Source organism: Marinovum sp. 2_MG-2023 (genome assembly GCF_030548265.1).
GTDB lineage: Bacteria > Pseudomonadota > Alphaproteobacteria > Rhodobacterales > Rhodobacteraceae > Marinovum.
In genome coordinates, this window is sequence record NZ_JAUOSD010000006.1 from 57,672 (window position 1) to 170,368 (window position 112,697).

Genomic DNA, 112,697 nt, shown 5'->3' on the forward strand with positions numbered 1-112,697 from the left:
GGCCTGACTAGGATTCGCGCCGGGAATGGGCTAGCTCATATGCCCCATGTTGGGCCTTGCCTTGCCACGTTGCAGGCCCAGCTTGCGTTCGCGCCAGATGATCAACGCGCCCGCCACAATGACCACCAGCGACCCCAGAATGGTGGCCGACGTCGGCAGTTCGCCGAACACGGTATAACCCGCCACAACCGCAAACAGCATCGCAACATAATCAAACGGCGCCAAGGTCGAGGCCGGGGCAAACCGATAGGCCGAGGTCACAAGGATCTGGCCGATGCCACCGGTGATTCCGGCCGCAACCAGCATCAGGGTCTCTGTGGTGTTGGGAACAGTCCAGCCAAAGGGCAGGGTCAGCAGGGAAAACACGGTGGCCGTCAACATGAAGTAAAACACCACCGCCGCCGGGTGTTCGATCTGGACAAGGCGGCGGATATGCACCTGGGCGAGTGACCGCATCCCGGCGGAAATCAACATCAGCCCGGCGCCCAAGGCCGCCACCTGATCCAGTTCGCCGGTGAAATTCAGCCGTGGCCACAGGATGATGATCACCCCAACCAAACCAAGCGCAACAGCGGACAAGCGGAACAACCGCACCTTTTCACCCAACATAAGCGCCGCAAGGATGACCGTGATCAATGGCGTGGCAAAGCCGATGGCGGTGACTTCGGGCAGTGGCAACATGCCAAGCGCGGCAAAGCCAAGCCCCATCGCGCCGACCCCGATCAGCCCACGCCACACATGGCCAATGGGGTTCGCGGTGCGCAGACCGGTGGTCAACTCGCCCTTGGCCAGCAACCAGACCAGAATGACCGGAATTGCAAATGCGGAGCGAAAGAATACAGCCTCGCCTGGGGGGACAACATCCGCCGTGGCCTTGATCAGCACGGTCATGAACGTGAAAACGGCAAGTGCGAAAATTTTGAGCGCGATACCGCGACTAATATGCATGTTTGGAAACATGCGTCGGTTGTTGCAAAAGGTCAATTGCGCGGGGCGCATGTCAGCTATGCGCCTGAGGAATGCATGATTCGTCAGGCTTGCCATTTTGCGGGCAGGCTGGGATGACCAAGGGGCCGTTTCGCCAAGATTGCCAAAGATGAAATTTCTTCCACGCCTGTTCCAAGGATCAAAGCCCGACCCGCGTCTTAACAGGGATATGCGGGATATGGTGAGCGATGAAACCCTGGCCCTTGCGGCATCGGAGGGCGACCGAGAGGCGTTTTCCCAATTGCTGAGCCGTGTCTATGACCGGGTGTTCGCGCTGGCCTTTCGTCTGACTGGCAGCCGGGCCGAGGCTGAGGATCTGACGCAGGATATCTGTGCTGCCTTGCCTGTAAAGCTGCGGGGGTTTGACGCCCGCGCCCGGCTGACCACCTGGCTTTACCGTGTGGTGGTCAATGCCGCCCACGACCGGCGGCGGCGCGCGGCATCACATGCGCGGGCGGCTGTTGGTTGGGGGGATGTCGAATTGGCGCGCCGTGCCGAAGCGGATGAAACCCGCGATCAGCTGGGCTGGCTTGCCGAGGCGATGTTGGACCTGCCCGAAGACCTGCGCGAGACGCTGGTGCTGGTGCTCGAACCGCTGACCCATGCCGAGGTCGCGGAAATTCAGGGCATTTCCGAAGGCACGGTAAGTTGGCGCATGTCAGAGATACGCAAGCGCCTGAAAGCGCGATCGGAGGCTGAGAGATGAGCGACGAATTGGACAAATTGGCCAAGGCATTGCGCGCTGCGACGCCCACGCCGGACGCAGAACACAAAGCGGCCAATATCGCGGCGGCGAAAAAAATCTTTGCCGATGCCCAAGGATACGATGACAGCGCCCGTCATACTCTTGAACGCCCCAAAAGGAGCGTGTTTCAGAGAGGATTGACCGCCATGTTGAATACGTTGTCGCCGCGCGCCGCCCTGGGTGCCACCACCGCCATTGCCCTGATCGGGGTTGTCATGATCCTGCCGACGCTGGACCGTGATGTGCTGACAGTGGGGCCAAGATCGGTGCAGGAGGTGCCGAAAACAGTGTCGGATATGGATGCCCCGGTAGAAGAAGCGCTGATTGCCAGCGACGTTGATACCGCTGTGACCCGGCCGCAGGTGTTTTTCAGCGGCGCTGGGGATGGGGCCGCCAGCGCGCCGCCCGCCCCAATGGCAGAGCCCACGATCGACATGGCGGATGCGCCGATCGGCGGCTTGCTGAGCATGGAGGCCCCGACGCCGCGCAGCTACTCCACGGGGTTGGCCCGGACCAAGCAGGGCGTCAACGACATGTATGTCCGGCCAGCGCCGGACCCGGTGGCATCGGTGCCCGAGGGCGACACCGATGCCTTCCCGGAGGCGGAAACCAACCCGTTGAAGGTGACGGCGCAATCCCCGGTGTCGACCTTTTCCATTGATGTGGATACCGCCGGTTGGTCGGTGCTGCGCAACATGTTGGAAAACGGCCAATTGCCGCAAAAGGACACGGTCCGGATCGAAGAAATGGTCAATTATTTCCCGTATGACTATGCTGGGCCCGATGCCGGCCCTGATAGCGGCGCGGCCTTTCGTGCGGGGGTCATGGTGGCGGAGACGCCTTGGAATGCTGGCACGCGGTTGGTGCATATCGGCATTCAGGGTGCCCTGCCCGAGGTCGACGAACGCCCGGCGCTGAACCTTGTCTTTCTGGTCGATGTCTCTGGTTCGATGAACCACCCCAACAAACTGCCGCTGCTGAAACAGAGCCTGCGGTTGATGTTGGGTGAATTGCGCCCAGAGGATGAGGTGGCGATTGTCACCTATGCCGGGTCGGCCGGTGTGGCGCTGGAGCCAACCAAAGCCGCAGAGCGCGAAACCATTCTGGCCGCGCTTGAGGGGCTGGGCGCGGGCGGTGGCACCGCGGGCGCGCAAGGCATTGAAACGGCTTATGCCATGGCCGAAAAGATGCAGGGCGAGGGCGAGATCAACCGTGTGTTGCTGGCCACCGATGGCGATTTCAATATCGGCATTCACGACCCAGACGCGTTAAAGGATTTTATCGAGGTCAAGCGCGACAGCGGCACCTATCTAAGCGTGCTGGGCTTTGGCCGTGGCAATCTTGATGACACCACGATGCAGACATTGGCGCAGAACGGCAATGGTCAGGCGGCCTATATCGACACGCTGAGCGAGGCACAGAAAGTGCTGGTGGATCAGCTGACGGGCGCGTTGTTCCCGATTGCCGATGATGTGAAGATTCAGGTGGAATTCAACCCGGCCCAGATCGCGGAATACCGGTTGATTGGCTATGAAACCCGTGCCCTGCGGCGCGAGGATTTCAACAATGACAAGGTCGATGCCGGTGACATCGGCGCGGGCCATCAGGTGACCGCGATATACGAGGTCACGCCGGTTGGCTCTGATGCGCGATTGACCGATCCGCTGCGCTATGGCGCGGAACCGGCGGCCAATGACAGCGACGAGCTGGGTCTTCTGCGCCTGCGGTACAAGGCCCCGGGCGAGGACAGCAGCCGCCTGATTGAGACCCCGATTGTTGCGGGGGGGCAGCCAACGGCCGATATGCGGTTCGCCTTTGCCATTGCCGGTTTCGGGCAATTGCTGCGCGGCGGTGCGTATCTGGGCGACTGGAGCTTTGGCGACGCCATCGCGCTGGCCAATGGGGCCAAAGGTTCGGATGACTTTGGCTATCGGGCGGAAGCGGTGCGGTTGATGCGCTTGGCGCAAACCCTGGCAGAGTGAGATCTGCGGGCCACACGACAGGATAAAAGAGGCGGGCGGTTTCGCGCGCCTCTTCAATCGCCGATCGCATCGGCAAAGATCACCCGGTTTCGTCCGTTTGATTTGGCGAAATACAGGGCGCGATCCGCAGATTTCAGCAAGTCCTGCAAATCTGTCCCGGACCTGCCGGGCGACATTGCCACGCCGATGCTGACAGACAGCGGAACAATTGACCCTTCATACCGAAATTCAGTCTTTCCAATGCCCATGCACAGCAATTCCGCAAAGTGTTTTGTCGAGTTGCGGGAAATGTTCGGAAGGAAAACCGCAAATTCTTCGCCGCCCACACGCCCGACATCACCGAAATCGGGCGTTATGGATCGCAGGATTTGTGCAATTTTGACCAGCGCCTCATCGCCAGCGGCGTGACCGTATCTGTCGTTCAGCCGCTTGAAATGATCTGCATCGACCAGGACCAGGGCATTGGAATTCAGATTGTCGACCGACAGTTTCCGGTCAACGCTGTCCCGGAAACCCCGGCGGTTCAGCAATGTGGTCAGCGGATCGGTCAACGCATTGGTCAACAATAGTTTTTCGGATCTGATGTAATGCCGCTCCCGTTCGATCAACGGGCCCATCATGGCGGCCCCAATGACACAGAAAATGGCGATAACCGGAACCGCAGTGGTCAGAACGTTTAGCATGATATCATATGGCAATATCAAAACGGATGCGGTGTTCAACGCAAGCAGCGCCCCAAGCCCGACAAAGGCCGGAAGCCGCAATTTGCCTTTGGGCTTCAATTTCCAGGCCCAGACCAGCCCCAGACCCGCAGCCAGCAAAATGCCGACTGCCCCGGTCGGGGCCCCGACACCCCCAAGCATGAGCCGATATCCAGCCGTAATGCCCCCGGCGATCAGGGCCGTAGGCCAGCCGCCAAACGCGGCGCCGATGCCAACAATGATGCTACGCGCGTCAAATATGATGCCCTCGCTCAATTGCACCGGCTGCAACATCACCAGGATCGAGCCAAGCGCAAAGGTGAAACCGTTCAGCACAGATCGCAGCCAGAGACGTGTTATGGACCGATGAATGACGCCATAGGAAATGGCCAAAAGCGCCATGACCCCGCCCCCGAAAATGATCGCGACGAGGACCGCCGTCAGATCGAACTGCATCTGAGATTCCTATCTGAAAAAAGCGGGGCAATCTAAGTCGCTAAAATTTGCAGAAAGATCTAATTTACAATTATTAACGAAAACCTAAAATTCAGCCGCTGGGGCAATTTAATTGATGGGTCAAGCAATGTCAGGGCGTTTCTTGCCCGATGGGCAGCTAAATCAAGTGGAAATGCCGAGCAATCAGGGCCGCAATCACCGTCGCCTATGGGCTGCGAATCGCGAACGGTCTTGGGCATAGGCCTGTAAATTATCGACTTCACCGTCAGATCAGGTCATCCTTATCCGGGTTCATCAGATGCCGGCAGAATGCGCCTGAGCAAAACGGGATTTAAGCCATGACGATGATCATAACCCGGTTCAATGTCGTGGATAATCTGTGGGCCAATTGCCCGTCCTTTCGTCCGGTGATCGCCGCGTTCCGGGCAGAATACGCCGGCCTGGCAGAAGACAAGTTGCCAATTTACATCCTGATGGGGGATTTGGTGAGGGGGTGCTCGGCACATCTGCAAGCAGAAAAGAAGAGCGAAATTGCCGGGCTTTTTGCCCTGATAGAGCGGTGGATCGCCGAGGGCGACAAATATGTGCATGACATGGCAATCGTCGGCTTTATCGAGGATCTGCAAAACGCAAACCTGCACGATGGCACCCAACCGGAAGATTTCAAAGAATTCCTCGGCCCGCTGAGTGTTCGCTATTGGCAAAAGGTCGCCCGGTTTTGGTCAAAATCCGAGCCGATCCTCAGGGACTGAGGCGAAGCTGCGCCATTTGGTTATGTGCTTGGGGTCCGCCTGGGCACGGCCCGGAATGTGATCTTCATCGGAATGTGCCCTTTTTGTCATGGGTGCGTTACATCCCGCGCGCAGGAGGTCGGAGCATTTTCCAATTAGGGGACGTATTATGGTCGTTCGCACCATCTGCCTGACCTCTGTCATTGCGCTGACCGCCGGGTCCGCCATGGCCGAGATGAATTTCAATCGCATCGCATCCTTTCCGGTCGTCACCAACATGGCCGACGGCGAAGATACGTCACGCGAAACCTCGCCTGAGATCATTGATGTCACTGCGGATGGCATGACGCTTGTCTACACCGACAGCCCGCTGGGCGCGATCGGTCTGGTCGACATCACCGACCCCGCCAACCCGGCCCCCAAAGGCAATATCGACATGGGCGGCGAGCCGACCTCGGTTGCTGTTGTCGGCACCACTGCCTTTGTCGGCGTGAACACCTCGGAAAGCTATGTCGCCCCTTCGGGCGTGATCAAGGCGATCAACACCGCCGACGGTTCCGAGCTGGGCGCTTGTGATCTGGGCGGTCAACCTGACAGCCTGGCCAAGGCCAAGGACGGCAGCTTTATCGCGGTGGCGATTGAAAACGAACGTGACGAAGACCTGAACGACGGCGTGATCCCGCAGATGCCTGCCGGGTCGCTGATCATGGTGGGCGTCAAGGACGGCACCCTTGATTGCGCCACGATGAAATCCGTGGACCTGACCGGTCTGGCCGAGGTTGCCGGATCCGACCCCGAGCCGGAGTATGTCTCGATCAACGCCGCTGGCGAAGTTGTCGTGACCATGCAGGAAAACAACCACATGGTTGTTGTGTCCAAAGACGGCGAAATCCTGAACCATTTCTCGGCCGGTGCGGTTGATCTGGAAGGCATCGACGCCACCGACGAACGCGGCGCGCTGATCTTTACCGAGAGCCAACAGGGCCGCAAACGCGAACCCGATGCGGTGACCTGGATCGACGACACCCATTTTGCCACTGCCAACGAAGGCGACTACGAAGGCGGTTCGCGCGGCTGGACGATCTTCCACAAGGACGGCACCGTCGTTTATGACAGCGGCACGTCGTTCGAACATGCGATCATTCAGATCGGCCATTACCCCGACAAACGCTCTGATGCCAAAGGTGTAGAGCCCGAGTCGGTGACATTTGGCGAATTTGGCGGCACGCCTTATGTGTTTGTTGGGGCCGAGCGCGCTTCGGTCGTCGGTGTCTATGACGTGACCGATCCCAGCGCGCCGGTGCTGAAGCAACTTCTGCCCTCGGGTGTTGGCCCGGAAGGTTACGTTGTGATCCCGGAACGCAACCTGTTGGTTTCGGCCAATGAAAAGGACCTGATCGAAGATGGCGGCGCGCGTGCGCATGTCATGCTGTTTGAATATCAGGACGCCCCCGCGCAATACCCGCATCTGACATCCGAAGGCATGGACGAGCTGACAGGCTGGGGTGCGATTTCCGGCATGGTCGCTGGCGAAGGCAAGACGATCTATGCCGTCAACGACAGCTTCTATGGCTATCAGCCGACGATCTTCACCATCGACGCGTCCTCCAAACCGGCGCGGATCACCGATGCGATGCAGATCACCCGCGCGGGCCGTGTGGCACAGAAACTTGACCTCGAAGGCATCACGCTGGACGGCGAAGGTGGCTTCTGGCTCGCCAGCGAAGGCCGCACCGACCGGGTTATCCCGCATGCGCTGTACCATGTGAATGCCGAGGGCGAGATCGAAGAAGAAATCGGTCTGCCAGCGGAACTGATGGCTGTTGAAAAGCGTTTTGGCTTTGAAGGTGTGACCAAGGTTGGTGATACGCTTTGGATGGCCGTTCAGCGCGAATGGAAAGACGATCCGAAAAACCACGTGAAACTGGTGGCCTATAACACCGAGTCCAAGGAATGGGGCGCCGTTCTGTATGAAAAGGCCGAGCCCGCAACCGGCTGGGTCGGTCTGTCGGAAATCACTGCGCATGGCGATTACGTTTATATCGTTGAGCGTGACAACCAGCACGACCACCGCGCCGTGACCAAGAAGGTCTATCGCATTGCGATGGCCGACATGGTGCCCGCCGCGCTGGGCGGTGAGCTTCCGGTTGTGACCAAAGAGCTGGTGCATGACCTGCTGCCCGATCTGGCATCGACCGGCGGCTATGTTCTGGACAAGGTCGAAGGTCTGGCAATCACCGCTGATGGCGAAATGTTCGTCTCGACCGACAACGACGGTGTCGACGACCATTCGGGCGAGACCATGTTCTTCTCGATCGGCGGCGCGATGTAAGCCAGCTGGCTGACATCACTGTGATCAGGAAAGGGGCCTTTTGGGGCCCCTTTTTCATTCAGATGGCACAAGATGACCAAAGCTGACTTTGGGTCAATGTGGTTCCATGCCCGTGGTCGGCGAATTCGCCCCTGACAAAGCGACGGGTCGCCGCGATTGGCGGCAATAGCCCGCCCAAACCCCAACAATGGATGATCCGGCCCCGAGGCGATGCCAGATCTCAGCCGGGGCGAAGTCCGGTTTCCACCAACATGCCGCGCCGTTTGGCTTCGTAATAATAGCCCCGCGCGTACCAGCGTATGGCGGTTTTTTCGCTGCCGTCGGCCAGCAGCCAGGCACCGCGCAGGTATTTTACCGCGTATTTCAGATTTGTATCGGCATCGAGCAGGTCTGTGGCCTGACCTTTGAAGCCCATGCTGCGTGCGGTCTGGGGCAGGATTTGCAGCAGGCCCCAATAGGGGCCATTGCGTGCCCAGGGGCGATGGGTGCTTTCGCGGATCGCCAGTTTATGCACCAGGGTGCGGGGCACTTGGTAATGATCAGCCCATTTGTTGATCGAGGCCCGCAGAGCCGGGGTTTCGTTCGGGTAGAGCGGCGGGTTATGTGCCTTGGTCTTTGGCTTTGCCTTTTGTGCCGGCATGGCACAGGCCGAAAGCGGCAGGGAAACAGCGGCGAGACCGCCCAGCAATAGGGTCCGGCGGGTAAAACAGGTCATCAGCAACGACTCGGGAATTGTGAATACTGTGGTATTTTAGCCTGTCGCAAAGCCTTGCGCATCGGGCAGGATCTGGTTCGGCGAAGCCTTGCCGAGGGTTGCAATTCGCCCCATCACGCCACAGGGTGCGGACGATGAAAAACACATTGCTTTCTTTTGGTCACGGCTATTCCGCGCGGGCGCTTTCACAGGTGCTGAACCCGGCTGACTGGCGGGTGATCGGCACCACGCGCAGCCCGGGAAAGCTGGCGGAATTGTCGGCCCAAGGGGCCGAGGCGCGGCTGTTTCCCGGTGATGGTATGACTGACGCGCTGGAGCAGGCCAGCCACATTCTGATTTCCGCCGGGCCGGTTGGCGACGGCGATCCGGTGCTGGCCCTTCTGCGCGACCAGATCACGGCACGTGCGTCGCAATTTCAATGGGTTGGCTATCTGTCGACCACCGGGGTTTATGGCGATCATGGCGGCGATTGGGTGGATGAGACCACGGCACTGACCCCCAGTACCAAACGGGGCGAGATGCGGGTTGCGGCGGAAAACGACTGGCGCGCCATTGCGGATCTGCCGTTGCATATCTTTCGTCTGGCCGGGATCTATGGCCCCGGGCGCGGTCCCTTTGCCAAGGTGCGGGCCGGCACGGCGCGCCGCATCATCAAACCGGGACAGGTGTTCAGCCGCATCCATGTCGCCGATATTGCCCAGGCGTTGCTGGCGTCGATCCACCAGCCCAATCCCGGCGCGATCTATAACCTCTGTGACGACGATCCCGCCCCGCCGCAGGATGTGATTGCCTATGCCGCCGGTCTTTTGGGCTTGCCTATTCCGGATGCCATCCCATTTGAACAGGCCGAGATGACACCAATGGCGCGCAGTTTCTATGCCGAAAGCAAGCGGGTGAAAAATGACAGGATCAAGCAGGAGCTGGGTGTGCAGTTGATATATCCAGAATATCGTACCGGTTTGCAGGCGCTGTTGCGCAGCGCTGCCCAGGAATGACCCCACCGCGGAGTCTGAGTGATATTCTGGTGGCGCTGCAACCAGATCCGGACTGTCATGATCCTGTGTCGGTGGATAACGTGCTGACCGAAATCGGCCAAAGGTCTTTTGCGCCTTTTGTGTTGGTGATTGCGGTGCTTCTGGTTTCGCCGCTGTCGGCCATACCCGGCGCGCCGACGCTTGGCGCGACAATGATCATTCTGATTTCGGTGCAATGGCTGACCCGGCGGCCCTATATGTGGTTGCCGAAATTCCTGTTGCGGCGCGAGGTGCCCGGCGCCCGGCTGGCGCGGGCGATCGAGTGGCTGACCCCGATTGCGCATTGGATTGATGCGCGCAGCTACCGGCGTTTGCCGCTGTTGACCACGCCGCCGATGGCCATGCTGACCAAGGTGGTGATCATCGGGGTGGCCTTGGGCTGGCCGGTGCTGGAGCTTTTGCCAATGGTGACCTCTATCGGCGCGCTGACGGTGGCCTTTTTGGCGCTTGGGTTGATGGTGCGCGACGGGGTGCTGGTGATGCTGGGCTACCTGATGGTCGGTGGCACCGCCGGGCTGGTCATCTGGTTGGTCACCCATGTTCAGGGCTGAGCGATTTACAGCGGCTTTGGTTTGATGCCGGTCGGCTCACAGATCCAATCATAGACACCGGCCACCTGTTGCGCCTTTGCGGCCCAGGTGAAATGCTCGAACACCCGGTTGCGGGCGGCGGCGGCCATCGGCGCCAGTGCCGCCGGATCAGAGGCCGCAGTTGTGAGGGCCTCGCGAAACCCCTGAATGATCGCGTCACGCGAACCAATGGGAATGGCAATGCCGGTGTCGGGGGTAATCAACTCGCCCGGGCCGGCGTAATCCACCACCATTGGCACCAGCCCCAGCGCCATCGCCTCTAGCACCACCCCACCGCCAAATTCGCGGATCGACGGAAAGCTCAGCATGTGGCAGCGCGCCGCCACGGTCTGGACCTCCTGATGCGGCAACCATCCGTGAAAGGTGACTGCGGCCTCGGTATTGTCCGCCGCCACCTGGGCCCGCAGGTCGGCCATCATTGGGCCGTCACCAATCAAATCCAAGGTCATCGCGCCGGATTTCAGCAATGGCGCGGCAGCCGCCAACAACATGTCCGGCCCCTTGTAGGGCACCAACCGGCCAATGAAACAGGCGCGCAGAGGGCCGGACCCGGCCTCTGACACCCGAGAGAACCGCGCCGGATCAACGGCGTTTTCGGGCAGGTAGATCACCTTGTCCTGAAATTTCTGCGGGATTTCCGACTGGGTGTGGCGCGATCCGGTCAAAATCGCAGCAGCATGCCGCAGGGTGCTGTGATGCCCCGGCAGATACCGATAGGCGGACCGCAGATAGCTCAGCAACTCGCGCTCGCGCAGACGTTCGGCATTGAACCCTTCGGGCCAGGGCACACCGCCATTCAGCGGCCCCATCATGAACGGCACACCCGCGCGGGCGCAGCGGCGGGCGATCGGGCTGGCCAGCGTCGGCGACAGCGGGGTGACGCGGTGCACCAGGTCGAATTCGCCGCCCTTCAGGGCGGCACCGAACTTGCGCCAGACCAGCCGCTCGAAATGCGGATAGGCCAATGCGTTCAAGGCTTGAAGCGTGGTCCAGCCCTTGCCATCGCCCAGCCGCAGCTTCTCGCCCAGTTTCCACAGCGGTTTTGCCAGGCTGTCACTGTCGATAAAGGTCGCATCCCGACCTTCGACATATCCGGCGCGCAAAATGGCGTCGCGATTGCGCAGATGTGTGACCAGATGCACATCGGCCACATCGCGCAGCGCATCTGCCAGCGACCAGCCGACCAAAGGCACAGACACCCATTCGGGATTGGCGGCCTCTGCGATCACCAGAACACGGCGTTTTGTCATTTGGTCGATTACTCCATCACCGGACGCCAGCGCAGGGCGAACCGGGCCTTTTTCCGTAAATTGCCGTCGCGCATTTTCAATCGCTCACGGCGCAGGGTTTCGGCGTATCCCATCAATGCGCCGGACAACAGCCAGGTCAGCGGTGTCAGGGTGGCATTGGGCACCAGTTCAACCGCATTGATCGCCAGCATCAATGTCAGCGGCCCGATAAAGGGCGAAACATCTTCGGGTTTGCGCGCCAGCATTTCGCGCCAAAGTAGAAAGATCGGCAGGATAAGCAGCCCGAATTCCGCCAGGAACCCGATCCAGCCGAATTGCCCCATGACGATGATCCAGCGCCCGTCGCTGATGGTTTCAACAGACCCCGAAATGTCATTGTATATCAGGTTCCGGCCCCAGCTGCCCCAGCCGAACAGCGGCTTTTCCGCAGCCCGTTCCAGCAGGATGTCTTCGTTGTCCAACCGGAATTTCAAAGAGGCCGCGCGCTCTGTGTCGATGCTGGCCGCCGCGGCCAGTATCCGGTCGCTTGGGATCAGCTCGACCGCTTTCAGCACCGGATAGCCGACGGCGAGGAGCGCCAGAAGCGCCGCGATCTTGATCTGGTTGCGGGCCGAGAAGGACAGCACAACAGGCACCAGAAACAGGGCGAATAACATCGCCCCGAGCGATTTGAACAGGAACAGGCACACGCCCAGCCACATCATGGCGCCCGCATAAAGCAACCGGCGCTTTTGCTCGAACTTCAGCAACGCCACCGCCGAGGTCAGCGCCATCATGATAAAGAATGTCAGCCAGATGCCGTGGTACAGGAACACCGTGGGCCGCCAGCCGCCAAACCGAAAGGTCTGGGTGAAATCATGCTGAAAATAGCCGTAGATCATGATGTTCATCTGTGGCGAAATCCGCACCTCGATCAGGGCGGGCAGGGTATAGGCCAGCCCGGCGGACATCAGCACCACCAGAACCAGACGCTGCGAGGCCGCCTCGACCAGATATTGCCGCGCCAGAACAAAGGGAATGAAGATCAAAACCTGGGTCAGCGACAGCGCAATCGCGTCGGTGATCTGCAATCCGGGTAGATGCAGCGCATCGCCCCAACGCACCATTTCCCCATTGGTGGCCACGGTGGCAATGGGCGACAGGATGAATGTCAGCATCAATAGCTTGCCCGCAAGGCTATCGGGCAAAACCGATTTGCGCAGCCCGTAAAACATGATTGAAAGCACCAGCGCGCTGAGCGCCGGGATCGAATGTTTGCTCAGCGGGGGCAGCAGCGGAAAATCAAAGGCCGCGGGCGTCGGTGGCAACAGCAGAAATCCCGCCACCAATGTCCATAGCAACGCAGGCACCAGTGGCAGCCGGCGAAACAAGAGCACGGTCACCACCGGCCAAAGGGCCAGCATCAGATTTGCCAGGATATTGGGCATCAGGGTCTTTCAGAAGCCATTTTGGGTTTCAATACGCTCTGTCTAGCCAAGGATTGGGGCAGGTTTTGGGCCAAATACGGTCTTTGACCAATCCTAGCGGTGCTGCCGGAAATGGCAAAACACGCCAGCGTCAGCGGGCGACACCCGCCCGGTCGGTTATCTGTGCATGCAGATCGGGCGGGGTTGCAATTGGTGCCGCTACGGCAACTATTCCGAAAGCAGAGGGTTTTTTGGGTTGCGCTTGGTCGGGGGCTTGGTCAGCTTTGGTGCAGGTTAATCAGATAAATTTAGATTCCATTGCCAAGCCGCCGAAAAATAGCATATCTCTGCGATCTGTCGCCGCATGACCCGCTGACGTATTCCGGCGGCAATGCGCGTATTTTCAATGCGTTGCAGGAGCATGTCGGGGATGTCACGCCGCTTGATCCGGGGTGGGGGCGGATTGATTGTTTGCGGCGTTTGATCCTTGCCATGCCAAAAGCCGTGTCCATTCGCCTGCTTTGGCGGGTGCAGTTGGCGCTTTCGTCGCTGATTGCCCCGGCCATTCAAAAACAGCTGGCGCGTGGTCGGTTCGACGTATTGGTCGGGGCCTATTCCTTTCACTCCTTCGCGGCACTGAAACTGCCGCCGGGGGTGTTTTCGGTCTATACGGCGGATGCCACGCCAACCACCTACAAGCGTAGCGTCGTGGGCCAGTCTTTTGACCGCTATCTGCGCATATCCCGATTGCTGGACCCGATGATCATGCGCGTGGAACGGCGGGTATTTCGCAATCTGAATTTGATGATCTGGCCGACGGAATGGCTGAAATCGGGCGCTGATGGGCTGTATGAATTGAAACCCGACCGGTCGATTGTGGTGCCTTGGGGGGGGAATGTGACCGATCCGGTGCCGTCGGACGTGCCACCGGCGCTAAGCCGCGGGACACAGGTGCGGTTTGTTCTGGTCGGGCGTGACTGGTGGGCCAAGGGCGGGCCATTGGTGTTCGAAACCTTGGTGGAACTGCGCGCACGTGGCATCGACGCGGTATTGGATGTGATTGGCGCAACCCCGCCCAGAGAACACATCGCCGATTTCGTCACTGTGCACGGAGTTCTGGATAAATCGCTCCCCAACGAGATGGCGACGTTTGAAGCGGTGATGCGGCGATCGCATTTCCTGTTCCAGCCATCTTTAGAAAGCTATGGTTTTGCTTTCTGCGAGGCATCGGCCTATGGGCTGCCGTCGCTTTGTCTGCGCATTGGCGGGGTGCCGGTGCGTGAAGGGGTGAATGGCCATGCCCTTCCGTATGGCTCGGGGCCAGAAGGGTTTTTGAACCGGATCGAGACCTATCTGGAAAATCCGAAATCCTATGAGGCCCTGCGACGCTCTGCCCGAAAGGAATACGAAGACCGCCTGAACTGGGACGCCTGGGGGCGGCGGGTGGATGCCATCCTGGCCGAACGGGGCAGGTAGAGGGATCTGGCTTCGCTTATCCGGTGGTGGGGCAATGGCGGATGCGCGGTTGCGTCCAGCATGTAAATTCATGATTTGGCGCTAAGTGCGGAACCAATCTGGCCCTATCGTGTCCGGCAGCAAGGCACTAGCCTGCGCCGAAATGGTCGTGCCCGACACATGGCCAGATTTGCCACCAAGAGGATGCCGTCAATGAAAATGACCACCGAAGAGGCCTTTGTGAAGGTGCTTCAACGCCACGGGATCGAACATGCCTTTGGCATCATTGGGTCGGCCTTCATGCCGATTTCCGATCTGTTTCCCAAGGCGGGTATCATGTTCTGGGATTGCGCCCATGAAGGGTCGGGCGGGATGATGGCCGATGGCTATACCCGCGCCAGCGGCAAGATGAGCATGATGATCGCCCAGAATGGCCCCGGCATCACCAATTTCGTGACTGCGGTGAAAACCGCCTATTGGAACCACACGCCGCTGTTGCTGGTGACGCCACAGGCAGCCAACAAATCCATCGGCATGGGGGGATTTCAGGAAGTCGAACAGATGAAACTGTTCGAAGATATGGTTGCCTATCAGGAAGAGGTGCGCGATCCGTCGCGGATTGCCGAAGTGCTGAACCGGGTGATCCTGAACGCCCATCGCGCCAGCGCCCCGGCCCAGATCAACATTCCGCGTGACTACTGGACCCAGGTCATCGACATTGACCTGCCGGAAATCGTGTCGTTTGAACGTCCCGCAGGCGGCGAAGCGGCCATTTCCGAGGCGGCAAAGCTGCTGTCGAGTGCCAAGTTCCCGGTGATCTTGAACGGTGCCGGGGTGGTTCTGGCGGGGGCGATTGATGACTCGATGCAACTGGCTGAACGGCTTTCTGCGCCTGTTTGCGTCGGCTATCAGCACAACGATGCTTTCCCCGGATCACATCCGCTGTTTGCCGGGCCGCTCGGCTATAACGGGTCAAAGGCGGGGATGGAGCTGATTTCCAAGGCCGATGTCGTGCTCTGCCTTGGGACGCGGCTCAATCCGTTTTCGACCCTGCCGGGGTATGGCATCGACTATTGGCCGACGGATGCAAAGATCATTCAGGTCGATATCAACCCGGATCGCATCGGGCTGACGAAAAAGGTTTCGGTCGGCATTGTCGGTGACGCCAAGAAAGTGGCGCAAGGGATTTTGGGGCAACTGGCGGAGGAAGCCGGTGATGCGGGCCGCAAGGAGCGCGAGAACCTGATTATCCAGACCAAATCCGCCTGGGCGCAGCAATTGTCCGGGATGGATCATGAAGACGACGATCCCGGCACGACCTGGAACCAACGCGCCCGCGCCGACAAACCCGACTGGATGAGCCCCCGCATGGCATGGCGCGCGATCCAGAGCGCCCTGCCGCGTGAGGCGATCATTTCCAGCGACATTGGCAACAATTGTGCGATCGGAAATGCCTATCCCAGCTTTGAACGGGGGCGCAAATACCTCGCGCCCGGTCTGTTTGGTCCCTGTGGCTACGGTCTGCCGTCGATCATCGGCGCCAAGATCGGCTGCCCGGATGTGCCGGTCGTCGGCTTTGCCGGTGATGGTGCCTTTGGCATTGCGGTGACGGAACTGACCGCCATTGGCCGTGAGGAATGGCCGCCGGTGACAATGGTGGTGTTCCGCAACTATCAATGGGGCGCGGAAAAGCGCAATTCGACTCTGTGGTACGAAGACAACTTTGTCGGCACCGAGTTGGACGACGGTGTCAGCTATGCCGGAATCGCCCGGGCCTGTGGCCTACAGGGCGTACAGGCCAAGACAATGGAAGAGCTGACCACGGCATTGAACACAGCCGTTGTCGATCAAATGCAGAACGGCAAGACCACATTGATCGAAGCATTGATCAATCAGGAATTGGGTGAACCGTTCCGCCGCGACGCGATGAAAAAACCGGTTGTCGTGGCCGGGATCGACCCTGCGGATATGCGCAAGCAATAGGTTCGGGCGGGGAGATTCCGGCAACGGAATCTGCAAATTTCACCATGAAATTTGCCCCGCCCAACGCAGCCTAACTCAGGGCGATGGTAACGGCGGTGGCGGCAACGATGTCTGCCACGGTCGCGCCCCGGCTCAGATCACACACCGGGCGGCGAAAGCCCTGAAGGAAGGGGCCGATGGCCATCGCCCCGGCCAGTTCCTGTACCAGTTTATAGGCGATATTGCCTGCTTCCAGCGAAGGAAAGATCAACACATTGGCATCCCCCGCACCCATTCCCTTTTTCTCTGCGGTTCGTGGATTAAGCGCGGCATCCGCTTGGATCGGGCCGGTGAAGCCGGTGATCTCTGCGACGTCGCGGATCATGTCAACGCTTGGCCCGCTGCCGCTGTTGCCGGTGGAATATGACAAAAGCGCCACGCGGGCCGGGCCGAGAAGCGCCTCGCAAGAGGCCGCAGAGGCGCGGGCGATCGCCGCCAGCGCGGCGGCATCCGGGGCCACGTTCACCGCGCAATCGGCAAAGATCAACTGGCGTCCGTCGGGGAAAACAATCAGAAAAAACGACGATGGCACTGTCACGCCCTCGGCCAGCCCAATGGCCAGCCCGGCGGCTTCGATCACCTTGGCGGTGGGGCTTGTGGCCCCGGCGACCATGGCGTCGGCCTCGCCTGCGGCCACCATCGCGGCGGCGCGGATCAGGGGGCGGGCCAGCATCCGCCGCGCAATGCCTTCTTTCATGCCGCGATTGGCGACAAGGCTTGCGATCTGGCCATCGGTGATGTCGGCCACGTCCACCGGCACACAAATCCCGTCGTTGCGCAATTGCGCCACGGCCTCGGCTGTGCGCGGATCCTCCAGTTCGGGGAAGACCACCCGCGCCTGTCGTGCGCGTGCTGTGGCAAAAGCCTGTTCCAGAACTGTCATTCCGTTTCCGTCCGTTTCGTTCCCGCCCATTTCGCCCCGGCCCATTTCGCCCCTGTCCTTGTGCTTGCCTGAAAGGAAATCATGATGAGTGATGACGTGAAGATCAACCGTGGCCTCAAGGGGATTTACTTTGAACGCTCCGGTGTCAGCCATATCGACGGTGCCAAGGGCGAGCTGCTCTATCGCGGCTATACGATTCACGATCTGGCGGAACACAGCACCTTTGAAGAGGTGTGTTATCTGCTGATCCATGGTGAGCTGCCGAATGCCGCGCAATTGGCCGATTTCGACGCCGCATTAAAGGCGGCACGGCAGTTGCCAGATGCGGTGTTCGAGGTGATTCAAGCCTGTTCCGGTGGGCATCCAATGGATGTGTTGCGCACCGCCGTGTCGGCACTTGCCGCGCTGGAGGGGGACAGCCGCGAGACCGGCGAAGACGCCTTTCTGCGCAATGGCATTCGGCTGACCAGTCAGGTGCCGATGATCATTGCCGCGCATGAGGCAATTCGCAATGGCCGCACGCCGGTCGCACCTGATCCGACGCTGTCCCATGCCGCCAACTGGCTCTGGATGCTGAAAGGCGAGATGCCCTCGCAGGATGCCGCGCGTTTGGCGGATGTGGATTTCATCCTGCACGCCGAACATGGCGCCAATGCATCAAGCTTTGCCGCGCGTGTGACGGTGGGGACCGAGGCCAATTTGCACGGTGCGATTGTCACGGCCCTGGCCACGCTGGCGGGGCCGGCCCATGGCGGCGCGGCAGAGGACGTGATGAAGATGGTGACGGAAATCGGCAGCCCCGAAAACGCCGCCGCCTATGTCAAAGCCAAACGTGCCGCCCGCGAGGCCGTGACCGGTTTCGGCCATCGGGTGTATCGTGCCGAAGACCCCCGCGCCCGGCACATGCGCGACGGGGTGCGCAAGCTGGGCCAGGAGATGGGCGCGCCGGAATGGTACGAGATCCTTCAGGCGGTGGTAGAGGCGATGAAACCCTATTCACGCCATGGGCTGAACGTGAATGTCGATTTCTATTCCGGCGTGATCTATCAGCTGCACGGGATTCCGATGGATCTTTATGTGCCGATCTTTGCCATCGGGCGGATGCCGGGATGGATTGTGCAATGTCTGGAACAGCAACGCGGCAATATCCTGATCCGGCCCCTGACCCTGTATAACGGCCCGGATCAGCGTGATTACCTGCCTATGTCGCGGCGGGGCTAAGCCCGCCGCCCGGTTGGCTATTTGCCGCCAAACCATTTGTTGATGCGGCTGCCGGTGCCTTTGACCGCGTCGGTGGCGTCGGCGAAGCCTTCTTCGACATCTTCCAGCATCGGATCAATCCGCCGTCTACGGAACCGCAACCAACGCACATAAATGGCCCAGAACACCAGAGCGGCCAGCCCAAGGATCACAATGCTCATCCAGGGAATGATCCTAACATCGGGGCCGTCGACCTGACGCACAGAGACCGCATTGGGATAGATCGACAGGAATTCATTGCGCCAGCCATAGTGGCGAATGGCGACCCATTTCGGATTTTCCGAGGTTGACCGCAGGTCCGCCGCCTCTGTCTGGAGGTTGGCGGTGTCGAATTTGAAATAGGGCGGCCAGCCCCAGCCGGTGTCTTCGTTGCGATAGACCATCGGGCGGCCATTGCTGCGGATTGCCTGAATGAAGAACACGTCGCGGTTCACCTGACCGGTGGCATTGCCGCTATCCGGGCTGGACCAGAAGATCGAGTTTTCGCCAAAATCGACGCGCCGGGTTTCGGTGTCTGAAATCCGGGCGATATCGTGGTGAGGCAAGGTATAGTGGAAGAACGCCGCCACCAGGACCCAGAAGCTCAGGATCAAAAGCCATTTGAGATAGCGCATAACGGGAACCTTCAGTGGAAATTGGTGAAATAGATGACAGCGGCAATCAGGGTGACCGGCACGACATAGACCCCAAGGATCAGCTTGCGCCGCAGAGAACCGTCATAGTCGGTCAGGCCGCTTTTGACAAAGGCCTCTTTGGCGTCGTCGTCGCCCTGCATGCCTTCGGCCTCCCATTCGGCCTCAAGCTTGTCGCGCCGTACCGCGCGGGAATAGAGCGACAGGCAGACATAGACAATCGTCAGCACGACGAAGCCGATGAAAGACAATCTCAAAAAGCCCAACATTGCCTATCTCCTCTTTGCCGCGCCCCAGGGGCCGACCCGTGCGATCAAATCGTCGCGCCCTGACCGCGCGGGGGTGGGGCGCACCGGCTGCACGGGCGGCGTGACCTCATCCATTGCGGCATCATGCCCAAAGAGTGCGGCACGTGCGCCAACCTTGTCCACTTGATACTCGCGCCGGAGGAAATCAACAACATAGGATCGTTTGGTGTCGGACCAGCCGCGATAGAGTTTATAGAACAACTCTTTGTGGCAGATGAACAATTGCCGGATGTCACGCGGGGCCAGTTCGGCCAGCAGCATGTTGACCAGATCGCGGTCCGGGGTGTCCGCCGCCCGAAGAGACAGGAAATAGGCCGGATGATCAGAGGTGATGCGCGGCCATTTGCCCGCGCCCTCGGCCCATTGCACAAGCTTGTTCAACCCGTGATAGGCCTCTGGCAGGTCGGCGGCATGGCGGCGCGCCAGATGACGAATGTCGCGGCGGGTGGCCCCGGTCAGGTCAATCCCGGCATCCTGGGCGGCATCAACCACGATGAAATCCATCTTTTGCCGCAGGATCGCGCCGGCGTCGATGCCGGGGGATTTTACGATGGGTTCGACCAGATCGTTGTAGTCAAAGAATTTGGCAATCCGATTGCGGTCACTCAGGTCAAAGACATATTTGATCGGCAGATCCGTCAGCATGTCTTTGTCGCCGGCCGTGATCAGCGCCGGGTGATCGACCCCGCGAAAGAGATAACAGCCGCCAAAGTGGCTGGTCCAGAAATTGGTCTGGGCGAATTCCATCGTGTCGAGCAGAACGGGATTGCGGATGATGTCGCCGGTGCGCTGGGCGGTGCTGATCATTTTCGCGATCAGCACGTCGTCGAACCAGGCATCCTCGCGGGTCTTGAACTCATCCACCATCTTGGCCAGTCCCTGCGCCTCTTTCAGGGTGCCGCCGGTGGTGTCGGCTTCGACCGTGATCTTGCGGATGTCGAACAGACGGGCGGGGTTGGTGACGGTGAAGACCGAATTCACCAGCTCGCCGGTTACGGCGTCACGGGCCGTAAGGGCAAAGAGCTGGGCCTCATTGGTGGTGATGAACTGCCGCAGGATATTGCGCGAGGTCGAGAAGGTGGCATTGAGCAGCGGCGCGGTTTTCTGGTCAATGGTCAGCAGGATGAACTGCCGGTTGACGCCAGCATGGTTGAGGTATTGCGGATCGCCCAGCTCGTCACCGATTTCGGGCGAAAAGCCGGAAATGTCGATGTGAAAATCGGTGAGCGCCGTCTGTTTGCCGGTAAGGTGGTCAAGCGCACGGTTATAGCGGTCGACCAAAGCGGGGCTGTCGACGCGGATCAGATTGCCAAACATGAGGCCGGATTGGATGAGGCGGTTCATAATTTATTCCGGTCAATAGTGGTTGCAGTTTGTGGATTTCATCCTGAATTGCCTGATTGCCGCATCAGTTTCCGCAATTCGTCAATTGAAAGAGGCGGAAATTTGCGGTGGAGCATTGCGTGGCAGTTTGGACATACGGGCACCAAGTCAACGGTAGGGTCGATGTTTCTTAGGCCTTTTGTCAAAGATACCGGATTGACATGATGGACGTGGATGAACCCAGCTCCGACTGGGCCATACGTCTTCTCAAAATCGATATCGCAGACTTTGCATTGGGTGCCATTTGCTTGCAAGCAAACTTGGCGTGCTTTGGAGTTTCGCTCGATAATACTCACTGTGACTCGTTTTTTTGCGCCTTCTGGATACTTCGAAGCGAGATGTTCAGGAAGTTCATCAGCGAGTAGAGGCACGTATGCTTTCTTGAGAGCGATCCAATCGGCACCGATTTTTATAAGCTCGGCTGCGTGTAGTTCTTCAATGACCTCAGTAATAATGCTCGGCGATTTTTCATAATCCGGATTGCCTTGAACCATGACAAAAAAGACCAGATCGTAGCCTTCGGCTGTAACGAGATCTAATTTCTTGATGGCATCGGAGTATCCGGGTTGTCGTCTACCACGGAAGCGCTCCCAACTCTCGGAGAGAATAACACTAGAAGAATCATTACTTAGGGTATTCCAAGCGCCAAATATCACTCTTTTTTTGCTGTGGTCGACAGCGCACCAACTCCAACGTTGATTGGCATATTCTGCACCAAGTTTTCTAAAAAAAGCAGTTCTACTCAAATGTTCTGCCTCCAATATTCTGAAACAACGGAATATCTTGATTTCCCTTGCTCGTGCTGAGCGCGCCGATCGACCTCACCACACTCAGATGTATTGCGAACAACACGCTGCCGCAGCCCCGGACTTGATCCGGGGCCTCACGTCCAGCCTTGCGATGAGGTCCCGGATCACGTCCGGGACTGCGGAGGGCAAAGATCACCCTTTGGCCTCCAAATACCGCCGTTTCGCTTCTTCCTGCCGCCCATAGTCGCGCACCATGCCCTCAATCGCCACCTCATCCGACTTGTCGGCATAGCGGAATTCGCTGTCGGCGTAGCGGTTGATTTCTTGCAGTACCATTTCCGGCGTGATTGGCACCCGCAGGTCGGCGATCATCGCGCGTTTGGTGTCGTAGTCGCGGAACAGGAACAATTCGGGGTTTTCCATCCATTCATCCGGCAGTTCAAAATCCATCGCCCGCACCTTGACCGCGTCGGTGATGTTCTTGATGGCACGTCCGGTAAAACGTTCGTCGGCCTCCTGAATGGCCTTCAGGTAGGTGCCCATCTTGGCAATCGTGTCCAGATCGCCAACCGTCGATCGCACCCGGTCGAACACCGCCAGCAACCCGGCCTCATGCGGGCGGGAATGCGAGGCGAAGCTGGCGGACACGGCTTTCTTGATTTCCTGCGCGGCAAAGGCTTCGTGATCACCCAGCGGGATGTCGTGGTTTTTGCCCATCAGCAGATGCAGGATGTCGATGTAATCTTCGCGCGTGCGCGGGCCGTCGACCAGAAAACGCGCCCCGGCGCGTTGGCGCAGGGCGTCGTCGACGTTTTCGGGATAGTTCGAGAACATGCCAAAGGTGCAATTGCCGCGCACCACGGTGTTGGCGCCTGCAAAGCTCTCCATCAACACAGCGGTGATTTCGAGCTGCCCGGCGCTCGACTGACGGTCGCCGCGTTTGCCGGCAAGCTGGTCAATGTCGTCGATGGTGCCAAACCCGATCACATTGGGGTCGATGATGTTGTTGATAAACGCCTTGGCGTTCTGGCCCGACTTGCCCTGATAGCTGTCGATATTGTCGGTCGACAGGTTCTGGTAGCGAAAGGGATAGTCGGCCACCTTGCAATAGTCGTTGATCAGGCCGGCCATCATCTGGATCAGCGTCGTCTTGCCCGTCCCCGGTTTGCCATCCCCCATGAAGGTAAAGATGAAGCCGCCCAAATCGGCAAAGGGGTTCAGCTTGCGGGTGAAATCATAGGCCATGAGCATCTTTGACAGCCGCAGCGCCTGATATTTGGCGATATGGTTGCCGACGACTTCGTTCGGTTTCTTGAACGTCATGGTCAGGGTGGTCGATTTCGCCTTGGCCGCCGGGGTAAAGCCGCGAAGGGTCAGGTCGTCGGCCTCGACATGCCAGGTGGCCCCGGTGAAGGGGGCAAGACGGGGGGCAGAGCCCGCGCGCCGGGCGGTTTTGTCCATCACCTGTTCGGCAAAGGCGGTGATCGTGGCGATCAGATGGGCGTCGTCGGGGGCGTGGGCCTCGATATCCTGTTCCAGCTCCCACAGCAGGCCATGCAGGGCGATCTGGCCATTGTCGGTGATCAGTTCGTCGACTTCGCCAATCTCTACCGTGGTTTCAGAGGTATGCGCGGACAGCAGATAGGCGGTGGCATTGGCCCAGGCATGGGCGGTGATCAGCGCCTCGGCGGTCAGAAGCTCGGTGAATTCGGATTTGCGGTTGGCGGGCAGGGCCCCTTGCAGGTTCGCGCGTTTGAGGTCGGCGAGGCCGGTCGCCTCGGCGTAGCTTTCCGCGACGGCCTGCGCGATGGAAATGGCGCGGCGCAGGGCGTGCAGGGTGGTGGCCTGTTGCGGCGAGGTCAGGGCGTCGTCGTCATCCGCGCCCTCGATCGTGGTACGCAGTTGCACGCCGTGTTTGGCCGCGCTGCGACGGGTGGCAAGACCGGGGGTGGTGGAGCGGAACCGACGCGCGCGCGGGATGCCGGGGGACCGCTCTCCGGCGTCGGCCGGAGAATTCTGCACTGCAATGCGGGGCGTGTGGTCAAAGCCGGTCAAAAGCGCGGTGGCGGCCGGGTAATGTTTGCGAATGTCTTCTTCGCGAAGTTCCATCTGGTCGCTGGTTTGGCTCATAATAAAATCTCCTGAACGGCGCGCGGTGAAGGCGCACCCATCGGGTCAATAGGAAAGGACGCGGCCGCCGGGGCTGACCACGAATTTGCGCACATTGGCAAAACCGGGTGGGTTCTTTTCGGCCAGCACCTGAAACGGGCGTTGCGGCAGGATGATGGCGCGGCTGGTTTCGGTCGCACCGGTGTCGATGCCGCGGCCCGAAAATGGGTCAAGCGCGAACACCTCACGCTCGACGGTGGAAAACCATCCGGCGCGCTCTTCCTTTACCCGTTCGCTTTCCAGCATTTCCGAGGTCCAGGCCAGGGTCCAATCCTCGCCCGGGGGGGATTTCGCCTCGGCCAGCACATCGCGGATTGGCCCGGTCTGGCGGGTGAAGGCATGGGAATACATCGGCCCGATGTGAAACCGGCGCAGGCGCTTGGGGTGCAGGTCGTCAAAGCTTTCGTCAAAGCCGCGCGCAATGGTCAGAAGCTTCAGCGCGCCGAGGCTCTGGCCCATCAAATGGCGCTGCACCTCGGGCCAGCGGCGTTCATCCTTGGGCAGGGCGGTTCTGCCGCTGTCGTCCAGTTCCAGCAGATAGATCGTCGGCAGGTTGATCTGGCTGTCATAGACCGCCCAATGAATGCGGTAGCTGCGGCGGTTTTCAAACCCGGACACCCAATCGATGCGCGGGTCCATGCGGGCCCAGAACAGATGCCCGCGCGCCAATTCTTCGTAATACAGCCGCTGGGACAGGGCAAATTGCAGCTTGGTCGGCAGCGCCTTGTCGGTGATGATCTGGCTGATCATCTGATCCTTCAGCGCATTTGCCGACGGCATGTTTTCCAGGTGCTGGTCCGCCTGCTGGGCGTCATTGGCCATGACAAGCAGCTCCTGAAACGCCGGAAAGCCGCTTTCGCTGTCGTCGATGGCCAAAGAGCCAAAGAATTGCCCGGTGTCGCGCCCGACCAGAAGATATTTCATGCTGAGCGCCTTGAACGTATAGGCGATGCCGCGAATGTAGCGCGCAAGAATTTTCACATCGTTGCGGTCAAGACTGCCTTCGGCCTCCATAACACCGGCAACTCGGCCCAAATGGCCGGTGATTGCCTCGAACTTCTGAAAGTAGCGGCGGCTGGCGAAGGTTTCGGTCAGCCCATGGTGTTCGGTGACAACGTCAGTCATGGCATCCTTCTGGATCAAAACGCCTGTACGGCGCGTGACAGGCCGCGCAGGGCCTGAAAAAACCGGTTGCACCCATCCTCGGCACAGCCGTCCGAGAACAGGATCACCCCGAAAATTGCAACCGCCAAAATCAGGCAGATGGTGACAACAGCCCCACGTGACATGCGGGATCAGCCGCCATAGGCGTTGCTGTCATGCTTTTCGACAATCGACGCAAACCGACGAGCAAAGCGTTCGTCGGCCTTGGCCTTGGCCTCCAGCACCTCACGCGCAAACACCATATGATCCTCATGCGATTCCAGCATGTCGGCCATTTTCTGGTTGGTTGCGGTGCCGATGGCGGCCATGGCGGTCTGGGCCTCCTGATCCGTTTTCACGCCGATTTCGTTGATCCGGTGGGCCACGTCCTGTTGCTGGGCGGTTTTCAGCGATTTTGACAGCGCATCATAGAGCACCACACGTTGCTTGGTGTCTGTTTGCAGTTTGTTGATCAGCACCATCTGGGTCGCGGATTGGTTTTGCAGACTGTCGACCCAGGATTTGCCCTTTTCGATATAGCGTTCCAGCGTCTGGCTCTTGGCCAGCTTGACCTGCTCCTGCTGGACCAGATCGTTATAGGCCTTGTTCAGATCGGCGAGCTCGGTTTCCAGCTTGGTACGTGCGGCGGCGTCTTGTTCGACCGCGATCTTGTTTTCGACTTCGATGATCTTGGGATCCATGCCAAGGATCTCGGCCTTCAGGGCCTCCAACTCACCGACGGTGAATTCGCGTTCGTCCAGGGTTTCGGTCAGGTTGGTTTCGACCTTGGATTTCTGTTCGGTCAGGACAGCCAACTGGTTTTCCAGCAGCTTGGTGATGATGTCGGATTTCGAGATCAGATCCTGCAATTTGTCGTCGATATTGGCGGTCTTCATCCGTTCCTGACGCAGCGCATCAGAGCGGTCCTTGGAGAAGAAGCCGACAAAGCTCTCCCAGCCGGTCTTCGACCGCATTTCGTCGAAATCGCGGGAAAAGGCGGCCGTGACATCGTCCAGCCCCATGATCAGCTCGGCGATATTGGCGTTCATGACGCTGGTGTGGTTGTGCACGTCCTGAAGGGTGGCGTTTTCCACGTCAATGTCGGTTTCGATGCCCTGCTTCATCTTTTCGCGGGCGGTGTCGATGCGGCTGGTGATTTCGGAAATCTTGGATTGAGCTTCGGCAACCTGGGTTTGGCTTTCCCGCAGTTGGGCGTCGAAATTGGACATGGAAATTCCCCCTTTTTGCAAATCTTGCAGTGGATATGGGTAATGTTATGCCGGTTTACATCGGCCTGGCTGTGTTTTCTTATAAACTGTGGCAAATGTGTTGGCCAAAGGGAAGGTCAGAATTTCCAGACCCGGGTGTTGGGGGGCTGGCGACATCGGGTTTGGCTGTGGGATGCGTTGGATCGGTGGCGGGCAGTCTCTTCAAACCACAGGATGTATGGCGGGCAGTCCCGCCAAACCGCAGGATAGATGGGGGGCCAGCCCCCCAAACCCCCCGGGATATTTCTGGTCAGATGAAATTGAGATGGCGTCTGTGGTGGCGATAAAGTGCTGTTAGGGGGTGTTGATGCCGCAGTTTCGTCATTGTGAGGTATACATATGGCGGGCTTTGCTTTAGTGGGCACTTTTTCACCTATGGCCCCGACTCGTGATGAGGCGAATTGCCGGGTGCCCCTTTGCAGAACGGTTTCGCGATGAACCAGCCCCTTCTTGATGCGCTTGCCGAGCGTGGTTACGATACATTGACGCCTGTGCAGGAGGCGGTAACCGATCCCGAATTGCATGCTGCGGACCTTTTGGTTTCGGCACAGACCGGGTCGGGCAAGACCGTCGGGTTTGGGTTGGCGATTGGGCCGACCTTGCTGGATGGGGCCACAATGGCCGCACCGGCGGCGGCGCCGCTGGCCTTGATCATTGCGCCAACCCGTGAATTGGCATTCCAGGTGATGCGCGAGTTGGAGTGGCTTTATGCCAAGGCCGGTGCGCGGGTTGTGTCCTGTGTCGGGGGGATGGACACACGGACCGAACGCCGGGCGCTGGAACGGGGCGCGCATATTGTTGTCGGAACGCCCGGTCGTCTGCGCGATCACATCACCCGGGGTGCGCTGGACATGACCAGCCTGCGGGCTGTGGTGCTGGACGAAGCGGACGAGATGCTGGACCTTGGGTTCCGCGAAGATCTTGAATTCATGCTGGGCGCTGCGCCGGAAGACCGGCGGACCTTGCTGTTTTCCGCGACTGTGCCGCCGATGATTGCCAAGCTGGCCAAAGAATATCAACGCGATGCCGTGCGCGTTCAAACCGTGTCCGAGAAAAGCCAGCACGCCGATATCAGCTATCAGGCGCTGCGCGTGGCGCATCAGGATGCTGAAAATGCCATTATCAACGTTTTGCGGTTCCATGAAGCGCAGAACGCGATTGTCTTTGCCAACACGCGGGCAACGGTCAACCGGTTGACTGCGCGTTTGTCGAACCGCGGGTTTTCGGTTGTGTGCCTGTCGGGCGAGTTGAGCCAACAGGAGCGGACCCATGCGCTTCAGGCGATGCGGGACGGTCGGGCGCGGGTTTGTGTGGCGACCGATGTGGCGGCGCGCGGGATTGACCTGCCGAACCTGGAATTGGTGATCCACGCGGAATTGCCGTCGAATGCCGAGAGTCTTTTGCACCGGTCCGGCCGTACCGGTCGCGCCGGGCGCAAGGGGACGTCGGCGTTGATCGTGCCGCCAAAAGTGGTGAAAAAGGCCGAGCGCCTGCTGAAATTCGCCAAGATCACTGCGGAATGGGGGACGGCGCCCAGTTTTGAAGACGTGTTGCAGCGCGATGAAGAGCGGCTGTTGAACGATCCGCAATGGGCGGCAGAGATTGCCCCGGATGAAGCGGATTTTGCGGCGCGTCTGTTGGATTTGCATTCGCCGGAAACGATTGCGGCGGCCTATCTGCGGCTTTACCGGGCGCGCAATTCTGCGCCAGAGGAATTGGCCGCACCGGATGCCCGTCCCGAACGCAAAGAGCGCAAGCCCTTTGGGCCGAGCGCCTGGTTTGCGCTGTCGGTGGGCCGGGATGACCGGGCCGAGCCGCGTTGGATTTTGCCGTTGCTGTGCCGGGCCGGTGGTCTGGACAAGGATGCCATTGGTGCAATCCGGGTGCAGCAGAGCGAGACTTTTGTGGAGCTGACCGAGGCCAGCGCGTCGGGGTTCTTGTCGAAACTGGGTGAAAACGGTGTGCTGGAGGATGGTGTGACCGTGCGCCGGTTTGAGGGCACGCCGGGTTTTGCCCGTCAGTCAGAGTCCGCTCCGTCGCGCAAACCCGCGCATAAGGCGCCTTACAAAGGCGACAAACGCGGGTCCGACAAACCCCGTGGTCCCGCGCCAGAGCGCCATCAGTCTGGTGCAGAAAGCCGCGCGCCGAAACCGGCCCCCAAGCCGAAACCCGCCCCGGTCGATCCAGAGGTGCATGCGCCGGCGAAACCGCGTAGCAAGCCCGCAGGGAAACCTGTGGCGAAGCATGATGGTGACGGTGCCAAGCGTGGTTTCGACAAGCCGGGCAAACCAGCGCACAAGGGCGGCGGCAAGCCCGGTGGAAAATTTGGCGGTAAACCGGCAGGCAAACCCGGTGGCGGCAAGCCGTCCGGTGGCAAGCCATCGGGCAGCAAGCCGGCAGGACCGCGACCCGGGGCCTCTGATACCTCGAAGCGATTTGCCCCCCCCAAGGGCGCAGGGCGCGGCAAGCCTGGCAAACGGACGGGCAATGGCATGCAGTCGCCGACGCGGCGCAAGCCCTGAGATATGGCTGGGGGCCAGCCCCCCGGCCTTTGGCCGTCCCCCGGGATATTTTTGAACAGAAGAAGTCCCCCAGACATTCAGGGGGGGGGCATTCAGCCATCAATAAGAGATAATCCGGCGGCAAGCGCGGCAATCAAGGCGCGGCGCCGGTGCCGCAGCGGGAAACGTTTCGGCGGTGCGGCAAAGGTGGTCGGATAGGGGGTGTCGGGGCGTTTGCCCTGGACCAGATCCGCCAGAAGTTTGCCGCCATAGGTGCCCATCGCCAGGCCGTTGCCATGATAGGCGAGGCTGGCAAAGGCGCCGGGCATGTCCGGGATCGGCCCGACAAAGGGCGTTCGATTGCGCGCCAGACAGACCAGGCCAGACCAGAAGTGCGGGCGTTCCACCGCGGCCCAGGCAGGGAACATTGTTTCGAAATCGCGATGGATTCTGGCCCGCAGGCGCGCGTTGCTGCGCGGGGTGGCATAGACGCCGCCGCGCATCCCGAACAGAAAACGATTGTCGGGCAGAAGCCGAAAGTAATGCAGCAGGCTGCGGGTGTCATAGGCCATTTGTCGGCTGGTCCAGCCCTGCGCGGCTAGTTCGGTTTGGGTCAGGGGCCGGGTGGCGATGATGTTGGATTGCAGTGGCAGATAACGGGCGCGCAGCCAGTCGGGGATATCCTCGCTTGAGTAGCCATTGGTGGCGAGGATCAGTTTTTTGGCGTGGAGCTGCCCGCCGGGGGTGGTCAAGGTGAAGCCGCCGTTTCGGGTGATCGCGGTCACCGGGGAGCTGTCATGCAGGATGGCACCGGCGTCTTTGGCCGCGTCAGCCAGACCATGGACATATTTTCCGGGGTTGAGCGCAAAGCCAAGCGGGATGGTCATTCCTCCGTGGAACGGGCCGCTTATCCCCAGCGCGGTCAGGTCGGTTGCGTCATGCAGGATGGGCGTGATTGCGTAATCCTGCGTGATGTTGGGCAGTTCATGGCGCAGCGCGGCCATGTGGCGCGGGCGATGCGCAAGGATGGTTTCGCCTTCTGAATGGCGATCCGCCGCGATACCATGGTCGTCCAGCAGGTCGCCAACCAGTGCAATGGCGGCTTTTTCGGCGTCGCGTAGGCTTTGGCGGCCATCGGGCCCGTATTTGCGTTGCAATTCGCCATTGCTGACCATGCTGCTGCCAAGACAGCAGAAGCCGCCATTGCGCCCGGAGGCGCCCCAGCCGACGTGCTTGGCCTCTAACACTGTGGCGCCAATCCCGGCCTGTGCCAGATGCAATGCGGCGGACAATCCGGTGAAGCCGCCCCCGATAATGGCGACCTCTGTGGCTGCTGTGTCTTGCAGGGGCGGGTTTGGCGCAACGTCCCTGCGCCAAAGGCAATCCTGAACCGCAGCGTCGGAATAGGCCCAATCTTCGTAGATGCGGCGCATCAGCTGGTGCGCATTGCGGCGCGTTCTTCGGCCTGTTGCCGGGTGCTGGCGCGTTTTGATGCCAGAGATGCGGTGATGACCCCGACGGTCACAATGGCGATCATGATGGTCGACAGCGCGTTGATTTCCGGGCTGACGCCCAGACGCACGGCCGAGAAGATCTTGATCGGCAGGGTGGTCGCCGACGGCCCGGCGGTGAAGGACGCAATCACCAGATCATCCAACGACAGGGTAAAGGCGAGAAGCCAGCCGGAAATCACCGCAGGCGCAATGATCGGCAGGGTGACAAGGCGAAAGGCGTCAAACGGCGTACAGCCGAGGTCCAGCGCGGCCTCTTCCAGCGATTGGTCAAAACTGACCAAACGTGACGACACCACAACCGAGACATAGCACATCGAAAACGTGGTATGCGCCAGAATGATGGTCACAATGCCCCGGTCCAGCCCGATGCCGATGAACAACAGCAACAGCGACAGGCCGGTGATCACCTCTGGCATCACCAGCGGCGCATAGATCATGCCGGAAAACAGCGTGCGCCCGGCAAAACGCCCGGCCCGCACCAGTACCAGTGCCGCCATCGTGCCCAGAACCGTGGCGATGGTCGAGCTGACCACGGCAACCCGGATCGTGACCCATGCGGCGTCGAGGAAGGCCTCGTTCTGCAACAATTCGCCGTACCATTTGGTGGAAAACCCGGCCCAGACCGTCACCAGTTTGGATTCGTTAAACGAATAGATCACCAGAATGATCATCGGCAGGTAGAGAAAGGCAAACCCCAGCGTCAGCGAGACCACATTGAAAGCGGAAAAACGTCTCATCCTTCGGCCTCGCGCTGTTTTTGTTCATTACGCTGGAACAGGATGATTGGCACAATCAGGATCAGCAGCAGGATCACCGCCACGGCGCTGGCCACCGGCCAATCGCGGTTGTTGAAGAATTCCTCAAACAACACTTTGCCGATCATCAATGTGCCAGACCCGCCCAGCAATGACGGGATCACGAATTCGCCGACCACCGGGATAAAGACAAGGAAACAGCCCGCGATGATGCCCTGTTTCGACAGGGGGACCGTGACCAGCCAGAATGCGGTCAGACGCGAACAGCCGAGGTCTTCGGCCGCCTCCAGCAGGCTGTCATCCATCTTTTCTAGCGCGGAATAGATCGGCAGGATCATGAACGGCAGGTAGGTATAGACAATGCCGATATAGACGGCGGTATTGGTGTTGAGGATCACCAGAGGCTCGGAAATCAGCCCGGTCCACAACAAAAAGGCGTTCAACAGCCCCTCGTTCGACAGGATGCCCATCCACGCATAGACCCGGATCAGGAAGGAGGTCCAGAATGGCAGGATCACCAGCATCAGCAGCGTGGGCCGCCATTCCGGCGCGGCACGTGCCATGGCATAGGCCATGGGATACCCCGCCAAGAGGGTGAGCACCGTCGCGATAAAGGCGATCTTGACGGACGACAGATAAGCCTTCCAGTACAGCGCGTCTTCGGTCAACCAGATATAGTTTTCCATGTCGAGCTGGGACAGGAAGGCGCGCACCGCGGCCCAGCCACCCGCCAGATCAAGCGTCGGGGTGTAAGGCGGGATTGCGATCGCTGTGTCCGAGAGCGAGATCTTGAACACGATCAGGAAAGGCACAAGGAACAGCGCCAGAAGCCAGAGATAGGGCACGGCAATCAGGGTCAGGCGGCGCATCCCCTCAACCCTCCAACATCACGGCGGCGGTGTCTGTCCAGCTGAGCCAGACCGGGTCTTCCCATGTCAGCGTCCGGCGCGACAGGCGGCGGGTGTTGGCGGTCTGGGCCTTCATCATCCGCCCGCCGGGCAGTTCGACGTGATAGGTCGAGATATTGCCGAGATAAGCGATGTCGATGATCTTGCCCGCGATCTTGTTTCTTGCGTCCGGCTCATCGGTGCTGATCGCCACCTTTTCCGGGCGCATCGCCAGAAAACAGCGTTGGCCATTGGCAAAGTCGCGGGTTGATTTGGCGTGAAAGGCCGACTGGCCCTCGGCCCATGCGATGTCATACCCGGCGCTGCCGGGGGTTGCGGTGCCTTCGATAATGTTCACATCGCCAATGAAATCCGCGACATAGACCGAATTCGGCTGTTCATAGATGTCGGCGGGGGTGGCGACCTGCACAATCCGGCCCTCGTCCATCACCGCAACGCGGGAGGCCACGGTCATCGCCTCTTCCTGATCATGGGTGACAATCACGAAGGTTGTGCCGGTCTTTTCCTGAATATCCATCAGCTCGAACTGGGTTTGCTGGCGCAATTTGGCGTCCAGCGCGCCCAAAGGTTCGTCCAGCAACAACAGTTTCGGCGCTTTGGCCAATGACCGGGCCAACGCGACACGTTGCCGTTGGCCGCCGGAAATCTGATGCGGTTTGCGGGCGCCAAAGCGTTCCAGCTTGGTCAGGCGCAGCATTTCGGCGACGCGCGCCGCGATTTCGTCCTTCGGTTTGCCTTCGCGTTTCAGGCCAAAGGCAATGTTGTCCGCCACGGTCAGATGCGGGAACAGCGCATAGGATTGGAACATCATGTTCACCGCGCGTTTGTTCGGCGGGATATTGGCGACGTCCTGCCCGGCGATCAGGATCTGGCCATCCGTGGGGGTTTCAAACCCTGCCAACATGCGCATCATCGTCGTCTTGCCACAGCCCGACGGGCCGAGCAGCGCAAAGAATTCCTTCGCGTAGATGTCCTGGGTCAGGTTGTCGATTGCGGTGAAATCGCCGAACCGTTTGGTGACATTGCGGAACTGGATCAGCGGTTTTTCATCCGGATCGTTCCAGGGGGCAAAGACAGATTCAGCCATGTACGCTCCTGCAAAGGCAAACGCCCGCACCGGGGTGGCGCGGGCGTGAAAAGTGGATCAGGTGCCGGACTTGATCTTGGTCCAGAGCCGGGTGACCACACGTTGAACCTTGGCCGGATATGGCGTGGTGGTATAGGTGTTGTCCATTGCTTCGGGCGTTGGATAGATCGCCGGATCGGTGATCACATCCTCTTCGAGGAACTCCTGCGAGGCCTTGTTGCCGTTGGCGTAGTAGACATAGTTCGACGCGGCGGCCATGTTTTCGGCGTCCATGATGAAGTTCAGGAACGTCAGCGCGCCTTCGGGGTTGGGCGCGTCGACCGGAATGGCCATCATGTCGAACCACATCTGCGCGCCTTCGCTGGGGGCGAAGTAGCCGATTTCGACGCCATTGTCGGCCTCGGCGGCGCGGTCACGCGATTGCAGCACATCGCCGGACCAGCCGACCGCAACACAGATGTCGCCATTGGCCAGACCGTTGACGTATTCCGACGAATGGAACTTCTGGATATAGTCGCGCACCGGCGCAAAGACCGCTTCGGCCTTGGCAATCACCTCCGGGTCATGGCTGTCGGGGTCTTCGCCGATATAGTTCAGCGCGGCGGGGATCATTTCCGCAGGCGCATCGAGGAAATGCACGCCGCAATCGGCCAGCTTTTCCATATTCTCGGCCTTGAACACCAAATCCCAGCTATCCACCGGGGCGTCTTCGCCCAGGATTTCGCGGACCTTGCCAAGGTTCACACCCAGACCCGTGGTGCCCCACATATAGTTGATGGCATGGGCGTTATCGGGGTCATATTTCGCGGTGCGATCCGAAATCACATCCCACATGTTGCCAATGTTGGGCAGTTTGGATTTGTCCAAAGGCTGGAACGCGCCGGCCTGAATCTGGCGTTGCAGGAAGGTGCCGGTTGGTACCACAACGTCATAGCCCGACCCACCGGCCAGCATCTTGGTTTCCAGAACCTCGTTGCTGTCAAACACGTCATAGATCAGTTCGATGCCGGTTTCGGCCTCGAATTTTTCCAGCAGTGCTTCGTCGATGTAGTCGGACCAGTTATAGACCCGGACCTCTTCCGCTGCCGCCATGCCGGCGCTGAGGGCCAGCGCAGCGGTGCAAATCATCAGAGAATTCTTCATTTTCGGCTCCCGTGGGGTTCATGACGGTCATTTGTGCTTGCCGCCTTGGCCCGATTTGATCAAATTATGCCTTACCTGGCAATATGGAAATGCTTCCACGGGCAGGGTAAAGTCGCAAGACCCCATCGAGAGGCGAAAAATCAGGCAGATGACCGAGATCGCGAAACAGCCCGCTGAAACCATGCTGCCCGTGCATGAACAGGTCTATCGCCGCGTGCGTGATTTGTTGCTGTTTGGGGAATTGCCGCCCGGTGCGCCGGTGACAATCCAGGGGCTGACCGAGGGTCTCGATGTGGGCATGACCCCGGTGCGCGAAGCAATCCGGCGATTGACCGCCGAGGGCGCGCTGAGCTTTCAGGGCAATCGCCGGGTGTCGGTGCCGGTGCTGGACGCCGGGGCCATTAGCGAGTTGATCCATGCCCGCGTGGCAATAGAGCCAGAGTTGACGCGCCGGGCCTGTCTGGTTGCGACCTCGGGCGATATTGCGGCCTTGGCGGCGATTGACGATCGGTTGGATCTGGCCATCTCTCAGGGGGATGTGCGCGGATATCTGGAACAGAACTATCGCTTTCATCTGCATCTTTATGGATTGGCGCAGGCCCCGATCCTTCAGGAATTGGCCGAGGGGCTGTGGCTTCGATTCGGGCCATCGCTGCGGGTGGTCTGTGGTCGGTATGGCACCCAGAATTTGCCGGATCAGCACAAGGCGATCCTGACCGCGATGGCGCAGGGCGATGCCTCTGCCGCGGCAAAAGCCATGGAAGAAGATGTGCGTCAGGGCATCGCACAGATTCTGGAGACGCTGGCATAAGCTTGCTTGCGGGGGCGCTGCGTGCTGATTCGATTGACAGCGCATAATTTGATCATATTCTGCGGCAAAGAGTGTTGCGCGCAAGGAACCCCGCCATGAACATGATCACCAATCACCCGCCGACCGAAGAGCTTCAGGCGCTGGACGCCGCCCATCACATGCATCCCTTTACTGCGGGTGGCGCGTTGGCCGAAAAAGGCGCACGTGTGATGACCCGTGCAAATGGCATCTGGATCACCGACAGCGAAGGTCGGGAAATTCTGGATGCCATGGCCGGGCTTTGGTGTGTGAATATCGGCTATGGCCGCGACAGCCTGGCCGATGTGGCCGCACGGCAAATGCGCGAATTGCCGTATTACAACACGTTTTTCCAGACCACCCATGTGCCCGCGATTGCGCTGGCGAAAAAGATTGCCGAACTGGCGCCGGGTGATCTGAACCATGTGTTTTTTGCCGGGTCCGGGTCCGAGGCAAATGACACCAACATTCGTATGGTGCGCCATTACTGGGCCATGAAGGGCCAGCCAGAGCGCAATATCATCATCAGCCGCAAGAACGCCTATCACGGCTCGACCGTTGGATCGGGGTCGCTTGGCGGGATGTCGGGAATGCATGCCCAGGGCGGTCTGCCGATCCCGGACATTCACCACATCAATCAGCCGAATTGGTGGGCCGAAGGCGGCGACATGGACCCAGAGGCATTTGGGCTGGCCCGCGCACAGGAGCTGGAGACCGCGATACTGGAGCTTGGCCCCGAGCGGGTAGGTGCCTTTATCGGCGAACCGGTGCAGGGCGCAGGCGGTGTGATTGTCGCCCCGGACAGCTATTGGCCGGAAATCCAGCGGATTTGCGACAAATACGGTATTCTATTGATCGCGGATGAGGTGATCTGTGGCTTTGGCCGCACCGGCAATTGGTTCGGGTCGCAGACCGTCGGCATCACCCCCCACATCATGACCATCGCCAAGGGGCTGTCGTCGGGCTATGCGCCGATTGGCGGCTCTGTTGTGTGTGACGAGGTGGCGAATGTGATCGCACAGGGCGAGTTCAACCACGGCTATACCTATTCCGGGCATCCGGTGGCCGCGGCGGTCGCCTTGGAAAACCTGCGCATTCTGGAGGATGAAAAGGTCGTCGAACATGTGCGTGACGTCGCTGGCCCCTATCTGAAAAAGAAATGGGAGGCATTGGCCGATCATCCGCTGGTGGGCGAGGCAAAGATTTCCGGCCTGATGGCGTCGATTGCCCTGACCCCGAACAAGGCGACCCGCGCCAAATTCGCCGCCGAAGCGGGCACAGTGGGCTGGGTCTGTCGCGACATCTGTTTCGGTAATGATCTGATCATGCGGCATGTCGGGGACCGGATGATTGTCTCGCCGCCTTTGGTCATCACCCCGGAAGAGATCGACATCTTGATCGAACGGGCCACGCGGTCGCTGGATCAGGCGTTCGACAAGATCAAGGCGCAGGGGCTCTACGTCGCGGCCTGATTGCCGCAACGGATTTTCGGCCCTTATTCATTGCGTGATTCATGGCGTGCGCGTTTGTGCTTTGCGCGCACCGCTATGTCACGGTTGTGTATGGACCCTTTTAACCGGGGCGGCACTGCTGTATCAGGCGCACATTTGAACCGAAGTCGAAGGAAAAGGAACCTATGGGGTATCGAATCGTCGTCGCAGGCGCCACTGGCAACGTGGGCCGCGAAATGCTCAACATCCTCGCCGAACGGGAATTCCCGGTTGACGAAATCGCAGCACTGGCCAGCCGCCGGTCGCTGGGCACAGAGGTGAGCTTTGGCGACAAGACGCTCAAGACGAAGGATATCGAAGGTTTCGATTTTTCCGGCTGGGACATGGCGCTGTTTGCCATCGGCTCTGAGGCCACCAAGAAATATGCGCCCATCGCGGCGGCTGCGGGCTGTGTGGTGATCGACAATTCGTCGCTGTATCGCTACGACCCGGATGTGCCTTTGATCGTGCCAGAGGTGAATGCCGATGACATCGTGGGCTATTCGAAAAAGAACATCATCGCCAATCCGAATTGTTCGACCGCACAGATGGTTGTGGCGTTGAAGCCGCTGCATGACCGTGCGCGGATCAAACGGGTTGTGGTCAGCACCTATCAATCGGTGTCCGGCGCGGGCAAGGACGGCATTGACGAGCTGTGGGACCAGACCAAAGCGGTCTATAACCCGACCGACGACAAGCCGGCCCGGCAGTTCACCAAGCAAATCGCATTCAACGTCATTCCCCATATCGACGTCTTCATGGAAGACGGATCGACCAAAGAGGAATGGAAAATGGTGGCCGAGACCAAAAAGATCGTCGATCCGGCGATCAAGGTCACCGCGACCTGTGTGCGGGTGCCGGTGTTTGTCGGCCACTCAGAAGCGCTGAACATCGAATTCGAGGAATTCCTCGATGAAGATGAGGCACGTGACATCCTGCGGGAAGCGCCGGGAATCATGGTGATCGACAAACGCGAAGACGGCGGATACGTCACCCCGGTGGAATGTGTGGGCGACTTTGCGACATTTATCAGCCGCATTCGTCAGGATTCGACCATCGAAAACGGTCTGAATCTGTGGTGCGTCAGTGACAATCTGCGCAAAGGTGCGGCGCTGAACGCGGTGCAAATCGCCGAAACACTGGGCAACCGGGTGTTGAAAAAAGGGTGACGCCTTCTTCGTGTTACGACGTTTTCAGAGCCGCCTTCGGGCGGCTCTTTTTGTGTTTGGCGGTGCGATGCCATCCCCGGTTTGCGGTGTGGTTTCCAGCACCCGATCGACCAGATGGCGGTGGGCGTGACCGGGGAATGGGGCCTTGAATCGGCGCATCAAGGTGGCATAGCTGGCGCCCAGTTCCGAGGCTTTGCACAGTCGGACCCCTTCGGGGAAATTGTACATCGCAAGGCCGCCGCCCGCCTCGCGCAGATCGTAACCTTTTGATTTCAATTTATTTTGCAGATCCAGCCAGTTTTTCGCCGCGGCCATGTCCGCCGCGAGGAGCGCACGCAAGGGCGTGAGGAGCCGCTCATCCGCCCTGACAGGCGTCTTCGCATTTCGGCGCACGCGTCGCAATTCGGCGGCCAGCGCATCGCGCACGACTTGCCCGACCGTGATATCCCGCTCACGGGCCAGATGTTCTGTCGCCCGCAAAAGCGGGGTGTCAATCTTCATATGGATTTGTTGCCACCGCATGCGGCCCAGATTTGCGCAACTTGGTAAACCATCGGTAAACGCACGGTCGATTGATGTCGCATTCACGGCGCTGAAATAAAGTGTTGCCCGTCGCAAACATTACGCAATATCTGAAAAATGTGGCCGCGTTTCTGACGCATTTTCATGGAAACCTTGATGGATCAAAGGTTCGTGGAACGGAGTTAAGGACATGATACACCACCAGGATTTCATCGCAGTATCCGGCCCGTCACAGACACGCTGGCGCGGTGCACAACCCAGCAATCGGCTGGATTGTGAAACCGGGGTCTTGTTGCGGTCGCTGTTGCAGCCGGTCTTTCAGCAAGCCACCAGCTGGGCCAATCTGCGGCGCAAACTGGCGCGCAAGGGCTTTGGGCTTGGGTTTCACAAGGGCCGGTTGGTGTTGACCGATTCAGACAGCGGCGAACGTATTTGTTCCTGCAAATTTCTCGGTCATCCGTTGCAGTCGCTGTCGCGCCGCTTGGGGCGGGCGCGGGTTCTGGCGTCGCATGACGGAACCGGGCAGGGCACGATTCTGGCCTGAAAGGCCGCTCAGACCCAAATTCCGGCCCGAGACTTGCAAGAGCCTCAGGCCCAGTCGCCCCAAGTTGGCCAAGGCCAACCGGGAGCGTAACCTGTTATCCCACCGGGCGGAATTGATCCGACGCCGGTAGATATTCTTCCAGAGCGCCTTCGCCGATCCCGGTCCAAAGCCCATGCAGGGACAGTTCGCCACTGTCGACCCTGCTTGACACAAACGGGAAGGTCATCAGGTTCTCAAGCGAGATCACAACCGATCGTTTTTCCAGAGCGCGCGATTGTTGTTCGCCTTTTTCCAGATCTTTGATCGCTTCATACCCGGGGCGCAGAATATCCATCCAGCGTCCAACAAAGCTGTCCGGGCGATCAAGCTCGGGCGCGTGGCCGTCGCACATGTCGATACATCCTTGCACGCCGCCACATTGCGAATGCCCCAGAACAATCAAATGCGCGACATTCAGCGCCGTAACCGCATATTCCACCGCAGCGGATGTGCCGTGATGGTCGCCGTCGGGCGCGTAGGGCGGGATCAGATTGGCGATATTGCGGTGAATGAAAAATTCCCCGGTGTCGGCGCCAAAAATGGATGTCACATGCACCCGGCTGTCGCAGCAGGACACCACCATCGCACGTGGTCGCTGACCCTCTGTCGCAAGACGTTTATACCATGCGGCATTTTCGGCGTAATCTGTGGCCTTCCAGCCCTGGTAACGTTGCACCAGGTATTTCGGCAATGGTTTGGCATGTAGCATCGGCGGACTCCCGTCTGTGTCTGGTCGCTGCGGCAGGTCTGACACTGGTAAATAGGCGCAAACTTCTACGAATTCGAGCAATATTATGCTTCTGCGGCAAGGTTTCGCAAACTCTTTGCCATCATGGTGCACCCAAGCTGTGGGGGCTGTGAGGAAAGGTGAGAATTTGGAACAGGTGCGCATGTTAGCATATGAAGAAGGCGTTCGGTTGGATCAGGACCGAATTCAGGAACTTTACCGGCAAATGGGCAATGAAGGGGCCGAAGATGTGGTTTGCCGCGCGTTGGAGGAAATTGCGGTGCGCATGTCCTATGCGAATAAGCTGCACAAGCGCGGCGAATTGGCGGATCTGCGCAAATGTCTGCGGTCATTGGCAAAAATCGCGGAACAGGTTGGCATGATGGATCTGGCACATGTGGCACGCGATGTGTGTACCTGTGTGGATCAGGCCGATCCTGTGGCATTGGCCGCGACCCTGTCACGCTTGGCGCGCACCGGTGAACGATCGCTGAGCGCGATTTGGGAGATGCAGGAATTCCTGATGTAGGCCGGATATGAACCGGGGGCTGGGAATGCCGGCATCTGGGCCTTGCGGGCGCTGACAGAACGACTAGGGTTTTTGGCAAACATATGTCCGGAGACTTTTCATGCTGTCGCACCCCGACCTGACCTTTGCCGAACCCGGCACGCCGTCCATTCCTTTGGCTTTGCTGACTGCCGAGGCGTTTGACGGCTGGAAGCTGGCGCAGGACGCCGGCGCGCGCAGCTGGGCCGAGACCGGCGGATTTGTGGCCGGACCCGGCCAGGTGCTGTTGTTTCCCGGTGAAAACGGCGGGGCCAAGGCCGCATTGGGTGGGGTTGGTACGGCGCAGGATCGCGCGCGTGGGCGTTTTGCCCTTGCTGCCGTGGCGCAAAACCTGCCTGCGGGCACCTATCACATCGAAAGCGGACTGCCGCAGGCCATCGAAGACATCGAAGCCGAATTGCTCGGCTGGCTGTTAAGCAATTATCGGTTTGAAAAATACAAGAAAACCGGCAAGGCTGCGGTGCGATTGATCGCACCCGAAGGCGTGGATGTCGCCCGAATCGAGGCGATTGCCGCAGGCGAGGCGCTGACCCGTGATCTGATCAACACCCCGGCGAATGATATGACGCCGGATGGGCTTCAGTCGGCGGCCGCTGCTCTGGCTGCCGAGTTTGATGCGGGGTGCGACGTGATCAGCGGCACAGAGTTGTTGGCACAGAATTTCCCGATGATTCACACGGTGGGCCGGGCATCGGATTGTCCGCCGCGGTTGATTGACATGCATTGGGGCACTGAGGGGCCGAAATTGACCCTGGTGGGCAAAGGGGTGTGTTTCGATACCGGCGGGCTGAACCTGAAACCCGGTGCCTCCATGGGGCTGATGAAAAAGGACATGGGCGGCGCGGCCACGGTCCTTGGGCTGGCCCGGATGATCATGGCGCTGAAGCTGCCCTTGCAATTGCGGGTGTTGATCCCGGCGGTGGAAAATTCGGTGTCTGCGGGGGCGTTTCGGCCCGGTGACATCCTGACGTCGCGAAAAGGTCTGACCGTTGAAATCAACAATACCGACGCCGAAGGGCGCTTGGTGTTGGCCGATGCGCTGGCGCTTGCGGTCGAGGAGCCCACGGATTTGGTGATCTCCATGGCCACCCTGACCGGTGCGGCGCGGGTGGCGGTGGGGCCGGATCTGTCGCCGTTCTTCAGCGATGATGCCACGGCAGGGGCGCTGGAACCTGCGGGACGCCGGGCGCATGACCCGCTTTGGCGGATGCCATTCTGGGACCCATACGAAACGATGATCGAACCGGGGATCGCCGATCTCGACAATGCGCCAAAAGGCGGGTTTGCCGGGGCGATCACCGCCGCATTGTTCCTGCGCCGGTTTGTCGACAGCGAAACACGCTATGCGCATTTCGACATTTATGGCTGGCAGCCTGATGCCAAACCCGCCCGCCCCAAGGGCGGCGTCGGCATGGGCGCACGTGCAATTCTGGCGGCATTGCCCGAGCTTCTGGCGCTGGAGGGCTAGGCCGTGACCAGCGACAAACGGGTTGTGAAATCCAACGGCCGGGTGGCGCATTCCTCGCTCATGGGGCGTGTCGCGGCCGAAGAGTTCACCGATGGTGAAAGCTGGCAGGTGGTCGCGGGCAAGGCGATCATCAGCGATGCGGCGGGGATCAAACGGGAACGGGAGTTGATCCAGGGTGAGAGCTTCCGCGTGCTTGAGGTGCGGGATCGCATGGCCTTTGGCTATAGCGAGACCAATGGATATGTCGGTTATGTCGACACGCTTGCCTTGGCGCAGGGGATGCCAGAGCCGACCCATCGCGTCGCGGCGCGCATGACCTATTCCAAGGCGGCACCGGATCTGAAGGCCCGTAACGAGGTTGCGCATCTGTCACATGGCGCGCGGGTCGCGGTTCAGGGCCGCAGCGGTGACTGGACCGAGATCGCGACCCATTCCGGGGACGAGGGCGGGCCAGCCACGGTCTGGGTGCCGACCCAGCATCTTGTACCGCTTGACCATATCGAAGATGACCCGGTGTCGGTGGCCGAAATCTTTCTCGGCACGCCGTATCTTTGGGGCGGGAATACGTCTTTTGGGCTGGATTGTTCCGGTCTGGTCCAGGCGGCGCTGACAAGCTGTGGCTATGACTGCCCCGGCGATTCCGATCTGCAAGAGGATGTTCTGGGCATCAGCCTGCCGCAACATGTGCCCCTGCAACGGGGCGATCTGTTGTTCTGGCCGGGGCATGTCGGCATGGTTGCGTCAGAGCAGATGTTTCTGCATGCCAACGCCCATCACATGGCGGTGGCCTATGAGCCGTTGACCGAGGTGTTTGCGCGCATTGGTCGGCGGGGGGCCGATTCCGTGCGCCGCCGGGTGCGGCTCGACCCTGCCGCGCGAAAGCTGCAATAGCAGCTGGCGGCAATCGGCGCGCCCGGTATCAGAGTTTGCTGTCGACAGCGCGCAGCTGGCGGGCGCGGGTCAGGATCGCATCCTCGATCGCGCGGGCGGTATCGGCGCTGACCGGACCAGAGCGGGTTTGCAACGCCAGGTTCAAAGACCGGGCATCAAGCGCGGGATCCTTGACAAAAATCGTTGCACGATAGGCGCGTCCGCCACCGGGCGGGGTGCCGTAACCGGTCACAATCACACCGGTAAAGGGATCAACCGATTCTACCGGCAGGAAATCCAGCACCTCAAGCGAGGCGTTCCAGATGTACTTGTTCACCCGCCCGACACGTGCGCGATCCTGTGGACCGGCAAAGAAATCCCAGATGGTCGAACGTGGGCGGCCCCGATCCCCATAGATCTCCTCGTCGAGGATTTCGTTCGGGTCACGACCTGGCTGGAACTTTGTGCTACAGGCCGTCAGCGCAAAAGTGGCCGCAGCCAGAAGAATCACGGCTTTTCTGGAAATGGCGGTCATAAACTGGCTCCTGCCCGGTCGTATTTGTTCGGTTCAATGCCTTCAATACAATCCGAGACCCGCAACGACAAGATCCTCATTTATTGTTTGGATTCCGTGGCCTTTGTCCCTGCGGCAAAACTGCGGTAATAAGGTGAGGTTCCGGCGTGAAAATTCTTGTGACAAATGCGCACCACTCGCGGCCTTGTTGTTGCCGCGATTTCGCCACCGCTTGCATCAAGGGGGGCACTGGGTGCAAGACATCTGCATCGAAGCCGGGCGACCGGTTTGGTACGTGCTTAAAGACACATGAGGGAAACAATGAAAAACATTCTGTTCGCTACCACCGCGTTGGTCGCAACTGCCGGTATCGCTTCGGCAGAAGTCACAGGTTCCGGTCCCGGCACCGTCAACATTTCCGGTTGGGCCGAAATGGGCGTAATCGGTGGTTCGGAAATCGAATCGCAGTTCTGGACCGACATCGACGTTGAATTCCGTATGTCCGGCACAGCCGACAACGGTCTGACATTCGGTGCAGGCGTTGACCTGGACGAAAACGGCGCATTCTCCGGCACAACCGAAGGCGGCGAGTTCGTATTCGTCTCCTACGGCGCAGCGACCCTGACCATGGGCGACACCGACGGTGCATTCGACAAAGCGCTGACCGAAGTTAACTACGCATCGGGTTCGATCGACGACTCCGAAACAGCCCACGCTGGTTTCTCCGGCAACGGCGGCGTTGGCCTCTTCGGCGCAGGCGTTCTGATGGTTCCTGGCGCGCAGCTCGGCACCGGTCTTGACGCAGCTTACGACGGTCAAATCGCACGCTTCGACTATGCGTTCGAAGGCATCACCGCATCGGTTTCGGCTGAAATCGACGACACAGGCGCCGGCGACCCGATCTGGGGTCTTGGTGTTGCATACGCGGGTGAATTCTCCGGCGTAGCGGTTGGCTTTGGTCTTGGTTACCAAGCGACTGCCGACTTCGGCGGTTCCGACACCGAAATCAGCGTTTGGGGTCTGTCGGCTGACGCGGGCTTCTCGAACGGTGTGACCGTTGGTCTGAACTACTCGCAAATGGACATCGAAGGTGTTGATGACACGCTGGATCACGGCGCCATCGGTATCGGTTACGAGATGAACGCAATCGCGGTTGGCCTGAACTACGGTCACTACACCTCGGACGACGAAGAGCTGGCATCGGGCTTCGGTCTGGCCGCTTCGTATGACCTGGGCGGCGGTCTGGTTGGTCAATTCGGTTACGGCTCCTCGAGCCTGGACTCGGGTTTCGCAACTCTGGTTGGCTCCGAAGAAGAGTTCAACACATGGTCGCTTGGTCTGGCAATGTCGTTCTAAGAACGTCACACCAGTCTTGGTTAGGGAAGAGCGGGCCTTTGGGTCCGCTCTTTTCTTTTTCGGCAACGTTTTCTTTTGGCCGCCCCGATGATAGCAGGGGACAAGAGCAAAAGAGCCCAGTCATGCCGCCCCTTTCGAAACTTCAGATACAACAGAAATTCGCAATGGCGCAGAGCCGGATGAAATCCGGTGATCTGGCAGCCGCGCGTGATCTTTTGACCCAGGTTCACAAAGCCACCCCCGCGGCAGCAGAGCCATTGTTCCATCTTGGTCGCATTGCGCGGACCTTGGGCGAGCTGGGGCAGGCGAAGGACCATTTTGCTGCGGCGCGGCGATTGAAACCCAATGAACCGGCCATTCTGACGGCCTTGGGCGAGGTTCAGGCCCTGATCGGCGACACCAAAGGTGCGGCGAAAACCCATGATGCGTTGATCGCCCTGCGCCCCGGGCATCCCAAGCCGCTGGCCGACAAGGCGCTGTTCCTGCAACAACAGGGCGATTTTGACGCTGCAGAGGCGCTGTTCAAGAAGGCGCTGCGGCGCGCACCCGACAGTGGTGAATTGTACCGCATGTGGCTGGGTGGGCGCAAAATCGTCAAGGGCGACCCGCTGCTGCGCAAGATGCAGGATCTTTATGCCCATCCCGCGATGAGCGATGCCGGGCGTATTCATCTGGGCTTTGCCCTGGCCAAAGCGATGGAAGACATCGGCGCCTATGACCGGGTCTTTCCCTATCTGCAAAAAGCCAACAAGCTACAACGTCAGGCTTTCCCATATAATCCGGCAGTGCGCGAAGGCGAGGTTGCCGGGCTGATCGCAGCCTCGGCAGATATCGGCACGCCGATCGACACGGATTTTGCGCCGATCATCGTGACCGGTTTGCCGCGGTCGGGCACCACGCTGGTGGAACAGATCCTTGCGGCACATGACAATGTGCGGGCGGGCGGGGAATCTTCGGCACCATTGCGGCTGGCCTTTGGTCTGTTTGGCGCGCCACCGAAGACCACGCCGCTACATGAAATTCCTGACGACACATTGCGGAGTTTTGCCCAAGGGTATGACCAACATGTCTTGTCGCGGTTTGGCCGCGCGCCCGGCACAAGGGTCACGGACAAATCCATTCAGACGCATCTGATCCTGGGCCATATCCATCGCGCCATGCCAAACGCCAATCTGATCGTGGTGCGCCGTGATCCGCGCGACATTGCGCTGTCGATCTACAAGAATTATTTCGAGGGCGGCAGCCACCGCTATTCCAACGATCTGGCGGATCTGGCCAAATATATCAAAAGCTTCGACCGTATTGTCGCCTTCTGGAAACAGCGGTTGAATCTGCATGAAATCGCTTACGAAGATCTGATTGCCGATCCAGAGCCTCAGGCGCGCGGGCTGATCGGGGCGGCGGGGCTGGACTGGCAGGCGAAGTGCCTTGATTTTCACAAACAGGGCGGCGCGGTCAAAACGCTAAGCATCGCGCAGGTGCGCCAGCCAATTTACAAAAGTTCGGGTGGGGCATGGCGCCGGTATGAGGCCGAGATGCAGCCGTTTATCCACGCATGGGAGGCAGAGTGATGGCATTAAGTGACATCCAGCAACGTGTTCAAAAGGCCGAAGAGGCAGCGGGCCGCAAGACCGGCAGCACAACCTTGATTGCCGTGTCCAAGATGCAGCCGCTCGACCGGGTCGAAGCGGTTCTTGAACAGGGGTGCCGGGTTTTTGGTGAAAACCGGGTGCAGGAGGCGGCCGGCAAATGGCCCGACTTGCGCGAACGTTTTGACGGCATCCAACTGCATATCATTGGCCCGCTTCAGACCAACAAGGCGCGTCAGGCCATGGAACTGGCCCAGGCCATCCATTCGCTGGACCGCCCAAAGCTTGCCACCACATTGGCGCGATTGGCGCAGGAAATCGGGACATGCCCCGAGCTGTTCATTCAGGTCAACACCGGCGAAGAACCGCAAAAGGCCGGGGTTCTGCCACGCGATCTGGATGGCTTTGTGGCGACGTGTCGGGGGCTGGATCTGCCCCTGCGCGGGCTGATGTGCATTCCCCCGGTTGAGGAAGAGGCCGCGCTGCATTTCGCGCTTCTGGCGAAATTTGCGGCGCGCAACGGGCTGGACGGGGTGTCGATGGGCATGTCTGGCGACTTTGAAACCGCGATTGCACTTGGCGCGACACATGTGCGGGTTGGGTCGGCGATTTTCGGCGAACGTCCTGCACCGGCCTGATGGGTGGATCGCAAAAGTAGCGCCATCCTATCCGAAGGGATAGGTTTTTGATACCAATGCCCTCGGGATTTCTCCCGGTGCTCGTGTGATACTTGTTGCACGGGGGCCGACACGCAACTCCAAAATGATATGGGGTGGCCAACGTAACAATGGACGTTTCGAACGATTATCATCGTTCTCCATCACTCTCGGAACGGCCGCAGGCGGGCGTCATTTAGCAATCGGGCGCCCGCCACATCGCCGCCACACAGCTGGTCCTGAAAATCGGTCTGCTGTCCCGAAAAGCGCCCAAATCCATACCGGTTTATCGTCTTTTTGCCGCGTTTCTCGGGCCAGCCGCAGAATTGCGGCGGCCCAATCGCTGTATTTTGCTGACATCGTCGCTCGGCTGGGGATAAATCAGGTGTATGACTGACAAACCAAATGACCTCCCACCGCTTGACATGCCCCCCACCGGGCAATCCCTGCCGATCATGATGATGCGCGCCCGTGAAAAGCTTATGCTGCCGGTCCGTGACATGTTGCTGGCAACGGGATTGACGGAGCAGCAATGGCGTATCCTGCGCGTGTTGGAAGAATTCGGTCCGCAGGATGCCACGCAATTGGCTGAACGCTCCTGTCTGTTGATGCCCAGCCAAACCCGAATTGTGCAGACCCTGGCGACCAAAGGTCTGGCAACACGCGAAACCAATCCGGGCGACCGTCGGCGCCAGACGGTGTCAATCACGCCGAAAGGGCGGGATATTCTGGCGAAAAACGCGGCGCGGACACGCGAAATTTCCGATGAAATACTTCGCAAGCTTGGGAAGGAAAAGATGCGGCAATTGCTGGAGATGCTGGACGACATTGCGCGGATGTGATCCTCGGACCCCGCGCGGTCGATGGCTGTTATCGATGCGACGTTGTTGCAATCCCTGACCGGATAACGCCCGAAAACCGATGGTCCCAAAGGCGTTGCACGGTTTGCTGCCTGTTATGGAGAACAGTAGGACGCCTGACACGCCACGCGATCCCGGACCCCGCTCCGGGATCTCCTGATGCGGCAGCCGACACCCGGCAGTTCCCCCAAACCCAAAGACCGCAGGCTTTTCCCGACACCAATGGTGACCCCGGCAGGATTCGAACCTGCAACCTGCCCCTTAGGAGGGGGCTGCTCTATCCAGTTGAGCCACGGGGCCGTCGGCATTGACATAGCGGTTGAAAAGGCGGCTGTCAGCCAGAAACCGGGATATTGTGGAAATCCGGCTTGAAGGCCCTGTCGATCAAAACAATCCCGGTGCGCTTTCGTCCAGGGGGGCTGTGGCGGGGGCGGTTTTGGGCTGCAATTTGGGGGATGGTCTGCCAGAAACAGGTCGGCCCAATCCGGGCAGCGGGCTGCCGCGGCCCATGGCGGGTTGCAGTTCGCCACGGATCGCCATCAGGCCCAGCTTGTGATCGCTGCTGTGGTGCAGGATCTGTTTGCGCTGTTTGTCATAGGCTTGCAGCTGCTGTGTCCAGGCACCTTTGTTCATCGCGATGCGGCGATGGAACGTGCCGTCACCATATCCGGTGTCATAGACCCGCTTGCCCATCAGGACCGCCTGATAGGTTGGGTGGTTGAACAGATGGCCGGTCGCCAGATCCAATGGGCCGGTGGGTTGATGTTTCCAAAGCTCAAGGTTCTCTGCCAACCGGTCCGGCACCTGCAATTCGGTGCGCGCGTCGATCCAATATTGGCTGTCTGTCCGGTTGCCGAGCGCATAGTGCAGGCAGATGAAATCCAACACTTCGTTATAAAGCGCGTCCATTGTTTGATTATAGCGCTTGCGCTTGGACTCGGCGAAATCGCTGTCGGGGAAGTACAGCAGCAGGCGCTGGATCGCGAGGTCGATCATATGGATCGCGGTGCTTTCCAACGGCTCGATGAACCCAGATGACAGACCAATGGCCACGCAATTCTTTACCCAGAAGTTCCGTGACCGGCCGACCCGCATCGGGATGATCCGCGGTTCTGCGCCTTTGGGCGCATCGCTGCCGAGGTGGGCCATGAATTCATCGCGCGCCTCGTCGTCTGTGCGGTGGGCGCTGGAAAACACATATCCGGTGCCGATCCGATGGAACAGCGGCACCCGCCAGCTCCACCCCGCCCCCAGCGCGGTGGAAGCGGTGCAGGATGTGATCTTGTCCGGGTCAGGGTGGGGGATCTGCAACGCCATGGCGCGGTCATTGCCCAGGTATTTGGAATAATCGACAAAAGGTTCCTTCAGCGCCTTGTTGATCACCAACCCCCGAAAGCCGGTGCAATCCACCACCAGCTCTACCGGGTGCCGACCACGCTCTTTAAGCTGAACCGCCGCTACATGGCCACGATCACCAAGTTCGACATCCTCGACATCATCCAGAATGTGCTCGACGCCGCGCTGCACGCCGATTTCCGACATCATCTTGGCAAATGCTCCGGCATCCAGATGATAGGCATAGCCGATCCCCGGCACCATCTTGCCCTGTTGTACCGAAAACGGTCCCTTGTTGGCGCGCGCCAGATCCAGCGCGGGGGAAAAGGTCTGGGCAAAATCGCGACCACCCGAGCCAAAGGCCTGATGGTAATAACAGGCATCCACGCCGTTGATCTGCAATGGTTTTCCGAAGGGGTTGATATAGTCGACCAGCTTGCCGTTCGGGTCGGCATTCCACTGTTTGAACATCACCCCCAGCTTGAAGCTGGCATTGCAGCGGCGAAAGAATTCCTGTGTCGGAATGCCAAGCATTTTCAGCGTCATCGGCATTTGCGGCACTGTGGCCTCGCCGACGCCGACGGTGGGGATATTGGGGGATTCAATCAACTGCACCCGCAGCGACTTTTCCGACATCGTCTTTAACATCAGTGCGGTCAGCCATCCGGCGGTGCCGCCGCCGACGATTGTGACTGTCTTGATTGGCTCCGCCATGAAAGATCCCCCCTGAATTTCGTAACGATAACCTAGATCAAGGTGGGGCCAATCGGAATAGTGCAGGTTCATTTTGGCAATTTCCCCGCAAGGGTGCCAAGATCTTGTATATTACTGCATGATTGATCTAGTCTGCAATCAGACCATTCAGGAAGTATCCAAGTGACAACAGAGCATACCCGCCCCCTGACGCTGCGCGATGTGTCCGAAGCGTCAGGCGTTTCGGAAATGACGGTCAGCCGCGTGCTGCGCAACCGTGGTGATGTCAGTGCCGCGACCCGCGAAAAGGTCCTCTTGGCCGCCAAGACGTTGGGGTATGTGCCCAACAAGATTGCCGGCGCTCTGGCCAGCCAGCGGGTCAATTTGGTGGCGGTCATCATTCCGTCCCTGTCCAACATGGTGTTCCCCGAGGTGATGGGCGCAATCAGCGCCGTGTTGGAGGAAACCGAATTGCAGCCGGTGGTCGGTGTCACCGATTATCTGCCGGAAAAGGAAGAGCGGGTTCTGTTTGAAATGCTGTCCTGGCGGCCTTCGGGGGTGATCATTGCCGGGCTGGAACGGTCTGATGCTTCGCGGGCGATGCTGGCGGCCTCGGGCATTCCGGTGATCGAGATCATGGATACCGACGGCAAACCGGTTGACGCCGCTGTCGGCATTTCCCACCGCCGCGCGGGTCGGCAAATGGCCAAGGCGATCCTGAAGCAGGGGTATCAGAACATCGGGTTCATGGGCACCAAAATGCCGCTGGATCATCGCGCGCGCAAACGGTTCGAAGGGTTCACCGAGGAACTGGCGCGCAATGGTATCGAAATCATGGATCAGGAATTCTATTCCGGTGGCTCGGCCCTTGCCAAGGGGCGCGAGATGACCAAAACGATGATGGACCGCTCGCCGGATCTGGATTTCCTGTATTATTCCAATGATATGATCGGCGCGGGTGGGCTGTTGTGGTTGATCGAAGCGGGCTATGACATCCCGGGCCGCATCGGTTTGGCCGGGTTCAATGGCGTCGATTTGTTGCAGGGGCTGCCGCGTCAGCTGGCCACGATGGACGCCTGTCGTCGTGACATCGGGCAAAAGGCCGCCCAGATCCTTGTCGACCGGATGGAGGGCAAGGAAGACGACGGTCAGCGTGTGTTCGAGATGACGCCAAAAATCAGCTTCGGCGATACTTTGAAGCGCTAGGCGCACGCCTGTTTGTGACCAGGCCGTATGTGACGCGCGGTTTCCGGGCCTGACATACGGCTGATGCTCAGGCTTCGGTCGCCCTGGCACCCGGTCGGCCCCAGGTCCGAAAATCGACGTGTTCTACACTTGTTCTCGCGCCTTCTGTGCGACATGGTAAAGGTTCACCCGTCAAAAGGATCGCGCCGCCATGCCCCCGTCCCAGAATGTCACCCGGATCGACAATCGCATGGCGCGGCGGTTGTTTCTGGACAAACATGCCTTGGGCGATGCCCCGGCCGGTGCGGGCCATGGCCCTGCCTTGCAAGAGGTTATTACCCGGTTGGGGTTTGTACAGCTCGACTCTATCAATACCGTCGCACGGGCGCATGATCTGATCCTGTTTGCCCGCCGCCCGCGCTATCGCACTGGCAATATGGAGCGTCTGATTGAACAGGATCGAGTGCTGTTCGAACATTGGACCCATGATGCGGCTGTGGTGCCGATGGCGTTTTATCCGGTCTGGGCGTTGAAGCGGCGTCGCGACGCCGAAATATTGAAACATCGTTACAAGGAATGGCAACGCCACGAATTTGAAGCTGAATTCGACCGTATCCTGACAATGATCGCTGACAGCGGCCCGGTTTGCAGCAATGATCTTGGTCCTGATACGCCACGCCCCTCTGGCGGTTGGTGGAACTGGCATCCGGGCAAGACGGCGCTGGAATATCTTTGGCGCAGCGGCCGGTTGCAAATCTGCCATCGGCAGGGATTTCGCAAGTATTACAATCTGTCGGAACGGGTTGTGCCCGACGACCTGCGCAATTCTGACTGGGGCGAGGCGCAGACAATCGACTGGTTTATGCGCGGGGCGTTGGACCGGTTGGGGTTTGCCACCAGCGGCGATCTGGCCGCGTTCTGGGACATTGTCACCGCCAAGGAGGCCCGCGATTGGTGCATCGCCGCCGAGGCCCGCGGCGAGGTCATGCCGGTCGAGGTTGAAAGCACCGATGGCAGCCTGCGTATGCATGTCGCCCGGCCCGATGTGATCGAGCAGGCCAGGAATGCCCCTGAACCGACCGGGCGCATGCGTGTGCTCAGCCCGTTTGACCCCGCCCTGCGCGATCGGAAGCGGGCAGAGCGGCTGTTTGGATTTCAGTACCGGATCGAGGTGTTCGTGCCCGAGGCCAAGCGGATCTATGGCTATTACGTCTTTCCGCTGCTGGAAGGCGACCGGATTGTCGGACGGATAGATATGAAGGCGGACCGCAAGGCCGGGGTGTTGAACGTAACGGCGCTCTGGCCAGAGCGCGGCGTGAAATTCGGGGCGGGCCGTCAGGCGCGGCTGTGCTCTGAGCTGGAGCGTATCACGCGACTTGCCAAGGTCGAGCAATTGGCCTTTGCCGATGGCTGGTTGCGTGACACGCTGTCGCCCTGAGGCCAGGGTGCGAAATGCGGCTCCAAGAAAACGTCATGTAACCATCATCTGACTGTCATGCATGTGGCCTAGATCGGGGCCATGATTGATCCCGGTTCCGGGCATTTTATAGAGATCGACATTTCAGCAGTACCGGGTGGCCGTATTTTGGCCGTCCGTTTTCCCTCAATACCGCAGGGACGCGGTTCCCCATCTGCGTCCCTGTTCCCATTGCTGGCTTTTTCATCACCCCGAACAAGAAAATGCCGCAACGCAGCGTATGTCGTGCTGGCCCTGCGGTATGATTCTGCAGTGCAGAACAAAGCAGCCCCGATTTGGGGCTGCTCCGGTATCAGGGTATGCGATTGGTGCAATTGTTCCGGCGGCACAGGAGGAGAAAGCCACCGAAGCGTGAGCGAGAGAGTTTTCGGAATACCCTGACAGGTTGTATCAGAATGGCGTCATCTTTCTGTTCTGTCAAGCGGCTGCGTGAGGGCGATTTGTTTGTTGGTTAAAAATCAACTACTTGCCAAAAATTGAATGCCAAAAGCATGCATTGCGCCGCCACGGGGGATGGGCCGGGCCAGCCATGCACCAGCCGCAACACGGGTTTACCGGCATGGCTGTAGTAGAAAATGCTGCAGGTGCATAAGTTAGCGCTCAAGGGAGACCAGTAGACAAACAGGTCATCGAAAGGACAAAGACATGGCACAGGCAACAACAAATATTCTTCACGTCGAAACCCCCGGCATTCTGGCGCGGATCGGCAATTTCATGGTTCAGATCGCTGAAAACAACCACCGCATCCGCAAAGTTGAATTCCTGAACAATCTGTCGGACGAAGAGCTGGCCGCACGCGGCATCCGTCGCGAAGACATCGTGCATCACGTATTCTCGGACATGCTGCACATCTGAGCGACCAAAGATTGCCGTGATCTCATTTGCGGGGCAAATAGCCCCGCGTGAAGGTCGCGCAAGCTGCCGATCTATATCGTATTTCGACGTGACCCTTAATGGCCTGGTGTTCCTGAAATCGCGGATTTCACGGCGCAAGGTTATTAAGGGTGTCACGCGTTCCAGTGTCAGGATCTTTGCCCCGCAGAAGCGCTGTTTTGCCCCGTGAAGGGCAGGCTAGGGATGGTTCACCCGGCACAATTCCACAAACATCAGCGCCGCGCGCCCAGCATGGCCAACCGGATCAACATCCGCTCCACCAGCGCCATGGCAGGGGCATTCTGACTGGCGGATCGCAATTGCAGATCCGTGTCGGTCAACAGTGAAATCGCCTGATCCAGATTATGCGCGCCCCAGGCCTGGGCCTGACGGGTCATCTTTTCGCGTCTTGGGCCAAAGATTGGCGGGCGGGCGGCGGCAATGCCCCGCGCCGGGCCATCGGGGTGGCTGGCGGCGGCGTGCAGCGCCCGAAAGTGTCGCATGGTGGCAATCACAAGGCCCACGGGCTGTGTGCCCTGCGCCGCGAGCCGCGCCAGCATCGGCCCGATCTCACGCGTGCGCGATTCGGCGACAATGGTCAGCACATCATCCAGTTCAGCCTCGGTCGACATCGGCGCCACGGCGGCGACATCCTCTGGGCTGACCGGGGTCGAATCGCCGTGTTTATAAAGCGCAAGCTTTTCAAGCGTCTGACGGAAATCACCGGGATCCAATGCGCGGCTGAGGTTGGTGATATCCTCTATCGCTTCCTGGCCGATGCTCAGACCGGCGCGTTTCAGATCCGCTTCGATTTCGCCCCGCGACGGCGGGTCGTCATAAATCGCGACGGCATAGGCATTGTTGTGGGCCTCAAACGCCTTGCGCAGCTTTGACGTGGCTTTCAGCGCGCCGGCGGTGACAACGATCTGGGCATCTCCGGGGGTCCAATCCTCCAATGCGGCGACCACGGCGGGCGCGGCAGTGTCGTTGGCATCTTCGACAAAGGCGACGCGCGGCCCGGGAAAGAAGCCGATCGCCTTGACCGCATCGTTAAGCAGGCCGGGCTCTTTGCGCAGGTTGCTGCCGGGAATACGGCTGAGGCGCATTTCGGCCTCGCCTTCGGGGCCAACGAGGTTGGCAATCACTTCTTGTCGTTTCAACGCCACCCGCATTCCGTCGTTGCCATAGATCAACAGGCCGGTCCGGTCCGGGTCCGGGCGGGCAAAATATCCGGGCGCATCGCGAGGCGACAGTTTCATGGCGCGGCGGTCACAGGGAAATGTCGGGGGAAATCAGGACCAGCCGTTCAATCACCTGATCGGCGAGCATGGTCATCAACCGGTCTTCGGCATCGCGTTCCGCCGCGAGGGTGGCAACCGTCGAGCCCGACGCGGAATAGCCGGTGAAATTGCGGACGGTGCCATATTGGAACCCGGTTTTTTCGCCGGCCCGGCGCAGGGTGAAATCCACCCGCCCCAGAATCTGGTAACGGGTCAGATTGCCATCCGGCGTGGTGCCGAGATTGTCCTGCGAGGTGCCGATCGTCAGGCCCAGCGTAAAGGGCGCATTTGCCCCGCCGGCGCCAAGCCGTTCCTCGATCCGGCGGGTCATCAGATAGCCGTTGTGGGTGTTGATCTCATCCACATGGATCGCATTTTGCAGTTTGGATGCGGCCCCATCCGTGCCGTAGGCCGGGGCAAAGCCGCAGCCGCTGACCGCCGCGCCGGACAGCGCCAACGCCCCACAAAGGAATCCTCGTCGGTCAGACAACCACATTCACAATCCGCCCCGGCACCACAATGATCTTTTTCGGCGCCTGGCCGTCCAGCGCCTTGACCACAGCTTCGTGGGCCAATGCGATCTTTTCAACCTCTTCTTTGCTCAGGTCGGCGGCCACGCTGATTTCCGCCCGGCGTTTGCCGTTGATCTGGATCGGCAGGGTCACGCTGGCCTCGACCAGCATCGCGTCGTCCGCGACCGGCCATGGGGCATCGATCACCTGGCCCTCGCCGCCCAACATGGTCCAGATTTCCTCGGCCAGATGCGGCGTCATCGGCGCCATAAGCTGGGCGAGCGCCCTGGTTGCCGCGCGTTGCGCGTCTGCCCCGGCCTTTGATTTGGCCAGCGCGTTGGTAAAGGCATAAAGACGGGCAATGGCGGCGTTGAAACCAAAGCTTTCGATGCTCAGGGTCACGTCGCGGATCGCCTTGTGCATCTCTTTCAGCAGCGCCTCATCGGCGCCTTGCGGCCCCTTTTCGGAGGCCGCCGCTTCAGTCGCAATGCGGAAGACACGCGCCAGATATTTGGATGAGGCTTCGGCGCCAGAGGCGGTCCATTCCACGTCACGTTCCGGCGGGCTGTCGGACAGGACAAACCAGCGCGCAGTATCCGCGCCATAGCTGGAAATGATGTTGAGCGGATCCACCACGTTGTTTTTCGACTTCGACATCTTGGCCGACGGGATGACCTCGACCTGTTCGCCGGTTGCGATGACGAAGGTGCCGTTTTCGCGTTCCTCGACCTCAGCCGGATAGTGATAGATTGCCCGGCCGTTCTCATCCGTCCGCTCGGCGTTCTTGTAGATCGCGTGGGTCACCATGCCTTGGGTAAAGAGCGCGTCAAAAGGCTCTTTTGCGGTCTCGGGCAGATGGCCGGTGATCTGCATGGCGCGGGCAAAGAAGCGCGAATAGAGCAGGTGCAGGATCGCGTGCTCGATGCCGCCGATATATTGGTCGACGTTCATCCAGTACTTTGCCGCCTCCATGTCGGTGGGCGTCTCGGCGCGGGGCGCGGTGAAGCGGGCGAAGTACCACGACGAATCGACAAAGGTGTCCATCGTGTCGGTCTCGCGCAGCGCCTTGCCGCCGCAGGCCGGGCAGGTGCAGTCGCGCCATGTGGGATGGCGGGCCAGCGGGTTGCCCGGGTTCGACAGGTCCAGCGGCTTGTCGCCCTCGTCATAGGGCAGCTCGATGGGCAGGTTTTCCTTTTTTTCCGGCACCACACCGCAGGTGTCGCAATGCACCACCGGGATCGGGCAACCCCAGTAGCGTTGCCGCGACAGGCCCCAATCGCGCAGGCGGAACTTGGTCACGCCCTGGCCCACGGCATTGTCCTCGCAAAAGGCGATGGCGGCGTCGATGGCCTCCTCGCCTGTCACCTCTTCGTCCCAGGCATAGGGTTTCAACCAGCGTACCTTTTCGGATTTCGCCGGGACATAGGCCTCGCCGCTTTCTTCGGGCAGTACGTGGTCGCCCGAAAGCGGTGCGAAGGTGGAGACCACCGGAAGATCGTATTTGCGGACGAAGTCGAGATCGCGCTGGTCATGGGCCGGACAGCCAAAGATGGCCCCGGTGCCATAGTCCATCAGGATGAAGTTGGCGATGTAGACCGGCAATTCCCACGAGGTGTCAAAGGGATGGCGCACGGTCAGGCCGGTGTTGAAGCCTTTCTTCTCGGCCTTTTCCAGCGATTCTTCCGTCGTGCCGCCCTTGCGGCATTCGGCACAGAAGGCCGCAATATCTGGGTTGTCCTTTTCAAGGTGCTTGGCCAGCGGGTGGTCCGGCGAGATGCCGACAAAAGACGCGCCCATCAATGTATCGGGGCGGGTGGTATAGACTTCCACCCGGTCAAAACCCTCGGGGCCGTCGATCAGGCCAAAGGCAAATTGCAGACCCCGCGATTTGCCGATCCAGTTCTGCTGCATCAGCTTGACCTTGGCCGGCCAGTTGTCGAGCCCGTCAATGGCGTCCAGCAATTCCTCGGCCATGTCGGAGATGCGGAAGAACCACTGCGTCAGCTCGCGCCGCTCCACATCTGCGCCGGAGCGCCAGCCCTTGCCGTCGATCACCTGTTCATTGGCCAGCACGGTCATGTCGACCGGGTCCCAGTTGACCACCGCGTTCTTGCGATAGACCAGCCCCGCTTCGAGGAAATCAAGGAACAGCGCCTGCTGCTGGCCGTAGTATTCCGGGTCACAGGTGGCAAACATGCGCGACCAGTCAAGCGAGAGCCCAAGCGGCTTCATCTGGTCGACCATCGTGTCGATGTTGGAATAGGTCCAGTCCTTGGGATGCCCGCCCGAAGAGATCGCGGCATTTTCCGCCGGCATGCCGAAGGCATCAAAGCCCATCGGATGCAGAACATTATGCCCGGTCGACATCTTGTAGCGCGCAATGACGTCGCCCATGGTATAGTTGCGGACGTGGCCCATGTGCAGCTTGCCCGAAGGGTAGGGGAACATCTCCAGCACATAGTATTTCGGCTTGCCGCCTTCCATCGTGGCGGTGAAGGTTCCGGCCTTTTCCCAGGCCTCCTGCCATTTCGCTTCGATCGAAGCGGCATCATAGCGCGACATAATGATATTCCCTTGGGCGTAGAGCAGTCCAAGGGGTGATATGGCCAGATTATGCCGGCGTCCAGTGCGACGGCGCAATTTGGTCGTAACTTCTGTGCCGTCACCCGGCATCTGGATCAGATGCCGGGGCGGCCGGGCGGTTTTCAGGTCACCTTAGCGCCCTTGCAGCAGGCGGGCGGCAGTGCGGTTGGTGACATAGCCACTTTGAAAGATGTCGCGATCGCGTTGAAAGCGTTTGATCGCTTCGCGGGTTTGCTCTGTAAAGCGGCCATCCGGCGTGCCGGGGTTGTAGCCAAGCTGCAAGAGCCGCTGCTCGACCAAAAGCCGGACCACCGGGTTGTTGATGTTTTGGTCTTCTTCGCGCCGGGCAAGCTCCATCATCCGTTCGGTATCGTTCGCCTGCAATTCGTTCAGCCGTGCACGGGCTTCGTCGGCAAACCGTGAATCGCCATGGCGGTTGAGGAAATCTCGATAGGCCTCGGCGGTGTCGGCCTCCTGTGCCTGACGCCAGGCGCGGCGGGCGGCGCGGCGGCCCTCGTCTTCTTCTGCGGCTTCGATGGCGTCCAGCCGATTGCGCGCCTCATTGGCAAAGCGGCCGCGTGGATACCGATCAAGATAGGCGCGCAGCCCCTCGGCGGTGCCCTGTGCGCCGGTTTCCTGCCAATAGCGATCTTCGGTGCGGCGTTCCTCTTCTGCCTGATCCTGACGCTTGCGGTCGGCTTCGTCGGTGATCTGTTGCCATTGGCGGCGGGTGACATAGCCGGTAACCTCATACCCACGATCCCGTTGCCATTGGCCAATTGCCCCGCGGCTGCCATTGCCAAAAATCCCGTCAACGCCACGGGTGTTATAGCCCAGCAAGGTCAGATCGCGCTGGATCTTGCGCCGGTCGTCGCGGGTGAAGTTCAGCTCTGCCTCTTCGCGTTGCCAGCGGCCCTTGGTGTCGGCGGCAATCGCGGCGATCCGTGCATTGGCATCAGAGGTAAACCGCCCGTTGGGGTAGCGTGTCTTGTACAGTTCCAGCGCGTCGACCGTATCCATGGCGCGGGCGGCCTGCCAGAAGCCTTCTTCCAGCGCGCGGTTTGCAATCGCTTCGGTGTCAAAGATCGGCGGCGGGGCCGGGCGGGGGCCGTCCCCCGAATAGCCAACCGAGTCGGTGAGGAACCCGCGTGCGGACATCTGTGACAGAGCGGCATTCAGACTTTCGCCGTCGCGCAGCAGCCCGGTGAAAATCGCCTGATTGATCTGGTTGTAACTGCCGGCCGCCAGCGTCACCCCCTGCGGCAGGTCAAGCCCCTGGGTTCCGCTGCGCAGCCCGTTGTCGGGTGACCGCAACGTGCTGGAACGTCCGACCAGCATCACGGCACGCCCGGCGGCGGATGCGCCGGCAATTTCCGCCAATGCCCGCAGAGACAGGCCCTGGGTCGGCGCGGACAGCAGATTGGGATCGGTGGCCCGGGTGGCCAGCAACCAGGCGTCACTGGCAGAGCTGACAAAATGCCCGTCCAGTATGATCAGAACCCGGTCGGCATCTTCGGCGGCGCGGCGGAACCGGTCTGCGGCCGCCAGCATGTCATCGGTCTGGGCATCAAAATCGCTGATCACCTCGAAACCTTCACGTTCCAGCCGTCGGGCGGTCGCCCGCAGATCGGTGGCACCGCGCGCATCGCTGAGTCTGGTGTAATTGTCATTGGCCAGCACCAGTGCCAGATCGGTGGCATAGGCCGGATTGGCCAGCAAGAACGCGGCAGCGGCAAGCAACGTCTTTAACTTGCCGGGGCCTGTGGTTCCGGTGTGTGTTGCTCCGGCGCAGGTCAGTGAAACGGACATTTGGGTCCTCCCATGTCGTCGTGGACGGATTTATGTTTTGCCACGTTAGCATGAACGGGCAACTGACATAGCTTCACAAGCGTATCAGCGCCCTGTGCCGTTGAATTTCCTGTGTGGGCTTTGGCGTGAACGGTTTTTTTCTTATGGGGTTTTATTGGGGGTTAAGGTTACCGAGATTTAAATGGAGCGGAGATTTTTTCATGTATTTCACAATCAAAAGTTGAAAGTCTTGCCCCGCGCGGGATTTAGGGCCGGTTCCCTACAGAGCAACTCGGCGTCTGATATTATTGAGTTAATCAAGCCGGGCTTGGTTTATCCATAAATCCTACCAAATGGTAAGCAACCTTTGCTTGGGGTCGGCGCTGATGCAAATCTGGACGGCCCGGCAATATTTGCTCTGACGCGAATTGGCGTCTACATAGGCAAGAGTGCGCCCTCTGCGCGGTTTTCGGCCGTTTGGCCGGGAAGGCGTAAAAACTGTTAGGTGGGTCGAAACGCCATTGCGTTGAGATTCCTTTAGGTCCAACAATTGCCGGAGAAAGAATTTTTTCGAAATTTCCCCAAATCTTATGAATTGATTTGGGCCAAAAACGCCTTGACCCATGGTGGGGTTATCAAACATTTAGAGGTTTGATGGCGATATAAGCCTGTATTTATTGCCTAGGAGACTTTTTTGCAGCCTCTTATCACATTTTTTGAAGAACTCGGTTACATGGCACATGGTATGTGCCTGATGTGGCAGCCTTGGTTGATTGCATTGTTTGCTGGGTCCGATTTTCTGATTTTTGTCGCTTATGCGATGATTCCATTCGCAATTTTCCGGGTTGTCCGCGCCAGACCAGAGATCGAAAATCGCGGGGTCGCCTATCTTTTTGCCACCTTTATTCTGCTGTGCGGGCTGACGCATCTGGTGGCGATCTTTACCCTGTGGATTCCGGCCTATGCCGTTCAGGGCGTGATAAAGTTGGCAACCGGGGTGGTGTCGATGCTGACCGCCGTGATGTTGTTCCCGATGATCCCAAAGGTGATTGCCCTGCCGTCGCCGTCGGAACTGCGCGCTGTGAACGGTGATTTGCGCGACGAAATTGCCGCGCATGAGGAAACCCTGGATGAATTGCGCCGGATTCGCAGAGAGCTTGAGGATCAGGTCGCTGCGCGCACCCGCGCGTTGGAGCGCACCAACGAAGAGTTGCATATCACCCTGTGGGAGGCCGCGAATCGCGGCCGAAATCTGCGGTGCCTGACCGATGCATTGGCCCGCCAGACCGCCAATCAGACCGAAGGAACCGAAGAGTTTCTGAAGCAGTTTCAAACCCGGATAAGTGCGATGGTCGAAGCATCGGACGCGTTGATCCAACCCGGTGCCACGCTGTCGGGCACGATGCGTGGATTGGCCGAAAACCAGCTGGCCGCGTACCGCGCGGCATACCCCGACCGGATCTCCCTGATTGGGGATGAGCAACCGGTATCGGAATTGGCGGCCCGCCAGATCGGGTTGGTTTTGAATGAATTGGCGACCAATGCGATCAAACATGGCGCATTGCGCGATGAAGAGGGCAAGGTCGAGCTGAGTTGGGCCAAATATCGCGGCTGGCCTGATGCGGTGGACAGGTTTCAGATCTGTTGGACCGAAACGCTCTGTGCGTCACGCCGTGCGGAAAACGAAGCGGCGGAACTCTTTTCCAGCGGCCCGGTGGGGTTTGGCTCTCGGGTCTTGAACATCGCGGTGCCGCGCCGGTTGGATGGCAGGGCGGAGGTTGATTTTACGCCCAACGGGCTGTCTTATGCGTTGGATCTGCCTTTGAAAGCTTTGGTTGGGCCGGATCCCTTGGCTTCGGAAGACCCGGCGCCTGCGCAGTATTCCGGTCGCAGGAAGATTGATGACTGGCCCGCAACGGAACAGCGTCAACCACTACGGAGTTCTGGTTTGCGCACCGCCTAAGGTGGGACTGTTGCCGGAAATTTGGCCGGTGAAGCGCCTTAATACCCAATCAGGACATGCACAAACGGCAATATTGTTGCTGCCAACACACCGACGAGACCCCCAATCAAAAGCCGGATTGGCGCCGCGCCAAGCCGCGGTCCAGCCAGGCCCAAAACACCGCAAACCACAGCATAAAATGATAGCGTGATAATATCCATTCTCTGATCCTATCATGAAAATGCGGGAATTTCAGCCTGTAAGGTTTTTGCAGATTGCTTCTGGGGCTGATGCCACCAAATGCGATATGTGAGGCGCCAAGCGCAGTGATCCAAGGCCAATTGGGCCTGAAGCCTTTCATAAATAGCTGGTTAAAATTCCCCGCCGCTTTCTGCGTTTGCTGGATCGCGGTGGCGCGCTGCCGGATATCCGCGATCCAGGGGGGCCGCATTATTCTGCGATCGCCATGGGATTGTCGGCCTTTTCGACCCGGACCGCTGAGAATTTGAATTCCGGGATCTTGCCATATGGATCCAGTGCCGAATTGGTCAGGATGTTCGCGGCCGCTTCGACATAGGCAAATGGCAGGAACACCATGTCGGGGGATACCGCGCGGTCGGCACGTGCCATCACGGAAAGCGTGCCGCGTTTGGTGGTCAATTGCACCATGCCGCCCGGTGCGACCCCCAGCTTGCGTAGGGTCGCGGGGTGCAGCGAACAATTGGCCTCTGGCTCGACCGCGTCCAACACGCTGGCGCGGCGGGTCATTGACCCGGTGTGCCAATGTTCCAACTGCCGTCCGGTGGTCAGGATCATCGGGAATTCCGCATCGGGCACATCGTCGGGCGGAATAATGCTGGCGGGGGTGAATTTCGCGCGGCCCTCGGGGCGGGGGAAACCATCGCCAAACACAATCGCCTGTCCCGGATCGGTCGCGTCCAGCGAAGGATAGGTGACCGCGCCTTCGGCTTCCAGCCGGTCCCAAGTGATATTGGCCAGCGAGGGCATGTTCAGCTTCATCTCGTTGAACACGTCACGCGGGCTGTCATAACTCCAGTTCAAGTCACAGCGGTTCGCCAGATCAATGGTGATCTTCCAATCGGCGCGTGCCTCGCCCGGTGGCGGCACAGCGGGGCGGCCGATCTGAACTTGTCGGTTGGTATTCGTGACCGTGCCGGATTTTTCATAAAAGGCCGACGCCGGCAGGATGACATCCGCGTAATTCGCCGTTTCGGTCAGAAAAATATCCTGCACCACCAGATGATCCAGCTTGGCCAGCGCATCGCGGGCATGGTCCACATCCGGGTCGGACATGGCCGGATTTTCGCCCAGAATATACATCGCCTTGATCTGGCCATCATGGATTGCATCCATGATTTCCACCACGGTCAACCCCGGTTCGGCGCTGAAATCTTCGCTGCCCCAAACCTCGGTAAAGGCGGATCTGACGCCATCTTCTTTGACGCTTTGATAATCCGGCAGGAACATCGGGATCATGCCGGCGTCACTGGCACCCTGAACATTGTTCTGGCCGCGCAACGGGTGCAGGCCGGTGCCGGGACGCCCGATATGGCCACACATCAGCGCGAGCGAGATCAGACAGCGGGAATTGTCGGTGCCGTGGATATGTTGCGAAATCCCCATGCCCCAGAAAATCATCCCGGCCTTGGCGCTGGCAAAGGTGCGCGCCACATCACGCAGGACATCGGCCTCGACGCCGCAGATCTCAGCCATCTTTTCGGGCGGAAATTGCTTCAGATGCGCCTTCTCGGCCTCCCAGTTTTCGGTAAACGCCGCGATATATTGCTGGTCGAAAAGCTCTTCTTCGACAATCACATGCATGATGGCATTCAACATCGACACATCGGTGCCGGGGCGGAATTGCAGCCGGTGGCTGGCAAACCGCGCCAACCCGACGCCGCGCGGGTCCATCACGATCAATTTGCCGCCGCGTTTGGTGAATTGCTTGAAAAAGGTCGCGGCGACCGGGTGGTTTTCGATTGGATTGGCCCCGATCACAATTGCCACATCGGCGTTCTCGATCTCGTTAAAGGTTGCGGTCACCGCGCCGGACCCGACATTTTCCATCAAGGCCGCCACTGATGATGCGTGGCACAGCCGCGTGCAGTGATCGACGTTGTTGTGGCCAAATCCCTGTCGGATGAATTTCTGGAAAAGATAGGCCTCTTCGTTGGTGCATTTGGCGCTGCCAAAGCCGGCCACCTCGCGGCCGCGACCCTTCAGGCCGCCTGCCGCGGCGTCCAGCGCCTCGTCCCAGGTTGCCTCGCGGAAATGCGTCAACAGATTGCCGGGATCGACGTTCAGCCCCTTGGCCGGGGCATCGTCGCGCCGGATCAACGGCTTGGTCAGCCGATGCGGGTGGTGGATGTAGTCAAAGCCGAACCGGCCTTTGACACAGAGCCGCCCTTCGTTTGCCGGACCGTTCAGCCCCTCGACATGTTTGATGCGCCCGTCCTTGACCTTCAGCGACAGCTGACAGCCGACACCGCAAAACGGGCAGATGCTGGCCACTTCGCTGTCGAAATCGGCACTGTCGCCGGATTGGGCCGCGTCTGTCACCGTGGCGGGCATCAATGCGCCGGTCGGACAGGCCTGCACACACTCACCACAGGCGACACAGGTGCTGTCGCCCATCGGATCATCGAAATCAAAAACCGGATAGGCATCATGCCCACGCCCACCCATGCCGATCACATCGTTGACCTGAACCTCGCGGCAGGCGCGAACACACAGGCCACATTGAATACAGGCGTCCAGATTGACCGACATCGCCACATGGCTGCTGTCCAAAAGTGGAACGCGCTTATCTTCAAGCTTTGGCAGGCGGCTTTGCGACAGGCCGTTCAGATCGGCCATATCCCACAGGTGGCTGGAGCGGTCATGGCTGGTGTCGCGCTCTGGCTGGTCGGCCAGCAGCATTTCAACCACCATTTTGCGCGCGCCGGTGGCGCGGGCTGAATTGGTGGTGACTTTCATGCCTTCGGCGGGTTCGCGGATGCAGGAGGCCGCCAATGTGCGTTCGCCTTCGATTTCGACCATACAGGCACGGCAATTGCCGTCCGGGCGATATCCGGGCGCTGGTTTGTGACACAAGTGCGGGATCACCAGACCCCGGCCATTGGCCACCTCCCAGATGGTGTCGCCGGGCTGTGCCGTGACTTCCTGGCCATCCAGTATGAAACGGATCGTGTCGGACATGCAAATTCCTCCTGTCCTTCTGATTTACAGCATGGAACCGAGCATAGGGCAGGGTCAATCCCGACATCTGTCGACGAAATTGCGGCCTGCGGGTTTCCGATAGCGGACATGCGCCCCTTATCGCCCGCATTTCTGCCGGGCTGCGGCCAGAGTGCGGCCAGAGTGCGGCCTGCTGCCGTCACTTCGGAAAAATCCTCGGCGTCTGGGGGCGTCGCACTTTTCACCGGGGGCCGGGCCGGTTAGGGGACGTGCAAATAGTGAAAGGCCAGAAGATGACCCATATCACCCTTGTCCGCCACGGTCAGGCCAATACCCACGCCAAAAACGCCACAGATTACGACCGGCTGTCACCGCTTGGTGCGCAACAGGCAGAGTGGCTGGGGCATTACCTGGCGCAACATGACGCGCATTTCGATCATGTCTGGGCGGGTGACATGGCACGCCATCGCGCCACGGCGCTTGGCATGGGCCATGCCACGCCGGAGATCGACGCGCGGCTCAATGAATTCGATTATTTCTCTCTGGCGCGTGTGGCCGAGGCGGATCTGGATCTGCCGGCCCCACAAAGTCCCGAGGAATTCACCCGCCATATTCCGCAGTTGATGCAATATTGGCGTGACGATGCGATTGGCGACGCACCGGAAATGTTTGGTGCCTTTGAAGAGCGCGCCAAGGGTGCCATCGACGACATCCTGTCCGGTGGCGGGCGGGCGCTTGTGGTGACGTCGGGTGGGTTGATTGCCATGGTGCTGCGTCACGTTCTGGCGTTGGACATCCCGGAAATGACCCGGTTGATGTTCCAGTTGCGCAATTCATCGGTGACGGAAATCGAATATCTGCATGGTCATATGATGCTTGTAGGCTATAACGCGATACCGCATCTCGCAGCGCCCGACCGGGCCCATGCGCGCACATTTATCTAAAGGGGGCGTCATGACACATCTCTGGGTCCGGGCCGAACAGCGCCAGAACGAAGAACGCGTTGGCCTAACGCCCGAAGGCGCGGCAGAGCTGATTGCCGCCGGTCTGACGGTCACGGTCGAGCAAAGCTCTGTGCGGGCGCTGGAGATTGACGGCTATCGGGCGGCGGGCTGTGCCATTGCGGCGGAAAATACCTGGCCGGATGCGCCGGAGGACGCCATCATTTTCGGGCTCAAGGAACTGCCCGACGACGGCACGCCGCTGCACCATCGCCACATCATGTTTGGTCACGCCTACAAAGGCCAGCCAGCCGGTCAGATCCTGCTGAAACGGTTCCGCGCCGGTGGCGGCACGTTGTATGATCTGGAATATCTGGTGGACGATGACGGTCGGCGCGTGGCGGCCTTTGGTTATTGGGCCGGGTTCGCCGGGGCGGCGGTGGCCCTGCGCTGCTGGGCTGCGCAACAGGACGGCGGGATCTGCCCGCCGGTTGGCACACATCCCTCGGCGGCGCATTTGACCGAGGAATTGGAAGACCTTCTGTCGCTCACCGGCAAACCGCGCCCGACGGCGCTGGTGATCGGGGCATTGGGCCGGGTTGGCACCGGGGTGGCGAATCTTTGTGATGCAATGGGGGTGGATGTCACCAAATGGGACATGGCCGAAACCGCCTCTGGCGGGCCATTCCCGGAGGTGTTGCAGCATGACATCTTCTTCAACTGCATTCTGGCGCGTCCCGGCACGCCGGTGTTTGTACCGGCATCGGCCAAGACATCGCCGCGCAAATTGACCGTTATCGGCGATATCGCCTGTGATCCTGACAGTGATTTTTCCCCGATCAAGGTCTATGATCGCACCACAACATGGGACAGTCCCGCCCTGCGGGTGCAGGATCGGCCGCCATTGGATGTGACCGCGATCGACAATCTGCCCTCGATGCTGCCGGTCGAAAGCTCGCAGGATTATGCGGCTCAGCTCCTGCCCTCGCTTTTGACACTGGGTGACATATCTTCTGGTGTGTGGGGGCGTGCCAAGGCAGAATTCGACCGACATATCAGCGGGGTATGAACATATGACAATCCATTGGTGCGGCACCGGGCTTTCTGCGGTGCCCGGCCTGCGGCGGTTGATCGAGGCCGGCCATGAGGTCACGGTGTGGAACCGGACGCTGGACAAGGCGCGGGATGCCGTGGGGGATCTGACCAATCGGATCAAGGTGTTTGACATTGATGCGCTGGCCGCAGAGTTGCAGCCAAAGGATGTTGTGGTTTCGATGTTGCCTGCTGACTGGCATGTCCGTCTGGCGGAATTGGCGATTGCCAAATCTGCGGATTTTGTGTCGTCCAGCTATATCAGCCCCGAAATGCGCGCCCTGCATGCCAAGGCCCAGATCAAAGGCGTCAGCCTGGTGAACGAGGTTGGTCTTGACCCGGGGATTGATCATTTGATGGCGCATGCGCTGGTGGCGGATTATCGGTCCAGTCCAAGATGCGATGCATCCAACGCATTGAATTTCCTGTCCTATTGCGGCGGTGTGCCGAAACACCCGAACCCGTTCAAATACAAATTTTCCTGGTCGCCGCTGGGGGTGTTGAAGGCGCTGAAAAGCCCGTCGAAATCCATTCGAAACTTCATGCCTTTTGTGGCGGAACGGCCCTGGGACGCGCTTGGCCATTACACCGCGCCGCTGCCGACGCCGGAAAGTTTTGAGGTCTATCCAAACCGCGACAGCCTGCCCTTTGTCGAGGAATATCGCTTTGATCCGACCTGGCGCATCGAAACCTTTGTGCGGGGCACCCTGCGGTTGAACGGCTGGGCGGAGGCGTGGAAAGACGTGTTTGCCGAGGTCGAAACCGCCAGCGATCTGCGCCTGCGTGAAATGTCTGACGTGTTCTGGGGCGAAAACGCCTATGGCGACGGCGAACCGGACCGGGTGGTGATGTGTGTGTCGCTGTCAGCCTCGGACAGCAGCGGCGTGGTCTGGCACAAGACCCATGTGATGGATGCATGGGGCGATGCGCGCGGCAGTGCGATGGCGCGGTTGGTGTCGGTTCCGGTGGCCTTGGCCGTTGAAACTGCGCTGGCCGGAGACTTCCCGCCCGGTGTGCAAGCCGCGCCATCGGAACCGAAGCTTCGCCAAAGATGGATGGGCGAAATCGCCCAGTTGGTGCAGCATCTTGCGGTGATTGATCACACCTAAGTCACGGCGCGCCAATAGCGGCTTTGGCGGCCCAAAGGCCGCCGCGCATTCAGGACAAAAGCGACCGGCCCAATTCGGTCAGGGAATAGACCTTGCCCGCTTCAAACACCCCGACCGACAGCGGCCGACCATATCCGGCGCCACTGTCGAGATTGACGCGGTTGCCATAAAACATTGGCGCGTCAAGCGCGGTGTGCCCATGCACGATCAAAGCCTCAAAAGGATTGGTTTCGCTCAAGAAAGGTTCGCGAATCCAGACCAGATCGTCTTCGTCCTGATCCTCCAGCGGGACACCGGGGCGGATGCCGGCGTGGACAAATATCAGACCGGGTTCCCGATGCGATGTCGGCAATCCCGCGAGAAAGCTGCGATGTGCGGCGGGCACTGCGGCCTGCGCCGCCGGCACCAGATCGGCGATCTCGCGGCTTTCCGCATCTTCCACACCATAAGAGGCCAGCGTCATCGGCCCGCCCAAACGCGGGTTGAGCCAGCCAATACCCGACAGGATACGCGGGTCATGCTGGGTGCCATCGTCGACAAAGCGGCGGAACATCCGGTCATGATTGCCCATCAGAACCGTCCAGTTGCGGCCCTCGGCCAAGCCTTGGATCAGATGTTCGATCACGCCGCGCGAATTTGGCCCGCGATCCACCAAATCACCCAAAAACACCACATTGGCATCCGGGCCGCCGTCAGTTTCGATCCAGTCCAGAACATTGCACAACATGTCGTACTGGCCGTGTATATCGCCAATGGCATAGGTTGGTTTCATGGGTCACATCCTGCTTTTGCGCCCCGGTTATCATCTCACTGTGACAGTTGCACCCCTGGTTGCCCCGGCATCAGACTTTTTAAATCCTTTGCCGGACGTGGGGGCGGTGACTAAGCTGGCGCATGAATTCCATGACAAAAGTGAGGGACATTATGAAACCGATTTCCTATTCATTCCTCTTGGTCGGGACCGTTGCGGTGATCCTGGGCATGCTTTGGGGGATTCAAATGTCGGCAACCGGGGATCACACCCTGGCACCGGCGCATGCCCATCTTAACCTCTTGGGGTGGGTCAGTATGGCAATTTTTGCGTTTTATTATCAATTGGTTCCGGGGGCCGAACAGGGGCTTTTGCCAAAGCTGCATTTCGCGGCTGCGGTGGTGGCGCTTGGTCTTTTGGTGCCGGGCATTGTCCTGGCCATACAGGGCAAAGGCGACATGTTGGCCAAACTTGGCTCGGTTGTTGCGGCCGTCTCGATGCTGCTGTTTCTGTTTGTTCTGGTGCGCACCGGGCGCAAAACTGCCTGAAATAAAGCAATCACTAAAAATCCGTCGAAAAAACCGCCTGCAAAATCGACCGGAGACGCGATCAAAAAAACGGGCGCCGCGATGTCGCGACGCCCGTTGTGATTTCAGCCAATTCAGATCGGCAGCCGTCCAAAGCGGCCTTTAGGCCACTTCGAATTGCAGCGGCTTGACCTGACGGAACATGCCGGTTTCCTTCAGCTTGTTCAGCACCGGTGCGGGAACCACATCGTCGACATACAGCAGGGCAATCGCCTCGCCGCCTTTGTCGTGACGGCCCAGGGTAAAGTTGGCGATGTTGACGCTGTTTTCGCCCAAAGTCTTGCCCAGGGTGCCGATGATGCCCGGCATGTCCTCGTTGGTGGTGTAGAGCATATGCGACCCGATTTCGGCGTCGATATTGATGCCTTTGATCTGGATGAAACGCGGTTTGCCATCCGAAAATACCGTGCCGGCAATCGACCGTTCGCGGGTTTCGGTGACCACGGTCACCTTGACATAGCCGTCAAAGGCCCCGGATTTATGCTGGTTGGTGGTCGAGATCTTGATGCCGCGTTCTTCGGCGACAACCGGGGCAGAGACCATGTTGACCTCGGCGTTGGACGGTTTGATGATCCCGGCAATGGCGGCACAGTTCAGCGCCGCGAGGTTCATTTCGGCAACGGAACCGTCATACAGGATGTTGATCGCCTTGATCGGATCATCGGTCATCTGGCCGATGAAGGCCCCAAGATGGCCGGCCAGTTTGACCCATGGGCCCATGACCTTGGCTTCTTCGGCGGTGACCGATGGCATGTTCAGCGCGTTTTCCACCGCGCCGGTCAGCAGATAGTTCGACATCTGCTCTGCCACTTGCAGCGCCACGTTTTCCTGGGCTTCGGTGGTGGCCGCGCCCAAATGCGGGGTGCAGACAACGTTGGGCAGGTTGAACAGCGGGTTTTCCTTGGCCGGTTCTTCGGTGAACACGTCAAACGCCGCGCCCGCCACATGGCCGGATTTCAAGGCATCTGCCAGGGCTTCTTCGTCGACCAGACCGCCACGGGCACAGTTGATGATCCGCACGCCCTTTTTGGTTTTGGCGATGTTTTCCCGGCTCAGGATGTTGCGGGTGCTGTCGGTCAGCGGCACGTGCAAAGTGATGAAATCGGCGCGGGCCAGAAGCTCGTCCAGTTCAACCTTTTCCACACCGATCTTGTCGGCCTTGTCCTGGCTCAGATAGGGGTCATAGGCCACGACCTTCATCTTCAGGCCCTGCGCCCGGTCGCAGACGATGCCACCGATGTTGCCGGCACCGATCACGCCAAGCGTCTTGTTGGTCAGCTCGACCCCCATGAATTTCGACTTTTCCCATTTGCCGGCATGGGTCGAGGCGCTGGCCTCGGGGATTTGCCGCGCAACGGCGAACATCATGGCAATCGCGTGTTCGGCAGTGGTGATCATGTTGCCAAAGGGCGTGTTCATCACGATCACGCCTTTTTTCGACGCGGCGGGCTTGTCGATGTTGTCGGTGCCGATACCGGCGCGGCCGATCACCTTGAGGTTGGTGGCGTTTTCAAGGATCTTTTCGGTGACTTTGGTGGCCGAACGGATGGCCAGACCATCGTATTGGCCAATCACTTCGGCCAGCTTGTCCTTGTCTTTGCCAAGGTCGGGCTGGAAATCAACGTCGATGCCACGGTCGCGAAAGATCTGAACGGCGGCTTCGGACAGTTTGTCGGAAATGAGAACTCTGGGTGCGGTCATTGCGATACATGCCCCGGACGTGATCCGGGGCCTCCTGATAAGGGTGTTTGGAGTGAGGTCCCGGATCAAGTCCGGGACACTGTTAGCTCTGTGTCAGGCGGCTTCGGACAGGGCCGCGATTTCGGCGTCAAACGCCCATGCCAGCCAAGGCAACATCGCTTCGACGTCAGCAGTTTCCACCGTGCCACCGCACCAGATCCGCAGACCGGCAGGTGCATCGCGATAGGCACCGACATCCAGTGCCACGCCTTCGGCTTCAAGCCGTTTGGCGACCGCTTTGGCAAAAACAGCGCCATCGGTGATGCGATCATCGGTGAATTTCAGGCAGACGCTGGTGTTGGATTGTGTCGCCGCATCGACAGCGAGATTGGCAATCCAGTCATTGGCCTCACAAAACGCCTGAATGGCACCGGCATTGGCGTTGGCGCGGGCGATCAGCCCTTGCAGCCCACCAACCGAGCGTGCCCAATCCAGTGCCACAAGGTAATCTTCAACCGCCAGCATCGAGGGCGTGTTGATGGTTTCACCCTTGAAGATACCTTCGATCAGCTTGCCGCCTTTGGTCAGGCGGAAAATCTTGGGCAGGGGCCATGCCGGGGTATAGCTTTCCAACCGTTCCACCGCGCGCGGGCTCAGGATCAGCATGCCATGTGCCGCTTCGCCGCCCAGCACCTTCTGCCAGGAGAAGGTGGTCACATCCAGCTTGTCCCAGGGCAGGTCCATCGCGAAAGCGGCCGATGTGGCGTCGCAGATGGTCAGCCCGTCCCGGTCGGCGGGGATGGCATCGCCGTTCGGCATGCGCACGCCCGACGTGGTGCCGTTCCAGGTGAACACAACATCGGTCGCGTAATCGACTGCGGCCATGTCAACGATTTCGCCATAGTCGGCGGTCTTGATCTCGGCATCCAGTTTCAGCTGTTTGACCACATCGGTGACCCAGCCCGCGCCAAAGCTTTCCCAGGCGCACATGGTGACCTTGCGTTCGCCCAGCAGCGACCACATCGCCATTTCCACCGCACCGGTGTCAGAGGCCGGCACAATACCGATTTTATAGTCGGCGGGGATGTTCAGGATCTCGCGGGTTTCCTCGATGGCCGCTTTCAGCTTGGCCTTGCCCACGGCAGCGCGGTGCGACCGGCCAAGGGCGGCGTCCGACAGCTTTGACAATTCGAATGTGGGGATTTTGGCACAGGGGCCAGAGGAGAAACGCGGATTCGTCGGCCGAGTGGCCGGTATTTGCATAGCCATGTAGCTATCCTTCCAGATAAGCGCCCTTCGTTGGGGAAGGGTGTCCCGCTTGCCGCAATATTGGGCTTTGCGATTCTGCACAACAGCAAAAACGTCGCGGGGGAAACCATAGGGTCAGAAAGACAGGCGCAGGCCGTTCCGATAGGAAACACCATGCCGCCCTCAATCTGGCAGTGGCATTTTTGCGGCCGGTGCGGTAGGGGCAGGCCGGACAGAGAAAGGCCGCGACCGATGTATATTTGCACCCTGATTGCCAAACCCGGTGACCTGACACCCGCAGTGACCGAAGCGCTGCGCAATGCCTGGGGCGGGGGGGATCTGATCTGGTTGGCCGCGGATGAAGCGGCAGAATTCCCGCTGGATGTGATGCCGGACAATCGCTGGCAGGTTTGGCAGGATATGCAGGCGCTGGGTGTCGACCTGAGTGTGCAACCTGCACAGGGGCGGCGCAAAAAGATGCTTCTGGCTGATATGGACAGTACGATGATCCAGCAGGAATGCATTGATGAGTTGGCCGAAGAGGCCGGGGTCGGCGCGCGGGTGAAGGAGATCACGGCGCGGGCGATGAACGGTGAATTGGATTTTGACGGCGCGCTGCGCGAACGGGTTGGTTTGTTGAAGGGCCTGCCGGAGGCCATCATCGGTCAGGTGCTGGAAAACCGGATCACGCTGATGCCGGGCGGCAAGATGTTGCTGGCGACGATGAAGGCAAATGGTGCCTATTGCGCCCTGGTGTCGGGCGGCTTTACCGCCTTTACCGCGCGCGTGGCCGAACGGCTGGGGTTTGACGAAAACCGTGCAAACACGCTGATCATCGCTGATGGTGTTCTGACCGGCGAGGTTGGCCTTCCGATTTTGGGCCGTCAGGCCAAGGTCGAGGCACTGGAGCAGATCACCGCACGTCTTGATCTGGCGGAGGCGGATGTGATCGCGGTGGGCGATGGGGCCAATGATCTTGGCATGTTGGGTCGTGCCGGCGCGGGGGTTGCGCTACATGCCAAGCCTTCGGTGGCGGCGGAATGCGATATTCGGGTAAATCATGGCGATTTGACCGCGTTGCTGTATTTGCAGGGTTATGCAAAATCGGATTTTGTGTCCGAGACCTAAGTCTGCTGTGCGGATTTATCCTGCGACACCCGGGGGGCCAGCCCCCCGGAACCCCCCGGGATATTTCTGGTCAGATGAAGGTCAAGCGAAACGCCCAGGGTCGAGTGCGGCGACCACATGTGGTGCCAGGGCAGGAGCCCGTTCAAGCGTGAGGTCGGCGATGAGTTGCGATGTCGCGACCGCGGTTTGAAACCCATAGCCGCCCTGACCCGCCAACCAGAAAAAGCCGGGTGTGGTTGGGCAGGCCCCGACCACCAGCGTTCTGTCCGGCGCGAAGGTGCGCAGCCCGGCCCAGTTCGCCGTGACGCGGGTCACGGGTTCGGTGACCATCGCCTCGTATCGTGCCAGACCTTCGGCCAGCACCATGTCATCAGCCCAGGCGTCCTGTGGCGGCAGCGGATCTTCGTCCGCAGGAGAGATCAGAAGGCTGCCAGCTTCTGGTTTGGCATACCATGCGTCGCCGGCGGCCAGCAGGAAAGGCCAGTCGCGGACGTCCTGCCCGCCGGGGGCCGGGATGCGGGCCATCGAGCGGCGCATGGGTTGCAGGCCGATCCGTGGCGCTCCGGCCAGATCCGCAATCTCATCCGCCCAGGCCCCTGCGGCATTGATCACGATGTCAGCCGTATGCGCCCCGCTTTGGGTGTTGAGACGCCAGCGCCCGCCGCGCCGCGTCAGGGCGGTGATGCGCGATCCGGTCAGCAATGTGGCGCCGTCCGCCAGCGCCCTTCGGCGGAAGTTTTGTAGCAATAGATCCGTGTCGAGGTCGAACACCGGCCCCGACGCGGCAAAACCGCAGGTGGCCGGGTTCAGGATCGGGACCTGGGCCCGGGCATCGGCCATCGGGATTTCGGTCAACGCAAGTTCCGCCGCGTCGTGAGAGAATTGTGCCGCCTGATCCGGGCCGGCCACCAACAGCATGTTGCGCGGGCGCAGGACGCCGCCGTCGCTTTGGTGCAGATAGGGCGCGCTGGCGCGGTTCAGGGCCTGCACCACCGCGTTGCCATAGCTGTCAAGGAACATGGCCGCTGAGCGGCCAGAAGAATGATAGGCAAGATGGTCCTCGGCCTCAAGCAGGGTGACGGTGCCATGGGCGGCCAGCCGCGCGGCGGCAGAGACGCCCGCAATGCCGCCGCCGATGATCACGATATCTGTCACGCCTCCTCCAGCCGATCTGTCGCGGGGGGCGGTGTCGGCGTCAGATCGGTCAGGCGTTGGTAGAGTGCATCGTCCATGGCGAATGCAAGCGCGTCCAGCGACGGTTGCAATTGCGCCACCGAGCGGGCCGAAATGATTGGATGTGGCGCAGCCGAATGACGTGCCGCCCAGGCCACCGCCAGCGTAGCGGGATGTGTGCCCAGCTCGCGCGCGATATCGGTCAGCCCGGCGGCGGCATCCTGCATCCAGTCCGGGCCATACCGTTGTGCATATTTCGTGTCTTCGGCCAGCCGCCCGGCCTGGCCATTGGCGTATTTCCCGGTCAGCAACCCACCGCCCAGCGGCGAATAGGGAAAGGCCGTGATATATTCGCTGGCACACATCGGCAGGAGTTCGACCTCTGCCTGACGTTTTACCAGATTATACATCGGCTGGATGGCATCAATTTCGGTGCCAAATTCCGCCGCAACCGCTTGGGCCTTCATGACCTGCCAGGCGGCATAGTTCGACACGCCGATATAGCGAATGCGCTTTTGATGCTGCAATTCGGCCAGTGCCTTGAAGGTTTCTTCCAGCGGGGTGCGGTCGTCCCAACGGTGCATGTAAAACAGATCGACCGTTTCCAGCCCCAATCGCCGGCTGCTTTCGTCAAAGCTTTTGCGGATGTTGTCCGGGGCAGATCCGCCAGAGTAAATTGCCTTGGTGGCAATGAACACCTGATCGCGGTCGGTGATGCATCCGCCCAAAATCTCTTCGGATTGGCCGTTGTTATAGGCATGTGCGGTGTCGAAATGATTGATGCCCGCTGCGCGACATGCGTCAAACATTGCGCGTGAAGCGGCCTCATCGGCTTTGCCGCCGAATTGCATCGCGCCAAAGGCAAAGCGGCTGATCGGTGTGCCGTCGATTGTGGTCAATGACATGGTTTATCCTTTGACATAGGGGTCTTTGGGGCTGCGGTCGTCGCTCAGCGATTGTTGCCGCCGGGTTACCAGACGCTCGATCGCATCTGCCAGATGTACCTCGGCGATATTATAGTCGCCCGCCGCGGTTCGGATGCGATGCGCTTCGATCATCACATCGGCATGGGTACAGCCCATCGGCGGCTCAAATCGGTAACAGGCCAGTTCAATCAACAGGCCTAGCGGCTCGCGGAAATAGATCGAATCCATGAAGCCGCGATCCTTGATGCCGGAATGGGTGATCCCGCGCGCATCAAGCCGGTCGGCGCATTGGCTGAACGTCGCTCTGGAGACATTGAACGCCAGATGATGCACACAGCCCGGATCGGCGGGGGTCGTTTTATGCGTCGCCTGGCGCTTTTCATTGGTGAATATGGTGATGAGCCGCCCATCGCCGGGGTCGAAATACAGATGGCCTTCGTCCGGGTTGTCCAGATTGGGTTGATCGAAAATGAACGGCATGCCCAGCACACCTTCCCAGAAATCAAGGCTGGTTTGGCGATCGGCACCGGTCAGCGTGATGTGGTGCACGCCCTGAACCTGAAGCTTTTTCATGATGGCATCCTCCCTTTGGCGGCACGATAGCAATTGATTGCCAAAAAGCGAGGGGGTGCAGGCAGAATTGGCCGCCAACCCGGTCATTCCTGTCACGCGCTAACAGTTTTGGTTGTATTCACCTGAAATTGACATGACATTGCGGCAGGCTCTGCTGTCGGAGATGTGCCAACAGGGGGCTTGCAAGATGCAAAGAGGGGGGCGGGATGACAACCGTATTGGGCTGTATCGCGGATGATTTCACCGGCGCGACCGATTTGGCCGGGCTCTTGGCCCGCAGTGGCGTGCCCTGGACCTATTGCCAATCGGGCGGTCAGCAGATCGCGCTGACCCTGAAATCCGGCAACTTCGGCTCCGAGACCTTCTTTACCGATGCGCAGGAAAGACTGGCGTCATGAGCGTCGAGGCCCGCTTGCGTGAACAGATCTGCCTGCTGGCGAAATCCATGTTCGACCGTGGCCTGACCGGCGGCAGCACCGGCAATATCTCGGCCCGGACCGAAGATGGCGGGTTGTTGGTCAGCCCCACCGGCACCAGTTTCGGGCGGCTCGATCCCGGACGGCTCAGCCGCTTTGACGCCAGTGGCACACATATCAGCGGCGACAAACCGACCAAGGAAATGCCGCTGCATTCGGCGTTTTATGACACCCGCAGCACGGCGGGCGCGGTGGTGCATCTGCATTCCTGCCACTCGGTCGCGCTGTCGATGATGCCGGATGCGGACGAGGATAATTTCCTGCCGCCGCTCACGCCTTATGGCATCATGAAACTGGGCCGGGTCAAGCTGTTGCCGTTCTTCCTGCCCGGCGATCCAGAGATGGGCGAGGCCGTGCGCGGTCTGGCCGGTAAACGCAGTGCCGTCATGCTGGCCAATCATGGGCCGGTGGTGGCGGGCAAGGATATCGAGGCCGCCTGCAACGCCATCGAAGAGCTGGAGGATACCGCGCGTCTGGCGATGATGACCCGTGGTCTGAACCCGCGCGGAATCGGCCCGGATATGGTGCAGAAACTGGTGACGAAATTTAATGTGGAGTGGGACGGATGAAGTTTTCTGCCAATCTGGGATTTCTGTGGAATGACCGCCCGCTGCCGGATGCCATTCGCGCCGCCAAAACCGCAGGTTTTGATGCGGTGGAATGTCATTGGCCTTATGACGTTCCGGCGGCCGAAACCAAGGCCGCGCTGGACGAAACCGGCCTGTCCATGCTGGGTCTAAACACAAGCCGGGGCAATCTGGCGGCGGGCGAAAACGGTCTCAGCGCGCTGCCCGGACGCGAGGCCGAGGCGCGTGCCGCGATTGATGTCGCGCTGGATTATGCCCGGATCATCGGTGCCGCCAATATCCATGTGATGGCCGGTTTTGCCAGCGGTGCTGCGGCGCAACGCACCTTTGTCGGCAACCTGAAATATGCCTGCAAACGGGCGGCGCAGCAGGGGTGTACCATCCTGATTGAGCCGCTCAACAAATACGATGCTCCGGGCTATTTCCTCAGCAAGACGGAACAGGCGCTGGATCTGATTGATGCGGTGGGGGCGGACAATCTGAAACTGATGTTTGATTGCTACCATGTGCAATTGATGGAGGGCGATCTGAGCAACCGGATCGAAGCGTTGATGCCCTGGATCGGGCATATTCAGTTTGCATCGGTCCCGGATCGCGGCGCGCCGGATCACGGCGAGATCAATTATGGCCATATTTTCGGGGTCTTGTCGGGGCTGGGCTATGGCGCGGCGCTGGGGGCGGAATACAAACCGGGCGGGGACACCGATGCCACGTTGGGATGGATGAAGACGATAGGGGGCCGGACATGACAAAATCGCTTAGCCAGCAATTGGACGTGCGTCATCCGATGTTCAACCCGCTGTGGCGGCGCATTGCGCTGGTCGGGGTCACCGGTGGATGGACGGTGTTTGAACTGATCAATGGCAATTATGTCTGGGGGCTGCTCTTTGGTGCGGCGGTGGCCTGGTGCGGCTATCATTTCTTTTTCAACTGGGAACACCAGGCGCCGCTCGACAAAGAGGAGTGACCCCTCAGGCGGCCATCACCCAACCGGCACCAGATGATTGTCCCAGGCGCGTGTCGCATGGGACAGCGGCTTCAGCCGGTCCCGCACCGCCAGAATGCCGCCCAATCCATCGGTTGCGACAAGCCCGGCGGTCCCTGCCGCCAGCCCACAGACATCCGCCCGCAAATGGCTTTGCTGAAATGCGCCGTTGCGATCAAACAGATGCACTCGCCCGCCACGCGGCGAGGTAATGCCAACCGTGTCCCCGGCGATTGCCACGCTGCCGGCATAGCCCTGCATCGCCAATTGCTCGGCCTCGGGGGCGGTGCAGAGCACGGGCGGCGTTCCACGCCGGTGCAGGCCCAGAAGCGGCACCGCATCCGGCAGCGCGCCCTGCCATTGCATCGCAAAGGCCAGCATGCCCGCGTCCCAGGCGATGTGCCGGATCGAAGCATGGTGCAGCGCTGCGGGCAGGGTCACCTGATCCAGCAACGCGCCTTTGGCCGTCAGGTAGCTGAGGTTCGGGCGCATGGTGTCCAGGTTCAGCTTGTCGCGCCCATGGTCGGGGTGGGTGCGAATGCCGCCATTGGCGACCGCAAGGACATCCCCGGGCAGTGCCAGAACCTCATGCGGGCCGATCCCGCCTGAGGTGATTTCGCCGATGCGGGCATAGCCGTCATCGCGCGCCCACAGCCCAAGAAGCCCCTGACCGCTGGCAATGTCGTTTTCGGTGGTGACCAGAACGCGACCCCCGGCAATGAATGCGCCGTGGCCGTAAAAATGCCGCCCCTTGGGGGTGGTCAGACGATGGCTGATTGTGCCGCGCATGCAGTCAATGACCAGCGCGAAATCACCGGGGCGGCGGGCAAATGCCACGGCCTCTGGCGCGGTGGGGTGGGCGGTGGCCGCATGGCCGCGACCGGGAAGCGCAATGCGAAACAGGTCATGGCCCCTGTCATCCAGCCCAAACAGGGCATAGCCGCCGTCGCCCTCTCTTGCGGCCGCAAGGAATGACGGATTGTTGGCATCTGCCCATGTCGCGCCGGGCAGCGACGCGCCGGCCAGAAGGGCCGCAAGAAACGCACGCCGTTGCATGGGCTAGTCCCCGTCGGCAGAGTTGAATCCCTGGCTCAGCCCCATGCCCCCGCCTATTTCCGCCGCCAGCGCATCGCGCACATAGGCCACCTTTTGTTGCAGGATCTCGACCCGCAAGCGGCCAGTGGGATCGGAGACGCCGGCGAAAATCGGGTCGTCCAGCGCCGCCGCCGTATCAAAGGCGGCGTCAAAGGCGGCTTCGGATGCCGGGATCGGTGCATCCGCCATGGCGCGGGCCAGATCGCGCAGCGCCGATAGCGACAGCACCACATTGCGCAGCGAACGTCCGGAGCGCCGCGCTTCGGCCCGGGTTGGGCGCGGGCGGTCAAATGTGCCCAAGGGACGGCCAAGGCGTTGATCCTTGGTGAACTCCACCCCCGTCAGCAGCACGGTGTAAAGCGTCTGATCGACTTCGCGCGCGGCGAGATAGGTGGTGTTGTCTACTGCGCCGGCGCTGGTCATCACCTGGGCGTAATCCGCCCAATCGGTTGCGATGTCCCCGGCCATCCGTTCCAGATCGGCGGCGATGGCGATCACCAGCCGACAGGTGTAATCCTGCGCGGTGAAACTGTCGCCATACAGCAGATGCTCCAGGCCAAAGAAGCCGCGCGCGGCAACCGAGACTTCGGCAAATTCCGCCGGATCATCCACCACGGGGTCGGCGTCGGCAATCAATTGCGCCAGCGCCTTTGGCCCGGCGCCGCGGCTGTCTGGCCAGAATGCAATCGCCAGCGCCCGCCCGTCGCGTTCAATCGGGCCAAAGGTCAAATGGCTGGCGCCCAGCCAGGCATCGAACGCTTGGTGATAGGCCGGGATCACCGACGGTGCCGAACAATCCTGAACCGCGACCTCATGAAGCGCCGCACTGGCGCTGGCGAAATTCGCAATGGCTGGGCGAATATGGTCGTCCAGCACGTGGGTCAGATCGGCATGGGCCGTGGTGGCGACGCAAACCGCAACAGCGGCAATCAGGGACTTCATCACAGGCTCTCCAGGAAACGGATCAGGGCGGCGCGGTCTTGGGCGGGCATGTCGACCACTTGGGTCTTGGCGGTCTCGGCCTCGCCGCCGTGCCACAACACGGCCTCAAGCAAGGACCGCGCGCGACCGTCATGCAGGAATTGACTGTGACCGCTGACCTGTTGGCTCAGGCCGATCCCCCACAGCGGCGGGGTGCGCCATTCGCGCCCCGTTGCCACGCCTTCGGGGCGATTGTCGGCCAGGGCATCGCCCATGTCGTGCAGCAGGAAGTCCGAATAGGGCCAGATCAGCTGAAACGACTGGGGGTCGCGGTCGACCAGCCGGTGGGTGACGTATTTCGGCGTGTGACAGGCGGCGCAGCCGGTGTCGTAAAAGACCTGTTTGCCGCGCAGCACCACCGGATCGTCGACATCGCGCCGCGCCGGGACACCAAGATTGCGCGAGTAAAAGGTGACGAGATCCATGCCGATCTGATCAATCTCGAACACCCGGTCGTCGCCGTCGCCATGTGGCGCATTCTGACAGGCGGATTGCGCCGGGGTGCAGTCGCCGCCCCCCGCAGGAAACAACGGGCTGGCAATCCCGATGTCACCAGCAAAGGCGGCGGCGCTTTGTTCTTCGACCGTCGGCTTGCCGCCTTTCCAGCCGAACCGGCCGAGCATCGGCGCATCATGCACCAGCGACCAATTAATTGCGGCGCGCCCGGAAATGCCGTCGCCGTCGCGGTCGTCCGGGTCGGCCTGGGCCAGAATATCCGCCGCCGGAATTGCCTCGATCAGCCCGAGGCCGATCATTGGCGGGGCAACGCGGGGCGACAGCTGGACAATGTCGGCCAGCGGGCCATAGCCGGGATCGCGCAGGTCATATTCCGGGACGCGCAGCATCGCGATTTCGCCACCAGACAGCGGCAGGGTGATGTCGTTGTACTGTACCACCATCTGCGCTTCGGCGGCGTGACCCTGCATCGCCAGATCCTGAAGCTGCCCGCCATAGGTCGGCTCTGGTCGGGTGCGGGGGGTGTCGACGCCGATACCGGCCAGATAGCGTTCCAACCGGGTGGCCGGGGCATCCGCCGGGGCGGGCACCGACAGGCGCAGGAACATGGACACCCGCGAATCCGCTTCGCCTTCGGGTGTATGGCCGCGCCCGTCCTTTAGATGGCATCGCTGACACGACCGGGCATTGTACAGCGGACCCAATCCATCAGAGGCCAGTGTAGACGAGGGCGAAGACACCCACAGTTTGCGAAACAGGCCATTGCCAAGCTTGAAGTCCAATTCGCCGTCAAAGCCAATATTGGCCGAGGGCTGCGAATAGGCATCCGCATCACTGCGCGCCCGCACCGTCGCGGCCCCGCCCGGATTGGTTTCAAAGGCTTCGGCTTTGGTGAAATCTGTGGTCGGCGCGACGACAGCGGCAATACGGTCCGCTTCGGCGTCGGTTCGCGCGATGATGTTCAGATGCAAATCATCCAGCGTAACTGTCCCGGCATCCGCCGCCATTGCCGCGCCCATCAGGGCGAGGACCATCAGTGAACATCGCATCGTGCCAAACCTTACTGGCGCGCCACCGGTGCGGCGCGCCGAAATGGGATTATTCCGCTTCGTTTGCCGGTTTGGCCTGAAGCTGTCCATACTTTGCGTCGCCCAAAGTGCCATAAAGGTCGATCTGGGTTTCAAGAAAGTCGATGTGACCTTCTTCGTCGGTGATCAATGCCTCGAACAGGTTCTTGGACACATAGTCGCCGACCTTGTCGCAATGTTCGCGGGCCTCGATATAAAGCGTGCGGGCGTCATGTTCGCCGGCCAGATCGGCCTCCAGCGTTTCCTTGACGTTTTCGCCGATGCGCAGCGGGTCCAGTTTTTGCAGGTTCGGATGGCCCTCAAGAAACAGGATGCGCTGAATCAGTTTGTCAGCATGGTGCATCTCTTCGATGCTTTCGGCGCGGGATTTATCCGCCAGATGGCCAAAACCCCAGTCTTCTTGCAGCCGGTAATGCAGCCAATATTGGCTGACTGCGGTCAATTCCGACCGCAATGCGGCGTTCAGATATTCGATGACTTTTTTGTCGCCCTTCATCGTGACGTACTCCTTTTCTTGCGATCCCGCAGGTTTTGCAGGTTGGCTGGAACTTCAATACTGGGGCTATTTGCCATCGTGTCCAGAAACAGCGGCAAACATCCGCCACAATCGGCGCGCTTGCCCAATGCGCGATAGATTTTGCCGGGGGTGATGATCGTGTCACTGTCGGCGGCCCGCATCCAATCCATGGCGGCGTGGATGTCGGTGTCGCGGATGTTTTGGCAATGGCAGACAATCATGATGTTCCCCTTGGGCAAAGGGCCGGGGCAAAGGCGCGCCCCGGCAATTGGCTTATTGGAAGTCGGTCGGATTTACTGGAAAACCGCGTTGGGATTGTCGAGGCTGTCGGAGCCTTCAAAGCCGATTTGATCCAGCTCCAGCGCGCTGACCGCGCGTTCGATTTCGCGGGTCTGCGCAACCAGACCGTCAACCGCCCCCATGATCAGCGCTTCACCGGCTTCGTTGCCGCGTTCCAGCATCTGGTCATAAGAGAAGCCCGCCTCGGCGGCGGTTTTGATCTGGCCCAGTTCCATCATTGTATGGCTGAGGGCCGTGCGCAGGGCGGCGTCGGTGGCGGCATCTGCGGCGGCGACCAGCGACGATAGGCTTTCACCGGACACAACCGTGCCATCCACCCGGACATATTCGCCAAGATAGACGTTCTGCACGCCCAATCCGTCATAGTAATGGCTGTTGTGGGTGTTGTCGGAGAAGCAGTCATGCTCTTCTTCCGGGTCGTTCAGCATCACGCCCAGTTTCATCCGCTCGCCCGCTTGTTCGCCATACGACAGCGATCCCATGCCGGTCAGGATTGCCACGATGCCGGCGTCTTCGTCGGCGGTCACGGCGGTGCGACCTTCGCCGCCTTCAGCCCATTGTGCGGCCATCCATTCCAGATCCGCCACCAAAAGATCGGTCGCAGCCTGAAGATATGCGCTCCGACGGTCGCAATTGTTGTTGGTGCAGTCGTCTCCAGTGCCGAAATCGGTCCAGGGACGGTTGCCCGCGCCATGTTCGGTCCCGTTCAGATCCTGCCCCCAGAGCAGGAATTCAATCGCGTGATAGCCGGATGCGACGTTTGATTCGACTTCATCGGCCTCGTGCAGCGTCTCGGAGATCAGTTCGGGGGTGATGTCAGAGGCGTCGATGTCGGTGCCAGACAGGGTGAATTCCGGGTTCGCCACCACGTTCAGAACCGCATATTCGTTTTCATCCGTCGCGCCGCCATAGGCCGCATCAACATAGTCAATCAAACCCTCATCCAGCGGCCAGGCGTTTACCTTGCCTTCCCAGTCATCAACGATGGCGTTGCCAAAGCGGAACACCTCGGTCTGTTGATAGGGAACGCGCGCAGCGAGCCATGCGGCGCGGGCGGTTTGCAGCGCCTCGGCGGATGGCTCGGCAATCAGCGCCTCGACTGCGGTCTGCAAGGTGCGCGCGGTGGTCAGGCTGTCTTCATATCCGGCTTGGGCGATATCGGCATAGGTGTTCAGCACCTCGGCTTTGCCAGCAAAGGCGGGCAGCGCGGTTGTTGCGGTCAATGCCATCGCAATCGTCAGGGATTTCATATCGGGGTGTCCTTTGCGTCTTGGAATGTCCGGATGCCTACACGTGAATTTCCGAGTGCCGGACGGGTTGCCAAATACCTGACTTTATCTGTTGGAAATGTCAATGCTGACTTTTTTAGTCGGACAAATACAGGCGGCTGCATCGCCTGCGACCTATGTGTTAGCCTTGGGGAATTGACGTCAGCCGCGATCTGGGAAACGCCTCATGAAACTTGCCCCCGCCACCCCGGAACTGCCGGTGCGCGATGTGATATCCGCGCAAATCCACTATCGTGACCGTTTCGGATTCGACATCCGATGGCATAATCCTGAGGGCCGGATCGGCGCGGTGTCACATGGGGAATGCGCGTTGTTTCTGCGCGCAGGCGCCGGCGCACCGGCTGTTGTCTGGATCTTTGCAGAGGATGTTGTGGCCGTTTATGCCGATCTCATCCAGCGGGGCGCCGAGATTGTCGACCCGCTTGCGGACCGGCCTTGGGGATTGCGCCAATTCACCGCGCGGGATGGTGACGGCAATATCCTGCACTTCTTTCACGATCTGGATCGTTGATCCCTGTGCCGTGCATTTGGTCCTGAAATAGAAATCCCGCCCGAACCAATTTCCGGGCGGGATCAGATGTCAGACTTGGCTGGCCTAGGCGGTCAGATCAAACCGGTCGGCATTCATCACCTTGGTCCATGCGGCGACAAAATCGCGGGCAAACTTTTCGGCGTTGTCGTCCTGGGCATAGACCTCGGCATAGGCGCGCAGGATGGAATTCGACCCGAACACCAGATCGGCGCGTGTTGCCGTCCATTTCACATCGCCGGTCTTGCGATCCGCAATGTCATAGGTGGTGCGGCCGGTGGGTTTCCACGAATTGCCCATGTCGGTCAGGTTGACAAAGAAGTCATTGGTCAACGCGCCGACACGGTCGGTGAACACGCCATGGCTTGTCCCGCCAAAGTTGGTGCCCATCACCCGCATGCCGCCAACCAGAACGGTCATCTCATGCGCCGTCAGGCCCATCAATTGTGTCCGGTCCAGCAGCATTTCCTCGGCGCTGACGGCATAATGCTCTTTCAGGAAGTTGCGATAGCCATCGGCCAGCGGTTCCAGAGCATCAAAGCTGTCGGCATCGGTCATTTCATCCGATGCATCGCCACGACCGGGGGCAAACGGCACGTCGATGTCCTGACCGCCGGCCTTCAGCGCCTGTTCGATCCCCACATTGCCGGCCAGCACAATCACGTCGGCAAGCGATGCGCCGGATGCGGCGGCAATTGGTTCCAGAACCGCCAGCACCTTGGCCAGACGTTCGGGTTCGTTGCCGACCCAATCCTTTTGCGGCGCCAGCCGGATACGGGCGCCATTGGCCCCACCGCGCATGTCCGATCCGCGATAGGTGCGGGCGCTGTCCCATGCGGTGCAGACCATTTCGGCCAGGCTCAGGCCGCTTGCGGCGATCTTTGCCTTGACCGCATCGACGTCATAATCGGTAGCGCCCGCCGGGATCGGATCCTGCCAGATCAGATCTTCGGATGGGACATCCGGGCCGATGTAACGCACTTTGGGGCCCATATCGCGGTGGGTCAGTTTGAACCATGCGCGCGCAAATGTGTCCGAAAAATAGGCCGGATCAGCGGCAAACTTCTGGCAGATGGCGTTATAGGCCGGGTCGACCTTCATCGCCATGTCGGCGTCGGTCATGATCGGCATGCAGCGGATCGACGGATCTTCGACATCGACCGGCATGTCTTCTTCCTTGATGTCCACCGGTTCCCATTGCCATGCGCCTGCGGGCGATTTCCGCAATTCCCATTCGTGGCCGAACAGCATCTCGAACCAGCCCATATCCCATTTGGTCGGGTTGGCGGTCCAGGCGCCTTCGATGCCGGACACAACGGTGTCGCGGCCCACGCCACGGCCCTTGGTGTTCATCCAGCCGATGCCCTGAAATTCCACATCCGCCGCTTCCGGGTCCGCCGAAAGATCATCGGCAGAGCCATTGCCGTGGCTTTTGCCGATGGTGTGACCGCCGGCGGTCAGGGCGGCGGTTTCTTCGTCGTTCATCGCCATACGCGCGAATGTTTCGCGGACCTGGGCGGCGGTTTTCATCGGGTCGGGTTGGCCGTTCACGCCCTCTGGGTTGACGTAGATCAGGCCCATTTGCACCGCAGACAGCGGGTTTTCCATTGTCTCGGGCTTTTCAACGTCGCCATAGCGGCCATCGGACGGCGCCAGCCACTCTTTTTCCGAACCCCAATAGACGTCTTCTTCGGGGTGCCAGATGTCTTCGCGGCCAAAGGCAAAACCATAGGTTTTCAACCCGGCTTCTTCATAAGCAATGGTGCCGGACAGGATGATCAGATCCGCCCAGGAGATCTTGTTGCCGTATTTCTTCTTGATCGGCCAAAGAAGGCGGCGGCCCTTGTCGGTGTTGACGTTGTCCGGCCAGGAATTCAGCGGCGCAAACCGTTGGTTGCCTGTGCCACCGCCGCCACGGCCATCGGCCAGACGATAAGACCCCGCCGCGTGCCATGCGACCCGCGCGAACATGCCGACATAGCTGCCCCAATCGGCGGGCCACCAGTCCTGGCTGTCGTGCATCAGAGCGCGCAGATCGGATTTCAGCGCCTCGACGTCCAGCGATTTCAGCGCCTCACGATAGTTGAAGTCGCGGCCCATCGGGTCGGTTTTGGTGTCGTGTTGGTGCAGAATGCTGAGGTTCAGCGCATTCGGCCACCAGTCCATGACTGATGTGCCGGAAGAGGTCATGCCGCCGTGCATGACCGGGCATTTGCCGCCGGTGGGTGTGTCGTTTCCGTCCATGTCTACATCTCCGATGTTGGATGTGGTGGGGTGTTTCAGTGTCGCCAAGAGGGTCGCAGACGCGACAGGGTGCCGTCCCGCGATGCGGGCAGCGGTTGTGTGTGACGAATCCTCCCTCTTGATCCTGAGGTGACGGTAACAAAGGAATGCGATACAAGAAAATTGTATTTCTGGATAAGTCTGATAAGAAAATCTTATGGAAAATATCACCCTGCGACAGCTTCGTTATTTTGAGTCTCTGGCCCGCCATGGTCATTTTGGGCGTGCCGCTGCGGCCTGTTCGGTGTCGCAACCGGCCTTGTCAGTTCAGATCAAGGAGTTGGAGACCACTCTGGGCGCCGTGTTGTTCGAACGCGGCACACGGCAGGCGCGCCTGACCGGATTCGGCGAAACCTTTGCCGAGCGGACCCGCGCGATCCTGCGCTCTGTGGACGAGCTGGGCGATCTGGCCCGCGCGGCGCGGGGGCGGTTGGTTGGACGGTTGCGCATTGGCATCATCCCGACGATTGCCCCGTATCTTCTGCCGCGGCTGATCGGGGCTTTGTCGCTGGGCTATCCCGGTATCGACCTCCAGGTGCGCGAATCCCGTACCGAGACCCTGATCCATGAGCTGGGCGAGGGGCGGTTGGACGCGGCCATTCTGGCGCTGCCGATTTCCGAGCATTGGTTGACGGAAGTGGCGTTGTTCACCGAAGATTTCGTTTTGGTGCGGCCTTCGGCGGATGCCGACCGCCCGGTGCCCGACCGCGACCAGCTGCGCGAAATGCGCTTGCTTCTGTTGGAAGAGGGCCATTGTTTTCGCGATCAGGCGCTCAGCTTCTGCAACATCCGTTCGGCCCTGTCGCGGGATGGGCTGGACAGCTCCTCGCTTTCGACATTGGTTCAGATGGTTGCGGCCGGTATCGGCGTGACATTGATCCCGGAAATGGCGGTGCCGGTGGAAACCCGATCGGCGGATGTGGCGGTGGCACAATTCGCCGCCCCCCGACCCAGCCGCACAATTGGCATGGTCTGGCGCAAATCTTCGCCACTGGCCCAGGAATTGGCCGATGTCGCCGATGTGGTGCGCGGTGTGGGCACCTTGGGTGATCTGGGGGCAACGGCGGCTGCGCGAACTTGACCCCGTGCCACGCCGCTGTAGGGTCGGGGCAAATTCAATCCAACCCCTGGAGTGCCTGACATGACCCAGCGCCTGCATCTGGTTTTCGGTGGCGAACTTGTCGACCCGTCGGAAAATACATTCAAGGATGTCGATGACATTCATGTTGTCGGGATTTACCCGGATTACGAAAGCGCTTATGACGCATGGAAAGACGCGGCCCAGCGTACGGTGGACAATGCCCACATGCGTTATTTCATCTCGCATCTGCATCGGATGTTAGAGGGTGAGGACAAGGCCGCCGCCGCCAAAGAGGCCGACAGCTGACCAAGACCCCAGTCATTCCCCAACGCGTTCTTTCGGTGCAGGCCCATATGACATGGGCGCGCCGCCGCGAACGTGAGCCGGTGCAATACCCGCCGCGTCCGAATGGGGTGGTTGTCTGGGTGCATGCAACGCGTGGCCAGCGCATTTCTGCCATCATGCAATTGTCGGCGCGGCTGGTGTCCCAGCGGCAGAATGCATTTGTGCTGGTGACGCTGGCCCCCGGCGTGACCGGACCAAAGCGGTTGAAACGCAATATCATTTTGGCGGATGCGCCGGGATTGCATCCCGAGGATGTCATGGACTTTCTCGATCATTGGCGCCCGGAGCTCTGTTTGTGGACCTGCGGCGATCTGGTGGTGTCCCATATTGTCACCGCCGCTGAAGAGGGGGTGCCGCTTTATCTGGTGGATGCCAGCGAAACCGGATTCAACACCCGGCCTGTGCCTTATCTTCCGGATCCGACGCCGGCCGCGCTAGGCTATTTTACCATGATCATGGCCAGTGATGCCAATGCGGCGCGTCGGTTGCGGAAATTGGGATTGGCCGAAGATGATCTGACCATCACCGGACCGCTGCAAGAGGGCAGTGCCGCCATCCCCTGTAACCAGTCCGATCTGGATGCCCTGCGAGAGGCGATTGGCACCCGGCCGGTCTGGCTGGCGGCGATGGTGCAACCCGAGGAGCTGGCCACCATCCTGCGGGCGCATCGCGCCGTGTCGCGCTGGGCGCATCGGTTGATGTTGGTTCTGGTGCCGGACCGCCCGGAAATGGGCGATGAAATGGCCGAAAGGATGCAACGCGGCGGCATGTCCTATGTCCGCTGGTCGGATGGCGAATTCCCGGATGACGGGACCGAGGTCCTGTTGGCCGACACCTATGGCGAAATGGGGCTGTGGTATCGGCTGTCTCCGGCGTCTTTCATGGCATCGTCTTTGGTGGCGGGTCATGGTGGATGTGATCCGTTCGAACCTGCGGCGCTGGGGTCTGCGATCTTGTATGGCCCCAATATCGGGCGACATTTGCACGCCTATTCCCGCCTGGCAGAGGCCGGCGCCGCCCGCATCGTGCGTGATACCGATACGCTGACCAATGCGCTGAAACAGCTGATTGCGCCGGACCGGGCGGCGGCGATGTCGCTGGCCGCCTGGGAAATTGTGTCCGAGGGCGCACAGGTGACGGATCGGATCATGGATCTGATCCATGACACGCTTGATCTGGCCGAGGTCATTTGATGCGCGCTCCTGATTTTTGGTTCACATCGCCCGCCCGGCCCGCAATTGCGGCGCGCCTTTTGGCGCCATTGGCGGCGCTGACCGCGCGGGCCACGGCGCAACGGGTCGCCAGGGCACCGGATCTGCGGGCGGATGTGCCGGTGATCTGTGTGGGGAACCTGAATGCCGGCGGCACGGGTAAAACCCCGACGGTGATCGACATTGTTACCCGGCTGATTGCGCGTGGGCGTCAGCCTTTTGTGCTGTCGCGGGGGCATGGTGGACAGTTGACCGGCCCGGTGACGGTGGACCCCCGCCGGCATGGCGCGGGCGACGTTGGCGACGAGCCACTGTTGCTGGCGGCCTTTGCGCCGGTGGTTGTCGCGCGGGACCGGGCGGCCGGAGCACGCCACGCAATGGCGGCCGGGGCCGATGTTCTGGTGATGGACGACGGATTGCAAAACCCCGGACTGGCCCGTGACCTGTCGTTGATTGTTGTCGATGCGGCCAAAGGGTTTGGCAATGGCCGCTGTTTGCCGGCCGGTCCTTTGCGCGAACCGGTTGCCGTGGGGATGAAGCGCGCGGATCTGATCTTGTCGATTGGCGGCAAGACCGCTCAGGACGCGTTTTCGACGCAATGGGCCGGGCACATCACCCTGCCGCATCTGCGCGGCCAGCTGCAACCGCTGCAAACCGGGATGGATTGGGCGGGTCTGCGGGTGCTGGCCTTTGCCGGTATCGGCCATCCAGAGAAATTCTTTGCCACACTGCGTGCGCTTGGGGCCGAGGTCATTCGCGGCGAGGCGCTGGAGGATCATCAGCCCTTGACGCCTGCCATCATGGCCCGGTTGCAAAAAGAAGCGGAAAGTTTGGGGGCGCAGCTGGTCTGTACCGAGAAAGACGCCGTGCGTCTGCCGACGGGCTTTCGCCAAAGGGTGTTGACCCTGCCGGTCCGTCTGACAATTGACGACGATGCGGCACTTGTCGCGGCCTTGGATCGGCTGTTTTTGTGATCCACCCCGGAATGGGATGGATCAATTTTAGCGTCACGGGCAAGGTCGGGCCCGCCCAATGGTTTAGCCGATAGCCGCGGCCTTGACGTCATCGTCAATGAACGGGACGTATTGCGCAAAGTTGTCGGCGAACATCTGGACCAGCTTGGCCGCCTGGGCGTCATAAGCGTCCTTGGCACCCCAGGTGCGGCGCGGATCCAGCAGAACCTCGGGCACGCCGGGTACGTCGGTGGGCACGTCAAAGCCAAAGTTCGGGTCTTTGCGGAACTCGGCATCGGCCAGCGATCCGTCCAGCGCCGCCGTCAACAAGGCGCGGGTTGCCTTGATCGGCATCCGGCTGCCGGTTCCATAGGCGCCACCGGTCCAGCCGGTGTTCACCAGCCAGCAGGTTGCGCCGTGCTTGGCGATCTTTTCGCGCAGCAGGTTGCCATAGGCTTCTGGACGGCGCGGCATGAAGGGCGCCCCGAAACAGGTCGAAAAGGTCGGCTCTGGCTCTGTCACGCCACGTTCGGTGCCCGCCACCTTGGAGGTGAAGCCGGACAGGAAGTGATACATCGCCTGCGCCGGGGTCAACCGGGCAATCGGGGGCAGCACACCAAAGGCATCACAGGTCAGCATGATGATATTCTTGGGGTGCCCCCCCAGCGCGCTGGACGAGGCATTGGAAATGTATTCCAACGGATAGGCGCAGCGCATGTTTGCGGTCAGGCTGTCGTCTTCGAAATCGAGTTCCTTGGTCTCTTCGTCAAAGACCATGTTTTCGATCACCGTCGCGAATTTCGACGTGGTGGCATAGATTTCCGGCTCTGCCGTCGCGCTGAGGTTGATGGTCTTGGCATAGCAGCCGCCTTCGAAATTGAAGGTGCCGCGATCAGACCAGCCGTGTTCGTCATCCCCGATCAGAATGCGCGAAGGATCGGCCGACAGCGTGGTTTTGCCGGTGCCGGACAGGCCAAAGAACACAGCCGTGTCCACCGGATTGCCCACTGCATGATTGGCCGAGCAGTGCATCGGCATGATGCCTTTTTCCGGCAGCAGATAATTCAGCAGGGTAAAGACAGATTTCTTGTTCTCGCCTGCATATTCGGTGCCGCCGATCAGGATCAGCTTGCGGTCGAAATTCATCGCGATCACGGTGTCGGACCGGCAATTGTGCCGTTCCGGGTCTGCCTTGAAGCTGGGGCAATTGATGACGGTGAAATCCGCCACGAATTCGTTCAGATCCTCACGATCGGGCCGCCGCAGCATGTGGCGGATGAACAGCCCGTGCCAGGCCAGTTCCGTGACCATGCGCACGTCGATCGAATGCGCCGGGTCCGCCCCGCCGACCAGATCCTGCACAAAATAGTCGCGGCCCTTCATGTGGGCCAGCATGTCGTTGTAAAGATTGTCAAAACCTTCGGGCGACATGGCGGCGTTGTTTTCCCACCAGATCGTGTCAGCGACCGTGTCTGTTTTGACGACATGTTTGTCCTTGGGGGAGCGACCGGTGAATTTTCCGGTCGAGACAAGGAATGCGCCGCCTTTGCCGAGCTGGCCCTCTTTACGTTGCAGGGCGGCTTCGATCAGCGCCGGCTCCATAAAGTTATAATAGACATTGCCCAGTCCTTCGATCCCCTGATCTTCTAGCCGGAACTGCGGGTTGACCCGTCCTAATGTCATCTTGTCTCTCCATGTATCCGCAGAAATGGCGGAAGTCGTGGTTTTGGCGGCAAAAGCGCCGTCCCCGCAGCCAAGGCATTGGCTCCGGTGAATTCGGTGTAACATGGCTTTTTGGCTCGTGAACAGGAGGCATGCGCAAGTTAGCGCAATCAAATTGCCATTTAGCGCAATCATATTTCGCGGCCGTGTCGATGCGGGCACGAAATCCAGCGTTCAATGCGACAATTTAGTCATTCGTTTGTACTTTTCGGGTCTGCTTGGGGCAGGTCGGTTGCCCGATTCGCAGTTAAGGATTGATTGCGCGCCGCAAATCAAGGCATAATGGGGAAAAATTAAGGCAGCCGAGCAGTATAAGGACAAACAAATGTCTAAAATCGCCCTTGTGGACGATGACAGGAATATTCTGACATCCGTTTCCATGACGCTTGAGGCCGAAGGCTTTGAGGTCGAAACATATAATGATGGCCAATCCGCATTGGATGCATTCAATAAACGTCTTCCGGACATGGCTGTGCTGGATATCAAGATGCCGCGTATGGACGGCATGGATCTGTTGCAGCGGCTGCGCCAGAAAACCACCATGCCGGTGATTTTTCTGACCTCCAAAGACGACGAGATTGACGAAGTGCTGGGTCTGCGCATGGGCGCGGATGACTATGTGAAAAAACCGTTTTCCCAGCGGCTTCTGGTCGAACGTATTCGCGCATTGCTGCGGCGCCAGGATGCGATGGACAATGATATTGTCGGCGACACCGAAGAAACCAAGGTGATGGATCGCGGTGATCTGCGCATGGATCCACTGCGTCACGCTGTGGCCTGGAAGGGCAAGGATGTGGCGTTGACGGTGACCGAATTCCTGTTGCTGCAGGCCCTGGCCCAGCGCCCGGGTTTTGTGAAATCGCGCGATCAGCTGATGGATGTGGCCTATGACGATCAGGTCTATGTCGATGACCGCACCATCGACAGCCACATCAAACGTCTGCGCAAGAAAATGCGCTCTGTTGATGACGACTTTTCGGCCATCGAAACGCTTTACGGTATCGGTTACCGGTACAACGAAGAATAATGGCGCTGGTCGAGGAGATGGCTGTGCCCAACGCAGGCTCCAAGCGGCGCGGTGATGTGGTTCTTGGCGACGATTGGGTCGCCCCGGACGGCACCGTCGAACAGGAATTGCAGGATCGGCGGGCGCGGCGCGGCTTCTTTTCTCTGCGCACCTCGCCACTGACCCGCAAGATCATCATGTTCAACCTGATTGCGTTGAATGTGCTGGTTGGCGGTATTCTGTACCTCAATTCGTCGCGCGATGGTCTTGCCGCGCAGCGCGCCCAGGGGCTTGTCGGTGAAGCAGAGCTGATCGCCGACGTGTTCGAGGTGTTGCTGCCCGGCACCGCCCCGGTCAACCTCGCCTCTGGCGATGGGCTGGATGTCGGGGCCACGCTGGAGGGGATCGCGCTGCGGCGCGGGGCAGAGGTTTTTGTCTTCGATCAGGGGCAAAACATTGTCGGCCGGTCCGCATCGACCATTGGTGACGTTGAAACCGAAGCAGAAGGCCGGACCCTGATCACCGATCTTCTGGCGTCTATCTGGGATGCTGTGGCCGGGCTGGTCACCGATTCCGAAGAAGACCGCATTGCAGCTTTCGAAGAACATCTGATCGCATTGGCGGAACCGGCGCTGGCCGGCCAGACCACAGTGCGCACTACGGAATCCCACGATGGCGGCTCGGTCTTTACCGTCGGCAGCCCGATTGAACAAAATGGCCGCCCGATTGGTGCGGTTGTGTTGGTCTCGGCCGCGGGCGAGATTGACCGGCTGGTGCGCACCGAACGCGAGCGCGTGTTGCAGATGTTCCTGGTGGCCACATTGGTCTCTATCGGCCTGTCGCTGGTGTTGGCGTCGACCATTTCCAATCCGATCTCGGATCTTGCCGAAGCGGCAGAGCTGGGCCGCGATCGCGACCGCCGCAAGGAGCTGACGGGCCGGATACGCATTCCCGATCTGACCGCGCGCCCGGATGAAATCGGCCGCCTGTCGGGCGCATTGCGTGGCATGGTCACCGCTCTTTATGATCGGATTGATGCCAACGAACAATTTGCCGCCGACGTCGCACATGAAATCAAGAATCCGCTCGCCTCTTTGCGGTCCGCTGTTGGATCATTGCGCATGGTCAAACGCGAGGATCATCGCGACAAGCTTCTGGGCGTGATTGAGCATGATGTGCGCAGGTTGGACCGCCTGGTCAGCGATATTTCGGATGCCTCGCGGTTAGACAGCGAATTGGTCAAGGAAGACCAAGCCCAGTTTAACCTGCTGGCATTGCTTGGAAGTTTGAGCGACCACCTGGGCAAGGATGCACATGGCAAAGGGGTCGAATTCATCACCGATCTGCCCGCCGATCCGATTTTGGTGCATGGGCTGGAGGCGCGATTGGCCCAGGTCTTTGTCAATCTGATCACCAATGCGATCAGTTTCTGCGAAGACGGCGATGCCATTCGGGTCTGGGCGCGGCAACGGGAAAACCGGGTGCTTGTGGTTGTCGAAGACACCGGTCCCGGCATCCCGGAAGAGGCGCTGGGCAAGATCTTCAAGCGGTTTTATTCCCATCGGCCAGAGGCAGATTTCGGCAATAACTCGGGTCTTGGGCTGGCGATTTCGAAACAGATTGTCGAAGCCCATGATGGTGTGATCTGGGCCGAGAATATTCGCCCGACAGAGGCGGACATCACCTCGGAGCCGCTGGGCGCACGTTTCGTCGTCGGTCTGCCGGTTTGATGCGTGATGCCCGTCGCGGCTGACACGCCGGTTCATGCCAGTACGGTGGCATTTGCAGATCACGGCGTGATCATCCTTGGGGCTTCGGGCAGTGGAAAATCGGCCCTGGCCTTGGAGCTTTTGGCGCTGGGCGGCGTTTTGGTGGCGGATGACCGCACGATTGTCACCCGCCGCGGGGCTGCGCTGATCGCCGAGTGTCCGGCGGCAATCCAGGGCCAGATCGAGGCGCGGTTCGTTGGCATCCTGACGGCGCCGTTCCGGGGGGCGGTTCCATTGTCACTTGCCGTTAATTTGGATCGCATAGAATCACAGCGTTTGCCGCCGGTTCACCACTGGTCCTATGCCGGGGTGCAAATCCCGATGCTTCACAAAGTCGCGCAGGGGTATTTTCCTGCGGCAATTCGACAATACCTTCTGCAGGGTTGATAGCGGGCGTTGCCGCTGCCTGCGTAACAGACTGGTACAACAGGAACCAATAGAGATGGAACTTCCGATCACACCCCGCCTTGTCCTGTTGACCGGCCCTTCTGGCGCCGGGCGCTCTACCGCGCTGAATGCGTTGGAGGATCTGGGGTATGAGACCATCGACAACCTGCCCCTGTCCCTGGCGCCGCGCCTGTTGGAAGGGGGGCAGAGCCGCGATATGGCGCTGGGGCTGGATGTGCGCACGCGGGATTTTTCGCCCGCGGCGCTGTTCGGGTTGTTGGCCGATATTGCCGCCCAAACGGGGCAGGCCGCCGATCTGTTGTTTCTGGATGCGAGTGCCAATGTGCTGGTCAATCGGTATTCGGAAACCCGCCGCCGCCACCCGATGGCCCCTGATGGCACGCCAGAGGCCGGGATTGCCCGTGAATTCGAAATTCTGGCCCCCCTGCGCGATCAGGCAAGCATTTTAATCGACACATCGACGCTGTCACCGCATGAATTGCGCGCTGAGATGTATCGCCTCTTCGGTGTCGACAGCAGCCACGATCTTGCGGTGTCGATCCAATCGTTTTCCTACAAGCGCGGCCTGCCACGTGCGGCCGACGTGGTGTTTGATTGCCGGTTCCTGATCAATCCGCATTGGCAACCCGAATTGCGCCCGCTGACGGGGCAGGATCGCCGTGTCGTAGATCACATTGCCACCGATCCGCGATGTGCCCCGTTTCAGGAAAAGGTGCTCGACCTGCTGCTGTTTCAACTGCCCGCTGCACGCGAAGAGGGTAAGGCGCACTTCTCTGCAGCTTTGGGCTGTACGGGGGGCAAACATCGTTCCGTTGCCTTGACGGAAAGCGTAGCGCATGGGCTTGCACAAGCGGGCTGGCGAGTGTCAATTAGACATCGAGAACTGGAGCGGCGCACGTTGGCGTCCCCGGATCCGGCATAAGGATGTCGGAAAAATGAGTGGGAGACCGTCGAATTTGATCGGAATCGTGATCGTGGCACATGGCGGGCTGGCCAGGGAATACCTGGCGGCAATTGAACATGTGGTCGGGAAACAGCCGGGAATCTTTGCGATCTCAATCGAACCTGACCACGTGCGCGCGGACAAGCAGGAAGAAATCTGTGTCGCCGCTGATTCTGTGGATCAGGGCGGCGGCGTTGTAATTGTGACCGATATGTTTGGCGGATCGCCGTCCAATCTGTCATTGCGGGCCTGCGCCCCGTCCAATAGGCGCATCCTGTACGGCGCGAATCTGCCCATGTTGATCAAATTGGCGAAAAGCCGCGATCTTGGGGTGGCAGATGCCGTTCGCCAGGCGACAGAGGCCGGACGCAAGTATATGGATAGCCAGAACATTTCATCGGATCAAAATATATGACAGAGACCGTGACCCGTGCCTTGAAGATCGTCAATGAAAAAGGGTTGCACGCCCGCGCCTCGGCAAAACTGGTGGAGGTGGTCGAAGGTTTCGATGCCTCAGCCGAAGTGGCGCGCGACGGGATGAGCGCCGGGGGCGATTCCATCATGGGGCTTTTGATGTTGGCAGCGTCCAAAGGAACCACTATTGAGGTCCAGACTTCGGGCCCCGACGCCCAGGCGCTGGCCGATGCTGTCGAAGCGCTGGTCGCGGACCGGTTTGGAGAAGACTGCTAGGGCCGGTATAGGCCCGCTGGGAAGGACGCTGGACGGCAAAATGGTGGACACCGCGCAATCCGCAGCCGGGCGCAAGACGCCGACGGCGGGCCAGCAAGTGCCTTATGACAAGCGTAAGCTGTCATATGCCAATACGTTTACAAATCCGTGGAAGGCGACAACTATCCGCGCGCTGGAATGGCTGACCGGTAAATTGCCGCTCTTGCGTCTGGTGCGCCGATTTGAGCGGATGGGCCCGGCTGAAGGGCACGCGTTTTTTGGCCAGGCGCTTGGGTTGATGAAAATCGACCTGCTGACGCCGCAGGAACAAATCGACCAGATCCCCGCCACTGGTCCGGTGATCGTTGTGGCCAACCATCCGCATGGTTTGGTGGATGGCATGGTGATGGCGGAATTGATCGGGCGGGTGCGCACAGATTACCGTATCCTGACCAGAAGCCTCTTGTCCGGGGTCAAGGAGATCGAGCAATTCATGATCCCCGTGCCCTTTCCGCACGAGGAAAATGCCCGCATTGAAAGTCTGGAAATGCGGCAAAAAACGATGGATCACCTGAAATCCGGTGGTGTCGTGGTGCTGTTCCCGTCCGGCGTTGTTGCGGCCTCTGAAACTTTTTTTGGCGAGGCGGTCGAAGCGGTCTGGAACCCCTTTACCGCCAAGATGATCGTGCGGTCCGGCGCGACGGTGGTGCCGATCCATTTCCCGGGCCAGAATTCCCGTGCCTATCAGATCGCCAATAAAATATCGGCGACGATCCGGCAGGGGCTTTTGATCCATGAGGTGATGCATTCCTGTAATCGGCCGCAATCGCCGATCATCGGAACGCCAATCACACCAGAAGAAATCCGCACCTGGGACGGCAAGCCACGCCAAATGATGAAGTGGCTGCGGGAACATACGCTCAGCCTTGGGCGTTAAGCCCCGTCACGGGTGACCCGGACGGGCCGCCGTTGGCGCGCTGGCCAGCGGTCAGGGGCTGACGGTTTGGCGGCCCCGTTCTGGAATTAGCGCGTCGGGATTGGTGCGTCGCCCCGGTAATCGTAAAAGCCGCGCTTGGTCTTGCGGCCCAGCCAGCCAGCCTCGACATATTTTGTCAGAAGCGGGCAGGGGCGGTATTTTGTGTCCGCCAGCCCATCATGCAACACATTCATGATCGCCAGACAGGTATCCAGACCAATGAAATCCGCCAGCTCCAGCGGACCCATCGGGTGGTTCGTCCCCAGCTTCATGGCCTGATCAATCGAGGTGACATTGCCGACGCCTTCGTAGAGCGTGTAAACCGCTTCGTTGATCATCGGCATCAGGATGCGATTGACGATGAAGGCCGGGAAATCTTCGGCGGATGCTGCGGTCTTGCCCAGTTTTTGCACAACCGCCAAGCAGGATTGATAGGTGTCCTGATCGGTGGCAATGCCGCGGATCAATTCGACCAATTGCATGACCGGCACCGGGTTCATGAAATGGAAACCCATGAATTTCTCTGGTCGGTCGGTCCGGCTGGCCAGACGTGTGATTGAAATCGACGATGTGTTCGACGTCAGGATGGTGTTGGGTTTCAAATGCGGCAGCAGGTTATCGAAAATCTGCTGTTTGACGGTTTCGCGTTCCGTGGCCGCTTCGATCACCAGATCGGTTTGGCCCAGTTCGGCCAGTTCCAGGCTGGTGGAAATCCGCGCCATTGCGGCGGCCTTGTCATCGGCGGACAGCGTGCCTTTGGACACCTGACGCCCGATATTCTTGTCGATACGCGCCACCGCGGCCAGCAAGGCATCTTCTGAAACATCGTTCATCACGACATCATAGCCCGCCACAGCCATCACATGGGCAATGCCATTGCCCATCTGGCCCGCGCCGATCACGCCGATTGAATGAATATCCATGCCCTGCCCCTATGTCGTTCATCCGACAATAGGCGGCTTCGCATGGCAAGGGCAAGACCATGCATCTGCGGCGAATTCACTAAACATCGCCTTAAATCCGCCATTTAGCCTTTTGGAAATCGAATCACCTCATGTTGGCTTTGGGTGAGTATTAAAACTAGGTGGGTGAGATGACCTATGAACTTCCGGGGGGATCGACCCCCGACTATCTGCCGTGCCGGTATGGCACGTCGCGGCTTGTATTTCGCGGGCCACGCCGCAAGCTAAAGGGCGATTATGTCGCTTTTTTCGGCGGTACGGAAACCTATGGCAAATTTATCGAAGCACCGTTTCCGTCCCTGACGGAAGACACGCTTAATCTGCCTTGTGTGAATTTCGGCTGTGTCAACGCCGGCATAGATGCATTTGTAAATGATGCTGCCTTGTTGGGGGCCGCAAACCAGTCCAGCGCCACGGTGATTCAGATCATGGGCGCACAGAATATGTCCAATCGGTTGTATACGGTGCATCCGCGCCGCAACGACCGGTTTGTCAAGGCAACTGCGATGCTCAAGGCGATCTACCGAGAGGTGGATTTCACCGAGTTTCATTTCACGCGGCATCTGTTGGTCGAGCTGGAAAAGCTTGGCCCAGAGAGGTTCAACATGGTGCGGCAAGAGCTTCAGACCGCCTGGAGCGCACGCATGTCGCTGTTGCTAAACCAGATCAAAGGCCCGGTTGTGCTGTTGTGGTTCGCCGATCACGCGCCGTCAAACGAAGAGGACAGCTTCTCTGATCCCTTGTTTGTCACGGCCGATATGGTCAACGAGCTGAGCGACAAAGTCTCGGGCGTTGTCGAAGTCACGGCCAGTGACCGGGCCTTGCGGCAGGGCACAGAGGGCATGATGTTCAGCCCGGTCGAAGAGGGGGCAGCGCGCGAAATGATGGGGCCGATCGCCCATGAAGAAGCGGCAAATGCGCTGACCGCAGAATTGGCCGGAATTTTGCACCACCGTCACTAGGACGTTTCGCGTCGTGCCTGAGGTGCCCGGCGTTTGATAGCGCGACACACCTTGGCTGATGGCAGATTGCGCACACAAAAAGACCCGCCAAATTGGCGGGTCTTTAACGTTTCGAGTGCAACGGGTGCGCCCCGGTTTCAGAGCTTTTCGGTCAGTTCCGGAACGGCTGTGAACAGGTCCGCGACCAAACCATAGTCCGCGACCTGGAAGATCGGGGCCTCTTCGTCCTTGTTGATCGCGACGATGATCTTGCTGTCTTTCATCCCGGCAAGGTGTTGAATTGCCCCGGAAATACCAACCGCGATATAAAGATCCGGCGCCACGACCTTGCCGGTTTGGCCGACCTGCCAATCGTTGGGCGCAAAGCCGCTGTCGACCGCCGCGCGCGACGCGCCAACCGCCGCGCCAAGCTTGTCCGCCAGGGCTTCGATGATCTTGAAGTCCTCTTCCGATCCGACGCCGCGCCCACCGGACACAACAACACCCGCCGAGGTCAGTTCCGGGCGGTCGCTGGCGGCCAGTTTGTCCTCGACCCAGGTCGAAAGACCGGGATCTGCAGCGGCGGAAACCGTATCGACCGGGGCCGCGTCCTGTGCGCCGGCGGCGTCAAAGGTCGAGGTGCGGATCGACACCACCTTTTTGGAATCACTGGATTTTACGGTCTGGATCGCATTGCCCGCATAGATCGGGCGTTCGAATGTCGCGCCATCCACCACGCCGGAAACATCCGAAATCACCATCACATCCAGAAGTGCCGCAACCCGTGGCAACACGTTCTTTGCGTCGGTCGTGGCCGGGGCAACGATATGTTCATAATCGCCGGCCAGGCTGACGATCAATGCAGCGGTGGATTCCGCCAGCCGATGGCCCAGAGAGGCATCTTCGGCCACCAAAACCTTGGCCACGCCCGCAATTTTCGCGGCATCGGCCCCGGCATCGGCGGCAGATCCGCCGGCGCAAAGCACATGCACGTCGCCAAGTGCGGCAACCGCGGTCACGGCCTTGGCTGTTGCGTCAAGGTTCAGAGCGCCATCATTAACTTCGGCAAGAAGGAGTACAGCCATTTACACAGCCCCCGCAGCTTTGAGTTTCGCGATCAAATCATCAACAGACCCGACGATTTCACCGGCCTGGCGGGCGGCGGGTTCTTCGGTTTTCACAATTTCCAGACGCGGCGTGACATCAACGCCGTAATCAGCCGGTGTTTTTTCGTCCAGCGGCTTCTTCTTGGCCTTCATGATGTTGGGCAGGCTGGCGTAGCGCGGTTCGTTCAGGCGCAGATCGACGGTCACAACCGCCGGCATCTTGACGCTGATGGTTTGCAGGCCGCCGTCAACCTCACGCGTGACTTTTGCGGTGTCGCCGTCGATGTCGACTTCGCTGGCAAAGGTCGCCTGCGACCAGCCAAGCAGCGCCGCGGTCATCTGGCCGGTGGCGTTCATGTCGTTGTCGATCGCCTGTTTGCCACAAAGCACAAGGCCGGGGGCCTCTTCTTCGGTGATCTTGGCCAGGATCTTGGCCACTGCCAAAGGTTCGATATCGTTGTGCACGTCGTCCGCAGCCACCACCAGGATCGCCCGGTCCGCGCCCATCGCCAGCGCAGTACGGAGGGTTTCCTGCGCCTGTTTGACCCCAATGGACACCGCGACGATCTCTTCGACCTTGCCAGCTTCTTTCAGGCGAATCGCCTCTTCCACTGCGATCTCGTCAAACGGGTTCATCGACATCTTCACGTTTGCAAGATCGACACCGCTCCCGTCCGCTTTCACACGAACCTTCACATTATAATCGATCACGCGTTTGACGGGGACTAGAACCTTCATCTGCGTAACTCTCCTTGTGGTTCTCGCACGGGCTGTGCGACTCGGATTGATAATTCTTCTGGGCGTTGATAATCGGTCATATTGTTGCGCAACAGGTCAAAATCGCCTGTTGGCGCTAAAGGACGCGGCGTTTCTTTGGTGTCAGGTGCGCCAGTCAAAGAAACCCGGCCCGACCTGCGCCAAAAGCCGCCGCCCCATGTCATGGCCCAGCGCGGCGCCATCGGTGATGGGGGCGCTGGCTGCATCACACAGAACCTCGGTTCCATCGGGGCGCAGAACCTCGCCGCGCAGATGGAGCGTGTCGCCATCCAATTCCGCCAACCCGGCAATCGGTGTTTCACAGGATCCGTCCAAAGCGGCGAGAAAAGCACGCTCTGCCGCCAGCCGCTGTGCGGTTTCCGGATGGTGGATCGGTTCCAGCAGAGCGGCGGTGTTTGTGTCTTGGATGCGCCGTTCGATGCCAATTGCGCCTTGGGCGACGGCGGGCAGCATGTCATTTGCCGAAATCGCCTGTGCCGGGACATCGGTCAACATGCCCAATCGGGTCAGGCCGGCCATGGCCAGAAACGTGCATGTGGCCACGCCATCAGACAGTTTTTTCAGCCTTGTCTGTACGTTGCCACGAAATTGTACGACCGTCAGATCGGGCCGCTGGTGCAGCAATTGCGCCCGTCGCCGCAGCGAGGAGGTGCCGACAATCGCGCCTTCGGGCAATTCGGCAATGCCGCGAAACTGTGGTGAGACAAAGGCATCGCGCACGTCTTCGCGCGGCAGGAAACAATCCAGCACCAATCCGGCAGGCTGGTCCACGGGCATGTCTTTCATCGAATGCACCGCAATATCGATGCCGCCCTCCAGCAGCGCCGCTTCGATTTCGCGGGTAAACAGCCCCTTGCCGCCCAATTCCTTGAGCGGGGTGTCGCTGGCAATCAGCGCGCGGTCGTCGCCGGTGGTTTTGATCACCACGATGCGAAACGCCTCGGCAGGCAGATCAAAGGCCGCAGCGATTCTGTCGCGGGTCTCATGTGCCTGGGCCAGGGCCAAAGGCGATCCACGGGTGCCGATTTTCAGCGGAGAAGCGGGCGAGGGCAGGTTGTGCGTCATGCCCCACTGTCTAGCCTCGGCCCAGAGGGGTGACAAGCGCCCGCCTTGACATCGCCGCAGTGGCGGGGGACCAACCGGAAAACAAATTGCGGAGACCGGCATGACCAAAGCGACCAAACCCATCCTGCGCGCCCTTGCCGGTGAGACCCTGCCAACCCCGCCGATCTGGATGATGCGGCAGGCGGGGCGCTATCTGCCGGAGTATCGCGCGACACGTGCCCAGGCCGGTGATTTTCTGTCGCTGTGTTATAACTCTGATCTGGCGGCTGAGGTCACATTGCAGCCGATCCGGCGATATGGCTTTGATGCGGCGATCCTGTTTGCCGATATTTTGCTGGTGCCCCAGGCGCTTGGCGCGGATCTTTGGTTTGTCACCGGCGAAGGCCCGCGTCTGTCGACGGTGACCGAACAGCGCGACTTCGATGCGCTGAAACCGGCAACAGACATTCACGACACACTGGCGCCGATTTACGAAACCCTACGCATATTGACCGGGGAATTGCCGCCAGAGACCACGCTGATCGGTTTTGCCGGTGCGCCCTGGACCGTGGCGACCTATATGATTGCCGGGCGTGGCACACCGGATCAGGGGCCGGCCCATGCGTTGAAAGATGAAAATCGCCGGCTGTTCGAGGCGCTTTTGGATCGGATCACCGAGGCGACAATTGATTATCTTTCCATGCAGATTGATGCCGGGGCCGAGGTGGTCAAACTGTTCGATAGCTGGGCTGGGTCGCTGAAAGGTGATGATTTTCAACGCTATGCATTGGAGCCGGCCAAGCGGATCATTTCTGCGTTGAAGGCAAAGCACCCCAATACGCCGGTCATCGCCTTTCCGCGTGAGGCCGGTGAAAAATACATCGGGTTCCACAAGGCGACAGGGGCGGATTGCGTGGCGCTGGACAATTCGGTGGATGCCGCATGGGCCGCGACGCATGTGCAGGTCGATGGCTGTGTGCAGGGCAATCTGGCCTCACGTCACATGGTGACCGGTGGTTCGGCGCTGGTCGAGGACACCCGCCAAATCGTCGCTGCATTGCGCAACGGGCCGCATATTTTCAATCTTGGTCACGGGATTACGCCGGATGCGGACCCGGAAAACGTACAATTGATGATTGATACGGTGCGAAACACCTGACGAAATTCGTCGACTGTGCGTCAATGCGCAAGGCACCCTGCATTGCGATTTGCACGTTGTGTCACATCTGCGCGTGATTAAATTAGCCCCTCGCAGTCAGGGAAGGGGCGATCATGTCAATTGTGGATATTCTGGACCTGAAAAAGGTCTATGATGGCGGGTTCGAGGCGCTCAAAGGTGTCACGCTTGCCATTGAAGAGGGCGAGATCCTTGCCCTGCTCGGCCCGAACGGGGCGGGAAAGACGACACTGATTTCAACGGTTTGCGGCATCGTTAACCCCAGCTCCGGCAGTGTCACTGTCGGCGGGCATGACATCCAGCGGGATTTTCGTGCTGCGCGGGCGATGATCGGTCTGGTGCCACAGGAAATTCACCTCGAACCATTTGAAACTGTCTGGAACACTGTGCGGTATTCCCGTGGTTTGTTCGGCTTGCCGCGCGACGATGCGCATATCGAAAAGGTGCTGCGGCAATTGTCGCTGTGGGACAAACGGAAATCCAAGACGATGGAACTGTCCGGCGGCATGAAGCGCCGGGTGTTGATCGCCAAGGCGCTAAGCCACGAACCCCGCGTGCTGTTCCTTGATGAACCGACCGCCGGGGTCGATGTAGAGCTGCGCAAGGATATGTGGAACGTGGTGGCGGATCTGAAGGCGTCTGGGGTCACCATCATCCTGACCACCCATTACATCGAAGAAGCCGAGGCAATCGCCGACCGCGTGGGGGTGATCGCCAAGGGCGAATTGCTCTTGCTGGAGGAAAAGGCGGCGCTGATGGCGCGTATGGGTAAAAAGACGCTGGATATTGAATTGACCGCGCCGGTGGTGGACTTGCCTGCCGTTCTGGCGGGGTATGATCTGGACTTGATCAGTGATGGCCAGACTCTGCGCTATAGCTATGACACCAAAGGCGACCGCACCGGGATTACCAAATTGCTGGCGGATCTGGCGGCGGCGGGCCTGCAAATGCGGGATCTGCAAACCCGGCAATCCAGTCTCGAAGAAATTTTCGTCGATCTCGTGTCCGAGACAGATCAGGAGGATGCAGCATGAACCTGCAGGCGGTAAAATCCATCTATAAGGTTGAAATGGCGCGGTTCTTTCGCACCCTCGCGCAGAGCTTCATTTCGCCGGTGATTTCAACCTCGCTGTACTTTGTGGTCTTTGGCACCGCCATCGGCAGTCGCATCGACCAGGTCGAGGGCATCAGTTATGGCGCGTTCATTGTGCCGGGGTTGATCATGCTGACGGTGATGACCCAAGGCATTTCCAACGCCTCTTTCGGGATCTATTTCCCGAAATTCATCGGGACGATTTTTGAACTTCTGTCTGCCCCGGTGAATTTTCTGGAAATCGTGATTGGATTTGCGGGCGCGGCGGCGACCAAGGCGATGTTCATCGGGTTGGTGATCCTTGCGACATCGGCGTTGTTTGTCGACATCACCATCATGCATCCCTTTGCCATGCTGGCATTTCTGGTGCTGACCTGCGTGTCCTTTGCGTTGTTCGGATTCATCATCGGCATCTGGGCCAAGAATTTCGAGCAGCTGCAATTGATCCCGTTGCTGGTGGTCACGCCCTTGGTGTTCCTTGGCGGGTCGTTCTATTCGATTTCGATGTTGCCGCCGATCTGGCAGACGATTTCGTTTTTCAACCCGGTGGTCTATCTTATTTCCGGCTTTCGCTGGTCGTTCTTTGGCACATCGGATGTGCCGATCGGTCTGAGTTTGCTGGCGATTGCCGGGTTTACCGCGCTCTGTCTGGGGATTGTGTGGTGGATTTTCCGAACCGGCTGGCGCATTCGGTCCTGACCGGCCCGGCCCCGGTCGACGGGCCATCGTGACTTTCTTGCAACGCTGCGGCGGGGTGAACTTGGCGTGACCAAAAGTTTGCCCCGCGCGAACCTTGTTTGTCGGCGTGGGCCTGTCTACATGCCCAAACATGAAACATTGGCTTCCATTCGTGAAATCCGGGCCGAACGTGGCCGTCATCCGTCTGAGCGGCGCCATCGGCACCGGCGGGCGGGGTTCATTGACCGACAGCGGGCTGGCGCCCTTGCTGGAAAAGGCATTCAAACGCGGCAAACCCGACGCAGTTGCGCTTGAAATCAACTCTCCTGGCGGCTCGCCGGTGCAATCTTCGTTGATTGCCGCCCGCATTCGCCGATTGGCCGCCGAAAAAGACATTCCCGTGTTCGCCTTCGTCGAAGATGTGGCCGCTTCGGGCGGCTATTGGCTGGCCAGTGCTGCAGATGAGATTTTTGCCGATCATTCCTCGATCCTTGGTTCGATCGGTGTGATCTCTGCAGGGTTCGGGGCGAATGTGTTCCTGGCCCGACAAGGGCTTGAGCGTCGGGTGCATACCGCTGGCACCTCCAAAAGCTTCCTCGATCCGTTCCAACCGGAAAAGGAAGAGGATGTGACCCGCTTGCGGCGGCTTCTGGATCAATTGCACGTCAATTTCATCCATCAAATCAAGGAACGGCGCGGTGACAAGCTGGCCGATCATCCGGATTTGTTCACGGGTGAGGTTTGGATCGGCGAACGTGCCCAGCAGGTGGGGCTGATCGACGGCATCGGACATCTGGACGCGGTGATGAAAGAGCGCTTTGGCGACAAGGTGAAATTCCGCCGCTACGGTCGCAGCCGGTCCTTGGCGCAACGCTTGGGGCTGTCATTGGTCGAAGATGCGCTGGGACAGATCGAAGAACGGGCGGCTTATGCCCGGTTCGGGCTGTGATGTGATCGTCAAGATAGTCACTTTATTTCTGATTGGTATGGGTGTGCTGGCGATGTTCGGCAAGCTGCGGCTGCCCAATGTGCGCAAACTTGGCGGCAAATACCTTGGATCAGAAAAATGCCGGTCCTGTGGGCGGTATCGTATCGGCAAGGGCAAATGTCCCTGTGGTGGAAACAAGGGAAAACGTGGATGATAGTGTGGCTGCTCTGTGTGCTGGGGCTGGTGATCTTGCTTTTGGCTGGCGATGCCTTGGTCAAGGGGGCGGTGAACCTGTCGTTGCGGGTTGGCATTCCGGCGCTGATCGTCAGTCTGACAATCGTTGCCTTTGGCACTTCGGCGCCTGAACTTCTGATCGCGATTGCGGCGGTGCACGAAGGTGCGCCGGGGCTTGCCCTTGGCAATGTGGTGGGATCAAACACCGCCAATATCCTGATGGTGTTGGGTATTCCGGCGATTTTGGCGACCTTGCACACGTCGGATTGTGACACGCGAAAATCCTATTTTCAGATGCTCGCCGCCACGGCGTTGTTCATCGCGCTGGCCTTTTGCGGCAGCTTTACTTGGGTGTCGGCGCTGGTGCTTTTGGCGGCACTTGCCGTCATGCTTTGGATTGCCACCAAAGACGCGCTGGCCCACCGCCGCGAAACCAGGGTCGCCTCGGAGGAGGCGGAGTTGGAGGATCTGGAAGGAGCCGATCCGAATATGCCCTGGTGGAAGATCTGGATGTTCCTGCTTCTGGGGTTGATTGGTCTGCCTTTGGGCGCGGATATTCTGGTCGACAATGCGTCGCATATTGCGCGGATGTATGGGGTTTCGGACACGGTGATTGGCTTGACGCTGGTTGCTCTGGGCACGTCGCTGCCTGAGTTGGCCACCACGGTGATGGCGGCGTTGCGCCGTCAGGCCGATGTGGCGCTGGGCAATGTGATCGGGTCGAATATGTTCAATCTGCTGGCAATTATCGGTGTTGCGGCGTTGATTGGTCCGATCCCGGTTGATCCGACCTTCTTGCGGTTTGATCTTTGGGTGATGCTCGGGGCGTCGCTGTTGCTTGCGCCATTTGTCCTGCTGCGTTGGAATATTTCGCGGATTTGGGGGGCGGTGTTGACCATTCTTTATCTCGCCTATGTCACCATAGTGATCATCTAATCGACGAGGGCATGATGCGGGCATTGGTGACAGGGGCGGGCAAACGATTGGGTCGCGCTATGGCGATCTATCTGGCCGGGCGGGGATTTGACGTGGCGTTGCACTACGCCAGCTCTGCCGATGCGGCGGACAGCGCCGCGGCAGAGGTCCGCGCCATGGGGCGCAAGGCCGTCACGTTGCAGGCCGATCTGCTGGACGAGGGTGCGACACAGGCGCTTCTGCCACAGGCCGCCACTGAACTGGGCGGCCCGATTACCGTGCTGGTCAACAATGCATCCATCTTTGAATACGACACGTTGCAGAGTGCGACGCGCTCTTCCTGGGATCGCCATATGGAGAGCAATCTGCGGGCACCCTTTGTCCTGACCCAGGCTTTGGCAGCACAGGTGCCGGCGGCGGTGGCTGACGACAATGGGGAACCGCTGGCACAGGCCTTGGTGGTCAATATGATCGACCAGAGGGTGCGCAAGCTGACACCGGAATTCATGACCTATACGCTGGCCAAGATGGGGTTATGGGCCTTGACCCAGACCGCCGCACAGGGGCTGGCCCCGGATGTGCGGGTCAATGCCATTGGTCCCGGCCCGACATTGCAGGGCGGTCGGCAAAGCGCAGACCATTTTGCCCGCCAGCGGTCCGCGACGGTATTGGGACGTGGGGCAAATGCCGCCGATATCACGGCGGCCCTTGGGTATCTTCTGGACGCTCCGGCGGTCACGGGGCAGTTGATTTGCGTGGACGGCGGTCAGCATCTTGGCTGGCAAACGCCGGATGTGCTGGGGGTTGAATAAACCCCGATTGGGTCGCTTTTGGCCTTGACCCGACGGAAGTTGTGCACCGGCCAAAAACGATCTGTCGAATTGTTACAAATTGTTAATGTTTTCAGATATTTATCAAGGGAAATAAAAATTTCCCTTTGATGTCAGGATGTTGCGGGGAAGCCTAAAAATTGGGCAAATTGATCAACCCGCCTGAATAACAGAGAAAATTCCCCGTCATCTAAACTAGTCCCCGTAGTTATCCACAGAAACGGTGGATTTGTTTTGCCTTGCTGTAGAGTTCGAAATCTCGGGTGTCAGGGAATCGAAATCTTGGCGTTGCGGCGGCGAAATCCGACTTTTTCTTGCGTCTTCAACGGAGCAAAGAATTTTGAATCGGCTCTGGATGACATCCTGCGGTTTTGACGCGGGGTTTTAATTTCATCCACCGGCAGATCAATGGCCCTTCACGCCGCCTCAAAATCCACATCCTGTTAACCATTTTGATGAAAGTTGCGGCAATAAAGGGTAAATAATCAGTATGTTAAACCCGTCGGCCCAATTCCGAGCATTTTATATAAACTATTTGAAACCCAACGGGTTTTGCCCTGGGGCCGCAATTTGTGCCCAGACTTATCCACAGCCCTTGGGGGTTTATCTTGCTTGCCTTGGGCATGGTGCCGTTGCAGCGCCCCGCCGGGAATCATAGGTTGCCGCCATGACCGATGCGCCCGAAGACAAGATCCCGCCCCAACCCACCGGCCACGCCTGTATTGCGGCCTATCTGAAGACACTCGGCAGTGCGCCGGGGGTCTATCGCATGCTGGATGCGAAGAACGCTGTGCTCTATGTCGGCAAGGCGCGTAACCTGCGGGCGCGGGTGTCGAATTATGCCCGTCCCGCTGGGCACAGCCCGCGCATCGCGCGGATGATCCGCGACACGCACTCGATGATGTTCCTGACCACGCGCACCGAAACCGAAGCGCTGCTGCTGGAACAGAACCTGATCAAACAGTTGAAGCCAAAGTACAACGTGCTGCTGCGCGACGACAAAAGCTTTCCCAATATTCATGTGACGGATCACGGATTTCCGATGATCCACAAGCATCGCGGCGCGAAAAAGGACAAGGGCGCCTATTACGGCCCCTTTGCCAGTGCCGGGGCGGTGAACCGGACCTTGAATCAGCTGCAAAAGGTGTTTCAGCTTCGAAATTGTTCGGATTCGATGTTCGAGGGGCGCACGCGACCCTGTCTGCTGTATCAGATCAAACGTTGCAGCGCGCCCTGTGTCGGCAAGATCTCCGAAGCGGATTATGGGGAAAGCGTGGCGGACGCCCAGCGGTTCCTGTCGGGGCGGTCGACCCATGTGCAGGAGAAGCTGGCAGGAGAAATGCAGGAGGCGTCTGATGCGATGGAGTTCGAACGCGCCGCCGCGTTGCGCGACCGTATTCGCGCGCTGACCCAGGTGCAGACGGCACAGGGCATCAATCCGCGTACCGTGGAAGAGGCCGACCTGATTGCGCTGCATCTGGAGGATGGACAGGCCTGCGTGCAGGTGTTTTTCATTCGCGCCAATCAAAACTGGGGCAATCGCGATTTCTATCCCCGGGTGGGCGAGGATGTGGATGCGGCGGAGGTGTTGGAGGCCTTTATCGGCCAGTTCTACGACAGCAAGGAGCCGCCGAAACAATTGATCCTGAGCCATGGGATCGAGAATGACGATCTGATGGCTGATGCGCTGAGCCAGAAGGCGGGGCGCAAGGTGACGCTTTTGGTGCCGCAGCGCGGTGAAAAGGCCGAGTTGATTGAATCGGCGGTGCGCAATGCCCGCGAAAGTCTGGGCCGCAAGATGGCCGAGACCGCGACCCAGGCGAAGCTGCTGCGCGGCGTGGCTGAGGCGTTTGGGTTGGAAAAACCGCCGCAGCGGATCGAAACCTATGACAACAGCCACATCCAGGGCGCGCATGCGGTTGGGGCGATGATTGTCGCCGGGCCGGAAGGGTTTTTGAAGAACCAGTACCGCAAGTTCAACATCAAGGGTGATGACCTGACCCCGGGCGATGATTTCGGCATGATGAAAGAGGTGCTGACCCGGCGGTTCAAGCGGCTGCAAAAGGAAGACCCGGAACGGGTCAAGGGCATGTGGCCGGACCTTTTGCTGATTGACGGCGGCGCGGGGCAGGTGTCTGCCGTGGCCGAGATCATGCGGGAATACGGGGTCGAAGATATTCCGATGGTCGGCGTCGCCAAAGGTGTTGATCGTGATCAGGGCAAAGAGGAATTTCACCGCATTGGCACGCGCCCGATGGCGCTGCGACGCAATGATCCGGTGCTGTATTTCATTCAGCGGATGCGGGATGAGGCGCACCGGTTCGCCATTGGTACCCATCGCGCAAAACGGTCCAAGGCGGTCGGCGCAACGCCGCTGGACGAGGTGCCGGGCGTGGGGGCCGCACGCAAACGCGCGCTCTTGGCGCATTTCGGATCTGCCAAGGCGGTGAGCCGCGCCAATCTGGCGGATCTTCGGGCCGTGGATGGTGTGTCAGAGGCGCTGGCCGAAAAAATCTATGCGTTTTTTCACGAGGCCGGTTAGGCGTTTTCAAACGGTGCGCGGGCGCGCGCAGGTTGCTTTGCGCTCAGGCCACGCAGGCCTTGAGGGGCGCTGCCCCTCAAACACCCCGGGATATTTTCAAACAGAAGAAGCCTGGGACCGGACAAGATCCGGGAGTGCGTCGAAATGCGAGAACGCGGCGCTGTGCGGCAGATCCGCGACCGGGGTTTTGCGGTAGCCTTCGGTATAAAGCAGGAAGGTGATGTTTGCCGCCACGGCGGTTTCGGCGTCGGTTTCGCTGTCGCCGATGTAGAGCGGTTTTTCCGCACCATCGAGGGCGGCAAAAAGCATGGCGGGGTCGGGTTTGCGTGTTGGCAGGCTGTCGCCGCCGATCACCCGGTCAAACAGGGGCGCGAGGCCGGTATCGTCGAGGCATTTCACCGTCGCGTCATAGGGTTTGTTGGTGCAGATCGTCAGGCTGTGGCCGTCTGCACGCAGCGTGTTCAGCGCCCCAAGCGCGCCGGGGTAGATCACCGAAGGCGGTGTTGGCACGGTGACATATTCCTGCAGGATGGTGTCGTGCAGCGGGGCATAGTGGTCGGCCGGCAGGTCGAGGTGGGCGATGACCTGTTCGATCAGTTTGGGAAAGCCCCGCCCGACGAAGCCCTTTACCGTGGGTTCCGCCAATGCGGGGATATCGAATTTTGCCAGTCCGGTGTTCACCGAAGCAGCGATTTGCGGCACGCTGTCGATCAGGGTGCCGTCGAGGTCAAAGGCGATTGTCAGGCTCATGTCAGGCTGTCCCGGATGGCGCGCATGTTGTCGCCATAGGTTTCGGGTTTGTCGACGGAGCCGCCCCGGAACACGGCAGAGCCGGCAACCAGCACATCGGCACCGGCCTCGACCACCAGGGGTGCGGTTTTGGGATCAACGCCGCCGTCGACCTGGATATGGATGTCGCGGTCGCCGATGGCGGCACGGATTTTGCGGATCTTGGCGGTCATGTCGATGAATTTCTGGCCGCCAAAGCCGGGGTTCACCGTCATCACCAACACCATGTCGGCCAGATCGAGCAATTCGGTGACTGCCTCGGCCGGGGTGCCGGGGTTGAGGGCGACACCGGATTTCATGCCTGCGGCGCGGATCGCCTGAAGCGTGCGGTGGATGTGCGGGCCGGCCTCGACATGGGCGGTCAGCATATCGGTGCCTGCTTCGGCATAGGCGTCGATATAGGGGTCGACCGGCGCGATCATCAGGTGGACGTCCATGAAGGTTTTCACATGCGGGCGGAACGCCTTGACCGCCGGAGGGCCGAAGGTCAGGTTTGGCACGAAATGGCCATCCATCACGTCGACATGTACCCAATCGGCGCCCTGGTCTTCGATGGCGCGGATTTCCTGGCCGAAGTTGGCAAAGTCGGCGGAGAGGATCGAGGGGGCGATTTTTACGGAACGGTCAAAGGACATGTGGCAGGCTCCTGCAGCGGTTTGCCTGTGTCATATGGATTTGCGGCACAGAGGTCCAGTTAGCCGGTCGAATTTGCCGCAGACCAACAGGGCATGCGATCGTTGGGGGCGGGCGAGGCATGGTAGATGGCGCGGGCAATGGCGCGTGACAGGCAACAGGCGGCGGCATGGCAAATGTTCAGTATCTGCCAGTCCGGTGCTGCCAGGTCCTGGGCGCCGGTGCTGGCGGCAAAGATCAGGTCACCATCCATTGGGGTATGCGCGGGCACGATGGCGCGGGCGATACCATCATGGGCGGCGGTGGCCATGCGCTGGGCCTGGGCCTTGGTCAGCTGTGCATCGGTGGCGACAATGGCGATGGTGGTATTGCCCTGCGCCGCCATCGCCGCGAGTTTGCGGCTGTGGCGCAGGTCGCGGTGTGTTGGCGCGGGGTCGGGGCCGAGCTGGCCGAATTCACCATTGATTTCAAACGGTGATGCCCAGAAATGGCGTTCGCCGGGTGTCGTGACACAGCCCACGGGATTTGCGGCAACCAATGCGCCGACGGTGATGCCGTCGTCGAGCAGGACACTGGCCGAGCCCAATCCGCCTTTTAGCATTGCGGTGCTGGCGCCGGTGCCTGCACCGGTGGTGCCAAGGGGGAAGTCATGCGTGGCCGCCAATAGCGCCGTTTTTCCGAGGCCTGGATAGGGATTGCTGGCCCAGGCTTTATTGCCGCCATTCAGCAGGTCAAACAGGATCGCAGCGGGCACCAGGGGCACCCGCGCCGGGCCGACCGCAAAACCGCGACCCTGTTCGGCCAGCGTGTCCATCACGCCCTGTGCCGCCGCCAGACCAAAGGCCGAGCCGCCGGACAAGACCAATGCATCGACCGCAGGGGCCATTTTGTCTGGCGCGAGGAGGTCGGTCTCACGCGTGCCGGGTGCGCCGCCCATCACCGCGACCGAGGTCACAAAGGGCGCGTCGCCGACCAGCACGGTGCAACCGGATTTC

Annotated in this window: 106 protein-coding genes and 1 tRNA gene (2 of these 107 cut by a window edge); 56 read left to right on the forward strand and 51 right to left on the reverse strand. The window is 59.9% G+C overall.

The genetic code is table 11. The annotated features are described in order from the left end of the window. Window positions 1-11, forward strand: partial view of a hypothetical protein gene (locus tag Q4577_RS08985; RefSeq protein ID WP_303468218.1) — the end only. 217 nt of this gene lie to the left of the window's left edge; only the last 11 of its 228 coding nucleotides appear in the window; its start codon lies beyond the left edge, outside the window; its stop codon occupies window positions 9-11. Between the two features lie 19 nt (window positions 12-30). Here Q4577_RS08985 and Q4577_RS08990 read toward each other — a convergent pair whose 3' ends face one another. Further along, a complete protein-coding gene (locus tag Q4577_RS08990) occupies window positions 31-948 on the reverse strand; it encodes a DMT family transporter (protein ID WP_303468219.1) in 918 nt (305 codons plus the stop codon). A 208-nt stretch (window positions 949-1,156) separates the two neighbouring features. On the opposite strand from Q4577_RS08990, the gene Q4577_RS08995 reads away from it, so the two are divergent. Both Q4577_RS08995 and Q4577_RS09000 read left to right on the forward strand, forming a co-directional pair. Beyond that, entirely contained in the window at window positions 1,157-1,693 is a 537-nt protein-coding gene (locus Q4577_RS08995) for an RNA polymerase sigma factor (RefSeq protein ID WP_303468424.1), read from the forward strand. Then, window positions 1,690-3,714, forward strand: a complete 2,025-nt coding sequence (locus Q4577_RS09000) for a von Willebrand factor type A domain-containing protein (RefSeq protein WP_303468220.1) — start codon at window positions 1,690-1,692, stop codon at window positions 3,712-3,714. The genes Q4577_RS08995 and Q4577_RS09000 overlap by 4 nt, the downstream gene beginning before the upstream one ends. 53 nt (window positions 3,715-3,767) lie before the next feature. Here Q4577_RS09000 and Q4577_RS09005 read toward each other — a convergent pair whose 3' ends face one another. Beyond that, window positions 3,768-4,871: a diguanylate cyclase gene (locus Q4577_RS09005; RefSeq protein WP_244690930.1), complete on the reverse strand. Its 1,104-nt coding sequence runs from the start codon at window positions 4,869-4,871 to the stop codon at window positions 3,768-3,770. A 338-nt stretch (window positions 4,872-5,209) separates the two neighbouring features. Here Q4577_RS09005 and Q4577_RS09010 point away from each other — a divergent pair, with 338 nt between their 5' ends. Then, window positions 5,210-5,623, forward strand: coding sequence for a hypothetical protein (locus Q4577_RS09010; protein ID WP_303468222.1), 414 nt, complete (start codon window positions 5,210-5,212; stop codon window positions 5,621-5,623). A gap of 148 nt (window positions 5,624-5,771) precedes the next feature. Continuing rightward, entirely contained in the window at window positions 5,772-7,934 is a 2,163-nt protein-coding gene (locus Q4577_RS09015) for an esterase-like activity of phytase family protein (RefSeq protein ID WP_303468223.1), read from the forward strand. 220 nt (window positions 7,935-8,154) lie between these two features. Here Q4577_RS09015 and Q4577_RS09020 read toward each other — a convergent pair whose 3' ends face one another. After that, window positions 8,155-8,649: a lytic transglycosylase domain-containing protein gene (locus Q4577_RS09020; protein WP_303468224.1), complete on the reverse strand. Its 495-nt coding sequence runs from the start codon at window positions 8,647-8,649 to the stop codon at window positions 8,155-8,157. A 134-nt stretch (window positions 8,650-8,783) separates the two neighbouring features. Here Q4577_RS09020 and Q4577_RS09025 point away from each other — a divergent pair, with 134 nt between their 5' ends. Continuing rightward, the gene (locus Q4577_RS09025; protein ID WP_303468225.1) at window positions 8,784-9,644 is read left to right on the forward strand and encodes an SDR family oxidoreductase; all 861 of its coding nucleotides are present in this window, start codon (window positions 8,784-8,786) and stop codon (window positions 9,642-9,644) included. Next, window positions 9,641-10,234, forward strand: coding sequence for an exopolysaccharide biosynthesis protein (locus Q4577_RS09030; RefSeq protein ID WP_303468228.1), 594 nt, complete (start codon window positions 9,641-9,643; stop codon window positions 10,232-10,234). The genes Q4577_RS09025 and Q4577_RS09030 overlap by 4 nt, the downstream gene beginning before the upstream one ends. 5 nt (window positions 10,235-10,239) lie before the next feature. Here Q4577_RS09030 and Q4577_RS09035 read toward each other — a convergent pair whose 3' ends face one another. Together Q4577_RS09035 and Q4577_RS09040 are read right to left on the reverse strand one after the other, a co-directional pair. After that, a complete protein-coding gene (locus Q4577_RS09035; RefSeq protein WP_303468230.1) occupies window positions 10,240-11,523 on the reverse strand; it encodes a glycosyltransferase in 1,284 nt (427 codons plus the stop codon). An 8-nt stretch (window positions 11,524-11,531) separates the two neighbouring features. Continuing rightward, window positions 11,532-12,950, reverse strand: a complete 1,419-nt coding sequence (locus tag Q4577_RS09040) for a hypothetical protein (RefSeq protein ID WP_303468232.1) — start codon at window positions 12,948-12,950, stop codon at window positions 11,532-11,534. 297 nt (window positions 12,951-13,247) lie between these two features. Between Q4577_RS09040 and Q4577_RS09045 the strand changes: the two genes are divergently transcribed. Both Q4577_RS09045 and xsc read left to right on the forward strand, forming a co-directional pair. Then, window positions 13,248-14,405: a glycosyltransferase family 4 protein gene (locus tag Q4577_RS09045; protein WP_303468234.1), complete on the forward strand. Its 1,158-nt coding sequence runs from the start codon at window positions 13,248-13,250 to the stop codon at window positions 14,403-14,405. A 192-nt stretch (window positions 14,406-14,597) separates the two neighbouring features. After that, a complete protein-coding gene (xsc, locus tag Q4577_RS09050) occupies window positions 14,598-16,367 on the forward strand; it encodes a sulfoacetaldehyde acetyltransferase (protein WP_303468236.1) in 1,770 nt (589 codons plus the stop codon). A gap of 70 nt (window positions 16,368-16,437) precedes the next feature. On the opposite strand, the gene Q4577_RS09055 is transcribed toward xsc, so the two are convergent. Further along, window positions 16,438-17,289 (reverse strand): phosphate acyltransferase, encoded by an 852-nt coding sequence (locus tag Q4577_RS09055; RefSeq protein ID WP_244690920.1) that lies wholly within the window; start codon window positions 17,287-17,289, stop codon window positions 16,438-16,440. 84 nt (window positions 17,290-17,373) lie between these two features. Between Q4577_RS09055 and Q4577_RS09060 the strand changes: the two genes are divergently transcribed. Beyond that, a complete protein-coding gene (locus tag Q4577_RS09060) occupies window positions 17,374-18,510 on the forward strand; it encodes a citrate/2-methylcitrate synthase (RefSeq protein ID WP_303468237.1) in 1,137 nt (378 codons plus the stop codon). Between the two features lie 17 nt (window positions 18,511-18,527). Here Q4577_RS09060 and Q4577_RS09065 read toward each other — a convergent pair whose 3' ends face one another. The 8 genes from Q4577_RS09065 to Q4577_RS09100 form a co-directional block, all read right to left on the reverse strand. Further along, window positions 18,528-19,163: a DUF1523 family protein gene (locus Q4577_RS09065; RefSeq protein ID WP_244690918.1), complete on the reverse strand. Its 636-nt coding sequence runs from the start codon at window positions 19,161-19,163 to the stop codon at window positions 18,528-18,530. Between the two features lie 11 nt (window positions 19,164-19,174). Beyond that, complete coding sequence (locus Q4577_RS09070) at window positions 19,175-19,450, reverse strand: hypothetical protein (RefSeq protein ID WP_244690917.1); 276 nt, start codon at window positions 19,448-19,450, stop codon at window positions 19,175-19,177. 3 nt (window positions 19,451-19,453) lie between these two features. Then, complete coding sequence (locus Q4577_RS09075; protein ID WP_303468238.1) at window positions 19,454-20,833, reverse strand: DUF6638 family protein; 1,380 nt, start codon at window positions 20,831-20,833, stop codon at window positions 19,454-19,456. A gap of 38 nt (window positions 20,834-20,871) precedes the next feature. Further along, a complete protein-coding gene (locus Q4577_RS09080) occupies window positions 20,872-21,618 on the reverse strand; it encodes an HNH endonuclease (RefSeq protein WP_303468240.1) in 747 nt (248 codons plus the stop codon). Window positions 21,619-21,813: 195 nt separating this feature from the next. Next, window positions 21,814-23,751 carry an ATP-binding protein gene (locus tag Q4577_RS09085; RefSeq protein ID WP_303468241.1) on the reverse strand — a complete coding sequence of 646 codons (1,938 nt, stop codon included), beginning with the start codon at window positions 23,749-23,751 and terminating at the stop codon, window positions 21,814-21,816. A gap of 45 nt (window positions 23,752-23,796) precedes the next feature. Then, the gene (locus Q4577_RS09090; RefSeq protein ID WP_244690913.1) at window positions 23,797-24,915 is read right to left on the reverse strand and encodes a hypothetical protein; all 1,119 of its coding nucleotides are present in this window, start codon (window positions 24,913-24,915) and stop codon (window positions 23,797-23,799) included. A 14-nt stretch (window positions 24,916-24,929) separates the two neighbouring features. After that, entirely contained in the window at window positions 24,930-25,079 is a 150-nt protein-coding gene (locus Q4577_RS09095; RefSeq protein WP_244690912.1) for a hypothetical protein, read from the reverse strand. 6 nt (window positions 25,080-25,085) lie between these two features. Beyond that, the gene (locus Q4577_RS09100; protein WP_244690911.1) at window positions 25,086-26,162 is read right to left on the reverse strand and encodes a hypothetical protein; all 1,077 of its coding nucleotides are present in this window, start codon (window positions 26,160-26,162) and stop codon (window positions 25,086-25,088) included. 473 nt (window positions 26,163-26,635) lie between these two features. On the opposite strand from Q4577_RS09100, the gene Q4577_RS09105 reads away from it, so the two are divergent. Then, window positions 26,636-28,723, forward strand: a complete 2,088-nt coding sequence (locus tag Q4577_RS09105) for a DEAD/DEAH box helicase (RefSeq protein ID WP_303468242.1) — start codon at window positions 26,636-26,638, stop codon at window positions 28,721-28,723. Window positions 28,724-28,815: 92 nt separating this feature from the next. Here the strand turns inward: Q4577_RS09105 and Q4577_RS09110 are convergent, their stop codons facing one another. The 5 genes from Q4577_RS09110 to Q4577_RS09130 are packed head-to-tail and all read right to left on the reverse strand — an operon-like array spanning window position 28,816 to window position 34,109. Further along, entirely contained in the window at window positions 28,816-30,135 is a 1,320-nt protein-coding gene (locus Q4577_RS09110) for an FAD-binding oxidoreductase (RefSeq protein WP_303468243.1), read from the reverse strand. Then, window positions 30,135-30,953, reverse strand: a complete 819-nt coding sequence (locus Q4577_RS09115; protein WP_244691013.1) for an ABC transporter permease — start codon at window positions 30,951-30,953, stop codon at window positions 30,135-30,137. The genes Q4577_RS09110 and Q4577_RS09115 overlap by 1 nt, the downstream gene beginning before the upstream one ends. Next, the gene (locus tag Q4577_RS09120) at window positions 30,950-31,840 is read right to left on the reverse strand and encodes an ABC transporter permease subunit (protein WP_303468244.1); all 891 of its coding nucleotides are present in this window, start codon (window positions 31,838-31,840) and stop codon (window positions 30,950-30,952) included. Before Q4577_RS09120 ends, Q4577_RS09115 begins: the two co-directional genes overlap by 4 nt. A 4-nt stretch (window positions 31,841-31,844) precedes the next feature. After that, on the reverse strand, window positions 31,845-32,966 hold the full coding sequence (locus Q4577_RS09125) for an ABC transporter ATP-binding protein (protein WP_244690908.1): 1,122 nt from the start codon (window positions 32,964-32,966) through the stop codon (window positions 31,845-31,847). Window positions 32,967-33,023: 57 nt separating this feature from the next. After that, the gene (locus Q4577_RS09130) at window positions 33,024-34,109 is read right to left on the reverse strand and encodes a polyamine ABC transporter substrate-binding protein (RefSeq protein ID WP_303468246.1); all 1,086 of its coding nucleotides are present in this window, start codon (window positions 34,107-34,109) and stop codon (window positions 33,024-33,026) included. A 148-nt stretch (window positions 34,110-34,257) separates the two neighbouring features. On the opposite strand from Q4577_RS09130, the gene Q4577_RS09135 reads away from it, so the two are divergent. The 3 genes from Q4577_RS09135 (at window position 34,258) to Q4577_RS09145 (ending at window position 37,597) form a co-directional block, all read left to right on the forward strand. After that, window positions 34,258-34,920: a GntR family transcriptional regulator gene (locus tag Q4577_RS09135; RefSeq protein WP_303468247.1), complete on the forward strand. Its 663-nt coding sequence runs from the start codon at window positions 34,258-34,260 to the stop codon at window positions 34,918-34,920. A 95-nt stretch (window positions 34,921-35,015) separates the two neighbouring features. After that, the gene (locus tag Q4577_RS09140; RefSeq protein ID WP_303468248.1) at window positions 35,016-36,410 is read left to right on the forward strand and encodes an aspartate aminotransferase family protein; all 1,395 of its coding nucleotides are present in this window, start codon (window positions 35,016-35,018) and stop codon (window positions 36,408-36,410) included. Between the two features lie 164 nt (window positions 36,411-36,574). Continuing rightward, window positions 36,575-37,597 (forward strand): aspartate-semialdehyde dehydrogenase, encoded by a 1,023-nt coding sequence (locus Q4577_RS09145; protein ID WP_244690905.1) that lies wholly within the window; start codon window positions 36,575-36,577, stop codon window positions 37,595-37,597. Window positions 37,598-37,621: 24 nt separating this feature from the next. Here Q4577_RS09145 and Q4577_RS09150 read toward each other — a convergent pair whose 3' ends face one another. Further along, window positions 37,622-38,098 (reverse strand): hypothetical protein, encoded by a 477-nt coding sequence (locus Q4577_RS09150; RefSeq protein WP_303468249.1) that lies wholly within the window; start codon window positions 38,096-38,098, stop codon window positions 37,622-37,624. A gap of 211 nt (window positions 38,099-38,309) precedes the next feature. Between Q4577_RS09150 and Q4577_RS09155 the strand changes: the two genes are divergently transcribed. Beyond that, on the forward strand, window positions 38,310-38,663 hold the full coding sequence (locus tag Q4577_RS09155; protein ID WP_303468250.1) for a hypothetical protein: 354 nt from the start codon (window positions 38,310-38,312) through the stop codon (window positions 38,661-38,663). 94 nt (window positions 38,664-38,757) lie between these two features. On the opposite strand, the gene Q4577_RS09160 is transcribed toward Q4577_RS09155, so the two are convergent. Then, window positions 38,758-39,411 (reverse strand): carbonic anhydrase, encoded by a 654-nt coding sequence (locus tag Q4577_RS09160; protein WP_244690902.1) that lies wholly within the window; start codon window positions 39,409-39,411, stop codon window positions 38,758-38,760. A 181-nt stretch (window positions 39,412-39,592) separates the two neighbouring features. On the opposite strand from Q4577_RS09160, the gene Q4577_RS09165 reads away from it, so the two are divergent. From Q4577_RS09165 to Q4577_RS09175, 3 genes are all read left to right on the forward strand, one after another. Further along, window positions 39,593-39,958 carry a hypothetical protein gene (locus tag Q4577_RS09165; protein WP_244690901.1) on the forward strand — a complete coding sequence of 122 codons (366 nt, stop codon included), beginning with the start codon at window positions 39,593-39,595 and terminating at the stop codon, window positions 39,956-39,958. 100 nt (window positions 39,959-40,058) lie between these two features. After that, complete coding sequence (locus Q4577_RS09170; protein WP_303468251.1) at window positions 40,059-41,465, forward strand: M17 family metallopeptidase; 1,407 nt, start codon at window positions 40,059-40,061, stop codon at window positions 41,463-41,465. Window positions 41,466-41,468: 3 nt separating this feature from the next. Next, complete coding sequence (locus tag Q4577_RS09175) at window positions 41,469-42,356, forward strand: NlpC/P60 family protein (protein WP_303468252.1); 888 nt, start codon at window positions 41,469-41,471, stop codon at window positions 42,354-42,356. A 28-nt stretch (window positions 42,357-42,384) separates the two neighbouring features. Here Q4577_RS09175 and Q4577_RS09180 read toward each other — a convergent pair whose 3' ends face one another. Next, window positions 42,385-42,870, reverse strand: coding sequence for a DUF3576 domain-containing protein (locus tag Q4577_RS09180; RefSeq protein WP_244690899.1), 486 nt, complete (start codon window positions 42,868-42,870; stop codon window positions 42,385-42,387). A gap of 300 nt (window positions 42,871-43,170) precedes the next feature. Here Q4577_RS09180 and Q4577_RS09185 point away from each other — a divergent pair, with 300 nt between their 5' ends. From Q4577_RS09185 to hpaR, 4 genes are all read left to right on the forward strand, one after another. Beyond that, a complete protein-coding gene (locus Q4577_RS09185; RefSeq protein WP_303468253.1) occupies window positions 43,171-44,205 on the forward strand; it encodes a porin in 1,035 nt (344 codons plus the stop codon). A gap of 122 nt (window positions 44,206-44,327) precedes the next feature. Next, entirely contained in the window at window positions 44,328-45,776 is a 1,449-nt protein-coding gene (locus Q4577_RS09190) for a tetratricopeptide repeat-containing sulfotransferase family protein (RefSeq protein ID WP_303468254.1), read from the forward strand. Continuing rightward, on the forward strand, window positions 45,776-46,432 hold the full coding sequence (locus tag Q4577_RS09195) for a YggS family pyridoxal phosphate-dependent enzyme (RefSeq protein WP_244690896.1): 657 nt from the start codon (window positions 45,776-45,778) through the stop codon (window positions 46,430-46,432). The genes Q4577_RS09190 and Q4577_RS09195 overlap by 1 nt, the downstream gene beginning before the upstream one ends. 407 nt (window positions 46,433-46,839) lie before the next feature. Next, window positions 46,840-47,292 carry a homoprotocatechuate degradation operon regulator HpaR gene (hpaR, locus tag Q4577_RS09200; protein WP_303468255.1) on the forward strand — a complete coding sequence of 151 codons (453 nt, stop codon included), beginning with the start codon at window positions 46,840-46,842 and terminating at the stop codon, window positions 47,290-47,292. Window positions 47,293-47,533: 241 nt separating this feature from the next. Here hpaR and Q4577_RS09205 read toward each other — a convergent pair. Beyond that, window positions 47,534-47,610, reverse strand: a tRNA-Arg gene (locus Q4577_RS09205). A gap of 84 nt (window positions 47,611-47,694) precedes the next feature. After that, window positions 47,695-49,431, reverse strand: coding sequence for a tryptophan halogenase family protein (locus Q4577_RS09210; RefSeq protein WP_303468257.1), 1,737 nt, complete (start codon window positions 49,429-49,431; stop codon window positions 47,695-47,697). Window positions 49,432-49,521: 90 nt separating this feature from the next. Between Q4577_RS09210 and Q4577_RS09215 the strand changes: the two genes are divergently transcribed. The 3 genes from Q4577_RS09215 (at window position 49,522) to Q4577_RS09225 (ending at window position 52,855) form a co-directional block, all read left to right on the forward strand. Beyond that, window positions 49,522-50,544 (forward strand): LacI family DNA-binding transcriptional regulator, encoded by a 1,023-nt coding sequence (locus Q4577_RS09215; RefSeq protein ID WP_303468259.1) that lies wholly within the window; start codon window positions 49,522-49,524, stop codon window positions 50,542-50,544. 190 nt (window positions 50,545-50,734) lie between these two features. Next, entirely contained in the window at window positions 50,735-51,961 is a 1,227-nt protein-coding gene (locus tag Q4577_RS09220) for a winged helix-turn-helix domain-containing protein (protein ID WP_303468260.1), read from the forward strand. A gap of 684 nt (window positions 51,962-52,645) precedes the next feature. Further along, window positions 52,646-52,855, forward strand: coding sequence for a DUF1127 domain-containing protein (locus Q4577_RS09225; protein ID WP_244690892.1), 210 nt, complete (start codon window positions 52,646-52,648; stop codon window positions 52,853-52,855). Window positions 52,856-53,106: 251 nt separating this feature from the next. Here Q4577_RS09225 and holA read toward each other — a convergent pair whose 3' ends face one another. The 4 genes from holA to Q4577_RS09245 form a co-directional block, all read right to left on the reverse strand. Next, entirely contained in the window at window positions 53,107-54,132 is a 1,026-nt protein-coding gene (gene holA / locus Q4577_RS09230; RefSeq protein WP_303468263.1) for a DNA polymerase III subunit delta, read from the reverse strand. 10 nt (window positions 54,133-54,142) lie between these two features. Next, window positions 54,143-54,649, reverse strand: a complete 507-nt coding sequence (gene lptE, locus Q4577_RS09235) for an LPS assembly lipoprotein LptE (protein ID WP_303468265.1) — start codon at window positions 54,647-54,649, stop codon at window positions 54,143-54,145. Continuing rightward, a complete protein-coding gene (gene leuS / locus Q4577_RS09240; protein ID WP_303468267.1) occupies window positions 54,636-57,227 on the reverse strand; it encodes a leucine--tRNA ligase in 2,592 nt (863 codons plus the stop codon). Before leuS ends, lptE begins: the two co-directional genes overlap by 14 nt. A gap of 153 nt (window positions 57,228-57,380) precedes the next feature. Continuing rightward, window positions 57,381-59,057: a peptidoglycan-binding domain-containing protein gene (locus tag Q4577_RS09245; RefSeq protein WP_303468269.1), complete on the reverse strand. Its 1,677-nt coding sequence runs from the start codon at window positions 59,055-59,057 to the stop codon at window positions 57,381-57,383. Window positions 59,058-59,769: 712 nt separating this feature from the next. Here Q4577_RS09245 and Q4577_RS09250 point away from each other — a divergent pair. After that, window positions 59,770-60,999, forward strand: coding sequence for a sensor histidine kinase (locus tag Q4577_RS09250; RefSeq protein ID WP_303468270.1), 1,230 nt, complete (start codon window positions 59,770-59,772; stop codon window positions 60,997-60,999). 106 nt (window positions 61,000-61,105) lie between these two features. Here Q4577_RS09250 and Q4577_RS09255 read toward each other — a convergent pair whose 3' ends face one another. Beyond that, window positions 61,106-61,429 carry a hypothetical protein gene (locus Q4577_RS09255; protein ID WP_303468271.1) on the reverse strand — a complete coding sequence of 108 codons (324 nt, stop codon included), beginning with the start codon at window positions 61,427-61,429 and terminating at the stop codon, window positions 61,106-61,108. Further along, window positions 61,429-64,197: a formate dehydrogenase subunit alpha gene (fdhF, locus tag Q4577_RS09260; RefSeq protein ID WP_303468272.1), complete on the reverse strand. Its 2,769-nt coding sequence runs from the start codon at window positions 64,195-64,197 to the stop codon at window positions 61,429-61,431. The genes Q4577_RS09255 and fdhF overlap by 1 nt, the downstream gene beginning before the upstream one ends. Window positions 64,198-64,469: 272 nt before the next feature. Here fdhF and Q4577_RS09265 point away from each other — a divergent pair, with 272 nt between their 5' ends. Genes Q4577_RS09265 through Q4577_RS09275 form a run of 3 tightly spaced genes read left to right on the forward strand, consistent with a single transcriptional unit; the run spans window position 64,470 to window position 67,318 of the window. Further along, window positions 64,470-65,120, forward strand: coding sequence for a histidine phosphatase family protein (locus Q4577_RS09265; protein WP_244690886.1), 651 nt, complete (start codon window positions 64,470-64,472; stop codon window positions 65,118-65,120). A gap of 10 nt (window positions 65,121-65,130) precedes the next feature. Beyond that, the gene (locus Q4577_RS09270) at window positions 65,131-66,186 is read left to right on the forward strand and encodes a saccharopine dehydrogenase (RefSeq protein WP_303468273.1); all 1,056 of its coding nucleotides are present in this window, start codon (window positions 65,131-65,133) and stop codon (window positions 66,184-66,186) included. Window positions 66,187-66,190: 4 nt separating this feature from the next. Beyond that, complete coding sequence (locus Q4577_RS09275; protein ID WP_303468274.1) at window positions 66,191-67,318, forward strand: saccharopine dehydrogenase family protein; 1,128 nt, start codon at window positions 66,191-66,193, stop codon at window positions 67,316-67,318. Window positions 67,319-67,367: 49 nt separating this feature from the next. On the opposite strand, the gene Q4577_RS09280 is transcribed toward Q4577_RS09275, so the two are convergent. Then, complete coding sequence (locus tag Q4577_RS09280; RefSeq protein ID WP_303468275.1) at window positions 67,368-68,090, reverse strand: metallophosphoesterase family protein; 723 nt, start codon at window positions 68,088-68,090, stop codon at window positions 67,368-67,370. 152 nt (window positions 68,091-68,242) lie between these two features. Here Q4577_RS09280 and Q4577_RS09285 point away from each other — a divergent pair, with 152 nt between their 5' ends. After that, on the forward strand, window positions 68,243-68,617 hold the full coding sequence (locus tag Q4577_RS09285) for a hypothetical protein (RefSeq protein WP_303468276.1): 375 nt from the start codon (window positions 68,243-68,245) through the stop codon (window positions 68,615-68,617). A 141-nt stretch (window positions 68,618-68,758) separates the two neighbouring features. Here Q4577_RS09285 and serA read toward each other — a convergent pair whose 3' ends face one another. Together serA and Q4577_RS09295 are read right to left on the reverse strand one after the other, a co-directional pair. After that, window positions 68,759-70,357 (reverse strand): phosphoglycerate dehydrogenase, encoded by a 1,599-nt coding sequence (serA, locus tag Q4577_RS09290; protein ID WP_244687714.1) that lies wholly within the window; start codon window positions 70,355-70,357, stop codon window positions 68,759-68,761. 93 nt (window positions 70,358-70,450) lie between these two features. Next, window positions 70,451-71,605 (reverse strand): phosphoserine transaminase, encoded by a 1,155-nt coding sequence (locus Q4577_RS09295; RefSeq protein WP_303468277.1) that lies wholly within the window; start codon window positions 71,603-71,605, stop codon window positions 70,451-70,453. A gap of 231 nt (window positions 71,606-71,836) precedes the next feature. Here Q4577_RS09295 and serB point away from each other — a divergent pair, with 231 nt between their 5' ends. Then, complete coding sequence (serB, locus tag Q4577_RS09300) at window positions 71,837-72,712, forward strand: phosphoserine phosphatase SerB (RefSeq protein ID WP_303468278.1); 876 nt, start codon at window positions 71,837-71,839, stop codon at window positions 72,710-72,712. A gap of 81 nt (window positions 72,713-72,793) precedes the next feature. Here serB and Q4577_RS09305 read toward each other — a convergent pair whose 3' ends face one another. From Q4577_RS09305 to Q4577_RS09315, 3 genes are read right to left on the reverse strand one after another with little or no spacing between them, the layout of a single operon-like run. Further along, complete coding sequence (locus tag Q4577_RS09305; RefSeq protein WP_303468279.1) at window positions 72,794-73,867, reverse strand: FAD-binding oxidoreductase; 1,074 nt, start codon at window positions 73,865-73,867, stop codon at window positions 72,794-72,796. Further along, window positions 73,864-74,790 (reverse strand): aldo/keto reductase, encoded by a 927-nt coding sequence (locus tag Q4577_RS09310; RefSeq protein ID WP_303468280.1) that lies wholly within the window; start codon window positions 74,788-74,790, stop codon window positions 73,864-73,866. Before Q4577_RS09310 ends, Q4577_RS09305 begins: the two co-directional genes overlap by 4 nt. Before the next feature lie 3 nt (window positions 74,791-74,793). Next, a complete protein-coding gene (locus Q4577_RS09315; protein WP_244687725.1) occupies window positions 74,794-75,384 on the reverse strand; it encodes a VOC family protein in 591 nt (196 codons plus the stop codon). 218 nt (window positions 75,385-75,602) lie between these two features. Here Q4577_RS09315 and Q4577_RS09320 point away from each other — a divergent pair, with 218 nt between their 5' ends. From Q4577_RS09320 to Q4577_RS09335, 4 genes are read left to right on the forward strand one after another with little or no spacing between them, the layout of a single operon-like run. Continuing rightward, the gene (locus tag Q4577_RS09320; RefSeq protein ID WP_336623642.1) at window positions 75,603-75,782 is read left to right on the forward strand and encodes a four-carbon acid sugar kinase family protein; all 180 of its coding nucleotides are present in this window, start codon (window positions 75,603-75,605) and stop codon (window positions 75,780-75,782) included. Continuing rightward, on the forward strand, window positions 75,779-76,429 hold the full coding sequence (locus tag Q4577_RS09325) for an aldolase (RefSeq protein ID WP_303468282.1): 651 nt from the start codon (window positions 75,779-75,781) through the stop codon (window positions 76,427-76,429). Before Q4577_RS09320 ends, Q4577_RS09325 begins: the two co-directional genes overlap by 4 nt. Continuing rightward, window positions 76,426-77,196 carry a hydroxypyruvate isomerase family protein gene (locus Q4577_RS09330; RefSeq protein WP_303468284.1) on the forward strand — a complete coding sequence of 257 codons (771 nt, stop codon included), beginning with the start codon at window positions 76,426-76,428 and terminating at the stop codon, window positions 77,194-77,196. Before Q4577_RS09325 ends, Q4577_RS09330 begins: the two co-directional genes overlap by 4 nt. Next, on the forward strand, window positions 77,193-77,414 hold the full coding sequence (locus Q4577_RS09335; RefSeq protein WP_244687734.1) for a hypothetical protein: 222 nt from the start codon (window positions 77,193-77,195) through the stop codon (window positions 77,412-77,414). The genes Q4577_RS09330 and Q4577_RS09335 overlap by 4 nt, the downstream gene beginning before the upstream one ends. Window positions 77,415-77,429: 15 nt before the next feature. On the opposite strand, the gene Q4577_RS09340 is transcribed toward Q4577_RS09335, so the two are convergent. The 6 genes from Q4577_RS09340 to Q4577_RS09365 form a co-directional block, all read right to left on the reverse strand. Further along, window positions 77,430-78,488, reverse strand: a complete 1,059-nt coding sequence (locus Q4577_RS09340) for a DUF1513 domain-containing protein (RefSeq protein WP_303468286.1) — start codon at window positions 78,486-78,488, stop codon at window positions 77,430-77,432. A 3-nt stretch (window positions 78,489-78,491) separates the two neighbouring features. Next, window positions 78,492-79,469, reverse strand: a complete 978-nt coding sequence (locus Q4577_RS09345) for an imelysin family protein (protein ID WP_303468288.1) — start codon at window positions 79,467-79,469, stop codon at window positions 78,492-78,494. Continuing rightward, on the reverse strand, window positions 79,469-80,998 hold the full coding sequence (locus Q4577_RS09350; protein ID WP_303468289.1) for a di-heme oxidoredictase family protein: 1,530 nt from the start codon (window positions 80,996-80,998) through the stop codon (window positions 79,469-79,471). The genes Q4577_RS09345 and Q4577_RS09350 overlap by 1 nt, the downstream gene beginning before the upstream one ends. Window positions 80,999-81,062: 64 nt before the next feature. Further along, complete coding sequence (gene bfr / locus Q4577_RS09355) at window positions 81,063-81,548, reverse strand: bacterioferritin (RefSeq protein ID WP_244687742.1); 486 nt, start codon at window positions 81,546-81,548, stop codon at window positions 81,063-81,065. Continuing rightward, window positions 81,545-81,790 carry a bacterioferritin-associated ferredoxin gene (locus tag Q4577_RS09360; protein ID WP_244687744.1) on the reverse strand — a complete coding sequence of 82 codons (246 nt, stop codon included), beginning with the start codon at window positions 81,788-81,790 and terminating at the stop codon, window positions 81,545-81,547. The genes bfr and Q4577_RS09360 overlap by 4 nt, the downstream gene beginning before the upstream one ends. A gap of 72 nt (window positions 81,791-81,862) precedes the next feature. Continuing rightward, the gene (locus Q4577_RS09365; protein WP_303468291.1) at window positions 81,863-83,119 is read right to left on the reverse strand and encodes an imelysin family protein; all 1,257 of its coding nucleotides are present in this window, start codon (window positions 83,117-83,119) and stop codon (window positions 81,863-81,865) included. A gap of 205 nt (window positions 83,120-83,324) precedes the next feature. Between Q4577_RS09365 and Q4577_RS09370 the strand changes: the two genes are divergently transcribed. Beyond that, entirely contained in the window at window positions 83,325-83,669 is a 345-nt protein-coding gene (locus Q4577_RS09370) for a VOC family protein (protein ID WP_303468293.1), read from the forward strand. A gap of 84 nt (window positions 83,670-83,753) precedes the next feature. On the opposite strand, the gene katG is transcribed toward Q4577_RS09370, so the two are convergent. After that, window positions 83,754-85,931 (reverse strand): catalase/peroxidase HPI, encoded by a 2,178-nt coding sequence (gene katG, locus Q4577_RS09375; protein ID WP_303468295.1) that lies wholly within the window; start codon window positions 85,929-85,931, stop codon window positions 83,754-83,756. A gap of 196 nt (window positions 85,932-86,127) precedes the next feature. Here katG and Q4577_RS09380 point away from each other — a divergent pair, with 196 nt between their 5' ends. From Q4577_RS09380 to lpxK, 4 genes are read left to right on the forward strand one after another with little or no spacing between them, the layout of a single operon-like run. Next, window positions 86,128-87,051, forward strand: coding sequence for a hydrogen peroxide-inducible genes activator (locus Q4577_RS09380; RefSeq protein WP_303468297.1), 924 nt, complete (start codon window positions 86,128-86,130; stop codon window positions 87,049-87,051). Between the two features lie 60 nt (window positions 87,052-87,111). Next, on the forward strand, window positions 87,112-87,357 hold the full coding sequence (locus Q4577_RS09385; RefSeq protein ID WP_244687752.1) for a DUF4170 domain-containing protein: 246 nt from the start codon (window positions 87,112-87,114) through the stop codon (window positions 87,355-87,357). Between the two features lie 47 nt (window positions 87,358-87,404). After that, window positions 87,405-88,589: a 3-deoxy-D-manno-octulosonic acid transferase gene (locus tag Q4577_RS09390; RefSeq protein WP_303468300.1), complete on the forward strand. Its 1,185-nt coding sequence runs from the start codon at window positions 87,405-87,407 to the stop codon at window positions 88,587-88,589. Continuing rightward, window positions 88,589-89,581 (forward strand): tetraacyldisaccharide 4'-kinase, encoded by a 993-nt coding sequence (gene lpxK / locus Q4577_RS09395; protein ID WP_303468302.1) that lies wholly within the window; start codon window positions 88,589-88,591, stop codon window positions 89,579-89,581. The genes Q4577_RS09390 and lpxK overlap by 1 nt, the downstream gene beginning before the upstream one ends. Window positions 89,582-89,644: 63 nt before the next feature. Here the strand turns inward: lpxK and Q4577_RS09400 are convergent, their stop codons facing one another. After that, window positions 89,645-91,243 (reverse strand): phosphoenolpyruvate carboxykinase, encoded by a 1,599-nt coding sequence (locus tag Q4577_RS09400; RefSeq protein WP_303468304.1) that lies wholly within the window; start codon window positions 91,241-91,243, stop codon window positions 89,645-89,647. Between the two features lie 364 nt (window positions 91,244-91,607). On the opposite strand from Q4577_RS09400, the gene Q4577_RS09405 reads away from it, so the two are divergent. The 7 genes from Q4577_RS09405 to Q4577_RS09435 are packed head-to-tail and all read left to right on the forward strand — an operon-like array spanning window position 91,608 to window position 97,014. Continuing rightward, window positions 91,608-92,309, forward strand: coding sequence for a response regulator transcription factor (locus Q4577_RS09405; protein ID WP_244687760.1), 702 nt, complete (start codon window positions 91,608-91,610; stop codon window positions 92,307-92,309). Then, window positions 92,309-94,018 carry a sensor histidine kinase gene (locus tag Q4577_RS09410; protein ID WP_244687762.1) on the forward strand — a complete coding sequence of 570 codons (1,710 nt, stop codon included), beginning with the start codon at window positions 92,309-92,311 and terminating at the stop codon, window positions 94,016-94,018. The genes Q4577_RS09405 and Q4577_RS09410 overlap by 1 nt, the downstream gene beginning before the upstream one ends. A gap of 6 nt (window positions 94,019-94,024) precedes the next feature. Further along, entirely contained in the window at window positions 94,025-94,444 is a 420-nt protein-coding gene (locus tag Q4577_RS09415) for an HPr kinase/phosphorylase (protein WP_303468308.1), read from the forward strand. A gap of 55 nt (window positions 94,445-94,499) precedes the next feature. After that, window positions 94,500-95,387 (forward strand): RNase adapter RapZ, encoded by an 888-nt coding sequence (rapZ, locus tag Q4577_RS09420; RefSeq protein WP_244687766.1) that lies wholly within the window; start codon window positions 94,500-94,502, stop codon window positions 95,385-95,387. A 34-nt stretch (window positions 95,388-95,421) separates the two neighbouring features. Next, the gene (locus Q4577_RS09425; protein ID WP_303468425.1) at window positions 95,422-95,823 is read left to right on the forward strand and encodes a PTS sugar transporter subunit IIA; all 402 of its coding nucleotides are present in this window, start codon (window positions 95,422-95,424) and stop codon (window positions 95,821-95,823) included. Further along, window positions 95,820-96,098 carry an HPr family phosphocarrier protein gene (locus Q4577_RS09430; RefSeq protein ID WP_244687768.1) on the forward strand — a complete coding sequence of 93 codons (279 nt, stop codon included), beginning with the start codon at window positions 95,820-95,822 and terminating at the stop codon, window positions 96,096-96,098. Before Q4577_RS09425 ends, Q4577_RS09430 begins: the two co-directional genes overlap by 4 nt. A gap of 40 nt (window positions 96,099-96,138) precedes the next feature. Next, window positions 96,139-97,014 carry a lysophospholipid acyltransferase family protein gene (locus Q4577_RS09435; RefSeq protein WP_244687770.1) on the forward strand — a complete coding sequence of 292 codons (876 nt, stop codon included), beginning with the start codon at window positions 96,139-96,141 and terminating at the stop codon, window positions 97,012-97,014. 86 nt (window positions 97,015-97,100) lie between these two features. Here the strand turns inward: Q4577_RS09435 and Q4577_RS09440 are convergent, their stop codons facing one another. Beyond that, the gene (locus Q4577_RS09440; protein ID WP_244687773.1) at window positions 97,101-97,976 is read right to left on the reverse strand and encodes a 3-hydroxybutyryl-CoA dehydrogenase; all 876 of its coding nucleotides are present in this window, start codon (window positions 97,974-97,976) and stop codon (window positions 97,101-97,103) included. Window positions 97,977-98,146: 170 nt separating this feature from the next. On the opposite strand from Q4577_RS09440, the gene Q4577_RS09445 reads away from it, so the two are divergent. Continuing rightward, entirely contained in the window at window positions 98,147-98,977 is an 831-nt protein-coding gene (locus Q4577_RS09445; RefSeq protein WP_244687775.1) for a DUF6473 family protein, read from the forward strand. 137 nt (window positions 98,978-99,114) lie between these two features. On the opposite strand, the gene Q4577_RS09450 is transcribed toward Q4577_RS09445, so the two are convergent. The 3 genes from Q4577_RS09450 to hemC form a co-directional block, all read right to left on the reverse strand. Next, a complete protein-coding gene (locus Q4577_RS09450; protein WP_303468312.1) occupies window positions 99,115-100,041 on the reverse strand; it encodes an electron transfer flavoprotein subunit alpha/FixB family protein in 927 nt (308 codons plus the stop codon). Next, the gene (locus tag Q4577_RS09455) at window positions 100,042-100,800 is read right to left on the reverse strand and encodes an electron transfer flavoprotein subunit beta/FixA family protein (RefSeq protein ID WP_244687777.1); all 759 of its coding nucleotides are present in this window, start codon (window positions 100,798-100,800) and stop codon (window positions 100,042-100,044) included. It abuts the gene before it with no gap. A 141-nt stretch (window positions 100,801-100,941) separates the two neighbouring features. Then, window positions 100,942-101,904: a hydroxymethylbilane synthase gene (gene hemC / locus Q4577_RS09460; protein WP_303468314.1), complete on the reverse strand. Its 963-nt coding sequence runs from the start codon at window positions 101,902-101,904 to the stop codon at window positions 100,942-100,944. A 100-nt stretch (window positions 101,905-102,004) separates the two neighbouring features. Between hemC and hemE the strand changes: the two genes are divergently transcribed. The 8 genes from hemE (at window position 102,005) to uvrC (ending at window position 110,280) form a co-directional block, all read left to right on the forward strand. Then, the gene (gene hemE, locus Q4577_RS09465; protein WP_303468325.1) at window positions 102,005-103,042 is read left to right on the forward strand and encodes a uroporphyrinogen decarboxylase; all 1,038 of its coding nucleotides are present in this window, start codon (window positions 102,005-102,007) and stop codon (window positions 103,040-103,042) included. Between the two features lie 110 nt (window positions 103,043-103,152). Continuing rightward, window positions 103,153-104,094, forward strand: a complete 942-nt coding sequence (locus Q4577_RS09470) for an ABC transporter ATP-binding protein (RefSeq protein WP_303468426.1) — start codon at window positions 103,153-103,155, stop codon at window positions 104,092-104,094. Then, window positions 104,091-104,852 (forward strand): ABC transporter permease, encoded by a 762-nt coding sequence (locus Q4577_RS09475; protein WP_303468326.1) that lies wholly within the window; start codon window positions 104,091-104,093, stop codon window positions 104,850-104,852. Before Q4577_RS09470 ends, Q4577_RS09475 begins: the two co-directional genes overlap by 4 nt. Window positions 104,853-104,982: 130 nt before the next feature. Then, window positions 104,983-105,780 (forward strand): S49 family peptidase, encoded by a 798-nt coding sequence (locus tag Q4577_RS09480; RefSeq protein WP_244687786.1) that lies wholly within the window; start codon window positions 104,983-104,985, stop codon window positions 105,778-105,780. Then, complete coding sequence (locus Q4577_RS09485) at window positions 105,761-105,973, forward strand: hypothetical protein (protein ID WP_303468327.1); 213 nt, start codon at window positions 105,761-105,763, stop codon at window positions 105,971-105,973. Before Q4577_RS09480 ends, Q4577_RS09485 begins: the two co-directional genes overlap by 20 nt. Further along, window positions 105,970-106,929, forward strand: a complete 960-nt coding sequence (locus tag Q4577_RS09490) for a calcium/sodium antiporter (RefSeq protein ID WP_244687790.1) — start codon at window positions 105,970-105,972, stop codon at window positions 106,927-106,929. Before Q4577_RS09485 ends, Q4577_RS09490 begins: the two co-directional genes overlap by 4 nt. Before the next feature lie 11 nt (window positions 106,930-106,940). Further along, the gene (locus tag Q4577_RS09495) at window positions 106,941-107,720 is read left to right on the forward strand and encodes an SDR family oxidoreductase (RefSeq protein WP_303468329.1); all 780 of its coding nucleotides are present in this window, start codon (window positions 106,941-106,943) and stop codon (window positions 107,718-107,720) included. A gap of 685 nt (window positions 107,721-108,405) precedes the next feature. Then, window positions 108,406-110,280, forward strand: a complete 1,875-nt coding sequence (uvrC, locus tag Q4577_RS09500; protein ID WP_303468330.1) for an excinuclease ABC subunit UvrC — start codon at window positions 108,406-108,408, stop codon at window positions 110,278-110,280. 96 nt (window positions 110,281-110,376) lie between these two features. On the opposite strand, the gene Q4577_RS09505 is transcribed toward uvrC, so the two are convergent. The 3 genes in view from Q4577_RS09505 to Q4577_RS09515 are tightly spaced (at most 59 nt apart) and all read right to left on the reverse strand, a layout consistent with a single transcriptional unit that may run on beyond the window. Further along, window positions 110,377-111,030, reverse strand: coding sequence for an HAD-IA family hydrolase (locus tag Q4577_RS09505; protein WP_244687797.1), 654 nt, complete (start codon window positions 111,028-111,030; stop codon window positions 110,377-110,379). Next, window positions 111,027-111,704 carry a ribulose-phosphate 3-epimerase gene (rpe, locus tag Q4577_RS09510; RefSeq protein ID WP_303468333.1) on the reverse strand — a complete coding sequence of 226 codons (678 nt, stop codon included), beginning with the start codon at window positions 111,702-111,704 and terminating at the stop codon, window positions 111,027-111,029. Before rpe ends, Q4577_RS09505 begins: the two co-directional genes overlap by 4 nt. A 59-nt stretch (window positions 111,705-111,763) precedes the next feature. Beyond that, window positions 111,764-112,697 carry the 3' portion of a P1 family peptidase gene (locus Q4577_RS09515; protein WP_303468427.1) on the reverse strand. The gene runs 74 nt beyond the window's last position, so 934 of the gene's 1,008 nt are visible here — the last part of the coding sequence; the start codon falls outside the window, past its right edge — the gene reads right to left on this strand; its stop codon occupies window positions 111,764-111,766.

Bases quoted from the DNA above. Each gene is read 5' to 3' on its own strand.
- Q4577_RS08990 (WP_303468219.1), bottom strand. From the start codon at position 948: ATGCATATTAGTCGCGGTATCGCGCTCAAAATTTTCGCACTTGCCGTT.
- Q4577_RS08995 (WP_303468424.1), top strand. From the start codon at position 1,157: ATGCGGGATATGGTGAGCGATGAAACCCTGGCCCTTGCGGCATCGGAG.
- Q4577_RS09000 (WP_303468220.1), top strand. From the start codon at position 1,690: ATGAGCGACGAATTGGACAAATTGGCCAAGGCATTGCGCGCTGCGACG.
- Q4577_RS09005 (WP_244690930.1), bottom strand. From the start codon at position 4,871: ATGCAGTTCGATCTGACGGCGGTCCTCGTCGCGATCATTTTCGGGGGC.
- Q4577_RS09010 (WP_303468222.1), top strand. From the start codon at position 5,210: ATGACGATGATCATAACCCGGTTCAATGTCGTGGATAATCTGTGGGCC.
- Q4577_RS09015 (WP_303468223.1), top strand. From the start codon at position 5,772: ATGGTCGTTCGCACCATCTGCCTGACCTCTGTCATTGCGCTGACCGCC.
- Q4577_RS09020 (WP_303468224.1), bottom strand. From the start codon at position 8,649: ATGACCTGTTTTACCCGCCGGACCCTATTGCTGGGCGGTCTCGCCGCT.
- Q4577_RS09025 (WP_303468225.1), top strand. From the start codon at position 8,784: ATGAAAAACACATTGCTTTCTTTTGGTCACGGCTATTCCGCGCGGGCG.
- Q4577_RS09030 (WP_303468228.1), top strand. From the start codon at position 9,641: ATGACCCCACCGCGGAGTCTGAGTGATATTCTGGTGGCGCTGCAACCA.
- Q4577_RS09035 (WP_303468230.1), bottom strand. From the start codon at position 11,523: ATGACAAAACGCCGTGTTCTGGTGATCGCAGAGGCCGCCAATCCCGAA.
- Q4577_RS09040 (WP_303468232.1), bottom strand. From the start codon at position 12,950: ATGCCCAATATCCTGGCAAATCTGATGCTGGCCCTTTGGCCGGTGGTG.
- xsc (WP_303468236.1), top strand. From the start codon at position 14,598: ATGAAAATGACCACCGAAGAGGCCTTTGTGAAGGTGCTTCAACGCCAC.
- Q4577_RS09055 (WP_244690920.1), bottom strand. From the start codon at position 17,289: ATGACAGTTCTGGAACAGGCTTTTGCCACAGCACGCGCACGACAGGCG.
- Q4577_RS09060 (WP_303468237.1), top strand. From the start codon at position 17,374: ATGAGTGATGACGTGAAGATCAACCGTGGCCTCAAGGGGATTTACTTT.
- Q4577_RS09065 (WP_244690918.1), bottom strand. From the start codon at position 19,163: ATGCGCTATCTCAAATGGCTTTTGATCCTGAGCTTCTGGGTCCTGGTG.
- Q4577_RS09070 (WP_244690917.1), bottom strand. From the start codon at position 19,450: ATGTTGGGCTTTTTGAGATTGTCTTTCATCGGCTTCGTCGTGCTGACG.
- Q4577_RS09075 (WP_303468238.1), bottom strand. From the start codon at position 20,833: ATGAACCGCCTCATCCAATCCGGCCTCATGTTTGGCAATCTGATCCGC.
- Q4577_RS09085 (WP_303468241.1), bottom strand. From the start codon at position 23,751: ATGAGCCAAACCAGCGACCAGATGGAACTTCGCGAAGAAGACATTCGC.
- Q4577_RS09090 (WP_244690913.1), bottom strand. From the start codon at position 24,915: ATGACTGACGTTGTCACCGAACACCATGGGCTGACCGAAACCTTCGCC.
- Q4577_RS09095 (WP_244690912.1), bottom strand. From the start codon at position 25,079: ATGTCACGTGGGGCTGTTGTCACCATCTGCCTGATTTTGGCGGTTGCA.
- Q4577_RS09100 (WP_244690911.1), bottom strand. From the start codon at position 26,162: ATGTCCAATTTCGACGCCCAACTGCGGGAAAGCCAAACCCAGGTTGCC.
- Q4577_RS09105 (WP_303468242.1), top strand. From the start codon at position 26,636: ATGAACCAGCCCCTTCTTGATGCGCTTGCCGAGCGTGGTTACGATACA.
- Q4577_RS09110 (WP_303468243.1), bottom strand. From the start codon at position 30,135: ATGCGCCGCATCTACGAAGATTGGGCCTATTCCGACGCTGCGGTTCAG.
- Q4577_RS09115 (WP_244691013.1), bottom strand. From the start codon at position 30,953: ATGAGACGTTTTTCCGCTTTCAATGTGGTCTCGCTGACGCTGGGGTTT.
- Q4577_RS09120 (WP_303468244.1), bottom strand. From the start codon at position 31,840: ATGCGCCGCCTGACCCTGATTGCCGTGCCCTATCTCTGGCTTCTGGCG.
- Q4577_RS09125 (WP_244690908.1), bottom strand. From the start codon at position 32,966: ATGGCTGAATCTGTCTTTGCCCCCTGGAACGATCCGGATGAAAAACCG.
- Q4577_RS09130 (WP_303468246.1), bottom strand. From the start codon at position 34,109: ATGAAGAATTCTCTGATGATTTGCACCGCTGCGCTGGCCCTCAGCGCC.
- Q4577_RS09135 (WP_303468247.1), top strand. From the start codon at position 34,258: ATGACCGAGATCGCGAAACAGCCCGCTGAAACCATGCTGCCCGTGCAT.
- Q4577_RS09140 (WP_303468248.1), top strand. From the start codon at position 35,016: ATGAACATGATCACCAATCACCCGCCGACCGAAGAGCTTCAGGCGCTG.
- Q4577_RS09145 (WP_244690905.1), top strand. From the start codon at position 36,575: ATGGGGTATCGAATCGTCGTCGCAGGCGCCACTGGCAACGTGGGCCGC.
- Q4577_RS09150 (WP_303468249.1), bottom strand. From the start codon at position 38,098: ATGAAGATTGACACCCCGCTTTTGCGGGCGACAGAACATCTGGCCCGT.
- Q4577_RS09155 (WP_303468250.1), top strand. From the start codon at position 38,310: ATGATACACCACCAGGATTTCATCGCAGTATCCGGCCCGTCACAGACA.
- Q4577_RS09160 (WP_244690902.1), bottom strand. From the start codon at position 39,411: ATGCTACATGCCAAACCATTGCCGAAATACCTGGTGCAACGTTACCAG.
- Q4577_RS09165 (WP_244690901.1), top strand. From the start codon at position 39,593: ATGTTAGCATATGAAGAAGGCGTTCGGTTGGATCAGGACCGAATTCAG.
- Q4577_RS09170 (WP_303468251.1), top strand. From the start codon at position 40,059: ATGCTGTCGCACCCCGACCTGACCTTTGCCGAACCCGGCACGCCGTCC.
- Q4577_RS09180 (WP_244690899.1), bottom strand. From the start codon at position 42,870: ATGACCGCCATTTCCAGAAAAGCCGTGATTCTTCTGGCTGCGGCCACT.
- Q4577_RS09185 (WP_303468253.1), top strand. From the start codon at position 43,171: ATGAAAAACATTCTGTTCGCTACCACCGCGTTGGTCGCAACTGCCGGT.
- Q4577_RS09190 (WP_303468254.1), top strand. From the start codon at position 44,328: ATGCCGCCCCTTTCGAAACTTCAGATACAACAGAAATTCGCAATGGCG.
- Q4577_RS09195 (WP_244690896.1), top strand. From the start codon at position 45,776: ATGGCATTAAGTGACATCCAGCAACGTGTTCAAAAGGCCGAAGAGGCA.
- hpaR (WP_303468255.1), top strand. From the start codon at position 46,840: ATGACTGACAAACCAAATGACCTCCCACCGCTTGACATGCCCCCCACC.
- Q4577_RS09210 (WP_303468257.1), bottom strand. From the start codon at position 49,431: ATGAACCTGCACTATTCCGATTGGCCCCACCTTGATCTAGGTTATCGT.
- Q4577_RS09220 (WP_303468260.1), top strand. From the start codon at position 50,735: ATGCCCCCGTCCCAGAATGTCACCCGGATCGACAATCGCATGGCGCGG.
- Q4577_RS09225 (WP_244690892.1), top strand. From the start codon at position 52,646: ATGGCACAGGCAACAACAAATATTCTTCACGTCGAAACCCCCGGCATT.
- holA (WP_303468263.1), bottom strand. From the start codon at position 54,132: ATGAAACTGTCGCCTCGCGATGCGCCCGGATATTTTGCCCGCCCGGAC.
- lptE (WP_303468265.1), bottom strand. From the start codon at position 54,649: ATGTGGTTGTCTGACCGACGAGGATTCCTTTGTGGGGCGTTGGCGCTG.
- leuS (WP_303468267.1), bottom strand. From the start codon at position 57,227: ATGTCGCGCTATGATGCCGCTTCGATCGAAGCGAAATGGCAGGAGGCC.
- Q4577_RS09245 (WP_303468269.1), bottom strand. From the start codon at position 59,057: ATGTCCGTTTCACTGACCTGCGCCGGAGCAACACACACCGGAACCACA.
- Q4577_RS09250 (WP_303468270.1), top strand. From the start codon at position 59,770: ATGGCACATGGTATGTGCCTGATGTGGCAGCCTTGGTTGATTGCATTG.
- Q4577_RS09255 (WP_303468271.1), bottom strand. From the start codon at position 61,429: ATGCGGCCCCCCTGGATCGCGGATATCCGGCAGCGCGCCACCGCGATC.
- fdhF (WP_303468272.1), bottom strand. From the start codon at position 64,197: ATGTCCGACACGATCCGTTTCATACTGGATGGCCAGGAAGTCACGGCA.
- Q4577_RS09265 (WP_244690886.1), top strand. From the start codon at position 64,470: ATGACCCATATCACCCTTGTCCGCCACGGTCAGGCCAATACCCACGCC.
- Q4577_RS09270 (WP_303468273.1), top strand. From the start codon at position 65,131: ATGACACATCTCTGGGTCCGGGCCGAACAGCGCCAGAACGAAGAACGC.
- Q4577_RS09275 (WP_303468274.1), top strand. From the start codon at position 66,191: ATGACAATCCATTGGTGCGGCACCGGGCTTTCTGCGGTGCCCGGCCTG.
- Q4577_RS09280 (WP_303468275.1), bottom strand. From the start codon at position 68,090: ATGAAACCAACCTATGCCATTGGCGATATACACGGCCAGTACGACATG.
- Q4577_RS09285 (WP_303468276.1), top strand. From the start codon at position 68,243: ATGAAACCGATTTCCTATTCATTCCTCTTGGTCGGGACCGTTGCGGTG.
- serA (WP_244687714.1), bottom strand. From the start codon at position 70,357: ATGACCGCACCCAGAGTTCTCATTTCCGACAAACTGTCCGAAGCCGCC.
- Q4577_RS09295 (WP_303468277.1), bottom strand. From the start codon at position 71,605: ATGGCTATGCAAATACCGGCCACTCGGCCGACGAATCCGCGTTTCTCC.
- serB (WP_303468278.1), top strand. From the start codon at position 71,837: ATGTATATTTGCACCCTGATTGCCAAACCCGGTGACCTGACACCCGCA.
- Q4577_RS09310 (WP_303468280.1), bottom strand. From the start codon at position 74,790: ATGTCATTGACCACAATCGACGGCACACCGATCAGCCGCTTTGCCTTT.
- Q4577_RS09315 (WP_244687725.1), bottom strand. From the start codon at position 75,384: ATGAAAAAGCTTCAGGTTCAGGGCGTGCACCACATCACGCTGACCGGT.
- Q4577_RS09325 (WP_303468282.1), top strand. From the start codon at position 75,779: ATGAGCGTCGAGGCCCGCTTGCGTGAACAGATCTGCCTGCTGGCGAAA.
- Q4577_RS09330 (WP_303468284.1), top strand. From the start codon at position 76,426: ATGAAGTTTTCTGCCAATCTGGGATTTCTGTGGAATGACCGCCCGCTG.
- Q4577_RS09335 (WP_244687734.1), top strand. From the start codon at position 77,193: ATGACAAAATCGCTTAGCCAGCAATTGGACGTGCGTCATCCGATGTTC.
- Q4577_RS09340 (WP_303468286.1), bottom strand. From the start codon at position 78,488: ATGCAACGGCGTGCGTTTCTTGCGGCCCTTCTGGCCGGCGCGTCGCTG.
- Q4577_RS09345 (WP_303468288.1), bottom strand. From the start codon at position 79,469: ATGAAGTCCCTGATTGCCGCTGTTGCGGTTTGCGTCGCCACCACGGCC.
- Q4577_RS09350 (WP_303468289.1), bottom strand. From the start codon at position 80,998: ATGGTCCTCGCCCTGATGGGCGCGGCAATGGCGGCGGATGCCGGGACA.
- bfr (WP_244687742.1), bottom strand. From the start codon at position 81,548: ATGAAGGGCGACAAAAAAGTCATCGAATATCTGAACGCCGCATTGCGG.
- Q4577_RS09360 (WP_244687744.1), bottom strand. From the start codon at position 81,790: ATGATTGTCTGCCATTGCCAAAACATCCGCGACACCGACATCCACGCC.
- Q4577_RS09365 (WP_303468291.1), bottom strand. From the start codon at position 83,119: ATGAAATCCCTGACGATTGCGATGGCATTGACCGCAACAACCGCGCTG.
- Q4577_RS09370 (WP_303468293.1), top strand. From the start codon at position 83,325: ATGAAACTTGCCCCCGCCACCCCGGAACTGCCGGTGCGCGATGTGATA.
- katG (WP_303468295.1), bottom strand. From the start codon at position 85,931: ATGGACGGAAACGACACACCCACCGGCGGCAAATGCCCGGTCATGCAC.
- Q4577_RS09380 (WP_303468297.1), top strand. From the start codon at position 86,128: ATGGAAAATATCACCCTGCGACAGCTTCGTTATTTTGAGTCTCTGGCC.
- Q4577_RS09385 (WP_244687752.1), top strand. From the start codon at position 87,112: ATGACCCAGCGCCTGCATCTGGTTTTCGGTGGCGAACTTGTCGACCCG.
- Q4577_RS09390 (WP_303468300.1), top strand. From the start codon at position 87,405: ATGACATGGGCGCGCCGCCGCGAACGTGAGCCGGTGCAATACCCGCCG.
- lpxK (WP_303468302.1), top strand. From the start codon at position 88,589: ATGCGCGCTCCTGATTTTTGGTTCACATCGCCCGCCCGGCCCGCAATT.
- Q4577_RS09400 (WP_303468304.1), bottom strand. From the start codon at position 91,243: ATGACATTAGGACGGGTCAACCCGCAGTTCCGGCTAGAAGATCAGGGG.
- Q4577_RS09405 (WP_244687760.1), top strand. From the start codon at position 91,608: ATGTCTAAAATCGCCCTTGTGGACGATGACAGGAATATTCTGACATCC.
- Q4577_RS09410 (WP_244687762.1), top strand. From the start codon at position 92,309: ATGGCGCTGGTCGAGGAGATGGCTGTGCCCAACGCAGGCTCCAAGCGG.
- Q4577_RS09415 (WP_303468308.1), top strand. From the start codon at position 94,025: ATGCCCGTCGCGGCTGACACGCCGGTTCATGCCAGTACGGTGGCATTT.
- rapZ (WP_244687766.1), top strand. From the start codon at position 94,500: ATGGAACTTCCGATCACACCCCGCCTTGTCCTGTTGACCGGCCCTTCT.
- Q4577_RS09430 (WP_244687768.1), top strand. From the start codon at position 95,820: ATGACAGAGACCGTGACCCGTGCCTTGAAGATCGTCAATGAAAAAGGG.
- Q4577_RS09435 (WP_244687770.1), top strand. From the start codon at position 96,139: ATGGTGGACACCGCGCAATCCGCAGCCGGGCGCAAGACGCCGACGGCG.
- Q4577_RS09440 (WP_244687773.1), bottom strand. From the start codon at position 97,976: ATGGATATTCATTCAATCGGCGTGATCGGCGCGGGCCAGATGGGCAAT.
- Q4577_RS09445 (WP_244687775.1), top strand. From the start codon at position 98,147: ATGACCTATGAACTTCCGGGGGGATCGACCCCCGACTATCTGCCGTGC.
- Q4577_RS09450 (WP_303468312.1), bottom strand. From the start codon at position 100,041: ATGGCTGTACTCCTTCTTGCCGAAGTTAATGATGGCGCTCTGAACCTT.
- Q4577_RS09455 (WP_244687777.1), bottom strand. From the start codon at position 100,800: ATGAAGGTTCTAGTCCCCGTCAAACGCGTGATCGATTATAATGTGAAG.
- hemC (WP_303468314.1), bottom strand. From the start codon at position 101,904: ATGACGCACAACCTGCCCTCGCCCGCTTCTCCGCTGAAAATCGGCACC.
- hemE (WP_303468325.1), top strand. From the start codon at position 102,005: ATGACCAAAGCGACCAAACCCATCCTGCGCGCCCTTGCCGGTGAGACC.
- Q4577_RS09475 (WP_303468326.1), top strand. From the start codon at position 104,091: ATGAACCTGCAGGCGGTAAAATCCATCTATAAGGTTGAAATGGCGCGG.
- Q4577_RS09480 (WP_244687786.1), top strand. From the start codon at position 104,983: ATGAAACATTGGCTTCCATTCGTGAAATCCGGGCCGAACGTGGCCGTC.
- Q4577_RS09485 (WP_303468327.1), top strand. From the start codon at position 105,761: ATGCCCGGTTCGGGCTGTGATGTGATCGTCAAGATAGTCACTTTATTT.
- Q4577_RS09490 (WP_244687790.1), top strand. From the start codon at position 105,970: ATGATAGTGTGGCTGCTCTGTGTGCTGGGGCTGGTGATCTTGCTTTTG.
- Q4577_RS09495 (WP_303468329.1), top strand. From the start codon at position 106,941: ATGATGCGGGCATTGGTGACAGGGGCGGGCAAACGATTGGGTCGCGCT.
- uvrC (WP_303468330.1), top strand. From the start codon at position 108,406: ATGACCGATGCGCCCGAAGACAAGATCCCGCCCCAACCCACCGGCCAC.
- Q4577_RS09505 (WP_244687797.1), bottom strand. From the start codon at position 111,030: ATGAGCCTGACAATCGCCTTTGACCTCGACGGCACCCTGATCGACAGC.
- rpe (WP_303468333.1), bottom strand. From the start codon at position 111,704: ATGTCCTTTGACCGTTCCGTAAAAATCGCCCCCTCGATCCTCTCCGCC.